At 67.8% G+C, this 109,552-nt stretch carries 113 protein-coding genes, 2 pseudogenes and 1 riboswitch (1 of these 116 cut by a window edge); of the genes and pseudogenes, 60 read left to right on the top strand and 55 right to left on the bottom strand.

The features are described 5' to 3' along the window. On the bottom strand, nucleotides 1-1,191 hold the 5' portion of the coding sequence (locus FVF75_RS14630) for a sensor histidine kinase (RefSeq protein ID WP_148379371.1). It extends 429 nt beyond the left edge of the window; the window shows 1,191 of its 1,620 coding nt (coding positions 1-1,191); its start codon is at nucleotides 1,189-1,191; its stop codon lies beyond the left edge, outside the window. Nucleotides 1,192-1,305: 114 nt separating this feature from the next. Further along, nucleotides 1,306-2,007, bottom strand: coding sequence for a response regulator transcription factor (locus FVF75_RS14625; RefSeq protein WP_148379320.1), 702 nt, complete (start codon nucleotides 2,005-2,007; stop codon nucleotides 1,306-1,308). A gap of 353 nt (nucleotides 2,008-2,360) precedes the next feature. Here FVF75_RS14625 and FVF75_RS14620 point away from each other — a divergent pair, with 353 nt between their 5' ends. Then, entirely contained in the window at nucleotides 2,361-3,959 is a 1,599-nt protein-coding gene (locus FVF75_RS14620) for a phosphoenolpyruvate carboxykinase (RefSeq protein ID WP_148379318.1), read from the top strand. A gap of 52 nt (nucleotides 3,960-4,011) precedes the next feature. Here the strand turns inward: FVF75_RS14620 and FVF75_RS14615 are convergent, their stop codons facing one another. After that, nucleotides 4,012-4,782, bottom strand: a complete 771-nt coding sequence (locus FVF75_RS14615; RefSeq protein ID WP_148379316.1) for a sulfite exporter TauE/SafE family protein — start codon at nucleotides 4,780-4,782, stop codon at nucleotides 4,012-4,014. A 167-nt stretch (nucleotides 4,783-4,949) separates the two neighbouring features. On the opposite strand from FVF75_RS14615, the gene FVF75_RS14610 reads away from it, so the two are divergent. Together FVF75_RS14610 and FVF75_RS14605 are read left to right on the top strand one after the other, a co-directional pair. Beyond that, nucleotides 4,950-6,623: an acyl-CoA dehydrogenase family protein gene (locus FVF75_RS14610; protein WP_148379315.1), complete on the top strand. Its 1,674-nt coding sequence runs from the start codon at nucleotides 4,950-4,952 to the stop codon at nucleotides 6,621-6,623. Between the two features lie 79 nt (nucleotides 6,624-6,702). Next, entirely contained in the window at nucleotides 6,703-7,254 is a 552-nt protein-coding gene (locus FVF75_RS14605; protein WP_148379313.1) for a TetR/AcrR family transcriptional regulator, read from the top strand. On the opposite strand, the gene recO is transcribed toward FVF75_RS14605, so the two are convergent. After that, nucleotides 7,242-7,967, bottom strand: coding sequence for a DNA repair protein RecO (gene recO, locus FVF75_RS14600; protein WP_148379311.1), 726 nt, complete (start codon nucleotides 7,965-7,967; stop codon nucleotides 7,242-7,244). The two genes, FVF75_RS14605 and recO, sit on opposite strands and share 13 nt — an antisense overlap. A gap of 74 nt (nucleotides 7,968-8,041) precedes the next feature. On the opposite strand from recO, the gene FVF75_RS14595 reads away from it, so the two are divergent. Next, the gene (locus FVF75_RS14595; RefSeq protein WP_246138101.1) at nucleotides 8,042-8,647 is read left to right on the top strand and encodes a Pr6Pr family membrane protein; all 606 of its coding nucleotides are present in this window, start codon (nucleotides 8,042-8,044) and stop codon (nucleotides 8,645-8,647) included. On the opposite strand, the gene FVF75_RS14590 is transcribed toward FVF75_RS14595, so the two are convergent. From FVF75_RS14590 to lepB, 5 genes are read right to left on the bottom strand one after another with little or no spacing between them, the layout of a single operon-like run. After that, the gene (locus FVF75_RS14590) at nucleotides 8,634-8,969 is read right to left on the bottom strand and encodes a DUF1491 family protein (RefSeq protein ID WP_148379309.1); all 336 of its coding nucleotides are present in this window, start codon (nucleotides 8,967-8,969) and stop codon (nucleotides 8,634-8,636) included. The genes FVF75_RS14595 and FVF75_RS14590 overlap by 14 nt on opposite strands. Next, entirely contained in the window at nucleotides 8,969-9,874 is a 906-nt protein-coding gene (era, locus tag FVF75_RS14585; RefSeq protein WP_148379307.1) for a GTPase Era, read from the bottom strand. The genes FVF75_RS14590 and era overlap by 1 nt, the downstream gene beginning before the upstream one ends. Continuing rightward, on the bottom strand, nucleotides 9,871-10,779 hold the full coding sequence (locus FVF75_RS14580; RefSeq protein WP_148379306.1) for a DMT family transporter: 909 nt from the start codon (nucleotides 10,777-10,779) through the stop codon (nucleotides 9,871-9,873). The genes era and FVF75_RS14580 overlap by 4 nt, the downstream gene beginning before the upstream one ends. Beyond that, nucleotides 10,779-11,459: a ribonuclease III gene (rnc, locus tag FVF75_RS14575; protein ID WP_148379304.1), complete on the bottom strand. Its 681-nt coding sequence runs from the start codon at nucleotides 11,457-11,459 to the stop codon at nucleotides 10,779-10,781. The genes FVF75_RS14580 and rnc overlap by 1 nt, the downstream gene beginning before the upstream one ends. Continuing rightward, on the bottom strand, nucleotides 11,456-12,232 hold the full coding sequence (gene lepB / locus FVF75_RS14570) for a signal peptidase I (protein WP_148379302.1): 777 nt from the start codon (nucleotides 12,230-12,232) through the stop codon (nucleotides 11,456-11,458). The genes rnc and lepB overlap by 4 nt, the downstream gene beginning before the upstream one ends. 171 nt (nucleotides 12,233-12,403) lie before the next feature. Here lepB and rpoZ point away from each other — a divergent pair, with 171 nt between their 5' ends. From rpoZ to FVF75_RS14535, 7 genes are read left to right on the top strand one after another with little or no spacing between them, the layout of a single operon-like run. Continuing rightward, entirely contained in the window at nucleotides 12,404-12,760 is a 357-nt protein-coding gene (rpoZ, locus tag FVF75_RS14565) for a DNA-directed RNA polymerase subunit omega (RefSeq protein WP_148379300.1), read from the top strand. A gap of 37 nt (nucleotides 12,761-12,797) precedes the next feature. Further along, nucleotides 12,798-14,912 (top strand): RelA/SpoT family protein, encoded by a 2,115-nt coding sequence (locus FVF75_RS14560; RefSeq protein WP_148379366.1) that lies wholly within the window; start codon nucleotides 12,798-12,800, stop codon nucleotides 14,910-14,912. Between the two features lie 31 nt (nucleotides 14,913-14,943). Continuing rightward, nucleotides 14,944-15,591 (top strand): DUF2062 domain-containing protein, encoded by a 648-nt coding sequence (locus FVF75_RS14555; RefSeq protein ID WP_148379298.1) that lies wholly within the window; start codon nucleotides 14,944-14,946, stop codon nucleotides 15,589-15,591. A 31-nt stretch (nucleotides 15,592-15,622) separates the two neighbouring features. Further along, nucleotides 15,623-16,372: a pyridoxine 5'-phosphate synthase gene (locus tag FVF75_RS14550; RefSeq protein WP_148379297.1), complete on the top strand. Its 750-nt coding sequence runs from the start codon at nucleotides 15,623-15,625 to the stop codon at nucleotides 16,370-16,372. Beyond that, the gene (locus FVF75_RS14545) at nucleotides 16,369-16,809 is read left to right on the top strand and encodes a hypothetical protein (protein ID WP_148379295.1); all 441 of its coding nucleotides are present in this window, start codon (nucleotides 16,369-16,371) and stop codon (nucleotides 16,807-16,809) included. The genes FVF75_RS14550 and FVF75_RS14545 overlap by 4 nt, the downstream gene beginning before the upstream one ends. After that, entirely contained in the window at nucleotides 16,806-17,222 is a 417-nt protein-coding gene (acpS, locus tag FVF75_RS14540) for a holo-ACP synthase (RefSeq protein ID WP_148379293.1), read from the top strand. The genes FVF75_RS14545 and acpS overlap by 4 nt, the downstream gene beginning before the upstream one ends. Next, nucleotides 17,219-18,859 (top strand): thiamine pyrophosphate-binding protein, encoded by a 1,641-nt coding sequence (locus FVF75_RS14535; protein WP_148379290.1) that lies wholly within the window; start codon nucleotides 17,219-17,221, stop codon nucleotides 18,857-18,859. Before acpS ends, FVF75_RS14535 begins: the two co-directional genes overlap by 4 nt. 83 nt (nucleotides 18,860-18,942) lie before the next feature. On the opposite strand, the gene cobO is transcribed toward FVF75_RS14535, so the two are convergent. Both cobO and FVF75_RS14525 read right to left on the bottom strand, forming a co-directional pair. Beyond that, a complete protein-coding gene (gene cobO / locus FVF75_RS14530; protein WP_148379289.1) occupies nucleotides 18,943-19,551 on the bottom strand; it encodes a cob(I)yrinic acid a,c-diamide adenosyltransferase in 609 nt (202 codons plus the stop codon). A gap of 99 nt (nucleotides 19,552-19,650) precedes the next feature. Continuing rightward, nucleotides 19,651-20,859, bottom strand: a complete 1,209-nt coding sequence (locus FVF75_RS14525) for a TsoY family (seleno)protein (protein ID WP_148379287.1) — start codon at nucleotides 20,857-20,859, stop codon at nucleotides 19,651-19,653. Between the two features lie 128 nt (nucleotides 20,860-20,987). On the opposite strand from FVF75_RS14525, the gene FVF75_RS14520 reads away from it, so the two are divergent. Next, a complete protein-coding gene (locus tag FVF75_RS14520) occupies nucleotides 20,988-21,290 on the top strand; it encodes a hypothetical protein (RefSeq protein WP_222861232.1) in 303 nt (100 codons plus the stop codon). Here FVF75_RS14520 and FVF75_RS14515 read toward each other — a convergent pair. From FVF75_RS14515 to FVF75_RS14500, 4 genes are all read right to left on the bottom strand, one after another. After that, nucleotides 21,265-21,969 carry a hypothetical protein gene (locus FVF75_RS14515; protein WP_148379283.1) on the bottom strand — a complete coding sequence of 235 codons (705 nt, stop codon included), beginning with the start codon at nucleotides 21,967-21,969 and terminating at the stop codon, nucleotides 21,265-21,267. The genes FVF75_RS14520 and FVF75_RS14515 overlap by 26 nt on opposite strands. A 59-nt stretch (nucleotides 21,970-22,028) precedes the next feature. Next, entirely contained in the window at nucleotides 22,029-25,715 is a 3,687-nt protein-coding gene (gene cobN, locus FVF75_RS14510) for a cobaltochelatase subunit CobN (RefSeq protein WP_148379280.1), read from the bottom strand. Between the two features lie 85 nt (nucleotides 25,716-25,800). Beyond that, on the bottom strand, nucleotides 25,801-26,862 hold the full coding sequence (gene cobW, locus FVF75_RS14505; RefSeq protein ID WP_148379277.1) for a cobalamin biosynthesis protein CobW: 1,062 nt from the start codon (nucleotides 26,860-26,862) through the stop codon (nucleotides 25,801-25,803). A 79-nt stretch (nucleotides 26,863-26,941) separates the two neighbouring features. Then, nucleotides 26,942-27,607 (bottom strand): energy-coupling factor ABC transporter permease, encoded by a 666-nt coding sequence (locus FVF75_RS14500; protein ID WP_148379275.1) that lies wholly within the window; start codon nucleotides 27,605-27,607, stop codon nucleotides 26,942-26,944. A gap of 32 nt (nucleotides 27,608-27,639) precedes the next feature. Continuing rightward, nucleotides 27,640-27,869, bottom strand: a riboswitch (cobalamin riboswitch). A gap of 202 nt (nucleotides 27,870-28,071) precedes the next feature. Here FVF75_RS14500 and smc point away from each other — a divergent pair. Both smc and FVF75_RS14490 read left to right on the top strand, forming a co-directional pair. Next, the gene (gene smc, locus FVF75_RS14495) at nucleotides 28,072-31,527 is read left to right on the top strand and encodes a chromosome segregation protein SMC (RefSeq protein WP_148379364.1); all 3,456 of its coding nucleotides are present in this window, start codon (nucleotides 28,072-28,074) and stop codon (nucleotides 31,525-31,527) included. A 68-nt stretch (nucleotides 31,528-31,595) separates the two neighbouring features. Next, the gene (locus FVF75_RS14490) at nucleotides 31,596-32,069 is read left to right on the top strand and encodes a YbjN domain-containing protein (protein ID WP_148379274.1); all 474 of its coding nucleotides are present in this window, start codon (nucleotides 31,596-31,598) and stop codon (nucleotides 32,067-32,069) included. Here FVF75_RS14490 and FVF75_RS14485 read toward each other — a convergent pair whose 3' ends face one another. The 5 genes from FVF75_RS14485 to FVF75_RS14465 all read right to left on the bottom strand — a co-directional run bounded on the left by FVF75_RS14485 (nucleotide 32,070) and on the right by FVF75_RS14465 (nucleotide 36,773). Continuing rightward, nucleotides 32,070-32,912 (bottom strand): hypothetical protein, encoded by an 843-nt coding sequence (locus FVF75_RS14485; protein ID WP_148379272.1) that lies wholly within the window; start codon nucleotides 32,910-32,912, stop codon nucleotides 32,070-32,072. It abuts the gene before it with no gap. Between the two features lie 330 nt (nucleotides 32,913-33,242). After that, nucleotides 33,243-34,454 carry a lytic murein transglycosylase gene (locus tag FVF75_RS14480; protein WP_148379270.1) on the bottom strand — a complete coding sequence of 404 codons (1,212 nt, stop codon included), beginning with the start codon at nucleotides 34,452-34,454 and terminating at the stop codon, nucleotides 33,243-33,245. Between the two features lie 47 nt (nucleotides 34,455-34,501). Beyond that, on the bottom strand, nucleotides 34,502-35,410 hold the full coding sequence (gene cbiB / locus FVF75_RS14475) for an adenosylcobinamide-phosphate synthase CbiB (protein WP_148379268.1): 909 nt from the start codon (nucleotides 35,408-35,410) through the stop codon (nucleotides 34,502-34,504). Continuing rightward, nucleotides 35,407-36,387 (bottom strand): threonine-phosphate decarboxylase CobD, encoded by a 981-nt coding sequence (gene cobD, locus FVF75_RS14470; RefSeq protein ID WP_246138100.1) that lies wholly within the window; start codon nucleotides 36,385-36,387, stop codon nucleotides 35,407-35,409. The genes cbiB and cobD overlap by 4 nt, the downstream gene beginning before the upstream one ends. Then, complete coding sequence (locus FVF75_RS14465) at nucleotides 36,384-36,773, bottom strand: DUF1636 family protein (RefSeq protein WP_166128263.1); 390 nt, start codon at nucleotides 36,771-36,773, stop codon at nucleotides 36,384-36,386. Before FVF75_RS14465 ends, cobD begins: the two co-directional genes overlap by 4 nt. A gap of 165 nt (nucleotides 36,774-36,938) precedes the next feature. Here FVF75_RS14465 and FVF75_RS14460 point away from each other — a divergent pair, with 165 nt between their 5' ends. From FVF75_RS14460 to FVF75_RS14445, 4 genes are all read left to right on the top strand, one after another. Further along, the gene (locus FVF75_RS14460; RefSeq protein ID WP_148379266.1) at nucleotides 36,939-37,313 is read left to right on the top strand and encodes a response regulator; all 375 of its coding nucleotides are present in this window, start codon (nucleotides 36,939-36,941) and stop codon (nucleotides 37,311-37,313) included. 41 nt (nucleotides 37,314-37,354) lie between these two features. Further along, a complete protein-coding gene (locus tag FVF75_RS14455) occupies nucleotides 37,355-37,993 on the top strand; it encodes an HAD family hydrolase (protein ID WP_148379264.1) in 639 nt (212 codons plus the stop codon). Beyond that, complete coding sequence (locus FVF75_RS14450; RefSeq protein WP_148379262.1) at nucleotides 37,990-38,907, top strand: ornithine cyclodeaminase family protein; 918 nt, start codon at nucleotides 37,990-37,992, stop codon at nucleotides 38,905-38,907. The genes FVF75_RS14455 and FVF75_RS14450 overlap by 4 nt, the downstream gene beginning before the upstream one ends. A 75-nt stretch (nucleotides 38,908-38,982) precedes the next feature. Further along, complete coding sequence (locus tag FVF75_RS14445) at nucleotides 38,983-39,915, top strand: alpha/beta fold hydrolase (RefSeq protein WP_148379259.1); 933 nt, start codon at nucleotides 38,983-38,985, stop codon at nucleotides 39,913-39,915. A 28-nt stretch (nucleotides 39,916-39,943) separates the two neighbouring features. On the opposite strand, the gene fmt is transcribed toward FVF75_RS14445, so the two are convergent. The 4 genes from fmt to def (FVF75_RS14425) are packed head-to-tail and all read right to left on the bottom strand — an operon-like array spanning nucleotide 39,944 to nucleotide 42,349. After that, nucleotides 39,944-40,843 carry a methionyl-tRNA formyltransferase gene (fmt, locus tag FVF75_RS14440; protein WP_148379257.1) on the bottom strand — a complete coding sequence of 300 codons (900 nt, stop codon included), beginning with the start codon at nucleotides 40,841-40,843 and terminating at the stop codon, nucleotides 39,944-39,946. Further along, the gene (gene def, locus FVF75_RS14435) at nucleotides 40,840-41,337 is read right to left on the bottom strand and encodes a peptide deformylase (RefSeq protein WP_148379255.1); all 498 of its coding nucleotides are present in this window, start codon (nucleotides 41,335-41,337) and stop codon (nucleotides 40,840-40,842) included. The genes fmt and def (FVF75_RS14435) overlap by 4 nt, the downstream gene beginning before the upstream one ends. Next, nucleotides 41,334-41,828: a peptide deformylase gene (def, locus tag FVF75_RS14430; RefSeq protein WP_148379253.1), complete on the bottom strand. Its 495-nt coding sequence runs from the start codon at nucleotides 41,826-41,828 to the stop codon at nucleotides 41,334-41,336. The genes def (FVF75_RS14435) and def (FVF75_RS14430) overlap by 4 nt, the downstream gene beginning before the upstream one ends. Beyond that, entirely contained in the window at nucleotides 41,828-42,349 is a 522-nt protein-coding gene (def, locus tag FVF75_RS14425; RefSeq protein WP_148379251.1) for a peptide deformylase, read from the bottom strand. Before def (FVF75_RS14425) ends, def (FVF75_RS14430) begins: the two co-directional genes overlap by 1 nt. Before the next feature lie 112 nt (nucleotides 42,350-42,461). Between def (FVF75_RS14425) and FVF75_RS14420 the strand changes: the two genes are divergently transcribed. Continuing rightward, nucleotides 42,462-43,631, top strand: a complete 1,170-nt coding sequence (locus FVF75_RS14420) for a MalY/PatB family protein (protein ID WP_148379249.1) — start codon at nucleotides 42,462-42,464, stop codon at nucleotides 43,629-43,631. Beyond that, complete coding sequence (locus FVF75_RS14415; protein WP_148379247.1) at nucleotides 43,628-44,173, top strand: L,D-transpeptidase family protein; 546 nt, start codon at nucleotides 43,628-43,630, stop codon at nucleotides 44,171-44,173. Before FVF75_RS14420 ends, FVF75_RS14415 begins: the two co-directional genes overlap by 4 nt. 2 nt (nucleotides 44,174-44,175) lie before the next feature. On the opposite strand, the gene folK is transcribed toward FVF75_RS14415, so the two are convergent. Beyond that, nucleotides 44,176-44,766: a 2-amino-4-hydroxy-6-hydroxymethyldihydropteridine diphosphokinase gene (gene folK / locus FVF75_RS14410; protein ID WP_148379245.1), complete on the bottom strand. Its 591-nt coding sequence runs from the start codon at nucleotides 44,764-44,766 to the stop codon at nucleotides 44,176-44,178. Nucleotides 44,767-44,878: 112 nt separating this feature from the next. Between folK and FVF75_RS14405 the strand changes: the two genes are divergently transcribed. Together FVF75_RS14405 and FVF75_RS14400 are read left to right on the top strand one after the other, a co-directional pair. Then, on the top strand, nucleotides 44,879-45,454 hold the full coding sequence (locus tag FVF75_RS14405) for a LabA-like NYN domain-containing protein (protein WP_148379243.1): 576 nt from the start codon (nucleotides 44,879-44,881) through the stop codon (nucleotides 45,452-45,454). A gap of 51 nt (nucleotides 45,455-45,505) precedes the next feature. Beyond that, nucleotides 45,506-47,068 (top strand): phospholipase D family protein, encoded by a 1,563-nt coding sequence (locus tag FVF75_RS14400; protein WP_148379241.1) that lies wholly within the window; start codon nucleotides 45,506-45,508, stop codon nucleotides 47,066-47,068. Between the two features lie 3 nt (nucleotides 47,069-47,071). Here the strand turns inward: FVF75_RS14400 and FVF75_RS14395 are convergent, their stop codons facing one another. Beyond that, a complete protein-coding gene (locus FVF75_RS14395) occupies nucleotides 47,072-47,467 on the bottom strand; it encodes a cupin domain-containing protein (RefSeq protein WP_148379239.1) in 396 nt (131 codons plus the stop codon). A 435-nt stretch (nucleotides 47,468-47,902) separates the two neighbouring features. On the opposite strand from FVF75_RS14395, the gene ispH reads away from it, so the two are divergent. From ispH to rnhA, 4 genes are read left to right on the top strand one after another with little or no spacing between them, the layout of a single operon-like run. Next, nucleotides 47,903-48,853, top strand: coding sequence for a 4-hydroxy-3-methylbut-2-enyl diphosphate reductase (gene ispH / locus FVF75_RS14390; protein WP_148379237.1), 951 nt, complete (start codon nucleotides 47,903-47,905; stop codon nucleotides 48,851-48,853). Beyond that, nucleotides 48,850-48,978, top strand: coding sequence for a hypothetical protein (locus FVF75_RS17885; protein ID WP_281289627.1), 129 nt, complete (start codon nucleotides 48,850-48,852; stop codon nucleotides 48,976-48,978). Before ispH ends, FVF75_RS17885 begins: the two co-directional genes overlap by 4 nt. After that, nucleotides 48,975-49,562, top strand: a complete 588-nt coding sequence (locus FVF75_RS14385; protein ID WP_148379235.1) for a class I SAM-dependent DNA methyltransferase — start codon at nucleotides 48,975-48,977, stop codon at nucleotides 49,560-49,562. Before FVF75_RS17885 ends, FVF75_RS14385 begins: the two co-directional genes overlap by 4 nt. Then, nucleotides 49,555-50,016, top strand: a complete 462-nt coding sequence (gene rnhA, locus FVF75_RS14380) for a ribonuclease HI (RefSeq protein WP_148379233.1) — start codon at nucleotides 49,555-49,557, stop codon at nucleotides 50,014-50,016. Before FVF75_RS14385 ends, rnhA begins: the two co-directional genes overlap by 8 nt. Here rnhA and FVF75_RS14375 read toward each other — a convergent pair. Together FVF75_RS14375 and FVF75_RS14370 are read right to left on the bottom strand one after the other, a co-directional pair. Continuing rightward, entirely contained in the window at nucleotides 50,009-50,242 is a 234-nt protein-coding gene (locus tag FVF75_RS14375) for a GlsB/YeaQ/YmgE family stress response membrane protein (protein ID WP_148379231.1), read from the bottom strand. The two genes, rnhA and FVF75_RS14375, sit on opposite strands and share 8 nt — an antisense overlap. Nucleotides 50,243-50,283: 41 nt before the next feature. After that, nucleotides 50,284-51,258: a glutathione S-transferase family protein gene (locus FVF75_RS14370; RefSeq protein WP_148379229.1), complete on the bottom strand. Its 975-nt coding sequence runs from the start codon at nucleotides 51,256-51,258 to the stop codon at nucleotides 50,284-50,286. Between the two features lie 287 nt (nucleotides 51,259-51,545). Between FVF75_RS14370 and FVF75_RS14365 the strand changes: the two genes are divergently transcribed. From FVF75_RS14365 to FVF75_RS14330, 8 genes are all read left to right on the top strand, one after another. Next, on the top strand, nucleotides 51,546-51,767 hold the full coding sequence (locus FVF75_RS14365; RefSeq protein WP_148379227.1) for a DUF6732 family protein: 222 nt from the start codon (nucleotides 51,546-51,548) through the stop codon (nucleotides 51,765-51,767). A 1-nt stretch (nucleotide 51,768) separates the two neighbouring features. Continuing rightward, nucleotides 51,769-52,977: a sirohydrochlorin chelatase gene (locus tag FVF75_RS14360; protein WP_148379225.1), complete on the top strand. Its 1,209-nt coding sequence runs from the start codon at nucleotides 51,769-51,771 to the stop codon at nucleotides 52,975-52,977. Further along, nucleotides 52,974-53,627: a precorrin-8X methylmutase gene (locus tag FVF75_RS14355; RefSeq protein ID WP_148379223.1), complete on the top strand. Its 654-nt coding sequence runs from the start codon at nucleotides 52,974-52,976 to the stop codon at nucleotides 53,625-53,627. The genes FVF75_RS14360 and FVF75_RS14355 overlap by 4 nt, the downstream gene beginning before the upstream one ends. Next, the gene (gene cbiE, locus FVF75_RS14350) at nucleotides 53,624-54,823 is read left to right on the top strand and encodes a precorrin-6y C5,15-methyltransferase (decarboxylating) subunit CbiE (protein WP_148379221.1); all 1,200 of its coding nucleotides are present in this window, start codon (nucleotides 53,624-53,626) and stop codon (nucleotides 54,821-54,823) included. Before FVF75_RS14355 ends, cbiE begins: the two co-directional genes overlap by 4 nt. Continuing rightward, nucleotides 54,820-55,521 carry a precorrin-2 C(20)-methyltransferase gene (gene cobI / locus FVF75_RS14345; RefSeq protein WP_148379358.1) on the top strand — a complete coding sequence of 234 codons (702 nt, stop codon included), beginning with the start codon at nucleotides 54,820-54,822 and terminating at the stop codon, nucleotides 55,519-55,521. Before cbiE ends, cobI begins: the two co-directional genes overlap by 4 nt. Continuing rightward, the gene (gene cobJ, locus FVF75_RS14340; protein WP_148379219.1) at nucleotides 55,512-57,332 is read left to right on the top strand and encodes a precorrin-3B C(17)-methyltransferase; all 1,821 of its coding nucleotides are present in this window, start codon (nucleotides 55,512-55,514) and stop codon (nucleotides 57,330-57,332) included. The genes cobI and cobJ overlap by 10 nt, the downstream gene beginning before the upstream one ends. Then, entirely contained in the window at nucleotides 57,329-58,120 is a 792-nt protein-coding gene (gene cobM / locus FVF75_RS14335; protein WP_148379217.1) for a precorrin-4 C(11)-methyltransferase, read from the top strand. Before cobJ ends, cobM begins: the two co-directional genes overlap by 4 nt. Before the next feature lie 82 nt (nucleotides 58,121-58,202). Continuing rightward, the gene (locus tag FVF75_RS14330; protein WP_148379215.1) at nucleotides 58,203-58,550 is read left to right on the top strand and encodes a hypothetical protein; all 348 of its coding nucleotides are present in this window, start codon (nucleotides 58,203-58,205) and stop codon (nucleotides 58,548-58,550) included. Nucleotides 58,551-58,573: 23 nt separating this feature from the next. Here the strand turns inward: FVF75_RS14330 and FVF75_RS14325 are convergent, their stop codons facing one another. Both FVF75_RS14325 and pyk read right to left on the bottom strand, forming a co-directional pair. Next, nucleotides 58,574-58,798 carry a hypothetical protein gene (locus tag FVF75_RS14325; RefSeq protein ID WP_148379213.1) on the bottom strand — a complete coding sequence of 75 codons (225 nt, stop codon included), beginning with the start codon at nucleotides 58,796-58,798 and terminating at the stop codon, nucleotides 58,574-58,576. A gap of 43 nt (nucleotides 58,799-58,841) precedes the next feature. Beyond that, a complete protein-coding gene (pyk, locus tag FVF75_RS14320) occupies nucleotides 58,842-60,290 on the bottom strand; it encodes a pyruvate kinase (RefSeq protein WP_148379211.1) in 1,449 nt (482 codons plus the stop codon). 167 nt (nucleotides 60,291-60,457) lie between these two features. Between pyk and FVF75_RS14315 the strand changes: the two genes are divergently transcribed. Both FVF75_RS14315 and FVF75_RS14310 read left to right on the top strand, forming a co-directional pair. Then, complete coding sequence (locus tag FVF75_RS14315) at nucleotides 60,458-61,198, top strand: N-formylglutamate amidohydrolase (protein WP_148379209.1); 741 nt, start codon at nucleotides 60,458-60,460, stop codon at nucleotides 61,196-61,198. 255 nt (nucleotides 61,199-61,453) lie between these two features. After that, nucleotides 61,454-61,771, top strand: a complete 318-nt coding sequence (locus FVF75_RS14310) for a DUF1244 domain-containing protein (RefSeq protein ID WP_148379207.1) — start codon at nucleotides 61,454-61,456, stop codon at nucleotides 61,769-61,771. Nucleotides 61,772-61,859: 88 nt separating this feature from the next. Here the strand turns inward: FVF75_RS14310 and FVF75_RS14305 are convergent, their stop codons facing one another. Continuing rightward, nucleotides 61,860-62,723, bottom strand: a complete 864-nt coding sequence (locus FVF75_RS14305) for a D-amino-acid transaminase (protein WP_148379205.1) — start codon at nucleotides 62,721-62,723, stop codon at nucleotides 61,860-61,862. A gap of 92 nt (nucleotides 62,724-62,815) precedes the next feature. Here FVF75_RS14305 and FVF75_RS14300 point away from each other — a divergent pair, with 92 nt between their 5' ends. Further along, on the top strand, nucleotides 62,816-63,265 hold the full coding sequence (locus FVF75_RS14300) for a DMT family transporter (protein WP_166128333.1): 450 nt from the start codon (nucleotides 62,816-62,818) through the stop codon (nucleotides 63,263-63,265). Here FVF75_RS14300 and dgcA read toward each other — a convergent pair. Next, the gene (dgcA, locus tag FVF75_RS14295; protein WP_148379203.1) at nucleotides 63,262-64,227 is read right to left on the bottom strand and encodes an N-acetyl-D-Glu racemase DgcA; all 966 of its coding nucleotides are present in this window, start codon (nucleotides 64,225-64,227) and stop codon (nucleotides 63,262-63,264) included. The two genes, FVF75_RS14300 and dgcA, sit on opposite strands and share 4 nt — an antisense overlap. A 64-nt stretch (nucleotides 64,228-64,291) precedes the next feature. Further along, nucleotides 64,292-65,293, bottom strand: coding sequence for an N-acetyltransferase DgcN (gene dgcN / locus FVF75_RS14290; protein WP_148379201.1), 1,002 nt, complete (start codon nucleotides 65,291-65,293; stop codon nucleotides 64,292-64,294). Between the two features lie 275 nt (nucleotides 65,294-65,568). On the opposite strand from dgcN, the gene FVF75_RS14285 reads away from it, so the two are divergent. The 4 genes from FVF75_RS14285 (at nucleotide 65,569) to FVF75_RS14270 (ending at nucleotide 69,041) form a co-directional block, all read left to right on the top strand. After that, on the top strand, nucleotides 65,569-66,528 hold the full coding sequence (locus FVF75_RS14285) for an L-malyl-CoA/beta-methylmalyl-CoA lyase (RefSeq protein ID WP_148379199.1): 960 nt from the start codon (nucleotides 65,569-65,571) through the stop codon (nucleotides 66,526-66,528). A 69-nt stretch (nucleotides 66,529-66,597) separates the two neighbouring features. Continuing rightward, a complete protein-coding gene (locus FVF75_RS14280) occupies nucleotides 66,598-67,626 on the top strand; it encodes a trans-3-hydroxy-L-proline dehydratase (protein WP_148379197.1) in 1,029 nt (342 codons plus the stop codon). A 158-nt stretch (nucleotides 67,627-67,784) separates the two neighbouring features. Further along, nucleotides 67,785-68,747 (top strand): acetyl-CoA carboxylase carboxyltransferase subunit alpha, encoded by a 963-nt coding sequence (locus FVF75_RS14275; protein ID WP_148379195.1) that lies wholly within the window; start codon nucleotides 67,785-67,787, stop codon nucleotides 68,745-68,747. Continuing rightward, nucleotides 68,748-69,041, top strand: coding sequence for a hypothetical protein (locus FVF75_RS14270; RefSeq protein WP_148379193.1), 294 nt, complete (start codon nucleotides 68,748-68,750; stop codon nucleotides 69,039-69,041). A 108-nt stretch (nucleotides 69,042-69,149) separates the two neighbouring features. On the opposite strand, the gene FVF75_RS14265 is transcribed toward FVF75_RS14270, so the two are convergent. The 3 genes from FVF75_RS14265 to FVF75_RS14255 are packed head-to-tail and all read right to left on the bottom strand — an operon-like array spanning nucleotide 69,150 to nucleotide 71,463. Further along, on the bottom strand, nucleotides 69,150-69,893 hold the full coding sequence (locus FVF75_RS14265; protein WP_148379191.1) for a lysophospholipid acyltransferase family protein: 744 nt from the start codon (nucleotides 69,891-69,893) through the stop codon (nucleotides 69,150-69,152). After that, entirely contained in the window at nucleotides 69,893-70,795 is a 903-nt protein-coding gene (locus FVF75_RS14260) for a cell division protein FtsX (protein WP_148379189.1), read from the bottom strand. Before FVF75_RS14260 ends, FVF75_RS14265 begins: the two co-directional genes overlap by 1 nt. Continuing rightward, on the bottom strand, nucleotides 70,792-71,463 hold the full coding sequence (locus FVF75_RS14255) for a cell division ATP-binding protein FtsE (protein WP_148379187.1): 672 nt from the start codon (nucleotides 71,461-71,463) through the stop codon (nucleotides 70,792-70,794). Before FVF75_RS14255 ends, FVF75_RS14260 begins: the two co-directional genes overlap by 4 nt. Before the next feature lie 191 nt (nucleotides 71,464-71,654). Between FVF75_RS14255 and FVF75_RS14250 the strand changes: the two genes are divergently transcribed. Next, nucleotides 71,655-72,629, top strand: a complete 975-nt coding sequence (locus tag FVF75_RS14250; protein ID WP_148379185.1) for a zinc-ribbon domain-containing protein — start codon at nucleotides 71,655-71,657, stop codon at nucleotides 72,627-72,629. 52 nt (nucleotides 72,630-72,681) lie between these two features. Here the strand turns inward: FVF75_RS14250 and FVF75_RS14245 are convergent, their stop codons facing one another. The 5 genes from FVF75_RS14245 to argH all read right to left on the bottom strand — a co-directional run bounded on the left by FVF75_RS14245 (nucleotide 72,682) and on the right by argH (nucleotide 79,364). Further along, nucleotides 72,682-75,207 (bottom strand): TIGR02302 family protein, encoded by a 2,526-nt coding sequence (locus tag FVF75_RS14245; protein WP_148379183.1) that lies wholly within the window; start codon nucleotides 75,205-75,207, stop codon nucleotides 72,682-72,684. 32 nt (nucleotides 75,208-75,239) lie between these two features. Then, nucleotides 75,240-76,505 carry a diaminopimelate decarboxylase gene (gene lysA, locus FVF75_RS14240; protein ID WP_148379181.1) on the bottom strand — a complete coding sequence of 422 codons (1,266 nt, stop codon included), beginning with the start codon at nucleotides 76,503-76,505 and terminating at the stop codon, nucleotides 75,240-75,242. 441 nt (nucleotides 76,506-76,946) lie between these two features. Next, nucleotides 76,947-77,435, bottom strand: coding sequence for a hypothetical protein (locus FVF75_RS14235; RefSeq protein ID WP_148379179.1), 489 nt, complete (start codon nucleotides 77,433-77,435; stop codon nucleotides 76,947-76,949). Nucleotides 77,436-77,649: 214 nt separating this feature from the next. Then, entirely contained in the window at nucleotides 77,650-77,967 is a 318-nt protein-coding gene (locus FVF75_RS14230) for a DUF2834 domain-containing protein (protein WP_148379176.1), read from the bottom strand. Continuing rightward, nucleotides 77,967-79,364 (bottom strand): argininosuccinate lyase, encoded by a 1,398-nt coding sequence (argH, locus tag FVF75_RS14225; RefSeq protein ID WP_148379174.1) that lies wholly within the window; start codon nucleotides 79,362-79,364, stop codon nucleotides 77,967-77,969. Before argH ends, FVF75_RS14230 begins: the two co-directional genes overlap by 1 nt. Nucleotides 79,365-79,390: 26 nt before the next feature. Here argH and FVF75_RS14220 point away from each other — a divergent pair, with 26 nt between their 5' ends. After that, nucleotides 79,391-79,942 carry a TlpA family protein disulfide reductase gene (locus tag FVF75_RS14220; protein WP_148379172.1) on the top strand — a complete coding sequence of 184 codons (552 nt, stop codon included), beginning with the start codon at nucleotides 79,391-79,393 and terminating at the stop codon, nucleotides 79,940-79,942. Here the strand turns inward: FVF75_RS14220 and FVF75_RS14215 are convergent, their stop codons facing one another. After that, entirely contained in the window at nucleotides 79,943-80,497 is a 555-nt protein-coding gene (locus FVF75_RS14215) for a DNA-3-methyladenine glycosylase I (protein WP_148379170.1), read from the bottom strand. It lies immediately after the preceding gene. 108 nt (nucleotides 80,498-80,605) lie between these two features. On the opposite strand from FVF75_RS14215, the gene FVF75_RS14210 reads away from it, so the two are divergent. From FVF75_RS14210 to yddG, 4 genes are all read left to right on the top strand, one after another. Further along, entirely contained in the window at nucleotides 80,606-81,445 is an 840-nt protein-coding gene (locus FVF75_RS14210; RefSeq protein WP_148379168.1) for an EAL domain-containing protein, read from the top strand. 141 nt (nucleotides 81,446-81,586) lie between these two features. Then, entirely contained in the window at nucleotides 81,587-82,762 is a 1,176-nt protein-coding gene (locus tag FVF75_RS14205) for an acetyl-CoA C-acetyltransferase (RefSeq protein ID WP_148379166.1), read from the top strand. A gap of 142 nt (nucleotides 82,763-82,904) precedes the next feature. After that, nucleotides 82,905-83,627 (top strand): acetoacetyl-CoA reductase, encoded by a 723-nt coding sequence (gene phbB / locus FVF75_RS14200; RefSeq protein WP_148379164.1) that lies wholly within the window; start codon nucleotides 82,905-82,907, stop codon nucleotides 83,625-83,627. A 61-nt stretch (nucleotides 83,628-83,688) separates the two neighbouring features. Next, nucleotides 83,689-84,564: an aromatic amino acid exporter YddG gene (yddG, locus tag FVF75_RS14195; RefSeq protein WP_148379162.1), complete on the top strand. Its 876-nt coding sequence runs from the start codon at nucleotides 83,689-83,691 to the stop codon at nucleotides 84,562-84,564. 9 nt (nucleotides 84,565-84,573) lie between these two features. Here yddG and FVF75_RS14190 read toward each other — a convergent pair whose 3' ends face one another. From FVF75_RS14190 to FVF75_RS14180, 3 genes are all read right to left on the bottom strand, one after another. Then, nucleotides 84,574-84,741 carry a YdcH family protein gene (locus tag FVF75_RS14190; RefSeq protein WP_148379159.1) on the bottom strand — a complete coding sequence of 56 codons (168 nt, stop codon included), beginning with the start codon at nucleotides 84,739-84,741 and terminating at the stop codon, nucleotides 84,574-84,576. 146 nt (nucleotides 84,742-84,887) lie between these two features. Next, on the bottom strand, nucleotides 84,888-85,643 hold the full coding sequence (locus tag FVF75_RS14185; protein WP_148379157.1) for a tRNA1(Val) (adenine(37)-N6)-methyltransferase: 756 nt from the start codon (nucleotides 85,641-85,643) through the stop codon (nucleotides 84,888-84,890). 1 nt (nucleotide 85,644) lies between these two features. Then, nucleotides 85,645-85,863, bottom strand: coding sequence for a putative signal transducing protein (locus tag FVF75_RS14180; protein ID WP_148379155.1), 219 nt, complete (start codon nucleotides 85,861-85,863; stop codon nucleotides 85,645-85,647). A 75-nt stretch (nucleotides 85,864-85,938) separates the two neighbouring features. Here FVF75_RS14180 and FVF75_RS14175 point away from each other — a divergent pair, with 75 nt between their 5' ends. Further along, complete coding sequence (locus FVF75_RS14175) at nucleotides 85,939-86,940, top strand: polyprenyl synthetase family protein (protein ID WP_246138099.1); 1,002 nt, start codon at nucleotides 85,939-85,941, stop codon at nucleotides 86,938-86,940. Here FVF75_RS14175 and FVF75_RS14170 read toward each other — a convergent pair. The 4 genes from FVF75_RS14170 to FVF75_RS14155 all read right to left on the bottom strand — a co-directional run bounded on the left by FVF75_RS14170 (nucleotide 86,937) and on the right by FVF75_RS14155 (nucleotide 92,282). After that, nucleotides 86,937-87,761 (bottom strand): 4-(cytidine 5'-diphospho)-2-C-methyl-D-erythritol kinase, encoded by an 825-nt coding sequence (locus FVF75_RS14170; protein ID WP_148379154.1) that lies wholly within the window; start codon nucleotides 87,759-87,761, stop codon nucleotides 86,937-86,939. The genes FVF75_RS14175 and FVF75_RS14170 overlap by 4 nt on opposite strands. Next, on the bottom strand, nucleotides 87,761-89,437 hold the full coding sequence (locus FVF75_RS14165; RefSeq protein WP_246138098.1) for a tetratricopeptide repeat protein: 1,677 nt from the start codon (nucleotides 89,435-89,437) through the stop codon (nucleotides 87,761-87,763). The genes FVF75_RS14170 and FVF75_RS14165 overlap by 1 nt, the downstream gene beginning before the upstream one ends. A gap of 125 nt (nucleotides 89,438-89,562) precedes the next feature. Then, a complete protein-coding gene (locus FVF75_RS14160) occupies nucleotides 89,563-91,215 on the bottom strand; it encodes an electron transfer flavoprotein-ubiquinone oxidoreductase (protein WP_148379152.1) in 1,653 nt (550 codons plus the stop codon). An 83-nt stretch (nucleotides 91,216-91,298) separates the two neighbouring features. Beyond that, nucleotides 91,299-92,282, bottom strand: coding sequence for a phosphatase PAP2 family protein (locus FVF75_RS14155; protein WP_148379150.1), 984 nt, complete (start codon nucleotides 92,280-92,282; stop codon nucleotides 91,299-91,301). A gap of 138 nt (nucleotides 92,283-92,420) precedes the next feature. Between FVF75_RS14155 and greA the strand changes: the two genes are divergently transcribed. Together greA and FVF75_RS14145 are read left to right on the top strand one after the other, a co-directional pair. After that, the gene (gene greA / locus FVF75_RS14150; protein ID WP_148379148.1) at nucleotides 92,421-92,891 is read left to right on the top strand and encodes a transcription elongation factor GreA; all 471 of its coding nucleotides are present in this window, start codon (nucleotides 92,421-92,423) and stop codon (nucleotides 92,889-92,891) included. A 23-nt stretch (nucleotides 92,892-92,914) separates the two neighbouring features. Beyond that, the gene (locus FVF75_RS14145) at nucleotides 92,915-93,943 is read left to right on the top strand and encodes a hypothetical protein (protein WP_148379145.1); all 1,029 of its coding nucleotides are present in this window, start codon (nucleotides 92,915-92,917) and stop codon (nucleotides 93,941-93,943) included. Here FVF75_RS14145 and FVF75_RS14140 read toward each other — a convergent pair. From FVF75_RS14140 to FVF75_RS14120, 6 genes and pseudogenes are all read right to left on the bottom strand, one after another. Continuing rightward, the gene (locus FVF75_RS14140) at nucleotides 93,940-95,133 is read right to left on the bottom strand and encodes a molybdopterin-binding protein (protein ID WP_246138103.1); all 1,194 of its coding nucleotides are present in this window, start codon (nucleotides 95,131-95,133) and stop codon (nucleotides 93,940-93,942) included. The genes FVF75_RS14145 and FVF75_RS14140 overlap by 4 nt on opposite strands. A gap of 72 nt (nucleotides 95,134-95,205) precedes the next feature. Further along, nucleotides 95,206-95,796 (bottom strand): annotated as a pseudogene (gene mobA / locus FVF75_RS17795) (molybdenum cofactor guanylyltransferase MobA); the annotation flags it as partial. 106 nt (nucleotides 95,797-95,902) lie between these two features. After that, a complete protein-coding gene (locus FVF75_RS14135) occupies nucleotides 95,903-96,496 on the bottom strand; it encodes a hypothetical protein (RefSeq protein WP_148379141.1) in 594 nt (197 codons plus the stop codon). 51 nt (nucleotides 96,497-96,547) lie between these two features. Next, nucleotides 96,548-96,682: an aa3-type cytochrome c oxidase subunit IV gene (locus FVF75_RS14130; protein ID WP_148379139.1), complete on the bottom strand. Its 135-nt coding sequence runs from the start codon at nucleotides 96,680-96,682 to the stop codon at nucleotides 96,548-96,550. Nucleotides 96,683-96,811: 129 nt separating this feature from the next. Next, complete coding sequence (locus FVF75_RS14125) at nucleotides 96,812-97,849, bottom strand: MBL fold metallo-hydrolase (RefSeq protein ID WP_148379137.1); 1,038 nt, start codon at nucleotides 97,847-97,849, stop codon at nucleotides 96,812-96,814. Further along, nucleotides 97,846-99,561, bottom strand: a complete 1,716-nt coding sequence (locus tag FVF75_RS14120; RefSeq protein ID WP_148379134.1) for an acyl-CoA dehydrogenase — start codon at nucleotides 99,559-99,561, stop codon at nucleotides 97,846-97,848. The genes FVF75_RS14125 and FVF75_RS14120 overlap by 4 nt, the downstream gene beginning before the upstream one ends. Before the next feature lie 105 nt (nucleotides 99,562-99,666). Between FVF75_RS14120 and FVF75_RS14115 the strand changes: the two genes are divergently transcribed. The 10 genes and pseudogenes from FVF75_RS14115 to FVF75_RS17790 all read left to right on the top strand — a co-directional run. Then, a complete protein-coding gene (locus FVF75_RS14115; RefSeq protein ID WP_148379131.1) occupies nucleotides 99,667-100,635 on the top strand; it encodes an L-threonylcarbamoyladenylate synthase in 969 nt (322 codons plus the stop codon). 81 nt (nucleotides 100,636-100,716) lie between these two features. After that, entirely contained in the window at nucleotides 100,717-101,604 is an 888-nt protein-coding gene (locus FVF75_RS14110; protein ID WP_148379128.1) for a LysR family transcriptional regulator, read from the top strand. Nucleotides 101,605-101,688: 84 nt separating this feature from the next. Next, entirely contained in the window at nucleotides 101,689-102,165 is a 477-nt protein-coding gene (locus FVF75_RS14105) for a formate dehydrogenase subunit gamma (RefSeq protein WP_148379125.1), read from the top strand. Next, on the top strand, nucleotides 102,162-103,676 hold the full coding sequence (locus FVF75_RS14100) for a formate dehydrogenase beta subunit (RefSeq protein ID WP_148379123.1): 1,515 nt from the start codon (nucleotides 102,162-102,164) through the stop codon (nucleotides 103,674-103,676). Before FVF75_RS14105 ends, FVF75_RS14100 begins: the two co-directional genes overlap by 4 nt. Next, the gene (locus tag FVF75_RS14095) at nucleotides 103,673-104,611 is read left to right on the top strand and encodes a GIY-YIG nuclease family protein (RefSeq protein ID WP_148379120.1); all 939 of its coding nucleotides are present in this window, start codon (nucleotides 103,673-103,675) and stop codon (nucleotides 104,609-104,611) included. Before FVF75_RS14100 ends, FVF75_RS14095 begins: the two co-directional genes overlap by 4 nt. A 151-nt stretch (nucleotides 104,612-104,762) precedes the next feature. Next, complete coding sequence (gene fdhF, locus FVF75_RS14090) at nucleotides 104,763-107,642, top strand: formate dehydrogenase subunit alpha (protein WP_148379117.1); 2,880 nt, start codon at nucleotides 104,763-104,765, stop codon at nucleotides 107,640-107,642. Between the two features lie 2 nt (nucleotides 107,643-107,644). Continuing rightward, entirely contained in the window at nucleotides 107,645-108,460 is an 816-nt protein-coding gene (gene fdhD, locus FVF75_RS14085; RefSeq protein WP_148379115.1) for a formate dehydrogenase accessory sulfurtransferase FdhD, read from the top strand. Continuing rightward, nucleotides 108,450-108,683 carry a formate dehydrogenase subunit delta gene (locus tag FVF75_RS14080; RefSeq protein ID WP_148379113.1) on the top strand — a complete coding sequence of 78 codons (234 nt, stop codon included), beginning with the start codon at nucleotides 108,450-108,452 and terminating at the stop codon, nucleotides 108,681-108,683. The genes fdhD and FVF75_RS14080 overlap by 11 nt, the downstream gene beginning before the upstream one ends. Nucleotides 108,684-108,713: 30 nt before the next feature. Further along, complete coding sequence (locus FVF75_RS14075; protein WP_148379111.1) at nucleotides 108,714-109,163, top strand: hypothetical protein; 450 nt, start codon at nucleotides 108,714-108,716, stop codon at nucleotides 109,161-109,163. Between the two features lie 71 nt (nucleotides 109,164-109,234). After that, nucleotides 109,235-109,552, top strand: a pseudogene (locus FVF75_RS17790) (IS5 family transposase); the annotation flags it as partial.

Here is a 109,552-nt window from a genome sequence, read left to right as displayed (position 1 = left end):
CAGGTATTCGGTCAGGTTGCGCAGCATGTGCAGCAGATCGAAGGTCTCTTCCTCTTCCTTAACCAGTTCGCTGTCGAGCCGCGAGGCGTTGGAAATGTCGCTGACCAGCCGGTCGAGGCGGCGCACGTCGTGGTCGATCACGTCGAGCAGCTTGTCGCGGTGTTCGTCCTTTTTCGCCACCCGCAGCGTGCCGATCGCCGAGCGCAGCGAGGCCAGCGGATTCTTGATCTCATGCGCCACGTCGGCGGCGAATTGTTCGTTGGCGTCGATCCGGTCATAGAGCGCCGCGACCATGCCGCGCAGCGCCTTCGACAGGCGCCCGATCTCGTCCGGTCGCGCCGACAGGTCGGGGATGCGCACCCGGCCCGGATTGACCTTGCGCGCATTCTTGTCGCGGCCCAGTTCGGCGGCGGCGGCGAGGTCGGACAGCGGGTTGGCGATGGTCGAGGCCAGGACCAGGCTCAGCCCGATCGACACCAGGATGGCGATCACGAACATTTGCAGGATCTGTTCACGCTCGCCGCGCACCAGCGCGTCGAGCTGGTCGCCCGCCGAGGTCAGCGCGATGGCCCCCACGACAATACCGTTAACCATGATCGGCGTGGTGACGACATAGGCGCCTTCGCTGTCCGCCCCGCCGGTGGCGGCGATCCGCGTGCGCCCGGCCAGCGCGTCGGCCAGGATCACGCGCGCCTGCGCCTCGGTGTCGAGGCTGGCCGGATCGGTGCCGGGCGATGACGCGATGGTGCCGGCAACCGCATCCCATGCCTTGGACAGGAGGTCGGTGATGATGGTCGATTGCCGATCCGGGTCAAGGCCGATGACCCCGGGGCCGGTATCGCGCACCGCCGCCTCGCTCGTGCCCAGCAGCCCGCCGTCCGGCCCGAACACCAGGATGTCGCCGCCGTCATGCACCCGGACCTGGCCCAGCACCTGCCCCGCCAGTTCCGGTGTCAGCATCGGCGCTGCGCCGGGCGCGGCCTGGCGCACCTCGAACACTTCCGCCACCAGTTCGGCGGACATCACCAGGGCGCGTTCACGCTGCAGCAGCAGGCTGTCGCGGAACGGGTTGAGATAGAGCACCCCCCCGACCAGCACCAGCAGGCCGAGCAAGTTGAAGATGATGATCTTGCGCGCCAGCGGCGAGCGGTTGATGGCGATGATGCCGCGTCGCTTGCGGCGGTCGCGCATCTCGACATCGACCGTGGCCTGGGGGGACACCCAGTCCTCGCCCAGAACCACCTCGGCATTGCCGCCTGTCGATTTCGTATCGCGCACCAAATCACCCTCGCCAGAGCGGCTGCGTCATTCTTCGTTGTAGCGATAACCGATGCCGTAAAGGGTCTCGATCGCGGAGAACTCGTCATCCACCATCCGCATCTTCTTGCGCAGCCGCTTGATGTGGCTGTCGATCGTGCGGTCGTCGACATAGACCTGATCGTCATAGGCCACGTCCATCAGCTGATCGCGGCTTTTCACGAAACCGGGGCGTTGCGCCAGCGCCTGAAGCAGCAGGAACTCGGTCACGGTCAGTGACACGTCCTTGCCCTTCCAGGTGACGGAATGGCGCAGCGGGTCCATCGACAGGCCGCCGCGCACCATCACCTTGGTTTCCTCGCTGTCGGCGACCGTGATCCCCTCGATCGCGTCCTGGCGGCGCAGAAGCGCGCGGATGCGTTCGACCAGAAGCCGCTGGCTGAACGGTTTCTTGACGTAGTCGTCGGCCCCCATCCGAAGCCCCAGAACCTCGTCGATCTCGTCATCCTTCGAGGTCAGGAAGATCACCGGCATGTTGGTTTTCTGGCGCACCCGCTGCAGCAGGTCCATCCCGTCCATCCGCGGCATCTTGATGTCGAACACCGCCATGTCCGGCAGGCGTTTGTTGAAGGCGTCCAGCGCCGATTGTCCGTCGTTGTAGGTTTCAACCTCGAAGCCTTCGGCCTCGAGAGTCATCGAAACCGACGTCAGGATGTTCCTGTCGTCGTCGACCAATGCAATCCTCGACATGTGAGGTATCCTCGTGCTGCTCGTTTTCTTTTCTCTTTTCAGGCCATTGAATCCGTTTTGCGGATCAGAATCAACAATTCAATGCGAATCGCCTCCGCCAGTGAGTCCAATAAGCACCACTAATGGCGAAAAAATGGCTAACATAGCGAACAAGGCACGAAATATGGTTGCGCAAACAGCCTTCTGGTAACGCTAACTGTTGCAGATCGCCCTATCCCGCCCTGAAAACCGCATGTTATAGCCAGCCATGTGGCACCTGCGGCATCGCCGCCGCTGCGTCGCGCGAGTCGAAGACGGCGCGGCTGGGACATATCGGAAACGGCCGGCGAGGTGCCGGCAACAGGAGTATGGGCATGACCACAGGACGGGTTAATCCGGCGCACCGCTTGGAAAACCAGGGCATAACGGGGCTCGGCAACGTCTATTACAACCTGATCGAGCCGGGGCTGGTCGAGGCCTCGCTGCAGCGTGGCGAGGGGCATCTGGGCCTGGGTGGCACGCTTCTGGTCGAGACCGGCAAGCACACCGGCCGTTCGCCCAAGGACAAGTTCGTGGTCCGAACACCCGAAGTCGAAAACACGATCTGGTGGGAAAACAACCCGCCGATGGAGCCGGCCGCCTTCGACCGGCTTCACGCCGACATGCTGGAGCACATGAAGGGCGGCGACTATTTCGTGCAGGATCTCTATGGCGGCGCCGACCCGGCACACCGGCTGGATGTTCGGATCGTGACCGAACTGGCTTGGCATGCCCTCTTCGTGCGCCACCTGCTGCGCCGGCCCTCGCGCGATGAGCTGGACGGCTTTCTGCCGGAGTTCACCATCGTCAACTGCCCGACCTTCAAGGCCGACCCCAAGCGGCACGGCTGCCGGTCGGACACGGTGATCGCGCTCAACTTCGAGAAAAAGCTGATCCTGATCGGCGGCTCGGAATATGCCGGCGAGAACAAGAAGTCGGTGTTCACGCTTCTGAACTACCTGTTGCCGGAAAAGGGCATCATGCCGATGCACTGCTCGGCCAACCACGCGCCGGGCAACCCGGTCGACACCGCCATCTTCTTCGGGCTGTCGGGCACCGGCAAGACCACCCTGTCCGCCGACCCCGATCGCGTGCTGATCGGTGATGACGAGCATGGCTGGTCGGACCGCGGCACCTTCAACTTCGAAGGAGGCTGTTATGCCAAGACCATCCACCTGTCGGAAGAGGCCGAGCCGGAAATCTACGCCACCACCCGCAAATTCTCGACGGTGATCGAGAACATGGTGTGGGACCCGGACACCATGGAGCTGGATTTCGACGACGACAGCCTGACCGCCAACATGCGCGCGGCCTATCCGCTCGATTATATCTCGAACGCCTCCAAGACGGCGCTGGGCGGGCATCCGAAGAACATCATCATGCTGACCTGCGACGCCTTCGGGGTGCTGCCGCCGATCGCGCGGCTGACCCCGGCGCAGGCGATGTATCACTTCCTGTCGGGCTTCACCTCCAAGGTCGCCGGCACCGAGCGGGGCGTGACCGAGCCGGAGCCGACCTTCTCGACCTGTTTCGGCGCCCCCTTCATGCCGCGTCGGCCCGAGGAATACGGCAAGCTGCTTCAGGACAAGATCGCCAAGCACGGCGCGACCTGCTGGCTGGTCAACACCGGCTGGACCGGCGGCGCTTACGGCGTGGGCGAGCGGATGCCGATCAAGGCCACCCGCGCGCTGCTGACCGCCGCGCTCGACGGGTCGCTGTCGGACACCGAGTTCCGCAAGGACGCCAACTTCGGCTTCGACGTTCCCAGACATGTGCCGGACGTGCCCGAAGTGCTGCTCGACCCGCGCCGCACCTGGGACGATCATGCCGCCTATGACGCGCAGGCCGCCAAGCTGGTCAAGATGTTCGCCGAGAACTTCGCGCAGTACGAGGCGCATATCGACGACGACGTGCGCGCCGTCGCGATCGGCTGATCGACCCGGATCTGACGATACGCCCCGGCCCGGTGCCGGGGCGTTTTGCGTCTCAGAGCATCAGCCCGCGCCGCACCAGGTTCAGGCCCGCGAACAGCAGGACCACCAGCATGGCCCGGCGGAAGGTGCTTTGCGGCATCCGGTCATGCACCCGAAGCCCCAGCGCCATCCCGGCCAGCGCCGGCACCAATGCAGCCGCAGAAAGCGGGATCGTCGCGGCGTTCAGCACCCCCGACTGCAGATGCGCCGCCAGCAGCGCCACCGCGCCGATGCCGTAGATCACCCCCTGCGCGCGCATCGCCTCAGACTTCTCGGCGCCGATGGCGGTCAGGTAGAGCACCGTCGGCGGCCCCCAGCTTCCCGACATGCCCCCGATGAACCCGGCGAAACCGCCGATCAGCAATTCGTCGCGGGTCCGGGTTCCGGGCCGCAGGTTCAGGGTCCAGCGGCTGAGTTGCAGGATCGCGAACAGCACCATCGGCACGCCGACCAGGACCAGCAGAACCGACTCCGGTATGATCGCGACAAGTTGCGCCGAGGACACCAGAAAAGCCACCATTATCAACAGGAACAGCCAGTATCGCCGCACCACGACCAGGGCCGCGCCCAGGCCCTGCCGGAAGGCCTGAAAGACGTTCGTGACCACGGTCGGCAAGATCAGGATCGCCAGCGCGGTCTCGGCCGGCAGGAACGACCCCAGCCCCGACAGCACGATCATCGGAAAGGCGAACCCGACTGCGCCTTTCACGAATCCGGCGAACAGGGTAATCCCCACGGCGGTGACGATCAGCCACAGCGGCATCCCGGCTAAAATCGCGTCCATCAATCCCGGCCCTTCAAATACTCGCCCGTATCTAGCGGGATTTCACCGGCGATGCACCCGGTTTCGATTCGTTACTTTCGTGCGAAACAGCACCATTCCACGAATTATTATTGCGCTGCACCTGCAAAATCCCTATCACTCTCGGGAACCGCTGCAAGGGGACCAGGATGCCAAGGGACAATGCCATGACCACGCCCGTTCTCGACGATTTGCTCAGCCTGACCAAAGCCGCGATCCCCGCGGTCGAGGCGCTGCTGGCAACGGCCACGGATCGTCTGCGCGAGGCGGTCACCGAGGGCAGCAAGGTCTCGCCCGACCTGACCGAACAGCACCAGGCCGCGGCCCATGCGCTGGCCTGGCTTGCCACCTATACCGAGGCGCTGCGCCAGATGCAGACCTGGGCCACGCGGCTGGACGCGGCGGGCGGGTTCGGCGAGATCGAGGCGCTTCTCCACCAGATCGCATTCGGCGAATACCTCGCCCAGATCGCCGGCGGCATCCCGATGAGCCAGGGCGAGATTGCCCGGCCGCAGGACATGTTCCTGACCCAGGGCGACCAGCGCGCGATGATGTCCGACGCGGTGATGACCCTGACCCAAAACGGCAACAGCCCCGCCGCCCGCGCCCGGCTGGTCACGCTGATGCAGGACAACGCCGGCCACGCCACCTTCGGCGCCACCGGGCTGGACGACGAACTTGAGATGATCCGCGACCAGTTCCGCCGCTATGCCGATGAAAAGGTCGTGCCCCATGCCCATGACTGGCACCTGAAGGACGAGTTGATCCCGATGGAGATCCTCGAAGACCTGTCGGAAATGGGCGTGTTCGGGCTGACCATTCCCGAGGACTTCGGCGGGCTGGGCCTGTCGAAAGCCTCGATGGTGGTGGTGTCGGAGGAGTTGTCGCGCGGCTATATCGGCGTCGGCTCGCTTGGCACCCGCTCGGAAATTGCCGCTGAACTGATCCTTTCGGGCGGCACCGACGAACAGAAACAGGCGTGGCTGCCCCGCATCGCCTCGGGCGAGGTTCTGCCCACGGCGGTGTTCACCGAACCCAACACCGGCTCTGACCTCGGCAGCCTGCGCACGCGCGCGGCCAAGGTTGGCGACGCCTACGAGATCACCGGCAACAAGACCTGGATCACCCACGCCGCCCGCGCCAACGTGATGACGCTGATGGCGCGAACCGACCCCGAGACCGACAATTACCGGGGCCTGTCGATGTTCCTGGCCGAAAAGCAGCCGGGCACCGAGGGCGATCCGTTCCCCACCCCCGGCATGACCGGCGGCGAGATCGAGGTGCTGGGCTATCGCGGCATGAAGGAATACGAACTTGGCTTCGACGGCTTCAAGGTGCCGGCCGGGAACCTCCTGGGCGGCGTCGAGGGTCAGGGCTTCAAGCAGCTCATGCAGACCTTCGAGAGCGCCCGCATCCAGACCGCCGCCCGCGCCATCGGCGTGGCGCAATCGGCGCTCGAGGTCGGGATGCAATACGCGCTTGACCGCAAGCAGTTCGGCAAGCCCCTGATCGCTTTCCCCCGCGTCGCCGACAAGCTGGCGATGATGGCGGTCGAGATCATGGTGGCGCGGCAGTTGACCTATTTCGCGGCCTGGGAAAAGGACCACGACCGGCGCTGCGATCTCGAGGCCGGGATGGCCAAGCTGATCGGGGCCCGCGTCGCCTGGGCGGCGGCGGACAACGCGCTGCAGATCCACGGCGGCAACGGATTCGCGCTGGAATACCAGATCAGCCGCATCCTGTGCGACGCGCGCATTCTCAACATCTTCGAGGGCGCCGCCGAGATCCAGGCCACCGTGATCGCCCGCCGCCTTCTGGGCTGAAGGCCGCGCCGGCGGTTTTCTTTGCACTTGCAGCATTTCCCTGATAGGGTGCGCGCCGCGACCCTATTGGAGGCGCATCATGCCCGAAAAATCCACCCGCCTTGGCCCGGACGACTGGTTCAACACCGGCTTTGCGGCCCTCAGCGCACAAGGCCCCGAAGCCTTGAAGGCCGAGCCTCTGGCTCGCAGCATCGGTGCGACCAAGGGTAGTTTCTATTGGCATTTCAAGGATGTGCCCGAATTCAAGCGGCGCATGGCCGCACGCTGGGAGGCGCGGGCCCTGTCCGCGTTGGCCGACGCGGCCGAGCAGGGCGGCACGCCCACGCAAAGGCTCTATCGGCTGGGCGAGGTGATTGCCGAGGCGACCGGCCCGGGCAGCGAGGAAGCCGCGATGCGGGCCTGGGCGCAGGGCGACGATGCTGCACGCGCAGCAATCGCCGAGGTCGACCGGATGCGGCTGGCCTATCTGACTGCCGTGCTTAGCCAGATCGGGCTGTCCAACCCGGAGTTCGCCCGCATCGTCTATGGTGCGGAGCTTGGCCTGGGGATGCTCGGCGGCACCGACTCCAAGGCGGCGCGCGAAAGCGTCTCGACCCTGATCGCGGCGCTGGTGGCGCTTCAGGACGCCTGACGCGCCAGCCGATCGACCAGCCGCGCCCGCGCCTCGGGCAGGGGTTTGTTGCCCAGCGAATGCGCCAACCCGTGCATCAGGAAATGGCCGGTGGTCGCCAACCCCTCGACGACGCCCGCCGACCCGCCCGTGACCACGCCCAGCAGCTCCGGCGGCAGCGGCAACAGCCGGTCGGCCCATTCCCCCGCCCCACCAGCACTGACCGCGCGCCCCGACCGGGGCGAGACAAAGGCCAGGTCATCCGCCGCCCCTGTCACCGCGCAGGCGCTCAGGTCCAGACCGAAGCCCAGTTCCTCGAGCAGCGCCAGTTCCCATTGCAGGTAGGCGATGGGCCAGGTCTCGGACTGGCCAAGCAGGTCGAACATCGCCACGCTCTGGGCATAGAGGCGCGGGTGCGCCTCGCGCTCGGGCAACGAAAAGGACAACAGCGCCGTCATCGCATTCAGCCCGGCCAGCGCCAGCCGGTCCGACATCACCCCCGCGCGGCTTTTCACCGGCTCGACCGTGAAGGCGCCCAGATGATCCTCCAGCCGCGCCCGCCAACTCAGGTCAAGCTGCGCGCCCGGTTGCAGGATCGGCGCGATCTTGCGCGACACGCCACCGCGCACCACCCCGGCATGACGCCCGTGATTCTCGGTAAACACCTCGATGATCGCCGAGGTCTCGCCATGCTTGCGCACGGACAGCAATGTGCCTTGGTCGCGCCAGTCCATGCCCCGCATCATTCACGGCCCGGGGCGCGGCGCAAGTGCTTGCGCGCGCCGCGCTTTGGCGCAAATCTGGCGCCATGACGCTGAGCCCTGCCGCCCGCCTGACCGCCGCTTTTCTGGCAACCGTCGCTGTCGTCGCGATCGCGGTGCAGTCCACCGTGATCCCCGACGGCCCCGACACTGTCGCGGGCACGATCTGGGTCATGGCAGGCTATTTCACCATCCTGACCAACACGATGGTCGCGGTCAGCACCGGGGTGATTGCCGCCCGGGGGCGGGCCTTGTCAGCCGGTTGGCTGGGCGGGCTGACACTGTGGATCGGGATCGTGGGCGTGATCTATCACACCATGCTGTCGGATCTGTGGAACCCGCAGGGGCTGGCATGGTGGGCCGATCAGGGTGTGCACAGCGCCGTGCCGGTCCTGACCTTCGCGTGGTGGGCAGGTTTCGCGCCCAAGGCCGGGCTGGGCCTGCGCCATGCCGCGCTGTGGCTGGCCTGGCCCCTGATCTACCTCGCTTATGCACTGGTCCGGGCCGGGTTCACCGGCGCCTATCCCTATCCGTTCATCGACCTCAACGTGCTGAGCCTGGGTGACTTCGCGGCAAACGTCGCGGGCCTGTCGCTGGGGATTTTCCTGGGAGGAACGGCGCTGGTCGGGCTGGCGCGGCTTATCCGTCGCTGAGACCGGGCTGATCCAGCAGGTGCCGCCCGCGCGCATCCTCGACCTCGATCACCCACAGGTCGGGATCAAAGCCGCGCTGGCGCGATATCGCCGCGTCCACCTCGGCCTCGGCCCCCTCGGCCAGAACGTCCCAGACCCGCGCGCCGGTCTCCATGTCGAACCGGCGCTGAAACGCCTGCGCCTGCCCGTCGAGGGTGGCCAGCTTGACCAGAACCGCCCCGGCGGTGTCGTCGCCGCGCGCGACCACGTAGACCGGGATGCCCTCGGCCTGGAGCCGCGCGAGATAGGCGCCGACCCAGATGCCGGTCGCCAGTCGTGCCATCAATTTCCGTCCTTGAAATCAAGCCCAATTTCCGAATAACGCTCTCTTTCCTCCAGCCAGTTCGGGCGCACCTTGACCTGCAGGAACAGGTGCACCTTTCGGCCCAGAAACTCCTCGAGCTCGGCCCGGGCCGCCTGGCTGACCGCCTTGACGGTCTCGCCCTTCTTGCCCAGCACGATGCCCTTGTGGCCGTCGCGCATGACATAGATCACCTGGTCGATGCGGGCGCTGCCGTCCTTGCGCTCTTCCCAGTTCTCGGTCTCGACCGTCAACTGGTAGGGCAATTCCTGGTGCAGCCGCAGCGTCAGCTTTTCGCGCGTCATCTCGGCGGCGATCATGCGCAGCGGAAGATCCGCGATCTGGTCTTCGGGGTAGAGCCACGGCCCCTCCGGCATCCGCTCGGCCAGCCATTTGCGCAGATCGTCGACGCCGTAGCCCTTCTCGGCGGAGATCATGAAGGTCTCGGCAAAGGGGAAAAGGTCGTTCATCTCCCGGGTCAGCGCCAGCAGGGTCTCGGACTTGACCCGGTCGATCTTGTTGATCGCCAGCGCCACGGTGCGGCCCGTGCCGATCTCGTCCAGCCGTTCGAGGATGCGCTTCACCCCTTCGGTCACGCCGCGATGCGCCTCGATCAGCAACACCACCACATCGGCATCCGCCGCACCCCCCCAGGCCGCCGCCACCATCGCCCGGTCCAGCCGGCGCTTTGGCTTGAACAAGCCCGGCGTGTCGACAAAGACGATCTGGGCCTCGCCCTCGATCGCCACGCCGCGAATGCGGGCGCGGGTGGTCTGCACCTTGTGGGTGACAATCGACACCTTGGCCCCGACCATGCGGTTGGTCAGGGTCGACTTGCCCGCGTTGGGCTCGCCGATCAGGGCGACAAATCCGGCGCGTGTGGTCACGATCTGCTTGGTCCTTTCATCGCGGGCCGTGCGGCCCCGGTCTTTCCTTGTCGCCCGGTCCTGACGAGTATGTAAACCCCGCTCGCCACGATCAGCGCGGCCCCGGCCAGGGTCAGCGCGTCTGGGCGCTCTGCGAACACCACATAAGCGATGACAAGCGCCAGCAGAAGCCGCGTGTATCGAAACGGCGCCACCACCGACACTTCACCGCTGCGCATCGCGATGGTCAGCGAGTTGTAGGCGGCCACTCCGAACAGCGCGGCCCCGACCACCGCCGCCCAGGCGCGCGGCGCAGCCAGCCCGCGCCATTCCTGGTCGAATGCGCTCAGGACCAGCCCGGCGGCGACCACCACCATGAAGCCCAGCGTCCCCAGTTGCCGGCCCGAGACCGACGGCGGGCTGGCCCGGGTGGCAAGGTCGCGCCCGGCAAAACCCAGCATCCCGAGAACCGCGAAGATCACCGTCGGTTCGAACGCGGCGGGCGACGGGCGCAGGATCATCAGAACCCCGACGAACCCCACCACCGAGGCGCTCCAGCGCCGCACGCCGACCTTCTCGCCGAACAATGCCGCCGCCCCCATCGTCACCACCAGCGGCGTGGCCTGCAGGATAGCGGAGGTCGTGGCCAGCGGCACGAAGGCCAGGCTGAGCGCATAGAAATGCCGCCCCGACAGCTCCATCGCCGAGCGCAGGACAAGGCCGCGCGACAGGAAGGCGGGGTGAAACACCGGCTCGTTCGCGTGCCGCGACAGGCCCGCGGCGATCAACGTGCCGAAAACCCCGAAACCCATCAGCGCCAAGCCTTTGGGCAGGTCCTCGATCGCCAGCTTGAAGAACATATCCTCGACCGCAAAGGCGCTCATGGCCAGAACCATGTAGAGGCTGCCGCGCAGGTTGCCCGACATCAGCCGTCCAGCCGATCGAGCAATTCCCTGGCTGCTGCCTGCTCTGCGCCGCGTTTCGAGTTTGCGCTTGCCGAGGCACGCTCGCCGTTGCTCAGCCGCGCCTCGATGGTGAAGGTGGGGGCATGGTCCGGCCCGTCGCGCGCCGTCTCGACATAGTCGGGCGGTGCCAGCCCCCGCGCCTGGGCCCATTCCTGCAGGCTGGTCTTGGCGTCGCGGGCGTCGGCCTCGACCGTCTCGACCCGTGCGCCCCAGAGCCTGAGCACCATGTCGCGCGCCGCGCCGAAGCCGCCGTCGAGATAGACCGCCGCGATCACCGCCTCCATCGCATCGCCCAGCAGCGCCTGCTTGCGCCGCCCGCCCGACATCATCTCGGAGCGGCCCAGTTTCAGCACCTCGCCCAGATCGACCTCGCGCGCGACCTCGGCGCAGGTTTCCTTGCGCACCAGCGCGTTGAAACGCGGCGCAAGCTGGCCTTCGCTGGCGCTTTTGTCATGGGCCAGCAGCGCCTCGGCCATGACCAGCCCCAGCACCCGGTCGCCGAGAAACTCGAGCCGTTGGTTGTCGGGCCTTGTGTCCGAGGAAAACGAGCCGTGCGTGAGCGCGCGGATCAACAGTTCGGGCCGCTTGAAATCATGCCCGATCCGGGCCGCGAAGGCCTGAAGCTCTCGCGACAGTTTCATTCGACCTTGTGGAAGAACCGGTCGCCGCGCCAGGTCCAGAAATAGACCAGCCGTTTGCCGGCAGAGGAAAACATCACCCGGTCGACCCGGCCCAGCAGGAACTCCTCGGGCACCATGCCGACGCCGCCGGCGCGCTGGCTGACCCGGCTATCGGTCGAGTTGTCGCGGTTGTCGCCCATGAAGAAGTAGTTGCCTTCCGGCACGGTGAACACGTTGGTGTTGTCCAGCGGCTGGTTGTAGACGTTGAGGATGCTGTGCTCCAGCCCGCCCGGCAGGGTCTCGATCAGCCGTTCCTTGATGCAGTCGCCGCCCTGCCCCACCGGCCGGTTGGCGCACAAGGGCGTGGTGCCGAAGCTGCCCTGACGCTCGAAGGTCTCGATGAACTGGCCGGCCGGTTCCTGCGGCATCGCCTCGTCGTTGATGTAGAGCACGCCGTCCTTCATCTGGATGCGGTCGCCCGGCAGACCGATCAGGCGCTTGACGTAGTCGGTCGCCAGCGTCGGGTGGCGGAAGACCACGATATCGCCGCGCTCGGGCTCCGAGCCGAGGATGCGCCCCGGGAACGGGCAGGCCGAGAACGGGCAGGAATGGCGCGAATAGCCATAGGCCATCTTGTTGACGAAGACGAAATCTCCGATCAGCAACGTGTCCTTCATCGAGCCGGTCGGAATCCAGAACGGCTGGAAAAACAGGGTGCGGAAGATGCCGGCGATGATCAGAGCCCAGAAGATCGTCTTGATGGTTTCGAGGATACCCTCTTTCTTCTCGGCCATGTTGTCTCCGCCTCGGCTGTTGGTGTCCCGCGATATGAGCCGCGCCAGAGGCCGAGTCAACCCGGGCACTCCCGCGCGCGCGCCGCGATGCGGCAAATCCACTTGCCATTCTGCCGGTTTGTCCCTAGATAGGCCGCTCACACCCGCCCGAAGCTTGGATTGGAGTCCCCTATGGCCCGCGTGACGGTTGAAGATTGCGTTGACAAGGTTCCGAACCGGTTCGAACTGGTGATGCTTGCCGCCCACCGGGCGCGCGAGATCGCGGCCGGCTCGCCGGTCACGGTCGATCGCGACAACGACAAGAACCCGGTCGTGGCGCTGCGCGAGATTGCGGACGAGACCCAGACCGCCGACGAGCTGCGCGAGCGGATGATCGAGTCGCACCAGACCCAGATCGAGGTCGACACCCCCGAGGAAGACCAGATGGCGCTGCTCATGGGCGCCGAGGCCAGCGACAAGCCGGCCGAGGACGACATGGACGAAGACAACCTGCTGCGCGCCCTGATGGAAGCCCAGGGCCAGGGCTGAGGACGGGACGAGCTTGCCCGGCGAGGCCGCGACCAAACTGCTCGACCCCGAAGAGCTCGTCTCGAAGGTCCGCGCCTACAACCCGCGATCCAATGCCGACCTGATCCGGCGCGCCTTTGCCTATGGCGAAGACAGGCACAACGGCCAGTATCGCCATTCCGGCGAGCCCTATTTCACGCATCCGGTGGCGGTGGCGCATATCCTGGCCGAACAGCGGCTGGATGACGCCACCATCGTCACCGCCCTGCTGCACGACACCATCGAGGACACCAAGTCCACCTTCACCGAGATCGAAGAGACCTTCGGGCGCGGCGTGGCCGAACTGGTCGATGGCGTCACCAAGCTGACCAACCTGCAACTCTCGTCGTCCGAGACCAAGCAGGCCGAGAACTTCCGCAAGCTTTTCGTCGCCATGTCGAAAGACCTGCGGGTGATTCTCGTCAAGCTGGCCGACCGGCTGCACAACATGCGCACGATCCGCGCCATGCGCCCGGACAAGCAGGTGCAGAAATCGCGCGAGACCATGGACATCTATGCGCCGCTGGCCGGACGGATGGGCATGCAGTGGATGCGCGAGGAACTGGAAGACCTTGCCTTCCAGGTCCTGAACCCCGAGGCGCGCAGCTCGATCATCCGCCGCTTCATCCGGCTGCAACGCGAATCGGGCGATGTGATCAACAAGATCACCACCGACATCCGCATCGAGCTTGACCGCGCCGGGATCGAGGCCGAGGCTTTCGGCCGCGCCAAGAAGCCCTATTCGATCTGGCGCAAGATGCAGCAGAAGGAACTGACCTTCTCGCGCCTGTCCGACACCTACGGCTTTCGCATCATCACCACCAGCGAGATGGACTGCTACCGCGTTCTCGGCGTCATCCACCAGCGCTGGCGCGCGGTGCCGGGGCGGTTCAAGGACTACATCAGCCAGCCGAAATCGAACGGCTACCGCTCGATCCACACCACCGTGTCCGGCCGTGACGGCAAGCGCGTCGAGGTCCAGATCCGCACCCGCCAGATGCACGAGGTGGCCGAGGCCGGCGTTGCCGCGCACTGGTCCTATCGCGACGGGGTCAGGGCGGAAAACCCCTTCGCGGTCGACCCGGCGAAGTGGCTGGCCACACTGACCGAACGCTTCGAGAATGCCGACGGCGACGACGACTTCCTCGAGCATGTGAAGCTCGAGATGTATTCCGACCAGGTGTTCTGCTTCACCCCCAAGGGCGAGGTGGTAAAACTGCCGCGCGGCGCGACACCCTTGGATTTCGCCTATGCGATCCACACGCGCATCGGCGATTCCTGCGTCGGGGCCAAGGTCGACGGCATCCGGGTGCCGCTCTGGACCCGGATCAAGAACGGCCAGTCCGTCGACATCATCACCGCCGAGGGGCAATCGCCCCAGGCCACGTGGCTCGACATCGTGGTGACCGGCCGGGCCAAATCCGCCATCCGCCGCCGCCTGCGCGAGGAAGACCGCGAGCGGTTCATCAAGCTGGGCCGCGAACTGGCGCGGGTGGCGTTCGAGCATGTCGGGCGAAAGGCCACCGACAAGGCGCTCAGAACGGCAGCGAAACAGATGGGCGTGGGCGATGCCGACGAGCTTCTGGCGCGTCTTGGGTCTGCCGAGATGGCGGCGCGCGACGTGGTCGCGGTGCTCTACCCCGAGGCGGTCGAAAGCGGCGAGATCGAAGCCGCCAGCGCCGTTGTGGGCCTGGGCGATCACCAGAGCTTTCAGCGTGCCGACTGCTGCCAGCCGGTGCCGGGCGAGCGCATCGTGGGCATCTCCTATCGCGGGCGCGGCGTGGTGGTGCACTCGATCGACTGCCACGCGCTCGAGGAACTGTCCGATCAATCGAACCGCTGGGTCGATGTGCATTGGCATTCCGGCAAGCACGCGGCGGTGCATACCGTCAGCTTCGAGTTGACCATCGCCAACGATGCCGGCGTGCTGGGCCGGATTTGCTCATTGATCGGCGAGCAGAAGGCCAATATCTCCGATCTGAGGTTCGTCGACCGGAAACCGGACTATTATCGCCTTATTGTCGACGTCGAACTGCGCGATATCGAACACCTGCACGCGGTCATGCTGGTGCTCGAGGCCGACAGCGATGTCGCCGAGGTCAAACGGCACCGGAACCTCACCCGCAAACCCTGACCCACGCGCTGCGCAGGAGGCTCGCGACACGGTGTTCAAGAGAAACCCGCGCTCTTATGCCAAGATCGTTGCCGAGTTCTTCTATCCGCGCGGTGGCTGGTATCGCGCGGCCCGCTACGTGATCCACCGGGTGCGCCGCCTGCCCGACCCGGCGCACCGCATCTCGCGCGGCATCGCGGCGGGGGTCTTCGTCTGCTTCACGCCCTTCCTCGGCCTGCATTTCGCCTCCGCCGCCCTGCTCGCCTGGCTGATCCGGGGCAATATCATCGCGGCCCTTCTGGCCACCTTCTTCGGCAATCCCCTGACCTTCCCGATCATCATCGAACTCAGCCTGACGCTGGGGTCATGGATGCTGGGCCTGCCGGCCGATGTGCACCTGCCGCAGGTGATCGAGGCAATGGCGACCGCCTTCGCCGACCTGATGCGCAACCTGTTGTCGATCTTCACCGGGGCCGATGCCGACTGGCACAGGCTTGGCACGTTCTATCACCGCGTCTTCCTGCCCTACCTGATCGGCGGCCTGCCGCTGGGCATCCTGTCGGCGGCGATCGCCTATGCCCTGTCGCGCCCGGTCATCACGGCCTATCAGAAAAGCCGCATCAAACGCTTGAAAAAGCGCTACGAAAAACGCATGGCTGACCGGGCCGCCAAGGCTGACGCGGGCAACAGACCGCGCTAGTCTCGGCCCGGTGCGAAACAGGAGGGCCGACATGCAGCCTTTGGGAAAACTCAGACTGGGCGTGAACATCGACCACGTCGCCACCGTGCGCAACGCCCGCGGCTCGGCCTATCCCGACCCGGTGCGCGCCGCCAAACTGGCCGAGAGCGCCGGTGCAGACGGCATCACCGCGCATCTGCGCGAGGATCGGCGGCATATATCCGACGACGACATCGACCGGCTGATGGCGGCGCTGACGGTGCCGCTCAACTTCGAGATGGCGGCGACCGACGAGATGCAGGCCATCGCGCTGCGTCACAAGCCGCACGCGGTCTGCATCGTGCCCGAAAAGCGCCAGGAACTGACCACCGAGGGCGGGCTTGACGTGGCCCGGCAGGAAAACCGGCTGGCGCATTTCATCGCGCCGCTGCGCGATGCCGGCTGCCGGGTGTCGATCTTCATCGCCGCCGACCGTGCCCAGATCGAGGCCGCCGCCCGGATCGGCGCGGCGGTGGTCGAACTGCACACCGGTGCCTATTGCGACTTCCACGCCGAGGGCGCGACCGACCAGCGCGACGCCGAACTTGAGCGGCTGCGCGAAATGGCCAGTTTCGCCAACTCCCTGGGGCTCGAGGTGCACGCGGGCCACGGGCTGACCTACGACACGGTCGGCCCCGTCGCGGCGTTTCCCGAGGTCATGGAGCTCAACATCGGGCATTTCCTGATCGGTGAATCGATCTTTCGCGGGCTCGAGGCGGCGATCGTCGAAATGCGCCGCCTGATGGACGAGGCGCGGACATGAAGGCACTTGCATTTCTCCTGGCATTCGCCGCCGCAACCCCCGCAACCGCGCAACAGGTCATGGATTGCGACTGGCGCGCCCGCGCCGACGCACTGGCCGAACCGTGGGATGTCAACAGCCGCACCTTCTCCAACGGCGTCGTGCGGCTTGCGCTGATCGACACCATCGAACCGGCGGCGGTGCCGTTTCACCTGCTCATCCTGTCGCCCCCCTACGACGAGGTCGGCGGGCGACAGTGCGTGATGGTGTCCCACGAAAGCGGACTGGGCTTTTACGAGATCGACTTCGCGGCACTCGAGGCCGCCTATGACCCATCGGTCGGCCTGATCTTCGACCTGCCGGTGCAGATCTGGATCTCGGACGGCAACATCCTCGTGCGACGGCTGCATGTCACGCTCAACCAGGCCACCGGCGAGGTCGTGGCGAGCTTGCCATGATCCTCGGCATCGGCACCGATCTTGCGAATATCGACCGCATCGCCGGGGTGCTGGAACGCCACGGCGACCGCTTTCGCAACCGCGTCTTCACCGAGATCGAACAGGCCAAGGCCGAACGCCGCGCCGACACCGCCGGCACCTATGCCAAGCGCTGGGCCGCGAAAGAGGCCTGCTCCAAGGCGCTGGGCACGGGCCTGCGCATGGGTATCGCGTGGAAGGACATGGCGGTTTTCAACATCCGCTCCGGCCAGCCGCAGATGACCCTGACCGGCTGGGCCGCCGAACGCCTGGCCACGATGACCCCCGAAGGGCACGAAGCCGTGGTGCATGTCACCCTGACCGACGACCACCCCTGGGCGCAGGCCTTCGTGGTGATCGAGGCCCGTCCGATCGAAACGGAGAACAACCCATGAGACACGGTGGCCAGATCCTCGCCGACCAGTTGAAGATCCAGGGCGTGCGGCGCGTTTTCTCGGTGCCCGGCGAGAGTTTCCTTGCTGCACTCGACGGGCTTTACGCCTCCGGCATCGACAACATCGTCTGCCGCCACGAAGGCGGTGCGGCGATGATGGCCGAGGCCCACGGCAAGCTGACGAACCACCCCGGCGTCTTGTTCGTGACCCGCGGGCCGGGGGCGACGAACGCCTCCTCCGGCATCCATGTCGCGATGCACGATTCCACCCCGATGGTGGTTTTCGTCGGCCAGATCGCCCGTGGCCACCGCGACCGCTCGGCCTTTCAGGAGGTCGATTACAAGGCGCTTTTCGGCGGTCTGGCAAAATGGGTGGCCGAGGTCGACGACACCGCCCGCCTGCCCGAATACATCTCGCGCGCCTTCCACGTCGCGATGTCGGGCCGCCCCGGCCCGGTGGTTCTGGCCCTGCCCGAGGATATCCTGTCGGCCAGCGCCGACACCCCCGACCTGCCCGCCGTCGCGCCCGCCGTGGCATCGGTCGCCGACGAGGCCGGCAGCGCGATCATGGCGCGACTGTCCACCGCGAAAAAGCCGCTCATCGTGGCGGGCGGCCCGCTCTGGACCGCCGAGGCCAGCCGCGACCTGACCCGCTTTGCCGAGGCCCACGATCTGCCCGTCGCGGTCAGTTTCCGCCGGCAGGACTACCTCGACAACCGCCACACCAACTATGTCGGCGACCTGTCGGTCGGGATGCGGCCGGGGCTGGCGGCGGCATTGGCCGAAGCCGATTGCCTCCTGATCCTCGGCTCGCGCTTTGGCGACATCGCCTCGGGCGGCTACGCCATCGACCCCGCCGCCCCAGGCAAGACCATCCTGCACGTCCACCCCGACCCCGACGAGCTTGGCCGGGTGTTCCGCCCCGATCTGGCGATCCCGGCCAGTGCGCCGGCGATGCTCGCCGCGCTTGCGCGGCTCAACGGGCCGGGGCAGACGGACTGGGCGGGCTGGCGCGACGGGCTGCGCGCCGATTATGAGGGCTGGCTCGCCCCGGTCGAGACGCCGGGCGCGGTCAAGCTGGAAAACGTCGTGAAAACAATGGGGCAGATGCTGCCGGACGAGGCCATCATCGCCAATGGTGCGGGCAACTACAACATGTGGCTGCACCGCTACCACCAGTTCACCCGCCCGAAATCCTACCTCGGCGCGACCTCTGGCAGCATGGGCTACGGCTTTCCCGCCGCCATCGCCGCCAGCCTGGAAACCGGCAAGCTGGCCGTGGCCTGGGAGGGCGACGGCTGTTTCCAGATGACCCTGAACGAAATGTCCACAGCCGTGCAACACGGCGCGCAGGTGGTGGTGATCGTCGCCAACAACGGCCGCTACGGCACCATCCGGATGCACCAGGAACGCAGCTATCCGGGCCGGGTCTCCGGCACCGATCTGGCCAACCCCGACTTCGCGGCCCTCGCCCGCGCCTATGGCGGTCACGGCGAGACGGTGACGCAAGACGCCGATTTCGCGCCCGCCTTTGCCCGCGCGATCGCGTCAGGGGGCCTCGCCGTGATCGAGCTCGAACTCGACCCCGAGGCGCTGACCACGACCCGCACCCTCAGTGAGGTCCGCGCCGGAACCTGACCCCTTCATCTTGGTCAAAACACTCCGGGGGTCCGGGGTGGAACCCCCGGCTGATCGGCCCGCACCCCGCGCAGCCTGTCCGCCTAGAACTCCACGCCCATCTGCGCCTTGATGCCCGCGCGGAACGGATGCTTGACCAGCTCCATCTCGGTCACCAGGTCGGCGATCTCGATCAACTCGTCCTTGGCATTGCGCCCGGTCAGGATCACATGCGTCATCTCGGGCTTTTGGTCCTTCAGGAACGCCACCACATCCGCCACATCGATATAATCGTAGCGCAACGCGATGTTGATCTCGTCCAGCAGCACCATCCTGTTGGCCGGATTGCGGATCAACTCCTTGGATTTCTCCCAGGCCGCCTGCGCCATCTCGATGTCGCGGCTCTTGTCCTGGGTCTCCCAGGTAAAGCCCTCGCCCATCGTGTGAAACTGGCAGATGTCGGAGAACCGGCTCTCGATCAGGTCGCGCTCGCCGGTCTTCATGCCGCCCTTGATGAACTGCACCACGGCGCATTGCATCCCGTGGGCGATGGCGCGGAAGATCATCCCGAACCCGGCCGAGCTCTTGCCCTTGCCCTTGCCGGTATGGACGATGATCAGCCCCTTCTCGCCGGTCTTGGTGGCCATGATCTTGTCGCGCGCGGCCTTCTTCTTGGCCATCTTCTGGTTGTGTCTTTCGGTGTCGTCGCTCATCCGGGCCTCCTGTTTCGCAATCCGCAGAGTGCGGCGCGCCGGGGCCAAAGGCAAGGGGCGGACCCAAGGCCCGCCCCCGCATTTCGTGAGTGATCCCGCTTATTCCGCCGCCACCGCCGCGGGCGCCGCAGCACGCGAGAAGTGCTGCCGGTTCAGGCGCAGGACCAGCCAGATCATCGCCACCTGGAACATCACCGCCACCGCCGATTCGATCCAGTAGATCGCGCCGAACTTGGGGATGATATTCGCGTCGACCAGCCCCTTGTTGATGAAGAAATGGATCATCACCGACAGCGCGACACCCGGGCAAATCAGCGCGTAGGAGCCGGGCGAGGTCTTGTCCCCGAACACGAAGGTCTTGAAATATCCCTGGCGCAGCAGCACGACCAGTCCGAGGAACAGGAACATGAACTGAACCGACAGCAGGCGCGACAGGAACACCATGGTTTCGCCGGCGCTCGAATGCACCGCGAAATGGCTGTGCAACCCGTGGTTCTGGCGCAGGAACATGATGCCCAACGTGGTCAGGACGGGGATCACGATCATCAGCGTGGGCGCCGATTCCTTCGCGGTGCCGTAATGCAGCATCGAGTTGAAGGCGGTGATCAGCGCGACGACGCCATAGACGATCGAGGTGGTGCCGAAAAAGGTCGAGGTCATGACCGAGGCCGAGACAACGAAGCCGTTGCCCGACATCGCCGCCGGTGCCGACAGCCCGACCGCCACCATCGCCAGCGCGAAGGTCGGCAAGAGCTGCGCGAAGGAGTTGTTGGCGGACATGTCGAACACGCCGCCCCTGGTCAGCACCCGGCCCAGGAAATCGCCGATCGTCGACAGCGCGAACAGCCCGATGGCCAGGAAGGCTGCCATTGCGAAGGGGAACAGGTATTCCACGACGGTCCACAGCCCCGGCACGAACACCAGCCCGACGATGAACAGCGCGTTGACCGACATCGCCAGCGCCAGCGGATAGGCCAGAAGCGTGGTCTCGGCATTGGAGGACCGCACCTTCTGGTAGGCGTCGGTCCGCTTCCAGGCGTTGAAGGCCGAGATGTTCCAGACCAGCTTTTGCAGGTTCATGTAGGCGAAGAAGGCGATGCCGACCATCGCCACGGCGATGGTGGCTTTCATGTCCATGCCGCCGGCGGCCCAGGCCGCGGCGATGTCCTCGAAGATCGGCACCGGACGGCCCGGATGCGGCACCCAGAACATCAGGTACATGAAAAAGGTGACGGTCAGCCCCCCGGCCCCGACCGAGGCCAGGAAGTAGAGGGGCGAATAGGTGTCCGCGGCGCGGCTGGTTTGCATGGGTCAGCTCCAATTCATATTCAGATTTCGGAATGTATCTAGCGAAACCACCCCCGCTTGTGTCGATGGCAAGTTGCCGCAGGGCCGGATTAACCGTTTGTTAACCACGACCGGGCAGACTCGGACCCATGCAAAAGATTGTTTTCATGGCGATTCTCGCCTTCCTCCCCCTCTCCGGCTGCGACAGCCCCAGCCTCGGCATGTCGGGCGCGGCCCAGCGCGACGTGACGGTGGGCGCACACAGCTATTCGGTCCATTGGAAAGACGAACGGGTCGAGGTCTACCGCACCTCGATGGCCTTCATGCCGCGCCTGTCCGAAGTGCTGACCGGGGCCGAGGCGGCGATTGTAGAGGCCACCGGCTGCCCCGTGCGCCCCGGCTCGCTGGTCGGCGACCCGGCGCTGATCAAGGCCGAGATCGACTGCGGCTGAGGCCCCACGCCAACGCGCCCCCGACCACCACCAGCGCCAGCCAGTCGGTCACGATGCTGACCACCTCGAAACGGTAACTGCGGGCGACACCCATCGTCACGGTGATGAAGACGAAACTTCCCAGCACCGCCGCCAGGTTGATCCACCCCGCCCAGCGCGCCAGCGCCGCCGCGCGCCCAATTGGCGCGGGCGCCATGGCGATCCCGGCAATCGCGGGCGCCAGCATGAGATAACCGAATTCCTCCAGCGCGATGAACAGCCCGTGGTCGTTGTATTGCGTGAGCAGCGCGATGCCGTCGGTCTCGCCCGCCAGGAGGCTGGGCTGCACCACCTCGATCTGGCTGAGATAGGCGATCCCCAGCGTCGCCGCCGCCGCTGTGGCAAAACCAAACCCTGCGATGGCAAAGACCCGCCGCCCCGGCCCGGCCAACTCGATCATCGCCGCCCCCAGCACCATCAGCGCCAGGGGCGCAATCGCGGCGGGCCACATCCACAGGTAATCGCCCGGCCAGAACCGCGCGATGTCGGCGTAGGGATAGCTCACGCAGTCCTCAAGGCAGAACGGCCCTGACCGTGCCGGCACCAGAAGCGGGATCGCCGCCACCACCGACAGCGCCGTGACCAGCGCCGCCGCCACGCCAACCCGGCGTGCCGCCCGGGAAACCTCGCCTGCCGCCATGTGCCCCTCCGTTGCGCGCGCAGTCTATCCGCCCGGCCCGTCGCCGCCCTTGACCTGCGTCAAGCGCCTCTCAACCGCTCGATCAGCGCCCGCGCCGAGTTCGACCGCGGCATCCACAACCCCCGCTCGATCGCTTCGGCCAGCCGCTCGGCAATTTCGCGCAAGGCCGGCGAGTTCACCTCTGCGATGAAATCCCGCGTCGCCTCGTCCTCGAGGAAGGCGGCGTGGACCATGTCGAAATGGTGATCGCGCACCGCCCCGGTGGTGGCGGCGAAGGCGAACAGGTAATCCACCGTCGCCGCGATCTCGAAGGCGCCCTTGTAGCCGTGGCGCTTGACCCCTTCGATCCACTTCGGATTGACCACGCGCGAGCGCACCACGCGCGCGATCTCGTCGTCCAGCGTGCGGATCACCGGGCGTTCGGGGCGTGAGTGGTCGTTGTGATAGATCGGCCGGTCGCGCCCCTGAAGCGCGGCCACCGCCGCCGCGGCCCCGCCCTCGAACTGATAATAATCGTCCGAATCCAGCACATCGTGTTCGCGGTTGTCCTGGTTCTGCACGATGGCCTCGGTCTGGCCCAGCCGCTCCTCGAACCCGACCCGGTCGCGCCGCCCCTCGCCCCCCGCGCCGTAGGCATAGCCGCCCCAGTCGAGATAGGCCTCGCCCAGATCGTCGCGTGTCTTCCACAACCGCTCGTCGATCAACGCCTGAAGCCCGGCGCCATAGGCCCCCGGTTTCGAGCCATAGACCCGCGCTGTCCCCTCGCCCGCCCGCGCCCGCGCCGCTGCCGGGTTGTCCTCGTCGGGCTCCTCCAGCGCCATCACCGCGCGCGCCGCCGAATCGACCAGCGCGATCAGGCCGGGAAAGGCATCGCGGAAAAACCCCGAGACGCGCAGCGTGACATCGACGCGCGGCCGGCCCAGCGCCGTCGCCGGGATGATCTCGAAGCCGGTGACGCGCCGGTTGGCGGCGTCCCATTTCGGCTTCACCCCCATCAACGCCAGCGCCTGCGCGATGTCGTCGCCGCCGGTGCGCATGTTGGCGGTGCCCCAGGCGGTGACCAGCATGGCGCGCGGCCAGTCCCCTTCGGTCTGGAGGTATTTGTCGATCAGCAGCGAGGCCGATTTCCAGCCCAGCGCCCAGGCGGTCGGGGTCGGCACCGCGCGGCTGTCGACGGAATAGAAGTTGCGCCCGGTGGGCAGCGTATCGAGCCGCCCGCGCGTCGGCGCACCGGACGGGCCGGGGGCCACGAACCGCCCGTCCAGCGCGGTCAGAAGCCCGGCCATTTCCGCCGGGCCACAGGCGCGCACGTTGGGGCGGACGGTCTCGGTGATCGCACCCAGAACCGCGGCGCTCATCGGTCCCGGCGCCACCGCCTCGCCGTCGATCAACCGCGACGACAGCCCCTCCAGCCGCTCGACCGTGTCGCCGTTCGACCGCCACCGGCCCTCGCCGGTCAGCACATCCGGTCTCGGCCCGTCCCACGCCGCCGCCATTTCGCAATCGAGCGGATCGAACTCCAGCCCCAGGTCGTCCGCCAGCGCCCGCATCAGCGAGGCATTGGCCCCCTTGCCATCCCCGCGCGGCACCCGCACCAGCGCCTGCACCAGGTCACGCTCCAGCCGCCCCTCGGGCGAGACCCCGAAAACATGCAGCCCGTCCCGGATCTGCGCCTCTTTCAACTCGCACAGATAGGCGTCGAGCTTGGCCAGGTCGCCATCCTCGTCCGCCCCTGTCATGCCCACATCGACCGCCAGCCCGGTGGTCGAGGACAGGCTGAGGATCTCGCGCCTCAGATGCGCGATGCGGCGCGGATCGACCCCGGCGGCCTCGTAATACTCATCCACCAGCGCCTCGAGGTCACGCAGCGGCCCATAGGTCTCGGCCCGCGTCAGCGGCGGCGTCAGGTGGTCGATGATCACCGCCTGCACCCGGCGCTTGGCCTGCGTGCCTTCGCCGGGATCGTTCACGATGAACGGATAGACATGCGGCACCGGGCCGAGCACCGCCTCGGGCAGGCAGGTCTCAGACAGCGCCAGCGCCTTGCCGGGCAGCCATTCGAGGTTGCCGTGCTTGCCCATATGCACGATGGCCCCCGCCCCGAATGCGTGCCGCAGCCAGACATAGAAGGCGATGTAGTTGTGCGGCGGCACCAGGTCCGGCGAATGATAGGTCTCGGTCGGGTCGATGTTGTAGCCGCGCGCCGGTTGCAGCCCCACCACCACGTTGCCGAAGCACAGCACCGACAGCTTGAAGCCCGCATCTGGGTCAAAAAACGGGTCGGCCTCGGGCGCGCCCCAACGCTCCTCGATCCGGGTGCGCAGCTCATGGGGGAACCGCTCCCAGGCGCTCCGATACTCGTCAAGCGACAGCGCGACGCCGCCCGCCCGGCTGGCGCGGTCGGTCAGCCAGTTGGTCGGCCCGGCCATCATCGCCTGCATCAGCGCATCTGGGGTCGCGGGCGCATTCGCCACGGCATAGCCCGCGCGCCCCAGCGCCCCCAGCGCCTCGACCGTGGCGGCGGGCGTATCCAGCCCCACGCCATTGGCCAGCCGCCCGTCCTTGTTGGGATAATTCGCCAGCACCAGCGCCACCTTGCGTTCGGGCGCGGGCGCCCGACGCAGCCGCGCCCAGTTCGCGGCAAGGTCGGCCACGAACACCACCCGGTCGGCGCGGGCGCGGTAGGTGGCGATCGGGCACTGGGTGGCCTCGTCGAAAAACGCCTCGCCCTTGAAGCTGATCGCGCGGGTCAGCACCCGGCCATCGACCTCGGGCAGGGCCACGTTCATCGCGATATCGCGGGCGGACAGGCCGGTCAGCCCCTCGTCCCACCCGGCCTCGCTTCCTCCCGACAGAACCACCTGAAACACCGGGGCGGATTTCGCCTCGGCCATGGTCAGCGGGTTCTCGGGGCTGTCGTCGCCGTCATGCGGCGAGCCGACCGCGAAGGAGGTGCAGTTCAGGATCACGTCCGGCGCGGCCTCGGCAAACAGCGCCTGCAGCGTCGCGGTCGACACCGGGTCTTTCAGCGAGGCGACGAACACCGGCAGCGGGTTCAGCCCGCGTTTCACCAGCGCCTTGGTCAGCCGCGTGATCGGGTCGAGCCCCGCCCCCTGCACCAGCGCGCGGTAGAACACGATGGGCACCACCGGCGCCCCGTCGCGCCACGCCTCGCGCGCGGTGGCAAGGTCGGACACCCCGGCCCCCGGCCAGAACACCCCGGCGCGCAGCAGCGGACGGGCAGGCTCCGGCTTGTCGCCGCCCTCCAGCATGGCGCGGGCGTAGGCGAGGAAATTGACCGCGTTCTCCGGCCCGCCCTCGACCAGGTAGGCCCAGAGTGCGGCGTAGTCGTCGCCCGCCACGGTGGACAGTGCCTGCAACTCGGGGTCGGGCTTGTCGTCGCCCGGCAACAGCACCAGCGGCACGCCGGCCTCGAACATATGCGCCGCGTATTGCTCGACCCCGTAGCGCCAGTAGCCCTGCCCGCCCAGCACCCGCGCGATCACCAGCCGGGAGTGGCGTGCGCAGGCGTCGATATGCAGATCGACCGACATCGGATGCGCCAGGTGTGTCAGGTTGGCCAGCCGCAGCCCCGGCGGATCGGCCATGTCCGAACGCGCCAGCGACAGCGCCGCCAACTCGGTATCGGCGGCCGAGATGAACACCACGTCGGCGGGGGTCTGGCCCAGATCGACCGGCTCCTTGCCATCGTCGATCTGGCCGGGGGTGGCGGCGAGCAGGTGCATCAGATCGGGCCGCGTTGCCCGTGGCGAGGCCGCGTTCGAGTATTTGGACCAAGATGAAGACGCAGGGCGCCCCTGCCCGCCGGCCTCATGCGCTCAGCGCCGCGGCGATGGCCGCGTGGTCCAGCCCCGCCTGCCCGATCACCACCAGCCGCGTGGCGCGCGGCGCGGTGCCGAACGGCTGGTCGTAATAGGTGTCGACGCGCGGGCCGACCGCCTGCAGCGTCAGGCGCATCGGCTTGCCCGCGACAGCGGCGAAACCCTTGAGCCGCAGGATATCGTGCTGGCGGATCACGCCCGCGACCTGCTCGGCGAAGGTTGCGGGATCGGCGATCTCGCCGCGCTCGACCACGAAGGTCTCGAAGTCGTCGTGGTCATGGTCGTGGTGGTGATCGTGATCGTCGTCGTGGTCATCGTCGTCGTGGTGGTGATGGTGCAGCTCGTCGCGGCCATCCATGTTGGCCTCGGCCGCCGCGCCCTGGCCCAGCATCACCTCGATCGGCAGCACCCCCATCGCGGTGCGCACGACCTGAACGCCGGCGCGGGCCTCGCCCGACAGCCGGGCGACCAGCGCGTCGGCTTCGCCCTCGTCCAGGAGGTCGGTCTTGTTCACCACGATCATGTCGGCGGCGTTGACCTGGTCGGCGAACAGTTCCGACAGCGGGGTTTCGTGGTCGAGGTTGTCGTCGGCCCGGCGCTGGGCATCGACCGCAGCGAGGTTGGCGGCAAAGCGCCCCTCGGACACCGCCTTGCCGTCGACCACGGTAACGACGCCGTCCACGGTCACGCGGGTGGCGATCTGCGGCCACTGAAAGGCACGCACCAGCGGTTGCGGCAGCGCCAGCCCCGAGGTCTCGATCACGATATGGTCGGGCGCGTCGGGGCGGGCGAGCAGCGCCTCCATCGTCGGGATGAAATCCTCGGCCACGGTGCAGCAGATGCAGCCGTTGGACAGTTCGAAGATGTCGTCCTCCGAACAGGTCTCGTCGCCGCAGCCCTTGAGGATGTCGCCGTCGACGCCAAGGTCGCCGAACTCGTTGATGATAAGCGCGATCCGCCTGCCGTTCGCATTGTCGAGCATGTGGCGGATCAAGGTGGTCTTGCCGGCGCCGAGAAAGCCGGTGACGACGGTGGCGGGGATTTTCTGCATGTCTGAAAGGCTCCGGGGAATACGGGAAAGCACCGGAGCCATCCGGCCCCGGTGCGATTGTTGCCGATGTCGGTCGGGATCAGCCGTAAAGGCGCGGCGTGACGAGGCCGGTCTTTTCCAGCCCGCTGAGCGATTTCGCCGCTGCCAGCACGGCAAGGTCGACCAGCGGTTCGATCAGCACCACCAGCATGTAGGCCGCGCCGAAGGTGGCGACCGATTCCCACGCCGCGAAGCCCTGGCCGTAGAAGGCCCAGAACGCCACCCAGGCGACGATCCCGCCCTGGTAGGTGGCCGACAGCCGCGCGACCTGGCCATAGCTCAGATCGACATAGGCGGTTCCCGGCGCGATGATCCGACGGGACAGCGCCACCATCGCGAACAGCGGCACCAGGAGCGTCGTCAGGTTGGCACCGTATTGCGGCAGGTCGAACGGGGCGAAGAACAGCCCCTGCAGCAGAAGCCCGAGCGTCAGGCCGATGGCGGCCGGTGCAGCCCCCAGCATAAGAAACAGCGTCGAGCCGAGGATCAGGTGCACCTCGGACACGCCCACCGGCGGGTGCGGCAGAAGCTGGAAGAACGACAGGACCGCGCCGGTGGCGATCACGCTGCGGGCCGCAAGCGAAGCGGCGCCCGAGGTTTTCAGCGTCTCCCAGGCAAGGCGGGCGCCATAGAGGGCTGCGGTTGCGCCGGTGCCATAGGCCAGAATCATCTTGGCGCCGTCAATGAGGCCGGGATTGATATGCATGTTCAGTCTCCTTTGCCCGTCTCCCCGACGGGTGGGTTGATGTCGGCATGGCAGGTCTCCTGGCTTCGCGGGTCAAAACGTGGCGCCGCCTTCCCGGGGTTCGCCCGAAGGCTGTCCCCAGTGGCATCCGGCGCACGCTCGCCGCGTACAGTCGCGGGGGCGGCTGCGGCTGAGGGCCCCGGCTTGGGTCACCCTTTCCGCATTCCCTATTCTCCCTGGGCGCTTTGCGCTCTGAGCGGGAACCATGCCCCTTCGTTGTGGCGCGGCGCGGGGGCGGGCGTCAAGCGCGATTGCGCCGGGTGGCGGGCCGAAAGCGACCGGGCGCGCGACGCAATCGCCGTTGAGCCGACAATATATTGTGGACAACCCGCTGCACCGGCCCAGATCGTGGGGCGGACGCGTTGACTCGGGGCGGCGGCACCGGGACAATGCCGGTTCAGAGGAATCACACCGAGGGTGGCCGTTTGCGGTTCGCGCGTCTCAGACTCAATGGCTTCAAGAGCTTCGTCGACCCCACCGATCTGGTGATCTCGGACGGGCTGACCGGCGTTGTCGGGCCCAACGGCTGCGGCAAGTCGAACCTTTTGGAGGCGCTGCGCTGGGTGATGGGCGAGAACCGCGCCTCGGCGATGCGCGGCGGCGGCATGGAGGACGTGATCTTCGCCGGGGCCGCCACCCGTCCGGCGCGAAACTTTGCCGAAGTCGCGCTGACGCTGGACAATTCCGAACGCCTGGCCCCCTCGGGTTTCAACGACTCCGATATCCTGGACGTGGTGCGCCGGATCACCCGCGATGCGGGCTCGGCCTACAAGGTCAACGGCAAGGACGTGCGCGCGCGCGACGTGCAGATGCTGTTCGCGGATGCCTCGACCGGGGCGCATTCGCCGGCGCTGGTTCGGCAGGGGCAGATCGCCGAGTTGATCAACGCCAAGCCGAAATCGCGCCGCCGCATCCTCGAGGAAGCCGCCGGCATCTCGGGCCTGTATCAGCGTCGGCACGAGGCCGAGTTGAAGCTCAAGGGCACCGAAACCAACCTGACCCGCGTCGATGACGTGATCGAGGGGCTGGCGACGCAACTGGCGCAACTGGCACGCCAGGCCCGCCAGGCGGCGCGTTACCGCGAAATCTCGGCGCAACTGCGCAAGTCCGAAGGGCTGCTTTTGTATCGCCGCTGGAAAGAGGCCGACGAGGCCCGCGCCAGGGCCGAGGCCGATCTGTCGGAAAAGGTCCGCGCTGCCGGGCAGGCCGAGGTCGCCGCGCGCAACGCCGCCAAGGCCCGCGCCGCCGCCGAGGACAAGCTGCCGCCGCTGCGCGAGGAAGAGGCGATCGCCGCGGCGGTTCTGCAACGGCTTCAGGTCGGGCGCGACCAGTTGGCCGACCAGGAGGCGCAGGCCAAGGGCCGCATCGAAACGCTGGTCGCGCGTATCGAACAGCTTGGCCGCGACATGGACCGCGAGGAGGCCCTGAACCGCGACGCCGGCGAGACCATCGAGGGGCTGGAGTGGGAACGCCAGGAGCTTGCCAAGGCCAGCGTCGGCCATGATGAGCGCCTGTCGGACGCCGCCGAGGCGGCGCGCCAGGCGGGCCGGGTGCTGGGCGAGCGCGAAGAGGCGCTGACCCAGTTGACCGAGGACGTGGCCCGCCTTGCCGCCCGCCACCAGTCGGCCCAGCGCCTGATCGACGACAACCGAAAGACGCTGGAGAAATCCGAGGCCGAGGCCAGCCGCGCCCGCGCCGCGATGGCCGAGGCCCAGGGCGCGCTCGACACCGCCCGCGCGGCGCTGGCCGAGGCCGAGGTGGCGCAATCCGGGGCCGCCGCCCGCGCCGAGGCCGCCGAGGCCGACCTGATCGCCGCCGACGAGGCCCGCGCCGAGGCCCAGACCCGCGAGGCCGAGGCGCGCGGCGAACGCAGCGAGGCCGAGGGCGAGGTGAACGCGCTGCGCGCCGAGGTGATGGCGCTGGCCCGGCTTCTGGAGCGCGACACCCAGGAGGGCGGGCAGGTGCTCGACCTCGTGCGCGTCGCACCGGGGTTTGAAAAGGCGCTGGGGGCGGCGCTGGCCGACGATCTGCGCGCGCCCGCCATCGAAGACGACGCGCCCTCCGGCTGGGTCGCGCTGCCCGGCTACCCCGATCCGCAGCTTCTGCCCGAGGGCGTGGTGGCGCTGTCCAACCATGTCACCGTGCCCGAGGTTCTGGCCCGGCGCATCGCGCAGGTCGGGCTGGTCGACCCCGACGACGGCGCGCGTCTGCAACCCAGGCTCCGGCCCGGTCAGCGGCTGGTCTCGACCGAGGGCGACTTGTGGCGCTGGGACGGCTTTCGCGCCGGGGCCGAGGATGCGCCCTCGACCGCCGCCCTGCGGTTGGAGCAACTCAACCGGCTCGAGGAACTCAAGCAGGAACTGGAACGCGCCTCGGCCCGTGCCGATGGCGCGATGCACGCCCACGAGACCCTGCGCAAGGCCCTGGCGCAGGCGACCGAGGCCGACCGCGCCGCCCGCGATGCCCGCCGGGACGCCGACCGCGCCGTGACCGAGGCCAACCGCGCGCAATCGCGCGCCGAGGCCGACCGCAACATCGCCGAGGGCAAGCTTGAAAGCCTCGGCCTTGCCGTCGCGCGCCACGACGAAGAGGCGATGGGCGCGCGCCAACGCCTGACCGAAGCCGAGGCCGCCGCCGCCGACCTGGGCGATCTCGACACCGCCCGCGCCGAGGTCGAGGACGTGAAAACAACCGTCGAAGCGGCCCGGATGACGATGATGACCCGCCGCGCCGCCCATGACGAGGTGAAGCGCGAGGGCGAGGCCCGGACCCGCCGCGCGCAGGAGGTGACCAAGGAAATCTCCGGCTGGCGTCACCGGCTCGAGACCGCAGGCAAGCGCATCGCGGAACTGGGCGAGCGCAAAGAGACCTCCGAGGCCGAGTTGAAGGAGGCCACCGCCGCCCCCGCCGAACTGGCCGCCAAGCGCGAGGAGTTGTCCCGCGCCATATCCGACGCCGAGGCCCGCCGCGCCCGCGCCGCCGATGCCCTCAGCACGGCAGAAACCGCGCTGCGCGCCGCGACGAACGACGAGCGCGACGCCGAGCGCCACGCCGGCGAGGCCCGCGAGACCCGCGCCCGCACCGAGGCCCGCGCCGAGGCCGCCCGCGAAACCGTCGCCTACGCCGCCGAGCGCATCGCCGAAGACCAGGAAACCACGCCCGCCGGGCTGCTGGAGGAACTTGGCGACGACCCCGACACCATGCCCACCTCCGAGCATATCGAACACGACGTGAACCGCCTGAAACGTCAGCGCGATGCCCTGGGCGCGGTCAACCTGCGCGCCGAGGAGGACGCCCGCGAGGTGCAGGTGGAACATGACACCCTGGTCAGCGAGAAATCCGACCTCGAGGAAGCCATCCGCAAACTGCGCGCCGGCATCGCCAGCCTGAACCGCGAGGGGCGCGAGCGCCTTCTGACCGCGTTCGAGCAGGTCAATTCCAACTTCGCCTTGCTGTTCTCGCACCTCTTTGGCGGCGGCGAGGCCAACCTGGTGCTGGTCGAAAGCGACGATCCGCTCGAGGCCGGGCTTGAGATCATGTGCCAGCCGCCGGGCAAGAAGCTGTCGACGCTCAGCCTGTTGTCGGGCGGCGAACAGACCCTCACGGCGCTGGCCCTGATCTTCGCCGTGTTCCTCGCCAACCCGGCCCCGATCTGCGTGCTCGACGAGGTCGACGCGCCGCTCGACGACGCCAACGTCACCCGCTTCTGCGATCTCCTGGACGAGATGTGCCGCCGCACCGATACCCGGTTCCTGATCATCACCCACCACGCCGTGACCATGAGCCGGATGGACCGGCTGTTCGGCGTGACGATGGGCGAACAGGGGGTCAGCCAACTGGTCAGCGTCGACCTGAAAAAGGCCGAAGCGCTGGTGGCTTGAGCCAGATCAGTTGATTGCCGCCGGGTTCGGGCTAAGGTCTTGGCAATATTTTTTTTGGAGGGAACAGGATGCGATTTACAACAACACTGGCCGGGGCCGCTCTGGCGACGACACTGGGCGGCGCGGCGATGGCCGAGAACGTGCTGGCCTCGGACCCGCAGACCTTCGTGAACTTCTTCTTCGAGGAAGGTATCCCGGCGCAACTGACCGCCGACGCGGTTGGCGATCCGCTGATCGAGTTCCGCGACGGCGACGAGACCCGCGCGCTGTTCTTCTACGACTGCACCGACAACACCGACTGCCTGTCGGTGCAGTTCTACGTCGGCTACAAGATCGACGGTTCGGTCTCGCTCGAGCAACTGAACGAATGGAACAGCGGCGAACGCCGGTTCACCCGCGCCTATGCCGCCGACGATGGCGCGCTGCGGATGGAGATGGATGTCGCCACCAGCCTCGACGGCATCAGCTTTCGCGATTTCAGCGATCTGATGAGCCTCTGGCTCGATCGGATCGACGAATTCGAAGAGTTCATCGGCTGGTGATCACGCCGGCCCCGACGGCGGCACCGAGGCGTTGACCGCGGCCACGATGGCGGCGGTCACCGCGTCGTAAAGCGCCTCGGCGCGGCGGGCGTGATCGCGCCAGGTCTTCTGGTCGAACTCGGTCGTCGCCCAAAGCTCCATGTCGTCGAAGATCCAGCCCCGCTGCGCGGCAAACAGCAACCGCCGCGCGTCGTCGGGCAGGGTGTCGGCGGGGCTGCGCGGCCGCGACAGGGCCATTGGGTCTTTCGCGCCGTCCAGCAGCGCCAGCGCCGATGTGACCATCACGTTGGCCTGTTTCACGTCATGCGACCAGGCGAACTCGCTCATCTCGGCCAGCGCGTGTTTCAATTCGGTCGCGGCGGCCTCGACGCTGCGGCCCAGCGGCTGCGGCTCGGCGGCGATGGCGGTATAGGTCACCGCCCAATGCCGCCCGTCGCGCGCCTCGGGAAACGCCGCCCGCCAGGCCGCGCGCCATCCCAGCGCGTTGCCGTCGCCGGTTTCGGTTGTCATCGTCCACAGGCTGCCGCCGCCCGCGAAACCCGCCGCGATCCGGTCGGGGATGGTCTCGCCGACCACGATTTCCTCATCCTGCCGCTCGAACCCCAGCACCACCCGCGCCGTACCGGAGCGCGCGAGCTGGTCCAGCCAGGCCGGCGGGGTCTCGGCCACCGGCACCAGCACCGGCTTGCCCACCCGCCGCTTGGTCGCCGCCTCGAAGCTGATCGAGCCACAGCGCGCAAAGGCCCGCTGCGAGGCGAACCAGCGCATCGGGTCGCCCGGATGGGCCAGCCGGTGATTGGCCGAGATCACCAGGGCCGCAAGCTGTGCAACTTCGCCGTCCACCTTGTCCTCGCGCGTCGGATCTGCCCCTTGGTATCAGGCCTTAACCCGGCATTCATCAAGTTTGAGTCAAATTGCCCCGCCGCGACACTTCGCGGCTAAAGGAGGTGAGAACTCTTAAAGAGGATCACTTTCGCAAATGGATGGTGACAATCGCCGCGGCAACGCTCGTGGCAACAATCATCCGGCTCTGGAAAGGCTGGTAATCCGGCCCTGAAAGAGAAGCCCCGCGGAGCTACCACTCCGCGGGGCACTTGGTTTCAGTGAGAACTCTGAGACCACTTTCGATGGCCACACTATACCATGCGGCTTTCGATTCGGTAAACCCGACGTTCAAAGACGGTTAAGAAGCTCCAACGTCGGCCAGCTGTCCGCGATCAGGCCCAGACGCATCTGTTCCTTCTGCACCGCCAGCCGCGTGCCCGCCCCGAGAATGCCGTCGATCGCCCCGACATCGTGCCCGCGCGCCTGAAGCTTCTGCTGCAACGCCCGCATCTGCGATCCCGACAGCGGCGGCGACGGGTTGCCCGCGTTGAACACCGGCGCGCCCTCCAGCCGCGTGGCGAAATAGGCGGCGGTCATCACGTAGGTAAAGCTCTGGTTCCACTCGAAATAAACGTCGAAATTCGGATAGGCGATGAAGGCCGGGCCGCCATGGCCCTGCGGCACCAGCACCGAGGCCGACATCCCCGACGCGGCCAATTGCCCGTCGCGCGCCTGCACCCCCATCGCGGCCCAGTCGCCGACCCGCATCTTCTGGTGCGTCCCGGTCTTGGAGTAGTCGAACCCCTGCGGCAGGATCACCTCCTCGATCCACGGCTCGCCCGCGCGCCAGCCCAGCTTGCGCAGCATGTTCGCCCCCGACAACAGCGCATCCGCCGCCGAGCTTTTCAGCCGCACATGCCCGTCGCCATCGCCATCGACACCACTGTCGAGGATGTCGCCCGGCAGCATCTGCACCATCCCGATCTCGCCCGCCCAGGCGCCGGTGGTGGTGGCGGGGTCGAAATCGCCCTTCTCGTAAAGCCGCAGCGCCGCGAACACCTGCGGCTGGAACAGCCCCGGCCTGCGGCAATCGAACCCCAGCGTCATCAGCGAATTCAGCGTGTTGAAATCGCCCTGAAACGCGCCGTAATCGGTCTCGAACGCCCAGAACGCGACCAGGACGCCCCGGCTGACGCCATAGCGGCTTTCGACCGCGTCGAACACCGCCCGGTATTTCTGCAGGTTCGAGCGCCCGGCGTCGATCCGGTATTGCGAGATCAGGCTGCGCGAGAAATCGACGAAGCCCTTGTTGAAGATGCCCTGCGCCCGGTCGGCGTTGATCGTGGCCTGGTCAAAGCGCACCGAGGCAAAGAACGCGTCGACCGTCGCGGGGGCATGGCCGCGCCGCAGCGCCTCCTGCTTCATGCGCCCGACGTAGCTGGCGAAATCGCCGCCACATTGCACGATCGGCGGCGGGATCGCGGTCGCGGTCCGGGCCTGGGCCACGGAGGCCACGCTGGCGAGCATGGCGAAAATGAGTGCGGAAAACAACGTGCGCATGAAACCCTCTTACACTGTCCAGCACTCACCCTAGCAGGGCTGGCGCATCAGACAACAGCGATCACGAGGATCAGCCCCGCGATCCCTGCCCAGACCCGCCACAGAACCGACACCGCCGCGTCGATCTCGGCCGGGCCGATCCGGCGCGCTCCGTCCGGGTTGACGAAGGGATAATCGCGCTGCGCGCCGTCATAGCTGCGCGGCCCCGACAGCGCCACGCCCAGCACCACCGCCATCGCCGCCTCGGGCCAGCCGGCGTTGGGCGAGCGGTGCAGGGGTGCGTCGCGCCGGATCACCTGCCAGCCGCCGCGCCGCGGGCGCACCAGGTGGATGATCAGCGCGGTCAGCCGCGCCGGCACCCAGTTCAGCACATCGTCCAGCCGGGCGGCGGCCTTGCCGAAGGCTTCATGCTCGGGCGTGCGATAGCCGATCATGCTGTCGGCGGTGTTCACCATCTTGTAGGCCATCAGCCCCGGCAACCCGAGCAACAGAAACCAGAACGCCGGCGCGACGACGCCATCCGACAGGTTCTCGGCAGCGCTCTCGATCGCCGCGCGGGCGACATCCTCGCGCCCCATCCCGGCGGTATCGCGCCCCACGATCCGGCCCACCGCCGCCTGCCCATCCGCAAGCGACAGGTGCAGCGCGTCGGCCACCCCGTCGACATGCTCGACCAGCGAGCGTTGCGCCAGCAGGATCGCGGCCACCACGACCTCGACCACCCAGCCGAACCAGCCCAGCACCATGCCCAAGCCCCAGGCCAGCGCCACCAGCCCGGCCAGCGCCACCGCGCCCGTCACCACCCGGCCCGCGCCGTGATTCATCTGCCGGTCCGCCCAGCCCACCGCGCGGCCCATCAGGACCGCCGGATGCGGCAGCCTTGACCACAGCGCCTCCGGCTCGCCCATCGCCGCGTCGAGCAACAGCGCGGCCAGCAGGATCAGCGGCTGGCTCATCGCCCGAGCGCCGCCTCGAGCTGGTCCCAGCGATCTTCCGGCGGCAGGCCCAGCCGCAGCCAGGTCGCATCATAGGGAAACACCCGCGACCACACCCGGCCTTTCGCCAGACGCGCCTGCCAGCGCGCCGCGTCATCGACGCGGTAGAGCCGAAACAGCGCCGTGCCACCCACCAATTCGCCGCCCCGCGCCTCGACCAGCGCATCCAGCCGCGCCACGTCCACATGCATCCGCTGGCGGGTGCGGTTGGCCCAGCCCATGTCCTCCAGCGCCGCGCGCCCGACCGCCAGCGCCGGGCCCGACACCGGCCACGGCCCCAGCATCTCGCGCAGCCGCGCGATGAGGCGCGGGTCGCCAATGGCAAATCCCAGCCGCAGCCCCGCCAGCCCCCAGAACTTGCCCAGCGATTTCAGGATCACCACACCGGGCCGTTCGGCCATGTCGCGCACGCGGGTGTTGCCCAGCACCACCTCGCAAAAGCTCTCGTCGATCACCACCAGCCCGCGCCCCGGCGCCTCGTCCTCACCCGACCACATCATCCCGGTGGGGTTGTTGGGATGCACCACCACCCGCGCCTCGGCCCGCGCGTCCCCGGGCTCGCTGTGCAGCACCTCCCAGCCCGCCGCGCGAAACGCCGCCGCGTGCTCGTTATAGCTGCGCTCGACGATCCGAACCCGGCCCGGCGTGGCCAGCCTCGGAATGCCCGCGATCAAAACCGACGCCCCGGGCGACGCCAGCACCGCCGCCCCCTCGGGCACCATCCAGAAATCACGCGCCGCACGCTCCAGCGCCCGCACCGCGCCCGTGTCCGGCAGCGCCGTCCAGACCGACCCGGGCAGATCGGGCAGCGGATAGGGGCGCGGGTTGATGCCGGTCGACAGGTCGATCCAGTCCGCCCGCGTCCCGCCATAAAGCGCCACCGCCGCATCCAGCCCGCCGCCGTGATCGCGCTCGTCGAAGGTCATCGGCAGGCTCATCCGTCCTTCTCCGGCAAGGGCGGGTGGCGGGTGACGAAATGCCCCTTCACCGCCGCGGGCCAGTCGCGATACGGCACCTGCCCAGTGACGCTGGCGGCATGGCCCATCGCCCAGGCGACGACGCCCTCGGCGGCCTCCGCGCTCGGCTCGAAGCGGCCCAGCGTGTAGGCCAGCTTGCCCGCCGCCTGCACCGCGATGTTGCAGGAATGATCGCACCCCATCAGGCAGGCGGTGCGCCGCGTGCGCAGCCCGGTGCCCGCCGCCGCCGCCTCGATCATCGCGGCAAAGACCTCGCCGTCGGTGGCCATCGCGCCACGCTCGGCCCAGTCGTCGCGTTTACAGGTATCGCAGATGGTGATCCAGGTGGTCGGCATGTCTGTCTGCATGGGGCTCTCCGGCGGTTTTGCCGTTTGAACAGGATTTCCCCGCCAACCGCAACTCGGCTGGAAGCCGCCGCTTGTGTGTCGCAACTCACGAAAACGTTAAACCTTTAGCAAGGCCGGGCTAGGTTTCCGTCAGCGCCTGTGCAACATCGCGGTCAGGAGTCGCGGATGAAGGTCTTGATCGTCGAGGATAACGCCGACCTTGGGCAGCTTTGGCTGAGCCATCTGGTGCGCCTTGGCCATGACGTGAAGCTGGTCGACTGCGCCGATGATGCGATCAGGATACTGGGCGACACGGGCGCCGACGTGATCGTCGCCGACCTCGACCTGCCCCATGCCACCGCCTCCTCGGTCGCGGATTACGCCGCCTACCGCCTGCCCGAGGCGCGGGTGGTGTTCGTTACCGCCTCGACCTTCTTCTCCGACGGCTCCGCCTTTGCCATCGCCGCCAACGCCTGCGCCTGCCTGCCGACGCGCACCGCGCCCGAAGACATCGCTGCGGTGGTCGAGCATCATGGCCCGCGCGCCGCCAAGGGCATCTGAAAGGCGTTTCCATCGTCGTTGCGGGGCGTTACGCTCACCCGATGGACGCTGCACACACCCCCCGCCCCGAGGCCGTTCTGTTCGATATCGGCAACGTGCTGATCGAATGGCAACCCGAAGCGCGCTATGACGAAATGATCGGCCGCGCCCGGCGCGAGGCGATGTTTGCCGCGGTCGACCTGCACGGCATGAACGAACGTCTCGACCGGGGCGAGGATTTTCGCGCCGTGATCCACGAGACCGCAGACCGCTATCCCGACTTTCGCGACGAGATCCTGATGTGGCACGCGCGTTGGAGCGATCTGGCGCGCCCGCCCATCGACCATTCCGTGCGCCTGCTGCGCGCGCTGCGCAGGGCCGGCGTGCCGGTGTTTGCGCTGTCCAATTTCGGCATCGGCAGTTTCGCGGTGTCCGAATCGGACCACCCGTTCCTGGCCGAGTTCGACCGGCGCTATATCTCCGGGCACATGGGCGTGACCAAGCCCGCCCAGCGCATCTATGAAATGGTGGAAACCGATTGCGCTGTCGCGCCGGGCAGGCTTTTGTTCACCGATGACCGGCCCGACAACATCGCCGCCGCCGCCGCGCGCGGCTGGCAGGTGCACCTGTTCGAGGGGCCGCAGGGCTGGGCCGACCGGCTGGTCGCCGCCGGCCTTCTGACAATGGACGAGGCCGCATGAATATCGAATTCATTCCGTTCGAGGCGGGCGATCTGCTGGACTGGACCGCGCTGACCGATGCCTTCATCGAAGGCCACACCCGTCCGCGCGCCGAGATCGGCGATACCTTCCTCTACCGTGGCCACGACACCCTGCTGTCGCGGTCCGCCTGGATCGACGGCATGGGCATCGCGGTGAAATCCGCCACCATCTTCCCGGGCAACCCGGCCCGCGGCACGCCGATGATCAACGGCGCGGTCAACCTTTATGCCGATGTCGAGGGCACGCTGGATGCGGTGGTCGATTTCCACCTGGTGACCAAGTGGAAAACGGCGGGCGATTCGCTTCTGGGCGCGCGGCTTCTGGCCCGGCCCGACAGCGAATGCATCCTGATCGTCGGGGCGGGCACCGTCGCCCGCTCGCTGCGCGAGGCCTACGGCGCGCTGTTTCCCAAGGCCCGCTTCATGGTCTGGAACCGCACCCCCGCCGGGGCCGAGAAGATGGCCACCACCTATCCCGACACCATCGTCGCGACCGACCTGGAAACCGCCGTGCGCTCGGCCGATATCGTCACCTCGGCCACCATGTCACGCGAACCGATCATCCGCGGCGACTGGCTGCAACCGGGCCAGCACATCGACCTGATCGGCGCCTTCCGTTCCGACATGCGCGAGGCCGACGACACCGCGCTGAAACGCGCCCGCCTGTTCATGGACAGCCGCGACACCGTGCTGGAGCATATCGGCGAGTTCAAGACACCCCTGGCCGAGGGCGTGATCACCCCCGACGATGTCGTGGGCGATTTCTACGACATTGCCGCCGGAGCCTTCCGCCGCGACCCCGGCGACATCACCCTGTTCAAGAACGGCGGCGGCGCGCATCTCGACCTGATGACCAGCCGCTATATCCTCGATGCCTGGCGCGGCCGGGGCTGACGCGGCGCGCCGCGGCGGTTGCACCGCGCCGCGACAACCGGCACACTCGCGCCAGGCTCAAACGGCGCGGGTGACATGATCTGGATCGCGATCCTTGCGGTGCTGCTGCTGTTCGTGGCCGCGCCCTTCGTATTCGAGGCGCTCCGGCGCCCGATGAACGACGCCGCGCGCGGCGGTGCTCCCGGCCAGTTCGCCGAGCTGAGCCGGGGCCTGACCCATTACCAGTGGCACGGCCCCAAATCCGACCGCATCCTGGTCATGGTGCATGGGCTGACCACACCTTCCTGGGTGTTCTCGGGGCTGATCCGGGGCCTTCTGATGATGCGCTACCGGGTTCTGACCTACGACCTTTACGGGCGCGGCTATTCCGACCGGCCCGACGATCACCAGACCCTCGGGTTTCACGCCGACCAGCTGTCCGAGGTGATCGAGGCCGCCGGCATCCGCGTGCCGGTCACGCTCTTGGGCTATTCCATGGGCGGGGCCATCGCCACGCTGTTCACCGCCGAAGAGCCCGACCGCGTCGAGCGCCTGATCCTGCTGGCCCCCGCCGGCATCCGCTACACCCCGTCGCGGCTGCTCACGACGGCGCGGATCTGGGGCAAGGCGGGCGACTGGCTCTGGGGTCTTTTGGGCGGGGTGGCCCTGCGCCGAACCGCCGCCGCCGAGGCGCGCGCGCCCACCGTCATACCCGACCTCGCCGACCGCATGGCGCGCGAGATCGACACCAAGGGTTATCTGCGCGCGGTCCTGTCCTCGGAACGCTTCGCCCTGACCGAGACGCTGGAACGCGAACACCGCGAGATCGCGGCGATGTATGTCCCGACCCTGGCGATCTGGGCCGAGAACGACAGCGTCATCCCGACCTCCGCGGTCGGAGAGCTTGCCCGCTGGAACCGGCAGGCCCGGCAAGAGGTGATCCCCGGCGCGGCCCATTCGCTGGCCTATACCGCCCCCAAGGAAGTGCTGTCCGCGATCCGCGATTTCCTGCGCGAAGTGCCGGAATAGCGCCGCGCCGGACCAGGCCGGAATTTCGCTACCCCAGCCGCTCCGGCATCTCGACCCCGCGCAGGAACTCGCCGGCGTCCATCGCCCGCTTGCCCGGCCTCTGCGCCCGGGTGATCGCCACCGCGCCGGTGCCGCAAGCCACCGTCAGCGGCCCGATCATCGTGCCGGGCGCACCTTCGCCCGCCACCACCTTCGATCCGAGCAGCTTGACCCGCTCGCCCGCCATCTCGCACCAGGCGCCGGGAAAGGGCGACAGCCCCCGGATCAGCCGGTCGACCTCTTGCGCCGGGCGGCTCCAGTCGATGCGCGCCTCGGCCTTGTCGATCTTGGCGGCATAGGTCACGCCCGCCTCCGGCTGCGGCTCCGGCGTCAATTCCCCAAGCCGTTCCAGCGCCTCGACAATGGCCTCGGCCCCCATCAGCGACAGCCGGTCATGCAGCGCGCCGGTGGTCTCTTCGGCCCCGATCGGCGTGCTCCGGCACATCAGCACCGGCCCGGTATCCAGCCCCGCCTCCATCTGCATGATGCAGACGCCGGTTTCATCATCCCCCGCCATCACCGCCCGGTGGATAGGTGCCGCCCCCCGCCAGCGCGGCAACAGCGAGGCGTGGATGTTCAGACAGCCATGTTCCGGCGCATCCAGCACCGCCTGCGGCAGGATCAGCCCATAGGCCACCACCACCCCGACATCCGCCCCAAGTGCTGCGAACTCGGCCTGTGCCTCGGGCGATTTCAGCGATGCCGGGTGGCGCACCGGCAGCCCCAGCGCCTCGGCCCGGGCCTGCACCGGCGTCGGGCGGTCCTTCTTGCCCCGTCCCGCCGGGCGCGGCGGCTGGCAATAGACGCAGGCGATCTCATGCCCGGCCTCCACCAGCGCCTCCAGCACCGGCACCGAGAAGTCCGGCGTGCCCATGAACACGATCCTCATCGTCCCAGCTTTCTTGCCCGCGCCAGCAGCCGGTCGCGTTTCAGTTTCGACAGCCGGTCGAAGTACATCCGCCCGTTCAGGTGGTCGATCTGGTGCTGCACGCTGGTCGCCCACAGACCGACGAAATCGCGCTCCCGCCACTCGCCCGCCTCGTCCAGATAGCGCACCGTCACCGCGCGGGGCCGCGAGATCGTGGCGGCAACGCCGGGCAGGTTCGGGCTGGCCTCGTCATGTTCGCGCATCTGCACGCTGGCATGCAGCACCTCGGGGTTGGCCATGCGCACCGCCTGCCCCCGCGCCTCGGAGGCATCGACCACCGCCAGCCGCTGCATGATGCCAAGCTGCACGGCGGCCAGCCCGACCCCGGGCATCGCCTCCATCGCGGCGATCATCTCGTCCCAGATCGCCCGGGTCTCGTCGCCGATTTCCTCGACCGGAGCCGCCGGGGTGCGAAGCCGCTTGTCGGGCCACATCACGAAGGGGCGATGGCTCATCCCGCATACTCCACCAGGGCCCGCGCGCGCGCCGGCGCGTCGAGCCGGTCCAGCGTCACCAGCCCGTCGAGATGGTCGTATTCATGCAGCACCACCCGCGCCTCGACGCCCTCAAGGTCGGCACCCTGACGCGCACCCTCCAGATCGGTCCAGCGCACCTGAACGCCCGCAGCCCGCTCCACCCGCGTGGTGATGCCGGGGATCGACAAACAGCCCTCGTCCATCGTCACGACCTCGTCCGAGACCGCCACGATCTCGGGGTCGATCATCACCACCGGCGTGCGCGCGCCCTCTTTCCAGTGCGCATCCATCACGAACAAGCGTTGAAGCCGCCCCACCTGCGGCGCGGCCAGCCCGCGCCCGGGGGCGGCATACATCGTCACCAGCATGTCGGCGGCCAGCGCGCGAATGTCATCCGTCACCGGGCCGACCGGATCACAGACCACCGCAAGGCGCGGGTCGGGCCAGCGCAGGATCGGCAGGACCGGCATCAGGCCCGCAGCCGCTCGCGCTTGAGCTTTTGCGACTTGCGGGTGAACATCTGGCGCTTCATCGGGCTGAGGTAGTCGATGAACAGCTTGCCGTTCAGATGGTCGATCTCGTGTTGCAGCACGGTCGCGGTGAAGCCGGCGAAATCGGCCTCGTGCTCGTTGCCGTCCCGGTCGATCCAGCGCACCCGCACCTCGGCGGGCCGGGTCACCTCGGCGAATTGCTCGGGGATCGACAGGCAGCCTTCCTCGTAGACCGACGTATCGTCCGACGACAGCAGCACCTCGGGGTTGAACATAACCAGCGGCCTGGGTGTCTCGTTCGGGTCCTTGGCCGGGTCGGCCACGATCAGCCGTTGCAGCACGCCCACCTGCGGCGCGGCCAGCCCGACGCCGGGGGCGTCATACATGGTTTCCAGCATGTCGTCGGCCAGCACGCGCAGTTCGTCGGACAGGTCCGGCACGGCGTCGGCCACCTTTTTCAGGCGCGGGTCGGGGTGTATCAGGATCGGGCGCAGGCTCATGGCGGTCATTTAGGCGATGCCCGCGCGTGCCGCAATGGCCTTGAAGCGCACCGTTTTCGCCCTTGCACCCGGCCCCGTCACGGCTACCCTCGCCCGAAACTCAGGAGGCATCATGGATTTCGACCGGATCATCGACCGCAGGGGCACCCATTCGGTGAAATGGGACGTGATGGAACAGGCCTATGGCGTGTCGCCCGAGGATGGCCTTCCGATGTGGGTGGCCGACATGGATTTCCGCGCCGCCGACCCGATCCAGGCGGCGCTTGCCGCGATGCTCGATCACGGCATCTACGGCTATTACGGCGACGACACCGGCTACCGCGCCGCGATCTGCTGGTGGATGGCCGAACGCCACGGCTGGACCGTCGATCCGGGCGCGATCTTCACCACCCACGGGCTGGTGAACGGCACCGCGATGTGCGTCGACACCTTCACCGCGCCGGGCGACGGGGTGGTGCTGTTCACCCCGGTCTATCACGCCTTCGCCAAGGTCATCCGCGCTGCGGGCCGCGAGGTGGTGGAATGCGAGATGGTGAACGACGCCGGGCGCTACCGCCTCGATTTCGACGCCTGGGACGCGCAGATGACCGGGCGCGAAACCATGCTGGTGTTCTGCTCGCCCCACAACCCCGGCGGCCGGGTTTGGTCGCGCAATGAGCTTGCGGGCGTCGCCGCCTTCGCCAAACGGCACGACCTGATCCTTGTGTCCGACGAGATCCACCACGACCTCGTGTTCCCCGGCAGCACCCACATCCCGATGGCGCTGATCGAGGGTATCGAGGACCGGCTGGTGATGATGACCGCCACCACCAAGACCTTCAACATCGCCGGCAGCCATACCGGCAACGTGATCATCCATGATGCCGCCCTGCGCGCCCGTTTCGCGGATCGGATGGCGGCGCTGGGCATGTCGGCCAACAGCTTCGGGCTGGTCATGGCCGAAGCCGCCTACAGCCCGGCGGGCGCGGCCTGGGTGGATGGCCTCATCGACTATCTCGACGGCAACCGGCGCCTGTTCGACCAGGGCATCGACGCGATCCCGGGGCTGCATTCGATGCCGCTCGAATCCACCTATCTCGCCTGGGTCGACTTCACCGGCACCGGCATGCCGCGCGAAGACTTCACCGCGCGGGTCGAGACCCAGGCCCGCATCGCCGCCAACCACGGCCCGACCTTCGGCAAGGGTGGCGAGAGCTTTCTGCGCTTCAACCTCGCCACCCCCCGCGCCCGCGTCGTAGAGGCGGTCGAGCGGTTGCAGGCGGCGTTTTCCGACCTGCAATGAGGCGCGCGGTCCGGCGCATCGCGGCGCTGGTGTTCTTCGCGGCCATCGGGCTGGCGGGCTTCATCGCCTATGAGCGTTACTTCGCACCGCCCGTCACGCCGCCGCCGCTGGCCCCGCTGACCGGCCAGATCGACCGCATCCTGATCGAGAAATCCGCCCGCCGCCTGACCGTCTACCGCGAGGGCGAGGCGCTCAGAACCTACCGCGTCGCGCTGGGCTTTGCCCCCCAGGGCGACAAGGACCGCGTGGGCGACGGCAAGACCCCCGAAGGCACCTTCCGCATCGACCGGCGCAATCCGGCCAGCGCCTTTCACCTGTCGCTTGGGCTGGATTACCCGCACCCCGACGACCGCGCCCGCGCCGCCGCAGCCGGCTATTCCCCCGGCGGCGACATCTTCATCCACGGTCAGCCCAACGGCTTCGGCGCGGTGGCGACCCTGCGCTATGACTGGACCGAGGGCTGCATCGCGGTGTCCGATACCGAGATCGAGGAGCTTTGGCGCATCACCCCGATCGGCACCGAGGTCGAGATCCGGCCCTGACGCTAATCCAGCGCCACGATCTCCGCCCGCTCCGCCACCGGCAGCGCGTCGCGCATCTCGGCCAGCGTCTGCCCGGTCAAGGGATGCCGCCAGCCCGGCGCGACCTCGGCGGCGGGCACCAGCACGAAGGCGCGATCCTGGATGCGCGGATGCGGCAGCACCAGCACCTCCGGCGCTTCCTCGCGCTGACGTTCCGGGGCCAGTTCGACCCAGTGGCGCAGCGTTTCCATGTCCGGCAGCACCCGCTCGCCCATCGTCAATAGGTCCAGATCGAGCGTCCGGCTGGCCCAGCGTTCCTTGCGCACCCGGTCGAACGCGCGCTCGATCCGGTGCAGCCGCTCCAGCACCTCGCCCGGCGACAGCGCCGTGTCGCACAGAACCGCCGCGTTGACATAGTCCGCGCCCGCCCCCGCCGGAAAGCACGGCGTGCGGTAAAGCCGGCTGCGCGCCAGCACCCGGATCGGCCCGGTATCGATGGCGTCCATCGCCCGCGCGACGATCTCAGGCGGCGGGCCGTGACGCGACGTTGCGTTGCTGCCCAGCGCGATCAGCATCATTTCGCCCGCTTCAAGCGGCCGCTCAACTTGCGGCATGACAACAAATCCCTATCTTCGGATCATCTTCGCCGAAACGCGACCACCCGGACCACTCACGGCTCATATCACTCACGGGGAGGACGGCGAAAGACATTCGAAAGGACAGATTATGTTTTATCGGGACGAACGGCTTGCGCTGTTCATTGACGGATCGAATCTTTATGCCGCCGCCAAGGCGCTGGGGTTCGACATCGACTACAAGCTGCTTCGGCAGGAGTTCATGCGCCGGGGCAAGCTGCTTCGGGCATATTACTACACCGCCTTGCTTGAAAACGACGAGTATTCGCCGATCCGCCCGCTGGTGGACTGGCTGCAATACAATGGCTTCACCATGGTGACCAAACCGGCCAAGGAGTTCACCGACTCGATGGGCCGGCGCAAGGTCAAGGGCAACATGGATATCGAACTGGCGGTCGACGCGATGGAGGTCGCGGACCGTGTCGATCATATCGTGCTGTTCTCGGGCGACGGCGATTTCCGCCCGCTGGTCGAGGGGTTGCAGCGCCGGGGCGTGCGGGTGTCGGTGGTCTCGACCATCCGCAGCCAGCCGCCGATGATCGCGGACGAGCTGCGCCGCCAGGCCGACAACTTCATCGAGCTCGAAGAGCTGCGCGACGTGATCGGCCGCCCGCCGCGCGAACCGCGCCATGAGGGTCAGGACGAGGAACAAGACGTCGACGCCTGAACCCGTTAAGCTGACGCGAACAGCCCGCGTCCGCGCCACCTCGGAGGCCCGATGATTGTCAGCATTCTGAAGCTTCTCGGCGCGGTCACGGTTGCCGCCACGGTCCTGATCGTGGCGGCCCGCTTTTTCTTCCCCCTGCCCTCGCTGGCGGACCGCACCGTGTCACGCGCGCTGCCGCCGTCGCAGGATACCACCCTGGGCCGGGCGCTTCTGGAACGCATGGAGGCGCATCCCGGGCTGTCCGGCGTGATGCCGCTGAAATCCGGCCTCGACGCCTTCGCCTCGCGCTACCTGCTGGCCGACAGGGCCGAAGAGAGCATAGATGCGCGCTATTACATCTGGCAGAACGACGCCTCGGGCATCCTGCTGCTGGACGCGCTGCGCCGGGCCGCCGAGCGTGGCGTGCGGGTGCGGCTGTTGCTCGATGACAACGGCATCGCCGGGCTCGACCCGCTGCTGGCCGCGTTCGACGCGCTCGACAACGCCGAGGTTCGGCTGTTCAACCCGTTCACCTTCCGGCACCCGAAATTCGCCTCGTATCTATTCGATTTCCCCCGCCTGAACCGGCGGATGCACAACAAGTCCTTCTCCGTCGACGGTGCCGTTACCATCGTCGGCGGCCGCAACATCGGCGACATCTATTTCGAGCGCGGCAACGAGGCGCATTATTTCGACCTCGACGTGCTGGCCGTGGGCAAGGCCGCCCATGAGGTCGCCGACGATTTCGACGCCTACTGGGCCAGCGCCTCGTCCTATCCCATCGCGCTGTTCGTGCCGCCGCCCGAGGATGGCCTCGCCCTGCTCGACCGCGCGTTGGAGCGCGCCCTGGCCCAGCCCGACGCCCCCGCCTACCGCGACGCCATCGCCACGTCGAGATTCGTGCGCGCGCTGACCGACCGGACGCTGGAGCCGGAATGGGTCGAGGCCGTGCTGGTCAGCGACGATCCGGCAAAGGGGTTGGGACGGCTCAAGAACCGCAACGGGCTGATGATCAACCAGCTTGCCGGCATCCTCGACACCGCCGAGCGCAGCATCGACCTGATCTCGGCCTATTTCGTGCCCGGCGACCGGCTGATCGGCTATCTGACCGAGGCCGCCGGTAATGGCGTCAGGGTCCGCGCCATGACCAACTCGATGGAGGCGACCGACGTGATGCTGGTGCACGCGGGCTATGCCGGCACGCGCGCGCCGCTCTTGTCGGCGGGGATTGAACTGTTCGAACTGAAATCGGGCGGCGAAGAGCGGACCCGGCTTGACGATTTCGGCATTCTCGGCTCATCGACCACCAGCCTGCACGCCAAGACGCTGATCGTCGACCGCGAACGGATCTTCATCGGCTCGTTCAACTTCGACCCGCGTTCGGCCTTTCTGAACTGCGAAATGGGCTTTCTGATCGAAAGCCCCGCCCTTTCAGAACTGATGTCCGGCCAGATCGACAGCAACGCCGGTGTCGGCGCCTACGCGGTCGAACTGGACGCGCAAGACCGGCTGCAATGGATCGAGACCGACCCCGACGGCACCCGGACCCGCCACACGACCGAGCCGCGCACGACGGCGCCGGCCCGGTTTCTGGTGCGTGTGGTCGGCTGGCTGCCGATCAAGTGGATGCTCTGACGCCTATTCGGTGGTGGTCCCGTCGAAATGCTCGTCATCGGCCTCGGCTTCGGCCTTGGTCTTGTGCACCACACCGTCACGATGCTCCGGCGGCCCGTAGATCGTGTAGAGCGTCAGCACCTCGTCGCCGGTATTGGTCACGTTGTGACGCGCGCCCGCCGGCACGATGATGCCGTCGTCGCCCTTGATCGGGCGGGTTGTGTCGTCGATCAGAACCTCGCCGGTGCCGGTCTCGATGCGGAAGAACTGGTCGTGGTCGTCATGCACTTCCTCACCGATATCCTCGCCCGGTTGCAGCGCCATCAGAACCAGTTGCAGGTTCTTGCCGGTATAGAGCACGCGCCGAAAATCGCGGTTCTCCTCGGTCCGGTCCTCGATATTGTCGAGATAGCCTTTCATGGCAAAGCCTCCTTTCAAATCACCTCTGCGCCCGCCGGGGCGGGAACGCCTTTCTTTACAGATGTGCAACCCGAGCCGCGGGTTCAACGCGGTGCGGCGTCGTGCCCCGCCTCATGGAGCCTGTTCTGCCCACACGTGGAAACCAAACGTCTGCCAAGATCCCAAAGGGTAGCGCCGGCCCGCGGGGTGGCGTGAAGCGCCGCCCCGTCGCGCTGCAAGCGCGCCTCCGACACGACGGGCGGGTCGGCGCTGCCCGGCGTGCCGCCGGGCGGGGCAACTGGCGGTCTTTCAGGGCAGCTTCTGAATGAACGAACCAGGGACCGGCGCGAATCCCGTGCCCCGCCTCACGCCGCCGTGACGGTCGGGACCGGGCCAAACCACTGGACCCTCGCGGCCCGAGGTCTTAGGTCTCGACCAAAGCCGCCGGAGTGATCCATGCCCAAACCGCCCCTCACCCTCTACCTCGCCGCCCCACGCGGGTTCTGCGCCGGGGTCGACCGCGCCATCCGCATCGTCGAGATGGCGATCGAGAAATGGGGCGCGCCGATCTATGTCCGCCACGAGATCGTGCACAACAAATACGTGGTCGACGGGCTGCGGGCCAAGGGTGCTGTGTTCGTCGAGGAACTGGACGAAGTGCCCGACGACCGGCCGGTGATCTTCTCGGCGCATGGCGTGGCCAAGTCCGTGCCCGAGGCCGCCGACCGGCGCAACATGGTCTATGTCGATGCCACCTGTCCCTTGGTGTCCAAAGTCCATATCGAGGCCGAGCGCCACCATGAGAACGGCCTGCAGATGGTGATGATCGGCCATGCCGGCCACCCCGAGACCATCGGCACGATGGGCCAACTGCCCGAGGGCGAGGTCCTGCTGGTCGAAACCGCCGAGGATGTCGCCACCCTCGCCCCGCGTGACCCCGAGCGGCTGGCCTATATCACCCAGACCACCCTTTCCGTGGACGACACCGCCGGGATCGTGGCCGCCCTCGTCGCGCGGTTTCCCGGCATCACCGGGCCGCACAAGGAAGACATCTGCTATGCCACCACCAACCGGCAGGCGGCGGTCAAGGCGATTGCCCCCAAGGTCGAGGCGCTGTTGGTCATCGGTGCGCCCAACTCGTCCAACTCCCGCCGCCTGGTCGAGGTCGCGCGCAGCGCCGGGTGCCGCTATGCCCAGCTTGTCGGACGCGCCGCCGAGATCGACTGGCGCGCGCTTGAGGGCGTGAAGGCCATCGGCCTGACGGCGGGCGCATCGGCCCCCGAAGTGCTGGTCGACGAGGTCGTCGCCGCCTTTCACGAGCGGTTCGCGGTCACCGTCGAAACCGTCGAGACCACCCGCGAGAACGTCGAATTCAAGGTGCCGCGCGTGCTCAGGCAGCCTGCATGAGCGGCGCGGGCACGATCCGGTTCCACGATCCGGCGGCGAAATACTTCGACACGGTAATGTCCGATGACCCGCCCCAACCGGCGCTTGCCGAACACACCGCCCTCTTGTCGAGCAAACAGACATGACCGCCGACCACGAAACCCTGCTGGTCTATGAGACCCGCGCGCATGACTATGCCGAACTGGTCGGCCGCGCCGCCGCGCCGGGGTTTGCCGATTTCGTCGCGGCCCTGCCCCAGGGCGGCCATGTTCTCGACCTCGGCTGCGGGCCGGGCGACAGCGCGCGGCGGTTTCTCGATGCGGGCTTTTCAGTCGATGCGGTCGATGCGGTGCCCGCGATGGTCAGCCGGGCGCGTGAACTTGGCGTCCCGGCCCGACAGGCGACGTTCGACCAGATCGACACCCTCGACACCTACGACGGCATCTGGGCCAACTTCTCGCTGCTCCACGCCCCACGCGCCACGTTTCCCGGCCATCTTGCCCGCCTGCACCGCGCCCTCAAACCCGGCGGGCGCTTGCATATCGGCATGAAACTCGGCACAGGCGAGGCCCGCGACCGGCTGGGGCGGTTCTACACCTATTATTCCGAGGACGAGTTGATGCGCCACCTGACCAAGGCCGGTTTCACCCCCACCACGACACATCACGGCGCGGGCACCGGCCTTGACGGCACCCGGTCGCCCTGGATCTGGGTGCAGGCCAATGGTTGATCTCGTCGCCCATACCGACGGCGCCTGCTCCGGCAACCCCGGCCCCGGCGGCTGGGGCGTGCTTTTGGAGGCCCGAAACGGCGGCAAGGTGATCAAGACCCGCGAGCTTTCGGGCGGCGAGGCCGACACCACCAACAACCGCATGGAACTCATGGCCGCGATCATGGCGCTGGAAACGCTCGAACGCCCGGCGTCCATCACCATCGTCACCGATTCGGCCTATGTGAAGAACGGCGTGACCGCCTGGATTCACGGCTGGAAAAGGAACGGCTGGAAGACCGCGTCGAAAAAGCCCGTGAAGAACGTCGAGCTTTGGCAGCGCCTGGACGAGGCGCAGGCCCGTCACGATGTCACCTGGAAATGGATCAAGGGCCACGCCGGTCACGCCGAGAACGAACGCGCCGACGAACTCGCCCGCGCGGGCATGGCGCCTTACAAGGTCAAGGCTAGCTGACGTAGCGCTGCCAGATCCAGATCAGCAGAAGCGCCCCGAGGATCGCGCCGACGATCCCGGCCGCAACCCCGGTCAGCAGAAGCAGGAACCGCAGCACCAGCCCCCCGATCAGCGCGCCCAGCACGCCGATCAGGATGGTGGTCGGCACGCCGACGCGGAAATCCATCAGCCGTGTGGCGATGAATCCGGCGGCGGCACCAATGATGATCAGCATCAGGATCGGCATGATCTCAATATGGGGCCGCGCCCGCCGCTTGGGAAGGGCATTCAGCCCCGCCCGTGCGGTTCCTCCCAGTCGAGCACCGGCCCGATCGGGATGATGCGGAACGGGTTAACCGTGTCGTGGCTGTAGTGGTAATGGCGGATATAGTGATCCGCCCGCACCGTCGCCGCCACGCCCGGCCACTGGTAAAGCTCGCGCGCATAGGCCCAGAGGTTGGGATAGTCGATCAGCCTCCGGCGGTTGCACTTGAAATGCCCGTGATAGACCTCGTCGAACCGCGCCAGCGTCACGAACAGCCGCCAGTCGGCTTCCGTCAGCGTCTCGCCCATCAGGTAGCGTTGCCGCGACAACCGCTCCTCGACCCAGTCGAGCGTATCGAACAGCGCATGGACCGCCTCGTCATAGGCCGCCTGCGCGCCGGCAAAGCCCGCCTTGTAAACACCGTTGTTGACGGTGTGATAAATCCGCTCGTTCACCGCCTCGATCTCGCCACGCATCGCCTCGGGCCAGAAATCCTGGCCGTCGCCGGTGATCCCGTCGAAGGCCGAGTTGAACATGCGGATGATCTCGGAGGACTCGTTGGACACGATTGTGTCGCGTTTCTTGTCCCACAGGACCGGCACCGTCACCCGCCCTGATATCCCGGGGTCGGCACGCAGGTAGACATCGCGCAAGAACTCAGCACCGTGCAGCCCGTCGCCGGTCGCGCCGGGGAAATCGGTGGCGAAGGTCCAGCCGTCGTCCAGCATGTCGGGATGCACCACCGATACGCTGATATAATCCTCCAGCCCCTTCAGCGCCCGAAAGATCAGCGTGCGATGCGCCCAGGGACAGGCATAGGACACATAGAGGTGATAGCGCCCGCTCTCGGCGGCAAAGCCGCCTTCGCCCGAAGGCCCGGGCGATCCATCCGGTGTGATCCAGTTGCGAAACGCGGTGGTGGCGCGCACGAACTTGCCGCCGGTCGCGGTGGTGTCGAAATTGTCGGTCTTCCAGTGACCGTTGACGAGTTGGCCCATGATCAGTCTCCTTTGATCCTTACCTAGGCCGATCCCCCAACACACGAAACCCCGCCTTGCGCGCAAGTTCTGTGCGGGTGCGCACAACACCGGCGTCGCGCTTCGGCGCGGTTTCGTCGTTTCGGTCATTGAGCCTCGCGGCCCCCCGGCCTATACCACCCCCGACGATGCCCCGAGGGGCCGGAGAGGTGTGCCGCGCGGCGATCGACCCAGACCGGGGATCAAGGTGCGGCATCGTCGATATGCACAGCCTCTTTGGCCGTTTCGGCCCGTGAAAAGGATGTGCCATGAAACCGCTTGCAACCCTTCCCCTGATCCTGGCCCCCGCCGCCGCCGGGGCCCACCCCGGCCACCTGGCGGATGTCGCGGGCCACGACCACATCGCCGCGGGCGTCGCCATCGGGCTGGCCATCGGCGTCGCGATCTGGGGCGCGCTCAAGGGCCGCCCCAAGGACGAGGCCGAAGACCGCGACGAGGCCACCCCCGAAGACGAACTTCAGGACGCCTGACATGGAAAAAATCGGTGTGATGATCTGCGGCCACGGCTCGCGCAGCCAGGCGGCGGTGGACGAATTCAAGGTGCTGGCCGAGAAACTGCCTGCCTTCCTGCCCGACCACTGGCTGACCGACTACGGCTATCTCGAGTTCGCCAACCCGGTGATCCGCGCAGGCCTCGACAACCTGCGCACTTCGGGCGTCGACAGGATCGTGGCGGTGCCGGGCATGCTGTTTGCCGCGATGCACACCAAGAACGACATTCCCACCGTGCTGAACGCCTATAGCGCCGAGCACGGCATCGAGGTCAGCTATGGCCGTGAGCTTGGGCTGGACCCCAAGATGATCGCCGCCGCCGGCGACCGGGTGCGCGAAGCCGTGGCGCGGGCCGATGCCGCCCACGGCCCGGTCCCGCTGGAGGAAACCTGCCTTGTCGTGATCGGGCGCGGTGCATCGGACCCCGACGCCAACGGCAACGTCGCCAAGGTCGCGCGCCTGTTGCAGGAGGGCATGGGCTTCGGCTGGCTCGAGGTCGGCTATTCCGGCGTCACCTTCCCGCTGGTCGAACCCTGCCTGACCCACGCCGCGCGCCTTGGCTACAAGCGCATCGTGGTGTTCCCCTATTTCCTGTTCACCGGCATCCTGATCGACCGCATCTATGGCTTCACCGACAAGGTCGCCGCCGCCCACCCCGAGATTCAGTTCATCAAGGCGGGCTATCTCAACGATCATCCCAAGGTGCTGGAAACCTTCGCCGAGCGCGTCACCGAACAGCTTGGCGCGGTCCCGCCGCCGAACTGCGGCACCTGCGCCTATCGTGAGCAGATCCTGTCGCTGAACGGCGGCGAGCATCGCCACATCAGCGCCGCCGAGCGCGCCCGCCACCCGGCCTTTGCCGAGGTGCCGCCGCCGACCTGCGTGATGTGCAAATACCGCACCGAGGTGCTGGGCTTCGAGGCCGAGGTCGGCGCGGTGCAGGAAAGCCACCACCACCACGTCGAAGGCCAGGGCGCCAGCGCCCCCGGCTCCAACGTGGCCGATTGCGCGCTGTGCGACACCTTCTGCACCGGCGAATGCAGGCTCGAAATGGCGCATCACCACCACCATCACCACGGTCACGACCACGACCACGACCACGGCGACGGCCATCACCACCATCACCACCACGCCGAATACCCTCACGCCAGCCACCCGCATGGCCCGGAATCGGCGCGCCGCAGATGACGGGCCGCCCGCCTCTGCACTACGAGCGCGACCCGCGCGCGATCTATGCCGCCAGTTTCGCCACCGTCGCGCGCGAGGCCCGGCTTGACCGTTTCCCCGACGGGATGCGCGCGCTGGCCACCCGCCTGATCCACGCCTGCGGCATGGTCGAGGTGGCCGACCGGCTGGCGTTCTCGCCCGGAGCCTATGAGGCCGGGCAAGCGGCGCTGGCCCGGGGCGCGCCCATCCTCTGCGATTGCGAAATGGTCGCCGCCGGGATCATCCGCCGCCACCTTCCCGCAGAAAACGACGTGATCGTCACCCTGAACCACCCCACCGTGCCGGACCGTGCCCGCGCCATCGGCAACACCCGCTCCGCCGCCGCGGTCGAGCTTTGGGCCGACCACCTGGACGGCGCCGCGGTCGCCATCGGCAATGCCCCCACCGCCCTGTTTCACCTCCTCGAACTGATCGACGCGGGCGGACCGAGGCCCGCCGTCATCCTCGGCTTCCCGGTCGGCTTCGTGGGGGCGGCCGAATCCAAGGCCGAGCTTGCAAACAACCCGCGCGGCTGCGATTTCGTTGCCCTGCGCGGGCGGCGCGGCGGCTCGGCGATGGCCTCGGCGGCGGTCAACGCGCTGGCCGCAGGACTTGTGGAGATTGCCCCATGACCCCCTGGCTGCACATCGTCGGCATCGGCGAAGACGGTCTCGACGGCCTCACCCCCGCAGCGCGCGCGGTGGTGGAAGCCGCCGAGGTGATCCTCGGCGGCGAGCGTCACCATACGCTGACGGATGGGCTTGAGGCCCGCCGCATCGCCTGGCCCTCGCCGTTCGATGCCCTGCTCGACACGCTGACCGGCCTGCGCGGTCAGCGGGTGGTGGTGCTGGCCACCGGCGATCCGCTCTGGTTCTCGGTCGGCGCGCGCATCGGGCGCGCCATTCCGGCGGGCAAGATCACCTATCACCCGCAACTCTCCGCCTTCCAGCTTGCCGCCGCGCGCATGGGCTGGTCGATGGCGGATCTCGAAACCCTGACCGTGCATGGCCGCCCGGTCGAGCAGATGATCGCCTTCATCCAGCCCGACGCGCGCCTCCTGATCCTGACCACCGGGGCCGAAACCCCGGCTCAGATCGCGCGGTTCCTGACCGACCGCGGCTTTGGCGACAGCCGGATGACCGTCATGGCCAACATGGGCGGCACCGACGAGGCCCGGTTCGACGCCACCGCGCGGAACTGGCACCACGAGGTGCCGCCCTTCAACACCCTCGCCGTCGAATGCATCGCAGCCCCGGACGCGGCCCTTCTGCCGCGCGTGCCGGGGCTGGCGGACGAGCTGTTCCAGCACGATGGCACCATGACCAAGCGCGAGGTCCGCGCGCTGACTGTGGCCAAGCTGATGCCGATGCGTGGAGCACTTCTGTGGGACATCGGCACCGGCTGCGGCTCGGTCGCCGTCGAGTGGATGCGCGCCGCGCGCTACACCCGCGCGATCGGCATCGAACCGCGCGCCGACCGCCGCGCCATGGCCGCCGAAAACGCGCTGGCGCTGGGCGTGCCGCGGCTTGAGCTGATCGACGGCAAGGTGCCCGAGGCGCTCGACGGGCTGGACGCCCCCGACGCCGTGTTCATCGGCGGCGGGCTGTCCGAGGCAACATACGAAGCCGCATGGTCCGCCCTGAAACCGCTCGGACGACTGGTCGCCAACGCCGTCACCCTCGACAGCGAGGCCCTGCTGATCGACCTGCACAACCGCCACGGCGGCGAGCTGACCAAGATCGCCGTGTCCCGCGCAGCACCACTCGGCCCGCATAGCGGCTGGCGCCCGATGATGCCGGTGACCCAGTGGAGCATGGTGAAGCGATGACCGGCACGCTCTACGGCGTCGGTCTCGGCCCCGGCGACCCCGACCTGATCACGCTGAAGGCCGCCCGCCTGATCGCAGCGGCCAAGGTCGTTGCCTACCCAGCACTTCCCGGAACCGACAGCCTGGCCCGCGCCATCGCCGCCGGGCTGATCCCCGAAGGCGTGGCCGAACTGGTCATCGAAGTGCCCATGACCCAGGCCCGCGCCCCCGCGCAGGCCGCCTATGACACCGGCGCCGCCCGCATTGCCGAGGCGCTGGACGCGGGCCACGACGTGGTGATGCTCTGCGAGGGTGACCCGCTGTTCTACGGCTCGTTCATGTATATCCACGCCCGCCTGTCGCCCCGCTACGATGTCGAAGTCATCCCCGGTGTCACCTCCATCTCCGCCGCCTCCGCCCGCGCCGGCCTGCCGCTGGCCGCCCGCAACGAGGTCACGGCGGTGATCCCGGCGCCCCTTGACGATGCCACCCTACGCAAGCGTATGGAAGCCGCCGACAGCTTTACGATCCTGAAACTCGGCCGCCACATCGGGCGGGTGCGCGCGCTTCTGGACGATCTCGGCCTTGCCGACCGCGCCCGCTATGTCGAGCGTGCCACGCTTGCCGCCGAACGCATCCTGCCGCTGGCCGAGGCCCCCGACCCCGCCCCCTATTTCTCGCTCATCCTCGTCACCAAAGGAGCCGACCCGTGGCTGTAACCCCTGTCGTGCTCTGCCTCAACCGCGCGGGCGCGCCGGTGGCGCAGCGCGTCGCCGCCCACCTCGGCGCGCCCCTGCACGGGCGCGAAGGCCGGGTTGACCGCGCCGACGCCTTCTTTCCCGATGCCCTTGCCCACACCCGCGACCTCTTCGCCGCCGGTATCCCGGTGATCGGGATCTGCGCCGCCGGAATCCTGATCCGCGCCGTCGCGCCGCTCCTGTCCGACAAGACCACCGAGCCGCCGGTGGTCGCGGTCTCCGATGACGGCAGCGTCGTGGTGCCGCTTCTCGGCGGTCATCACGGCGCCAACCGGCTGGCCGCCGACATCGCCCAGGCGCTCGGGGCCACCGCCGCCGTGACCACGGCGGGCGACGTGGCGCTGGGCGTGGCGCTCGATGAGCCGCCCGCAGGCTGGGTGCTGGCCAACCCCGGCGCGGCCAAATCCGCGATGGCGGCGCTGCTCTCCGGCGCCGGTGCGCGCGTGACCGGCGACGAGGCCGACCGGGCCACATGGCTCATGGACCTGCCCGAAGCCAGCGCCGATCCCGTCGAGATCATCTGCACCACCGCCCCCGCCGCACCCACCGGCACCACCCTTGTCTTTCACCCGAAACGCGCGGTTCTCGGCGTCGGCTGCGCACGCAACTGCCCGCCGGATGAACTGATCGGGCTGGCCGACGACCTGCTTTCGCAAGCCAACCTCGCCCCCGGCGCGCTGGCTGCCATCGCCACGCTCGACCTCAAGGCGGATGAACCCGCGATGCACGCGCTCGCCCGCCATCTGGGCGTGCCGCTGCGCCTCTTTACCGCCGCCGAGCTCGAGGCCGAGACGCCGCGCGCCACCACCGCCTCCGAGGTGGTGTTTGCCGAGGTCGGAACCCACGGCGTGGCCGAGAACGCGGCCCTTGCCGCTGCAGGACCGGACTCCACCGTATGGATTCCCAAGATCAAGACCGCCATGGCCACCGCCGCATTGGCAAAAGCCCCCGGCCCGATCACCGAGGCACGGGGCCGCTCGCGCGGGCGGCTTTCGATCGTCGGCATCGGCCCCGGCCAATCCGCCTGGCGCACGCCGGAGGCCAGCCGGATGATTGCCGAGGCCGATGAACTGGTGGGCTACGGCCTCTACATCGACCTGCTTGGCCCCCTCGCCGCGGGCAAGACCCGCACCGATTTCCCGCTGGGCGGCGAGGAAGATCGCTGCCGCTACGCCCTTGAACAGGCTGGCAAGGGCATCCGGGTCGCGCTGATTTCGTCAGGCGACGCAGGCATTTACGCGATGGGTGCGCTGGTCTACGAACTGCTCGACCGCGCGCCTGATGCGCATGGTGTGTCAGATGCCGCGCGCCGGGTCGAGGTGGTCTCGGCCCCCGGCGTCTCGGCCCTGCAAGCCGCCGCCGCCCGCGCCGGTGCGCCGCTGGGGCACGACTTCTGCGCCATCTCGCTGTCCGACCTTCTGACCCCGCGCGACGATATCATCCGCCGCCTGCACGCCGCCGCCGAGGGGGATTTCGTGATCGCCTTCTACAACCCCGTGTCGCGTCGCCGCCGCACCCTGCTGGCCGAGGCGCGCGACATCCTTCTGGCCCATCGCCCGCCGGGAACCCCGGTGTTGCTGGCCTCAAGCCTCGGTCGCCCCGAGGAAACCCTACGCTACCGTATGCTGTCGGAGCTTGAGGTGGACGAGGTCGACATGCTCACGGTCGTTCTGGTCGGCTCGTCCAATTCGCGGCTGGCCCAGCTTGGCGACGGGCCGCGCTTCTACACCCCGCGCGGCTATGCCCGCAAGATCGACGGAGACCTCGCATGACCGTCCATTTCATCGGCGCCGGCCCCGGCGACCCCGAGCTTCTGACCCTGAAGGCGCAGCGCCTCATCAGCGACTGCCCGGTCTGCCTTTATGCCGGTTCGCTGGTCCCGCCCGAGGTCGTCGCCTGCGCCCCCGAAGGCGCCAGGGTGATGGACACCGCCGCGATGACGCTTGAGCAGACCCATGCCGAGATCAGGGCCGCGCACGCCCGCGGCGAGGACGTGGCTCGCGTGCATTCCGGCGACCCCAGCCTTTACGGCGCCATCGCCGAGCAGATCCGCCGCCTCAAGGCCGACGGCATCCCCTACGACATCGTCCCCGGCGTGCCCGCCTATGCCGCCGCCGCCGCCGCGCTGGGGCAGGAATTGACCATCCCCGAGATCGCGCAATCGGTGGTGCTGACGCGCATGTCGATGCAGTCGACCGCGATGCCGCCGGGCGAGACGCTGGAAAACTTCGGGCGCACCGGTGCGACGCTGGCCATTCACCTCGCCGTGCGCAACCTGCGCGAGATCGAGCGGCAACTGACCCCGCATTACGGCGCCGACTGCCCGGTGGTGGTCGCCTACCGCGTCGGCTGGCCCGATCAACTGCTGATCCGGGGCACGCTCGCTGACATCCGCGCCAAGGTGCGGGCCGAGAAAATCACCCGCACCGCGCTGATTCTCGTCGGCCCGGCACTGGGCGAGGCGCGCGATTTTCGCGACTCGGCGCTCTATGACCCGATGAAGCCGCATGTGCTGCGCCCCGTGGCTGGTGTCGACCTGGTGGAAGACCACAACATCTGAGCCTGGGCACCCCGGTCTCGAAGCCTTGACTTGACGTAAACCCAATCCGTGGCATGGTTTATCCCAAGGGGGAGGGTGGCACATGGATTTCCTGCCGAAAGAGGTGCGCGAGGGGCTGGAACTGGCCCGCAAGCGCGACCGCCGCAAAAAGGCGAGGCTCCGGGTGACGGTGGGCGACGTGTCGTTTCCGGTGCTCGATTACCGCGAGGGCGGCTTTTCCCTCGATCTCGAGAACGCGCCCCGGCTGCGCGGGCTGGTCGACATCTTCGACGGCGCGCGCCACCTGTCGCAATGCCTGATCGTCGCGTCCGAGGAAGATGGCGACCTGATGCGCTACGAATTCAAACGCGCCACCGCCGCCACCGACCGCCCGCCGCTCGATTTCGCCGTGGACGAGCGTGCGCCGATCGCGCTGTTGCCGCGCGGCTGACGCACTTCAGGTCAGGTTCGGCCTCAGTTCAGGTAATGCCCCACCACCCGCACGAAGGCGCGCGGGATGTCGTCCAGCGTATAGCCCCCGCCCTTCTGCGTCAGCGCATAGACCACCATGCCGCCGCCGACCAGCAGCAAGAGCGCCGCGATGCGGGGCGCGCGGCCCTCGGAATAGGACGAGACGATGGACGGGATCGAAAAGACCAGGATGACCAGCCCGATGACCAGGTAAAGGTCGAATTGCATGCATGCCCCCGCTGCCGCGCCCGCGAGGCGCGGGCATGTCAGACTATTCGGGGTCGGTGGCGAAAATCAACCGTTCCGCACAGGGGGCGACCCGAAGGATGTTGGTCGTGCCCGGCACGTTGAAGGGCACGCCCGCGGTGACCACGATCTGATCGTTCTCGGTGCCGATACCGGAATCGCGCGCCGCCCGCGCCGCGTTGACCACCGCATCCTTGAAGCGGTCGACATGGCCCTCGGGCATGAAACAGGTGATCCCCCAGGTCAGGCACAGGCGCCGCGCCGTGCCTTCGAGCTGGGTCAGCGCCAGGATCGGCACGCGCGGGCGTTCGCGCGCGGTCAGGGCGGCGGTGGTGCCCGACTGGGTGAAGCAGCAGATCGCCTTGATGTCGGTCGCCTCGGCGATCTCGCGCGCCGCCGAGACGATGCCGTCGGCCACCGTGCGCCGCTCGATCACCCGGCTGTTTTCGATGATCTGGCGATACATCGGGTCATGCTCGACCTCGATCGCGACCGCGTCCATCGTCGCCACCGCTTCCAGCGGATAGCTTCCGGCCGCGCTTTCCGCCGACAGCATGATCGCATCCGCCCCCTCGTAGATCGCGTTGGCCACGTCCGAGACCTCGGCCCGGGTCGGCACCGGGCTGTCGATCATGCTTTCCATCATCTGCGTCGCCACGATCACCGGCTTGGCGGCGGTGCGGCAGGCCTGGATCAGGCGTTTCTGGATCGGCGGCACGTTCTGCACCGGCAGTTCCACCCCCAGATCGCCGCGCGCCACCATGATCCCGTCCGACACCGCCAGGATGTCGTCGAAACAGCGCACCGCGGTCGGTTTCTCGATCTTGGCCAGCACCGCGGCGCGGCCATTGGCCAGCCGGCGGGCCTCGTCCACGTCCTCGGGCCGCTGCACGAAACTCAGCGCCAGCCAGTCGATCCCCAACTCGCAGGCAAATTCCAGGTCGTCACGGTCCTTGTCCGACAGCGCCGCCAGCGGCAGCACCACGTCGGGCACGTTGACCCCCTTGCGGTCCGAGATCGTGCCGCCCACCATGACCTCGCAATTGGCGAAATCGGCGCCGCAGTCCAGCACCGTGAGGCGGATCTTGCCGTCATTGACCAGAAGCGACGCGCCCGGCTCCAACGCGGCGAAGATCTCGGGGTGCGGAAGCTGCACCCGGTCGCCGGTGCCCGGTTCCGGGTCGAGGTCGAGCCGGAAATGGTCGCCCTCCTCGATCTCGACCGCGCCCGAGGCGAAGGTGCCCAGCCGCAGCTTGGGCCCCTGCAAATCGGCCAGGATGGCGATCGGGCGGCCGCGTTCGCGCTCGACCCGGCGGATCGCCTCGTGGCGGGCGCGGTGTTCGGCGTGGGTGCCGTGCGACATGTTGATGCGAAACACGTCCGCGCCGGTGTCGAACAGGTCGCGGATCATCTCGTAGCTATCCGAAGCCGGTCCGAGCGTGGCGACGATCTTGACGTTACGATGGCGATGCATCCGGGGCATGTCCTTTGCCGGGCGATTTGGGTCGCGCTTGGGTTTGCGCCTGCTTGTGTTTGCGATAACGGCGGTCCCCGCTCTATGCCGCAATTCCCCGCCGCTCGCAACTGGCGCTTTGCCGCCGGCAGGTCTAGAACCGGCCCAAGCAGCAACGCAAGACGGCCATGACATACCACCCTTTCCACATCATCGGCGTAGCCCGCCGGTCGCGCTGGCTGATCACCGCGGACCATGCCACCAACACCGTTCCGCCCGATGTGAACGGCGGCGACCTCGGCCTGCCGCCCGAGGACATGGACCGCCACATCGCCTGGGATCCCGGCGCGGCCGGCATCGCCATCGGCCTGGGCGAGTTGCTCGACGCGCCGGTGGTGATGTCGAACTTCTCGCGCCTGGTGATCGACCCCAACCGCGGCGAGGATGATCCGACGCTGGTGATGAAGCTCTATGACGGCACCATCGTGCCCGCGAACCGCCACGTCGACGCCGCCGAGACCGCGCGCCGGCTCAATGCCTACTACCGCCCCTACCACGACGCGGTGGCGCGGCTCGCCGCCCGGCAGGACGATACCGTCTATGTCGCGGTGCACACCTTCACCCGGCAGTTGCGCGGCCGCGACCCCCGGCCCTGGCATATCGGCGTGCTCTACGGGCGCGACACCCGTTTCGCGCTGCCGCTGATCCGGCGCCTGCGCGACGAGCCCGACCTCTGCGTCGGCGAGAACGAGCCCTACGGCGGCCATCTGGAGGGCGATTCGGTCGACCGCCACGCGATCAAGCCGGGCCGGGTGAACGTGCTGATCGAGGTGCGAAACGACCTGATCCGCACCGACCGGCAGCAACGCGACTGGGCCGAACGCCTGGCCCCGATCCTTGAAGAGGTGCTTGTTTCAACCGCCCTTTGAGCGCGCGGATTGCTGTGGCGAATCGGCGTTTCGTGCTATTCTGATCTCCTTCGCACTTGGAGTTTTTTGCGATGGACAAGAAGCCGAACCCTGCCAAGGGTGCCGCGAAGCCGGGCGCCAAGCCCGCGCCGACGGGCAAGGCCGCCGCCCCGAAGGGCGCCGGGCCCAAGAAGAAGTGACGCCAACCGCCCCGGACGGTTGACCTCGCCGCCCGGGGCACCTCCAATGCGCGAACCCCGTGACAGGAGACGCGCCATGGACGACCAGACCCGCATTGAGATCGAAGCCGCCGCCTTCCGCCGGTTGCGCCAGCACCTGATGGACGACCGCCCGGACGTGCAGAACATCGACCTGATGAACCTGGCCGGCTTCTGCCGCAACTGCCTCAGCCGCTGGTATCAGGAGGCAGCGAACGAACGCGGCATCGAAATGACCAAGGCGGAAGGCCGCGAAGCCTTCTACGGCATGCCCTACGACACCTGGCGCGCCGAGAACCAGACCGAGGCCAGCCCCGAGAAACAGGCGGCCTTCGAGGTCGCGTTCAAGGAAAACGTGGGCAAGGACAAGGGCTAGGTGCGACTGCGCCGCCCCCGGGCCGGGAGCGAGGGGCCAGCCCCTCGCGCTCCCCGGAGTATTTTTCCAAGATGAAGGTGCAGGCGCCTCAGATCGCCGCCTTGCGGCTTTCCTCGAGATAGATCTCGCGCAGCCGCGTCGCCACCTGGCCGGGCTTGCCATCGCCCACCGCCGCCCCGTCGACCTCGACCACTGGTGTCACGAAGGCGCTGGCCGAGGTGATGAACGCCTCGTCCGCACCCTTCGCCTCGTCGATGGTAAAGCTGCGTTCCTCGACCTCCATCTGCGCCTCGGCGGCAAAGCGCAGCACCGCCGCGCGGGTGATGCCGTGCAGGATGTCGGACGACAACTCGCGGGTGATGATCTTGCGGTTCTTCACGATATAGGCGTTGTTCGACGTGCCCTCGGTGACCTTGCCGTCCTCGACGAACCAGGCATCGTCCACCCCCGCCGCCAGCGCCGCCATCTTGCCCATCGACGGATACAAAAGTTGCACCGTCTTGATGTCGCGCCGGCCCCAGCGCTGATCGGGGATCGAGATCACCCTGATGCCCGCCTTCGCCGCCGGATCGTCGGCAAGGCCGGGCTTGGACTGGGTGAACATGACCACCGTGCACGGCGTCGTCTCGGGGTCGGGAAAGGTGAAGCTGCGGTCGCCGGGGTTGCCGCGGGTGATCTGGAGATAGATCATCCCGTCGGTGATGGCGTTGCGCGCCACCAGTTCGCGGTGCACCGCCAGCAGCTCGTCACGCGCCATCGGCGGGGTCATGTCCAGCTCCGCCAGCGAGCGCGTCAGCCGTGCGGCGTGGCCGTCGAAGTCGATCAGCTTGCCATCCAGAACCGAGGTCACCTCGTAGACCCCGTCGGCCATCAGAAAGCCCCGGTCGAACACCGACACCGTCGCCTCGGCTTCCGGCAGGTAGGTTCCGTTGACATAGACGATGCGGCTCATGCGGATCTCCTCGGGCTGGATGCGACGCCCATGGCGCGGGCGCACGAAATCGGTAGTGTTCGGGTAGCGTGAAATTCGGGAAAGGGAAACCCATGACCACAGCGATGCAATCGGCCCTGATCATGACGGCGGCGGGGGTGGGCATCCCGCTTCTGGCGGCGCTGAACGCGGCGCTTGGCCGCCACCTGGGTTCGCCCGCCGCCGCCGGGGTGATCCTGTTCGTGGTGGCGCTGATCGCCGCGCTGGCGGTGTTCACCCTGACCGGCAGCAGCTTTCGCGGCGCGGCCTCGGCGCCGCGGCACCTGTTCATCGCCGGGCTGTTCGTGGCCTTCTACGTGCTGTCGGTGACCTGGATCGCACCCAGTTTCGGCGTCGGCAACGCGATCTTCTTCGTGCTGCTGGGCCAGCTTCTGTCGGCTGCGGTGATCGACCATTTCGGCCTGTTCGGCGCGCTGCCCAGCCCGCTGACCCCGACCCGCACGCTTGGCATCGCTGTGATGGGCGCGGGGGTGTTCCTGACCCAGATCGCGGGCCGCGCCTAACCCCACAGCCCCGGCTCCGGCGGATGCACCCCGGCCTCGTCATAGGTCAGCGGCACATCGCGGTCGCGCGCCAGCAAAAGCGGCCCGTCGAGGTCCGTCACCAGCGCCCCCTGCGCCACCAGCACGGCGGGCGCCATCGCCAGTGACGAGCCGACCATGCAGCCGACCATCACCCCGAACCCCGCCGCGCGCGCCGCGTCACGAAGCGCCAGGGCCTCGGTCAGCCCGCCGGTCTTGTCGAGCTTGATGTTCACCACGTCATACTTGCCCCGAAGCCCCGGCAGGCTGGCGCGGTCATGGCAGCTTTCGTCGGCACAGACCGGCACCGGGCGCGCCATCCCGGCCAGCGCCTCATCATCCCCCGCCGGCAGCGGCTGTTCCACCAGGTCGACCCCCAACCGCACCAGGTGCGGGGCCAGATCGGCATAGACCGCCGCCGACCAGCCTTCGTTGGCATCGACGATGATCCGCGCCCTGGGCGCGCCCGCCCGCACCGCCTCGAGCCGCGCCATGTCGTCCGGCGTGCCCAGCTTGATCTTCAGCAAAGGCCGGTGCGCGTGACGCGCCGCCGCTTGGCGCATGTCGTCGGGCGTGCCCAGGCTCAGCGTATAGGCGGTGATCTCGGGCCCCGGTGCACCCAGCCCGGCCAGTTCCCACACCCGCTTGCCCGCCTGCTTCGCCTCGAGATCCCACAGCGCGCAGTCGACCGCGTTTCGCGCCGCGCCCGCCGGCAACAGCCCCTGCAACGCCGCCCGGTCCAGCCCGTCCGGCAGCCCCTCGATATGGGCCACCACGCTCTCCAGCGTTTCGCCATAGCGCGCATAGGGCACGCATTCGCCGCGCCCCACATGCCCGCCCGCCCGGGCCTCGACCGTCACCACGGCGGCCTCGGTCTTGGACCCGCGCGAGATGGTGAACACCTCGGCCAGCGGGAAACGCTCGACGGTTGCAGCCAGCTTCATCGCACCCTCTTCATCTTGGCAAAAAAATACTCAAATCCGGCCCCGCCACCGGCGCAGCGCCAGCCTATATGGCCGCCAGCGCATCCACCAGCTTGCCCGCGCCGAAGCGGAACGGGTCGGTCACCGGCAGGCCCATCCGCGCCTCGGTCTCGGCGATATAGGCGATGGCCTCGTCCTCGCTCATCGCCTTGGTGTTGACCGATACCGCAACCACCTGGCAGTCCGGGTTCGCCACCCGCGCCAGCGCCAGCGACATGTCGCGCAAGTCCTCCAGCGACGGCAGCGCATAGCCCGGCAGCCCGCGCATATGGGTGCGCGTCGGCTCGTGGCTCAGGATCAGCGCGTCCGGCTGGCCGCCGTGGATCAAGGCCAGCGTCACCCCGGAATAGGACACGTGAAACAGGCTGCCCTGCCCTTCGATCAGATCCCAGTGGTCGGGGTCGTTGTCGGGCGTCAGCCACTCGATCGACCCGGCCATGAAATCGGCCACCACCGCGTCCAGCGGCACGCCGTCGCCGGTGATCAGAATCCCGGTCTGCCCGGTCGGGCGAAAGCTGGCCTTCATGCCGCGCGCCTGCATCTCGCGACCGATCGCCAGCGCGGTATACATCTTGCCGACCGAGCAATCGGTGCCCACCGCAAGGCATCGCTTGCCGCGCCGCTTGCGACCATCCGCGATCGGATATTTCACTTCCGGCACCCGCACGTCATGCAGGCTTTGCCCGGTCGCGGCGGCCACCGCCACCAGGTCGGGTTCGTCGCGCAGCAGCGAATGCAGGCCCGAGGCGAGGTCGAATCCCTCTTCCAGCGCCGCCACCAGCACCTTTTTCCAGGCCTGGCTGATCACGCCGCCACGGTTGGCCACCCCGATCACCAGCGTGCGCGCGCCCGCCGCCTTGGCTTCGGCAAGGGTCATGTCGGTCAGGCCCAGGTCGGCCTTGCAGCCGTCCATGCGGAACTGGCCGACCGCGTTGTCGGGGCGCCAGTCGCAAATGCCCTGCGCCACCTTGGCGGCAAGCTGGTCGGGCGCGTCGCCCAGGAACAACAGATACGGGGTCTCGATCATCAAAGGTCTCCTTGGTTCGCGCCAATATGTCGCTGTCGCCCCGCAATGCGGTCGCAAGTCCCGGCAGGATTCGGGGAAAAACACCAAGTTTCTTGCGTCATTTCAAGATTGTTAGAATATTCTCCCCCGTTTCCCGATCATTTTCGCCGTTCCGGGCCGCGACGCCGCGCTGCAGCGCCACGATTCTGCGCGCGCAAATCGGCGGTTGTGGTCAGTGGCGCAATAATCTACCTCTCAGGCCAGATCCGACGACACATCATTACCCGGAGGTTCCGATGTCATTCCGCATTCAGCCCGCCGCCCCGGCCCGCCCCAACCGTTGCCAGTTGTTCGGCCCCGGCTCGAACCCCAAGCTGTTCGCCAAGATGGCGGCCTCCGAGGCGGACGTGATCAACCTCGACCTTGAGGATTCGGTCGCGCCCGACGACAAGGACACCGCCCGCGCCAACGTGATCGAGGCGATCAACACCATCGACTGGGGCCGCAAATACCTGAGCGTGCGCATCAACGGGTTGGATACGCCCTATTGGTATCGCGACGTGGTCGACCTTCTGGAGCAGGCGGGCGAGCGGCTGGATCAGATCATGATCCCCAAGGTGGGCTGCGCCGAGGATGTCTATGCGGTCGACGCGCTGGTCACCGCCATCGAGCGCGCCAAGGGGCGGACCAAGCCGATCAGCTTCGAGGTGATCATCGAAAGCGCCGCCGGCATCGCCCATGTCGAGGCCATCGCGGCCTCGTCGCCCCGGCTTCAGGCCATGAGCCTGGGCGCCGCCGATTTCGCCGCCTCGATGGGAATGCAGACCACCGGCATCGGTGGAACACAGGAAAACTATTACATGCTGCACCAGGGCGACAAGCACTGGTCCGACCCCTGGCACTGGGCGCAGACCGCCATCGTCGCGGCCTGCCGCACGCACGGCGTGCTGCCGGTCGACGGGCCGTTCGGAGACTTTTCCGACGACGACGGCTTCATCGCGCAGGCGCGGCGCTCGGCGACGCTGGGCATGGTCGGAAAATGGGCGATCCACCCGCGCCAGATCGCGCTGGCCAACCAGGTCTTTACCCCGTCCGAAGGCGCCGTAGCCGAGGCGCGCGAGATCCTCGCCGCGATGGAAGAGGCCAAGGCATCCGGCGCGGGCGCGACCGTCTACAAGGGCCGCCTGGTCGACATCGCCTCGATCAAGCAGGCCGAGGTGATCGTGCGCCAGGCCGAGATGATCGCCGCCGGCTGACCGCGCCGGGACGTTGACCTTGCGTCCTTGCCGGGCCAGAACCGGGCGGCAAAAGGCGAGGACATTCCCATGCGCACGACCAAGACGATCCACGTGATTTCCGCCCACGCAGAGGGCGAGGTCGGCGACGTGATCGTCGGCGGCGTGACCCCGCCCCCCGGCGCGACCCTGTGGGAGCAAAGCCGCTGGATCGCCCGCGACGGCACCCTGCGCGACTTCGTGCTTAACGAGCCGCGCGGCGGCGTGTTTCGCCACGTCAACCTGCTGGTGCCGCCGAAAGATCCCACCGCCGACGCCGCCTTCATCATCATGGAGCCGGAGGACACCCCGCCGATGTCCGGCTCGAACTCGATCTGCGTCGCCACCGTGCTGCTCGACGCCGGGATCATCCCGATGACCGAGCCGGAAACCACCCTGACGCTGGAGGCCCCCGGCGGGCTGGTCAAGGTCCGCGCCACCTGCAAGGGCGGCAAGGCCGAGCGCATCTTTGTCGAGAACCTGCCCAGCTTCGCCACCCGCCTCGACACGCCGCTGGAGGTCGAGGGGCTGGGCACGCTGACCGTCGACACCGCCTATGGCGGCGACAGTTTCGTGATCGTCGACGCCCCCGCGCTGGGGCTGGCGATGACGGCGGACGAGGCGCATGACATGGCCCGGATGGGCATGCGGATCACCGACGCGGCCAATGCGGCGCTGGGATTCGAGCACCCCGAGAACCCCGACTGGCGGCACATCTCGTTTTGCCTGTTCGCGGGTGCGCTGGAAGGTGAGGGCGTGACCCTGTCCACCCGCGCGGCGGTGGCGATCCGGCCCGGCAAGATCGACCGCTCGCCAACTGGCACCGCCCTGTCGGCGCGCATGGCGGTGCTGCACGCGCGCGGCCTGATGGGCGTGGGCGACCGGCTGGCGGCCACCTCACTGATCGGCTCGCGCTTTGACGGGCGCATCCTTGGCACCACGAAGGTCGGCGACACCCCGGCCATCCGTCCCGAAATATCGGGGCGCGGCTGGATCACCGGCATGCACCAGCACATGCTCGACCCCGACGACCCCTGGCCCGGCGGCTACCGCCTGTCCGACACCTGGGGCGCGCGCTAGGCGTCGGTGCGTTTGTCCGGCGACAGATCCGGCGTGGGTGCGGTCCGGCGGGCGAACTTGCCCCGCCCTGATGCCACAAACGGCCTTTGCAGGTCTTGCCGAGTTGCATTTGCCGCCCCTGCCCCCTTATATCGGCGGGGACCAACAAGGGCGCTGCGATGACCAATTATCTCGAGTTCGAAAAGCCGCTGGCGGAAATCGAAGGCAAGGCCGAAGAGCTGCGCGCGATGGCACGGGCCAACAAGGAAATGGACATCGAGAAAGAGGCCGCCGCCCTTGACCGCAAGGCCGAGACGATGCTGCGCGACCTTTACGCCGACCTGTCGGCCTGGCGCAAATGCCAGGTCGCGCGCCATCCCGACCGGCCGCATTGCGAGGATTACATCAAGGCGCTGTTCACCGAATACACGCCGCTGGCGGGCGACCGGAACTTTGCCGACGACCACGCGGTGATCGGCGGGTTGGCGCGTCTGGGCGACGTGCCGGTGATGGTGTTCGGTCAGGAAAAGGGCAACGACACGAAAAGCCGGATCGACCGCAACTTCGGCATGGCCCGGCCCGAGGGCTATCGCAAGGCGGTCAGGCTGATGGACATCGCCGACCGCTTCGGGCTGCCGGTGATCACGCTGGTCGACACCACCGGCGCCTATCCCGGCAAGGGCGCCGAGGAGCGCGGGCAGGCCGAGGCCATCGCGCGCTCGACCGAGAAATGCCTGGCGCTGCGCGTGCCGCTGATCTCGGTGATCATCGGCGAGGGCGGATCGGGCGGTGCTGTGGCCTTTGCCACCGGCAACACGGTGATGATGCTGGAACACTCGGTCTATTCGGTGATCAGCCCCGAGGGCTGCGCCTCGATCCTGTGGAAGGATGCCGACAAGATGCGCGAAGCCGCCGAGGCGATGCGGCTGACGGCGCAGGACCTCAAGGCGCTGGGCGTGATCGACCGCATCATCGCCGAGCCGGTCGGCGGCGCCCACCGCGCCCGCGCCGAGACCATCGCCGCCGTCGGCAAGGCGCTGGAGGTCGAACTTGCCGCGCTGGCCAAGAAGAAGCCCGAAACGCTGCGCGACGAGCGGCGCAAGAAATTCCTCGGGATGGGGGCGAAGGGGCTGGCGGCCTAGATGTCACCGCTATTGACAGGTCTGATCGCGGGCCTGGCCTTCGGGCTGGTTTCGGTGGTGACGATGTTGCCAATGACCTTCGAAGACAGGCCGCGCGCGCTGGCGGCGAGCTTCGCCAGCCGGTTTGCCATCGGTTTTCTGATCCCCAACCTGTCGCTTGGCGGCCCGGACTGGCTGGTTGGAGCGGCAGTCGGTCTGATGATCAGCGCCTCGGACGCCATCGTAACCCGCGCCTATGCGCCGATCCTTGGGATGGGCGCTCTCGGCGGCGCGTTGATAGGCTGGCTGGCCTGATCGCTGCCACATCGACTTGTTTGCCCGCTCCGCAGTTCTGGGCAAAGTCGTGGCGTGACACTGCGCAGCGAATTGTCGCTTGGCACGCCATACGGCGCGTCGAGGCTGTCAATCGTCCGCATCGCCCACCTCGAACCCCGCCTCGGCCATCAGCCGGTCTGATTCCCGCTCCACCACCTCTTCCAGCTCGCGCATGAACGTGTTGACCTTCATTCCCGGCGCGATTTCGGGCAGGAACTCGACCACCGCGAGGCCCGGCCAGCGCATGATGCCGTGGCGTTTCCAGAACACGCCCACGTTGGTCGCCGCCGGCACCACCGCCTGCCCGGTCTGGTCGTAAAGCACCCCGGTCCCGACCTTGTAGGGCCGCCTGGCCCCCGCCGCGACCCGGGTGCCCTGCGGAAAGATGATCAACTGCCCGGGCCTGGCGCGGCCCGCCTTCACATCCGCCACCATCTGCTTGATTGCCGTGCCGCGCTTGCCGCGATCCACCGGGATGCAGCCGATCGCCTTGGCGAAATAGCCGACGATCGGGGTGCGCAGGATCTGTTTCTTCATGATGAACTTGGGGCGCGGCACCGCGTTGACGATCAGGATGATGTCGAAAAAGCTCTGGTGTTTCGAGGCGATGATCACCTCGCCTTCGGGCACCGGCCCGCGAATTTCCGAGCGCAGCCCGACCAGCACCCGCGCCGCCCAGCGCACGAAGCCGGTATAGGTGTGCACCGCGACGAAGGCACGTTCGCGCCGGATCAGCGTCTGCGGGAAATACCACACGGCCAGCACCGCCATGCCCAGATACATCACCACGATGAAGATCAGCGAGCGGACCCATTGCACGGCGTATTTCATCACCTGCGCTCCTTCAACGTGGCAAAGGCGGCCCGGCGGGTGGCCATGAACGCGACCAGGGCGGCCAGCGGCGGGATGGTGAACGGCCACAACCATTCGACACCGCGAAAGCCCAGCCCGGTCAGGAAGTTGCCGGTCGCCTCGGCCTCGGGCATCAGCCAGATCGCCAGCGCGCCGAACAGCGTGCCGACCAGCGCGCCCGCCAGCGCGCGCAGGGTATAGCGGCGCACGAAGGCGCGCGCGATATAGGCGTCGCGCGCGCCCACCAGCCGCAGCACCCGGATCACCTGTTCGTTGGCGGCAAGGGCGGCATTGGCGGCCAGGGTGATCATCGCGCCGGTGGTCGCGGCGATCAGCAGGATCGACACCAGCCCCAGCGTGCGCAGCCGGTCGGCGGCGCGCACCAAGGGTTCGCGCCAGCGGGTGTGATCGTCCAGCACCGCGCCCGGCGCCTCGCCCGCCAGCCGCGCGCGCAGACCGGCGGCGTCGAAGCCCTCGGGTGTCTCGATCACCTCGATCAGTCGCGGCACCGGCAATGTGTCGAGCGGCAGGTCGGGGCCGAACCACGGCTCCAGCAGGGCGCGCTGTTCGTCGTCGGTCAGCGCGCGGGCATCGGCCACGCCCGGCGTGGTCGCCAGCACGTCCATCACCGCGATCACCTGGTCCTCGACCTGCCCGTCGGGGGCAGAGACGCGGATCGTCGCGCTCTGGGCCAGGGCATCGCTCCAGTTCTCGGCCAGCCGCCCGGTGGCCAGCGACAGGGCCAGCGCGAACACCGTGAGAAACGCCATCGTGGCCGAGACGAACACCGTGAGGCGCGCGGTGAAGCCGGTCGGCGGCACCACCCGGTCGGCCTGCGCGTCGCCCGCGAGGAACTGAAGGATCGCCAGCGCCCGGCTCACAGGTCGGCCCCGGCAAGCTGCACCCGGTGCGAGGCGATCCTGAGCACCCGCGCCTGCACCTGCTGTTTCGCGGTGCGGATCAGGTTGAGGTCATGGGTGGCGATCATCACGGTCTTGCCCATGCGGTTGAGTTCGACCAGCAGTTTCAGCAGCCGCAGCGACATGTCCCAGTCGACATTGCCGGTCGGCTCGTCGGCCAGGATCACGTCGGGCGACATCACCACGGCGCGGGCCAGCGCGGCGCGCTGACGCTCACCGCCCGACAGTTCCGGCGGGCGCGACTGGCGTTGACCGTCCAGCCCGACCCAGTGGATCAACTCGCCCAGGTCCTCCTCGGTCGCGGTCCGCCCCGACACCGTCAGCGGCAACCCGATGTTCTCGGCAACGGTCAGGTGGTCGAGGAACTGGCAATCCTGGTGCACCACGCCGATGCGCCGGCGCACCATGGCGATATCGTCGCGGCCAAGGCTGCGCGCATCCTCTCCGAACAGCCCGACGCGGCCCTGGCTGGCGATCAGTTCGCCATAGCAGAGCTTGAGCAACGTGGTTTTCCCGGCCCCCGAAGGCCCGGTCAGAAAGTGAAACGACCCCGCCGCGAGGCGCAACGACACATCGGCCAGAAGCGGCCCGCCGCCATAGCCGTAAGACACTTCGTCGAACTCGATCACGCCTGAACCCCGCTGCCCCCGGCGTTGCGGGTGGCTGTCATCTCGGCGACAGTTTTGCCCCAGCCGCAGTTTTGTTTCAATCTCGGGATTGCAAAGGTTTGATTTTCCGTCTTTCCCTGCACATACTGCCCTCGTTCTGGGGGCGTGGACAGACAAGCAGCGCCGATGAGGCGCGAGGGAGCGTGGGCGACATGCGATTGGTATGCCCGAATTGTGGCGCGCAATACGAGATCGACGACAAGGTCATTCCCGACAGCGGGCGCGATGTGCAGTGCTCGGGCTGCGGTCATGCCTGGTATCAACTGCCCGCCGGCCACCCCGGCGAGGCCGACACCGCCTCCGAGGCGCCGACCGAAGACCGCATAGCCCCAGACGAGCCCGAGGATGACGCCGCCGAGCCCGAGGACGCGGAGGCCGATGTCGCCGCCGCCGAAGACGATGCGCCGGAGCCGGACCGCGACGACGATACCGCGGGCGGGGACACGGCGGACGAGGATGCGGCGGACGAGGATGCGGCGGGCGAGGGCGACGAGGAACCCGGCCCGCAGCCTGCCGCCGTGCAACGCCCGCTGGTCGACGACGAGGTGCGCGACATCCTCAAGGCCGAGGCCGCGCGCGAGATGGCCGAACGTGCGCGTGAAGGTCAGCACGAGCCCGAACAGGTCGAAACCCAGCCCGATCTGGGCATCGACCGGGGCAGCGACCCCGACGAGGAACGCCGCCGGCTGGCGCGCGAACGCATGGCCCGGATGCGTGGCATCGACCTTGACGACGAGCCCGACGACTACCCCGACACGGACGACAACGACGCGGCCGGAACCGCCACCGCGCGGCGCGACCTGTTTCCCGACATCGAGGAAATCAACTCGACGCTCGACAGCCGCGAAACCCCGCCGGAGCGGGGCGAGCCGGCCCCCGACACGGCGCGGCGCGGCGGCTTCGGGCGCGGTTTCCTGCTGGTGATCCTGCTGACCCTGATCGCGGTGGCGATCTATGTCTTCACGCCCCAGATCACCGCCCGCCTGCCAGCCGCCGAACCCGCGCTGACCGCCTATGCCGAAACGGTGGACAAGGGCCGGCTCTGGCTCGAAGACAACGTCCAGGCGCTGATCGGCAAGCTCGAGGAAATGGCCGCACCGGACGGTGACGGGGGCGGCACGGAGTAGACGGGATCGAAGCGGATGGGATTGAGTATGCCCGCCGCGCAGCCCGCCCCGATCAGAACAGGTCCAACAGCCGCTTGAGATACTCGCGTTCAAGCTCTGGCCGGTCGGTTTCGCCGGAGCGGCGGCGGAGTTCTTCCATCAGGTCCTGGGCGCGGCGGTAGACGTCTTCGGTGTCTTCCAGCGGGCTGTCGGTGGCGGCCGATCCGGCACCGCCCGGCGCGCGGCCAAGGGGGTCGGCGCGGCGGGTGTCGCCGGGGTCGCCGGGCAGTTGGCCCTGCCGCCCGGGCTGGTTCTGGGCCTCGCGGCGCATCGCCTCATCCAGATTGCGCATCCCCTCGCGCATCGCCTCCATCGCCTCGGCCTGACGGTCGAGCGCGCCCGAGGTGTTGCCGCCTTCCAGCGCATCCGCAGCCTCGTCCATCGCGCGCCCGGCGCGGTCCAGCGCCTCGCGCGCCGCGTCGCCCTCGGGCGTGCCGGCGCCGGGCAGGTCGCGGCGCTGGTTGTCCAGCCGGTCCTCCAGCGCGCGCTGCTGGTCGGCCAGGCTCTGCCCGCCTTCACCGCCCTCGCCCGGCTCATCGCCGGTGCCGTCATGGCTTTCGCCCTGGCCCTGGCCGCCGTCGCGCCCGACGTTCTCGCCCGATTCGCCCGCGCCGCCGGTGGGATTGCCCTGCTCCTGCAAGTCGCGGAAGGCCCGGTCGGACAGGCCCTGCTGGTCGCGCAGGGTCTGTTGCAGATCCTGCATCGCCTGCTCGCCGGGGTTCTCGCCGCCCGCGCCCTGCTGGCCCTCGGCCATCTCCATGTTTTCCATCATCTGCTGGAGCATATCGAGCAACTGCTGCGCCTCGGCGGTGCGGCCCTGGCGCATCAGATCCTCGATCTCGTCCATCATCGCCTGCAGATCCTGCATCGACAGTTCCATGCGCTCGCCGTCCTCGCCGCCGCTGTCGGGCTGGTCCTCGGACGGGCCCTGCTCGGCAAGCTGGCGCATGTAGTCGCGCATCGCGTCGCGCAATTCCTGCATCAGTTCGGACAACTCGTCGGGGCTGGCGCCCTGGCGCATCGCCTCCGACAGCCGGTCCTGGGCGCGGCGCAGACGTTCCAGCGCGTCCGACAGGCTGCCATCCTCGATCTCGGTCGCCAGATCCCAGAGCGCGCGGGCCACCTCGTCGCGCCCCTCGGGCGTCAGCGCGGGGTCTTCGAGCGTAGCCGCGGCGGTGCGCAGCTTGAGGTATTGCACCTCCTTGGGAAACAGCCCCTCGGGCCGGTTGGAGATCGCCCGCAGGATGCGCGCGGCGCGCGGGGCGTTGTCCATCGTCCACAGGACATCGCGGCGCATCTCGACGATGGCGCGGGCCAGCGGGTTGAGGAACCGTCGCCCCGGCAGCACCACCTCGACCGGGGCGCTGTCGCCCGACTGCCCGGCGGCGTCGTTGGCGGTGAACACCACGCGCACCGGAAGCTCGGCCCAGGGATGTTCGGCCAGGTTCTCGACCAGCACCTCGGCAATCTCGGCACGGTCGCCGCGAAACGGCATCGGCAGGTCGACCACCACGGGGTCGCGCGGCTCGGGTTCCGCCGCAAGGCCGAAGCGCCGCTCGACCCGGGGCAGGTCGAGGCTGATCCGGGCCTGCCCGGCGGAAATGCCGTAGTCGTCCACCGCCCGGAACGGCAGGCGCATCTCACCGGCGATGGTGCGGGTCAACTCGCCATCCGGCGCGATCCGGGGGGCACGGTCGGGGATGGCAGTGATTTCCCACCGCTCCGGCCCGATCCGAATGCTGCCGTCGCGGTCGATCTTGAACAGGCGCGTCGGCACCGGCTCGGTCGGCGGCTGGTCGGAAAAACTCTCGTCCACCTCGATGGCGCCCAGCTTGCCGTAAAGCCGCAGGGTCACGCGGCTGCCGACCGGCACCGACAGCGCGCCCGGCGGCTGGTCGCCGAGATAGAGCGTGGGCTTGCCGGTATAGGACGGCGGCTCGATCCAGCCCTCCCAGCTTGCCTCGGCCATCGCGGCGGATGCCGGGGCGCCGGGGATCAGGGCGGCAAGATCGCCGGGCTGGGTGCGGATGCCGAAAAACCCCGCCGAGACCAGGGCAATCAGCGCGATCAGGCGCAGGCCATAGGGGTCGCGGCGCGGCAGGTCCGGGTCGGGGCGCGGGGCGCGCAGGCCCGACAGCCGCGCCAGCATCCGGTCCTGATGCACAGCCCAGACGGCGCGCGAGGCGGCATCGCCCGCGCCGATGGCCTGAACATCGCCAAGCGTGGCAATCGGCTGGCCGGGAAGCGTGGCATCGAGGCGGGCGCGCGCCTCGGCGGCGCTGGGGTGACGGTAGCGGCGAAGCCCCGCCACCAGCGTCATGATCGCGTCCAGCACCAGCACGCCGGCCAGCACCTGCCCGGCCCGGTCCGGCATCAGCGCCAGCACCCCCGACAACACGAACGCAATCCCCAGCATCAGCACCGTGGCCAGCGGCCAGAAGGCGCGCGCGCCGCGTTCCGCCACCATCCCGGCCCGGGTCAGGGCAAGGGGGCGTTTCAACCGCCGGGCGGCCGCCTCGGGTATGTGGGTCGTGTCCATCCGGGCCTTTCGCTACGGCCCCGACACGGGGGTCAGAGCCACGAAGGGATAGTATCGCGCGCCAGCATCTCTTCATAGGTGGGGCGCGCGCGAATGACCGCGAATTGATCGTCCTTGACCAGAACCTCGGTGATCAGCGGGCGGGAATTGTATTCCGAGGCCATCACCGCGCCGTAGGCTCCGGCCGAGCGGAAGGCGACCAGGTCACCCGCGGCCAGCACCGGCAGGCTGCGCCCGCGCGCGAAGGTGTCGCCGGTCTCGCAGACCGGGCCGACGATGTCATAGGGTTCCTGCTCGGCGCCCGGCGCAGGCTCGATGACCGGCACGATATCGTGGTGCGCCTCGTACATCGAGGGGCGGACAAGATCGTTCATCGCACTGTCGACAATAAGGAATTTCCGCTCGCCCCCCTGTTTCACGTAAATCACCTGCGACACCATGATACCAGCGTTGCCGGCGATCAGCCGCCCCGGCTCGATCTCGATCTCGCAGCCCAGGTCGCCCACCGTCTCGCGGATCACCTGGCCGTATTCGATCGGCAGGGGCGGCGCGGTGTTCGAGCGCTCATAGGGAATGCCCAGCCCGCCGCCGAGGTCGAGGCGGCGGATGGTGTGGCCATCGGCGCGAAGTTGCCGGGTCAGATCGGCCAGCTTGGAATAGGCCTGCCGAAACGGGTCGAGGTCGGTCAGTTGCGAGCCGATATGCACGTCGATGCCGACGATCTCCAGCCCCGGCCGGGCCGCGGTCTCGGCATAGGCCATGCGGGCGCGCGAGATCGGGATGCCGAACTTGTTGTCCGACTTGCCGGTGGCGATCTTGGCGTGGGTCCGGGCGTCGACATCGGGGTTGACGCGCAGCGTGACCGGCGCGGTGACGCCCATCGCGGTGGCAACCTCCGACAGCGCCAGCATCTCGGGTTCGGACTCGAGGTTGAACTGCCGGATGCCGCCTTCCAGCGCCATGCGCATCTCGGCGCGGGTCTTGCCGACGCCGGAAAACACGATTCGGTCGCCCGGCACCCCGGCGGCGCGGGCGCGGGCATACTCGCCGCCCGACACCACGTCCATCCCGGCGCCGAGATCGCCCAGGTGCTTGAGCACAGCAAGGTTGGAGTTGGCCTTGACCGCGTAACAGATCAGGTGATCCATGCCCGCCAGCGCCTCGGTGAACAGCCCGAAATGGCGGGTGAGCGTGGCGGTGGAATAGGCATAGAAGGGCGTGCCGACCGAGGCCGCGATCTCGGGGACGGGAACATCCTCGGCATGCAGGATACCGCCCTTGTAGTTGAAATGATCCATCACGCGCCTCGCAGATTGCCGGACCGGGTCATAGCACAGCTTTTGCCAAGGGCAACGCCGAACGCCCCGCGCGGGAATTTCCCGGCAGGGTGTCTGTGTCTCGGTCGCTCACATACTCACAAGAGGGTAAAGTGGCGGGCCCGCCTAGGGGCAAGTGTTCCTTCGCCGGGCGCAGAGCCTCGCCTGCACCTTCATCAGGTGGTCTTAGGTGTCCCGGCTGTCCCTTCCCCGGTTTGCTAAGCCAGGGTCGAGGCACGGATACCACTTTCGTGCACGGGAGAGGTTATCGCAGGAATGGGTTAACGGGCGCGAAACCATGCGTGCGTTGCGTCATCCTGGCATCAATCCTCCGTCGGTCTGGGGGCAGCGCCCCCAGCCCGAACCCCGGGTGCCCTGTCGGATCGGCGCTCGTGCATTTACGCCCCGACACGAGCGGACGAGTCAGACCCCGAGGCGGTCCGCCTCTTCCGGTTCCTGCTTTCGCAGGAGGTCGAAGAACGCGTATTGCGTCAGGATGTTCAGGGATTTGATCTTGTTGAAGAACTCCTGGTCGCCCCCGACATAGGCCCCCCAGACCGCTTGATACCCGGCATAGACATCCTTGGTTTCAGGCTTGGTGTGGATCGACGAAACCGAACTGCTGACAACGCCTTCGACGGTTTTCCGGTCCGCGTCGCTCATCGCGGCGATCTCGTGGCCCAGGGCGACCAGTTTGGTCACCGAGTCTTCCTTGATCGCGTCGACGGTCTCGGCAATCTCGGGCGTCGGCTCCGGAAAACCTTCAAGCGCGGCGTTGGTTCGGGTCATTGCTTCGACGTAGGCCTGATAGACCTGATTCGCGATCTCTTTCGGATCGGCGGCCAGGGCGCCGGTGGCACCGACTAGCACCGTGGTTGCGACGATGGACGACAGCATTCCCCGTCTGGACATCATGAATTGCATTGGTCTTACCCTTTCGATGATTACGACACTGCGCCGCCCCGTCAGAATGGCGGCACCCAAAAGGCCGGAGGCGAGGACCGCGTGGCAGATGGCGTGGCGCACCTCTCCGAAATGACCTTTCGATCAACCACGGTAGCATCGCGGCACATGCGGGGCTTGGACAACACGCGCTGCCGGATTGGACGCATCAGGACGACAGCGTTCAGGTGACGGGCCGCGAGCGCAGGAACAGGTAGAGCGGCAGGCCGAAGGACACGCCGACAAAAAACGTGGCGGGGATGGCGATGAGCGCGATCCAGTTGCGGCGCACCAGCGTTTCGGCAAGCACCCAGACGATCAGCGCGACAGCGGCGATCATCAGGTCGAGCGCGAGGCCGGTGACGGCGGGGTTGGCCGTCCAGAGCGCGACCAGGCCGGGGAGCGAGCCGCCCTCGCCCGTGAGGTAGGTCACGAAATGCCACATCGGCCAGACCGCGCCGAGGATGGCGAGGGCGAGGTAGATGAGGCGCAGGGGCGACATCAGCCCAGCCGCCCGCGCCAGCGCGAGATCTGGTCGCGCACGTTGGCCGGCGCGGTGCCACCGTAGGAGGTGCGCGAGGCGACCGAGGCGTCGACGGTCAGCACGTCGAACACCCCTTGGGTGATCGCCGGGTTGACCGACTGCATGTCGGCAAGGCTGAGGTCAGGCAGGTCGCAGCCCTTGCTCTCGGCCATGGCGACCAGCGCGCCGGTGGCGTGGTGGGCGTCACGAAACGGCAATCCCGCTTCACGCACCAGCCAGTCGGCGAGGTCGGTGGCGGTCGAGAAGCCCGAGGATGCGGCGGCGGCCAGCGCGCCCTTGTTGGCAGTCATGTCGGCGACCATGCCGGTCATCGCGGCCAGCGCCAGCATCAGGTGATCGGCGGCGTCGAACACCTGTTCCTTGTCTTCCTGCATGTCCTTGGAATAGGCCAAGGGCAGCCCCTTCATCACCGTGAACAGCGCCACCATCGCGCCCATGATCCGGCCGATCTTGGCGCGGATCAACTCGGCGGCGTCGGGGTTCTTTTTCTGCGGCATGATCGACGAGCCGGTCGAGAAGCGGTCCGACAGGGTGACGAAGCGAAACTGCGCCGAGGACCAGATCACCAGCTCTTCGGCGAGGCGCGACAGATGCACCGCGCAGATCGAGGCCGCGGCGAGAAACTCCAGCGCGAAGTCGCGGTCGGACACGGCATCCAGAGAGTTGGCCATTGGCCGGTCGAACCCCAGCGCCTGCGCCGTCGCGTCACGGTCGATGGCAAAGCCGGTGCCAGCCAGTGCCGCCGCGCCCAAGGGGCATTCGTTCATCCGCACGCGGGCATCGGCAAAGCGCGAACGGTCGCGGGCGAACATCTCGACATAGGCCAGCATGTGGTGGCCCCAGGTCACCGGCTGCGCGGTTTGCAGGTGGGTAAATCCTGGCATCACCCAATCGGCCCCGGCCTCGGCCTGGCCCAACAGCGCCACGATCAGCGCGTCGAGCCCGGTGATCGCCGCGTCGGCCTGATCGCGCACCCAGAGGCGGAAGTCGGTTGCCACCTGGTCGTTGCGCGAGCGTGCGGTGTGCAGCCGTCCCGCGGGTTCGCCGATCAGCTCTTTCAGCCGCGCCTCGACGTTCATGTGGATGTCCTCGAGCGCGGTCGAGAACTGAAACCTTCCGGTCTCGATCTCTGACAGCACCGTGAGCAGGCCTTCCCTTATCGCGCCCGCATCCTTATCAGAGATGATACCCGTGGCCGCCAGCATCGCGGCATGGGCGCGCGAGCCCTCGATGTCCTGCCGGGCGAGGCGCTGGTCGAACCCGATCGAGGCGTTGATCGCCTCCATGATCGCATCGGGCCCATCGGCGAAGCGTCCGCCCCACATGGCATTGGCGGCTTTCGTGGTATCTGTCATGGCGTCCGGCCCCCGAGGAGAAGTCAATGTCCCGTCTTTCCGCCCTGCTATACGCGGCCCTCCTTGTCTGTGCAAACACCGCCAGCGCCGATACCGCGGCGTTGGAAGCCTTGCGCGATGGCGACATGAAAAAGCTGATGTTCCACAGCGCGCCCGAGGCCGCCGGGACAGCCGTGTTCACCGACCCCGAGGGGGGCGAGCACAGCCTGGCCGACTACCGGGGCCGGATCGTGGTGCTGAACTTCTGGGCGACATGGTGCAATCCCTGCCGGGTCGAGATGCCGACGCTCGCAGCGCTCGAGACCGCGCTGGGGGGCGAGGATTTCGCCGTGGTGCCGGTGGCGACGGGGCGCAACAAGGTGGCCGCGATCCGGCGGTTTTTCGACGAGATCGAGGTCGACAACCTGCCGATCCTGCTGGACCCGAAAAAGAAACTCTCCAGCGAAATGGGCGTGATGGGCCTGCCGGTGACGGTGATCCTCGACCGTGAGGGGCGCGAACTGGCGCGGCTGATGGGCGATGCCGACTGGAACTCGGAAAGCGCGGTGGCGATCCTGACCGCGCTGATCGACGAGTGATCAGACCCGCCGCGCCGGGCAGCCGACCAGGTGGTCGTTGACCAGCCCGCAAGCCTGCATCCAGGCATAGGTGATGGTCGGCCCGCAGAACCGGAACCCGGCCTGCTTGAGGTCTTTCGACACCCGTTCGGACAGCGGCGTCGAGGCCGGCACCTCGTCCAGCGTAGCAAAGTGGTTGACCAGCGGCGCGCCCCCGACATGGCTCCAGATGCGGTCCGCAAAGGCCTCGGCCCCGCCCATTGCCAGGTAGGCGCGGGCGTTGCCGATGGTGGCCTCAATCTTGCCGCGGTGGCGGATGATGCCGGGATCGGTCAGCAGGCGGGCGACCTCGGGTTCGCCCCAGGTGGCAATCGCCCCGGGGTGGAAGCCTTGGAAGGCCGCGCGGAAATTGTCGCGCTTGCGCAGGATGGTGATCCAGCTCAGCCCGGCCTGAAAGCCGTCGAGGATAAGCTTTTCCCACAGCGCGCGCCCGTCATGTTCCGGCACGCCCCATTCGGTGTCGTGATAGGTCACATAAAGCGGATCGTCGCCACACCAGCCGCATCTTTCGCCCATGCTCGCCTCCGTCTTTCGCCGGATAATGCGCAAAATTTGGCGCAAATCCAATGTTTAACCCGGTTTTAGCAGGTAGGGCCTAAAAGAGGCGGGACGTGTGAGGTGCCCATGACCGAATCTGCCCTGCCCGAATTCGACGACCCCGCGCTGGACCCGTCCAGCCCGCTGTCCGTCGCCATTGAACAGCGCGACCGCGACACCATCGCCATGGTGCGCGACGCGGTCGATACCGGGCGGATAACGCTGGCCTACCAGCCGATCATGCGCGCCACCGACACCGACGCGCCGGCCTTTTACGAAGGATTGATCCGGGTGCTCGACCCGACCGGGCGGGTGATTCCGGCGGCGGATTTCTTCGGCACGGTCGAAAACCAGGAACTTGGGCGGCGGCTGGACACCATCGCGCTGGAAACCGGGCTGAAGGCGCTGGCACGGGTGCCGTCGCTCCGGCTGGCGATCAACATGTCGGCGCGCTCGATCGGTTATCCGCGCTGGATCGCCACGCTGCGCGCCGGGCTGGACAGCGACCCGACCATCGGCGAACGCCTGATCCTCGAAATCACCGAGCGCACCGCCATCGTGATGCCCGACCTCGTGCAAGTCTTCATGGCCGAGATGCAACGCCACGGCGTCGCCTTCGCGCTGGACAATTTCGGTGCTGGCTACACCGCCTTTCGCTATCTCAAGGAGTTCTATTTCGACATCCTCAAGATCGACGGCCAGTTCATCCAGGGCATCGCCACCAATCCCGACAACCAGGTGATCACCGCCGCGATGCTGTCGCTGGCCCGGCATTTCGACATGCTCGCGGTCGCCGAGGCGGTCGAATCGGCGGCGGATGCGGAATACCTGATCGAGTTGGGATGCGATCTGTTGCAGGGCTATTGCTTTGCCGCGCCGACGACACGCCCGTGGTGGCATGAGACGGCGCAGAACCGCAGCGCGTGACCGGGTCGGGCCGCGGTTTCCGGCGCCATGACGGGTTGATTTTTTCTGCATTGCAGCATAATGGTGCACATCATGTCGCACGGGAAGCCGCCTGCGGCGCACCCGACCGGCCCGCGCCGGATTGACCACGAGAGGAAACCCATGACCAATGTCGTAATCGTCTCTGCCGCGCGCACCGCTGTCGGCAGCTTCAACGGCGCCTTCGCCGGCACCCCGGCGCATGACCTGGGCAAGACCGTGCTGGAAGCGCTGGTCGAACGCGCCGGGATCGAGAAATCCGAGGTGAGCGAGACCATCCTGGGCCAGGTGCTGACCGGCGGCCAGGGTCAGAACCCGGCCCGCCAGGCGCATGTCAACGCCGGCCTGCCGATCGAAAGCTCGGCCTGGGGCATCAACCAGGTCTGCGGCTCGGGCCTGCGCGCCGTGGCGCTGGGCGCCCAGCACATCCAGCTGGGCGACGCCGACGTGGTTGCCGCCGGCGGCCAGGAGAACATGTCGCTGTCGCCGCACGTCGCGCACCTGCGCGCCGGTCACAAGATGGGCGACGTGAAATACATCGACTCGATGATCCGCGACGGTCTGTGGGATGCCTTCAACGGCTATCACATGGGCCAGACCGCCGAGAACGTCGCCGAGAAATGGCAGATCACCCGCGAGATGCAGGATGAATTCGCCGTCGCCTCGCAGAACAAGGCCGAGGCCGCGCAGAAGGCCGGCAAGTTCGCCGACGAGATCGTGCCGTTCACCATCTCGACCCGCAAGGGCGACATCGTGGTCGACCAGGACGAATACATCCGCCACGGCGCCACCATCGAGGCGATGCAAAAGCTGCGCCCGGCCTTCGCCAAGGACGGCAGCGTCACCGCCGCCAACGCCAGCGGCATCAACGACGGCGCCGCCGGTGTTCTGCTGATGTCGGCCGAAGCCGCCGAGAAACGCGGGCTGGAGCCGCTGGCGCGCATCGTCTCCTACGCAACCGTTGGGCTCGACCCGTCGATCATGGGCGTCGGCCCGATCTATGCCTCGCGCAAGGCGCTGGAAAAGGCGGGCTGGAAGGCCTCGGACCTCGACCTGATCGAGGCCAACGAAGCCTTCGCCGCGCAGGCGCTGGCGGTCAACAAGGACATGGAGTGGGACCCGGCGAAGGTGAACGTCAACGGCGGCGCCATCGCCATCGGCCACCCGATCGGCGCCTCGGGCGCCCGCATCCTCAACACGCTGCTGTTCGAGATGAAGCGCCGCGACGCCAAGAAGGGCCTTGCCACGCTCTGCATCGGCGGCGGCATGGGTGTGGCCATGTGCCTCGAACGTCCGTAAGCGGCCGGATCGCGAAAACGAGGGGCGCTCCGGCGCCCCTTTTTGTTTGCGGGGCAGGGTTTTTTGCGCAACTTTATTGCGCATCTTCCGCCAAGCACGTAACAGAGTTACTGAGATCAGATTCGCCAGACTGGAGGAAACCATGGCAAGAGTTGCACTCGTCACCGGAGGCACGCGCGGCATCGGGGAAGCGATTTCGAAAGCGTTGAAAGAGGCGGGCTATACCGTTGCCGCGAATTACGCGGGCAACGACGAGGCCGCCGGCAAGTTCACCGATGAGACCGGCATCCCGACCTACAAGTGGAACGTCGCCGACTACGAGGCCAGCGCCGCCGGCATCGCCAAGGTCGAGGCCGACCTCGGCCCGATCGAGGTGGTCGTCGCCAACGCCGGCATCACCCGCGACGCGCCGTTCCACAAGATGACGCCCGAGCAATGGCACCAGGTCGTCGACACCAACCTGACCGGCGTGTTCAACACCGTGCACCCGATCTGGCCGGGGATGCGCGAACGCAAGTTCGGGCGCGTCGTGGTGATTTCCTCGATCAACGGCCAGAAGGGCCAGTTCGCGCAGGTCAACTATGCCGCCACCAAGGCGGGCGACCTGGGCATCGTGAAATCGCTGGCGCAGGAAGGCGCGCGCGCCGGCATCACCGCCAACGCGATCTGCCCCGGCTACATCGCGACCGAGATGGTCATGGCGGTGCCGGAAAAGGTGCGCGATGCGATCATCGCTCAGATCCCGACCGGCCGCCTGGGCGAGCCCGAGGAGATCGCGCGCTGCGTGGTGTTCCTGGCCTCCGACGACGCGGCGTTCCTGAACGGCTCGACGATCACCGCGAACGGCGGGCAATTCTTCGTCTGAGCCGCGATACTGACGGGTGGACCGGCCTTTCGGGGCCGGTCTTTTCATGTCAAACCGGCGCATGACCCCGCGAACCGCCACCGCCATAGGCTTTTCCGCCGTCCTGCTCTGGTCGCTGCTGGCGCTGTTCACCGTGGCGACCGACCCGGTGCCGCCGTTCCAGTTGAACGCGATCTGCTTTGCCATCGGCGGGGTCGCGGGGCTGATCTGGGTGGCGAACTCCGGCAACCTCGGCCAGCTTCGCCGGGTGTCGTGGCGGGTCTATGCCTTCGGCACGCTCGGCCTGTTCGGCTATCACGCCTTCTATTTCTCGGCCCTGCGCCTTGCCCCGCCCGCCGAGGCCGGGTTGATTGCCTATCTCTGGCCGCTGCTGATCGTGCTGTTTTCCGGGCTTCTGCCGGGCGAGCGGCTGCGCGCGGGCCATGTTGCGGGCGCGCTGGCGGGGTTTGCGGGCGCCGCGCTGATCGTCGCGGCGGGTCTGACCCGGGTCAGCGCGGGGGCGCTGCCGGGCTATGGCCTGGCGCTGCTCTGCGCGCTCACATGGTCGGGCTATTCGGTGCTGTCGCGCCGCCTGGGCGCAACGCCCACCGCCGCCGTCGCGGTGTTCTGCCTGGCGACCTCGGCGCTGTCCTTGGCGGCGCACCTGGCGTTCGAGACGACCGCATGGCCGCAAGGCCTGCAAGGCTGGGCGGCGCTGATCGGCCTTGGCCTTGGCCCGGTGGGGCTGGCGTTCTATGCTTGGGACGTGGGGGTGAAGCGCGGTGACATCCAGCTTCTTGGCACCGCGTCCTACGCCGCGCCGCTGCTGTCGACACTGTTGCTGATTCTGGCCGGCATGGCCGAACCGCGGCGCGAGATACTCGTCGCCGCGGTGTTGATTACCGCGGGCGCGGTGCTGGCGGCCCGGTCCGGGCGGACGCGGCGCCGCCGATCCTGATGGCCGGGTCTAGCCGTGCTTGAGCCGCTCGATTTCCTCTTTCAGGCGCAGTTTTTCTTTTTTGAGCGCCACGATTTCAAGGTCGTCGGTCGAGAGGCTTTGTTGCGCCCGTTCGACCCGCTCGGACAGAGCTTCGTGCTTTTTCTGAAGTTCGCTCAGGTGGGCGTCCAGAGTCATGGCATTCTCCTGTTTCAAGTCCTCGCAAGACCAGTGCAGCACACAACGCGATGCTTGTCACGGACTCCTTGCCCCCTCTCGGGGAACGGATGGTCGCAGTGCCGAAACCGGCGGCGTGCGGTGGCAAGATGTTGCCGGATGCCGGCCTAGCCGAGGTCGAGCGCGGCGGCTTCGCGCAGGATCGCGCGCACTTCGGGGCGGTAGTGGTCGCGGTCGCCGGGATGATCGGCGCCCTTGTGCAGCACCAGTGGCGCGGCAAGGCGTGCGGGCGCGCGTCCACCCTTGCGCGCCTGCACGATCACCAGCGTCGCGTCGCGCCCGTCGCGGGGGGAAATCGGCCGGATCACGACGCTGCCCAGCCTGTCGTCGAGCGCGGCCATGAGGTCGGGCAGGCGTGCGGCGTTCTGGATCGCGCTGAGGTGGCCGCCGGGGCGCAGGCGGCGGGTGGCCACGTCGATCCAGGTGGCCAGCGGCGTGTCCTCGAAAAGCGCGGCACCGCGCCCGGGGTCGTCGGAGCGGGTGGCGCGCGACGGCAGGTAGTAGGGCGGGTTCATGATGACGTGATCGAAGGCCCGGGCGCGCAGATCGGCGGGCAGCGCGGCAAGGTCGGCCTCGTGCACGAAAAACGCCTGCCCGTTGGCCAAGGCGTTAGCACGGGCAAGTGCGGCGTAGTCCGCCTGCCGCTCAACCCCGGTGAGCGACAGCCCGGCAACCCGCGCGCCCAGACACAGCGCCGCCGCGCCCACGCCGCAGCCGAGATCGAGCACCGATTGCCCGGCCACCGCCGGAACCGAGGCCGCCAGCAACACCGGGTCGATCCCGGCGCGGTAGCCCTGCCGGGGCTGGCGCAGGACCAGGCGGCCGCCGAGAAAGCGGTCCTCGGTCACGGCCTCGTCGCCCATGTCAGCCGTCCCCGGTGTCGATGTCGTTGTCGGCCAGAACGCGCCGCGCGCGGGCGTGATCGTCGTCGCGCACCAGCAGACGGCGCGGCAAAGCGCCGATCGAGCCCTCCAGCGTGCTCATATGGACGTCGGTGGCAAAGGTGGTTATACCTTCGCCGTCCAGAAGCGCCGTGGCAAAGGCGATGACGGTCGGGTCGTTGGTGCGTAGAAGCTCTTTCATACTCAGAGACTTAGCTGTTTTCCGACAGGAGAGTCGAGATGAGCTTGGCACGGATGGAGACGGAAAGACAGCTACGTGACGAAACATGACGCCACAGTGCACAAGCCGCATGAGAGGCTGGCGGCCTATCTGGCCGACGATCTGGACGCGGTCAGCGCGCTGATCCGCGAGCGCATGGCGTCCGAACACGCGCCGCGCATCCCCGAGGTGACCGCGCATCTGATCGAGGCCGGCGGCAAACGCCTGCGCCCGATGCTGACCTTGGCGGCGGCGCGGCTGATGGGCTACGACGGGCCGCATCACGTGCACCTGGCCGCGACGGTCGAATTCATCCACACCGCGACGCTGCTGCATGACGACGTGGTGGACGAAAGCGCCAAGCGGCGCGGGCGGCCCACGGCCAACCTCTTGTGGGACAACAAGTCTTCGGTGCTGGTGGGCGATTACCTGTTCGCGCGCTCGTTCCAGTTGATGACCGAGGCGGATTCGATGCCGATCATGCGCATCCTGTCCAACGCCGCGGCCACGATTGCCGAGGGCGAGGTGCTGCAACTGACCGCGGCGCAGAACCTTGCGACCGGCGAGGATGTCTATCTGCAGGTGGTGCGCGGCAAGACCGCGGCGCTGTTTGCCGCCGCGACCGAGGTCGGCGGGGTGCTGGCAGGGGCAGATGACGATGCGGTCGCGGCGCTTCATGCCTATGGCGACGCGATGGGAATCGCGTTCCAGATCGCCGACGACCTGCTGGATTTCTGGGGCGGCGATGGCATCGGCAAGGACAAGGGCGACGATTTCCGCGACCGCAAGCTGACCCTGCCGCTGATCAAGGCGATCGCGCTGGCCGATGACGAGGAACGCGCCTTCTGGCAGCGCACCATCGAGGCCGGGCGGCAGGAGGCGGGCGACCTGGAGCGCGCCATCGACCTGATGACCCGCCACGGCGCGCTGGAGGCGACACGCGCGGATGCCTTCGCCTGGGTCGACACGTCGAAGACCGCGCTGGAGGGGCTGCCGGAGCATCCGATCCGCGACATGCTGTCGGACATTTCGGATTACGTGGTGGCGCGGCTGAACTAGCGCAGGGTCGCGGCGCTGATCCACCAGTCGGGTCGCGCCTCGGACAGGTCCATCGCCGCCGTCTCGGCCTCGTCCCGGGTTTCAAACAGCGCAAAGCAGGTGCCGCCGGACCCGGTCATCCGCGCCAGCCGCGCCTCGGGCAAGGCGCCCAGCGCGGCCAGCACCTCGGCGATCACCGGCGCGACCGCGATGGCGGGGGCCTCGAGGTCGTTGCGCTGCGCCGCCAGCCAGTCGATCAGCGTCCAGCCCGCACGCCAGCGCGGCAGGCGTTTGGGCATCGGCGCGTTGTCCTTGTCGGTGAGCGCCGCAAAGACCTCGGCGGTCGGCACCTCGACCCCGGGGTTGGCCAGCACCGCGAACAGCTCCGGCATCCCCTCGACCGGCGTCACATCCTCACCGATGCCACGCATCCGGGCGGCCTGCCGCATCAGGCAGACGCGCACATCGGCGCCCAGGTCGGTGGCGCCCTCGGGCAGCACGTTCTGCCCGGTCAGATCGGCCATCGCCAGAAGCGTGGCGGCCGCGTCGGACGAGCCGCCGCCCAGCCCGGCGGCGCTGGGCAGCGTCTTGGTCAGGACCGCCTTGACCGGCAGGTCGTAAAGCGCGGCGGCCTGCATGACGAGGTTTCGCGCATCCGTGGGCACGCCCCCGGCCATTGGGCCGGTCACCTCGAGGGTGCGGCTCTCGGCGGGGCTGACCGACACCCGGTCGCCCACATCGGCAAAGGCCACGAGGCTGTCGAGCAGGTGGTAGCCGTCGCCGCGCTCGCCGGTCACGTGCAGGGTCAGGTTGATCTTGGCGGGGGCAAAGCTCTGCGACATCATCGGCGGATCGGCGTGCCGCCCTCTTCTTCCAGCACCACGTCCAGCCCGACCTCGAGCTTGCGCCGCACCCGGTCGGGCTTCAACTCGTCCGGGTCGGTCTCGTCGGTGATGAACGACAGCGCGCGGCTCCACTGGAAGCGGGCCTCGCGCTTGCGGTCGACCGCCCAGTAGACATCGCCCAGGTGGTCGTTCAGGACCGGGTCGGTCGGCATCAGTTCGACCGCGCGCTCCATCTCCTCGACCGCCTCGTCATAGCGGCCAAGGCGGTAGAACACCCAGCCCAGCGAATCGCGGATATAGCCGTCAAAGGGCCGCGCGGCGACGGCGCGTTCGATCATGTCCAGCGCCTCGTCGAGGTTCTTTTTCTGCTCGACGAAGGAATAGCCCAGGTAATTCAACACGCTCGGCTGATCCGGCGACAGTTCCAGCGCCTTGCGGAAATCGGCCTCGGCGCGGTCCCATTCGCTCTGACGTTCGAGGGTGATGCCCCGGGCGAAATAGACCGCCCATTGCCCCGCGCTGTCACCGGGAAACAGCGCGATGGCGGCATCGTAATGCGGCGTCGCCTCGGCATAGCGTTGCTGAAAACGCAGCGCGTCGCCCAGCGAGACATGCACGGCGGCGATGTCGGGGTGGGTTTCGGCCAGAGCTTCGAGCACGGCGATGCCGCCGGCCGTGTCACCGATCCGCCGCAACGCCGTGGCCTTGCCCAGTTGCGCCTGCGGATAGGCGCGGCTGTCGGGCGCGATCCGGTCGTAAGTCTGCGCCGCAAGCTCGAAACGCTCCATCTTTTCCAGCACTTCGGCCGACAGCAGGATCGCGCCGGTGTTGTCGGGCTTCAGGTGTTCGGCCATCCGGGCGTAGATCAGCACAAGCGCCGGGTCGGTGTCGCCCATCAGCGAATCGCCAACCTCGTAGAACAGTTGCGACAGTCCTTCGCGGGCGGAGCCGACGGCGGTGAAGGCAATCGGCTTGCCGGCGGCCAGTTCGGCGCGCAGCGCGGTCAGTTCCGGGTCGGTTGTGTTGGCGAACACCTGATCGAGCATCTCGACGGCGTCGGGATTGCGCTCCAGCTGGCTGAGAACCTGGGCATAGGCGATGATGCCGTTGCGGTTGAGGCGCAGCGTCATCTCGCCGCCGCCGAGGATGTCGGCCGCACCCTCGTAATCGCCCACCAGCGCCAGCGCCATCGCCTTCTGGAACAGCGCCGCCTCGGCACTGCCTTCGGCGGCGGCCAATGCGTCGAACAACTCGATCGCGCGGCTCATCCGCCCCTGCCCGATCGCTGACCAGGCCTGGATCATGTCGTTCATCAGGCCGCCAAGATTGAGCCCGCCCGCGAACAGCTTGTCGGCTGCATCCCAGTCCTCGCTGGCCAGCGCGTCGGCCAGAAGGACCATTCCGGCGATCTGGTTGTCGGGCGCCACCGACACCAGCCGCCGCGCCACCGGAACCGCGTCGTCAAGCTGGCCAAGGCCGACCTGCGCGATGATCAGCCCCTCCATCAATCCGCGGTTTTCCGGGTCGCGGGCCAGGGCGCGGGTGCCGAATTCGACCACCGCCGCATAGTCGCCGGACATGTTCGCATGCCGGGCCGCCAGGTAGGCGCCGGCGAATTCCTCGGCGGCCCGGGCGGGCAGCGAGGACAGGACGAGAAGTGCAGCTAAGCCCAAAGGGCGGAGGGTGCGGGGAAAAGGCAAATGGGCCTCCGTCAGGACTGGTTCGCCCCGAACCTAATGGCCACGGCGGGCGGGCGCAATGCGCGCCGCCCGCTGCCGCGCCGCAGATGACGGGCGCGTTACATGTTGGGGTAGTTCGGCCCGTCGCCGCCCTGCGGCACCGTCCAGGTGATGTTCTGGGCCGGGTCCTTGATATCGCAGGTCTTGCAGTGGACGCAGTTCTGAAAGTTGATCTGGAAACGCGGGCCATTGTCGCCCTCGACCACCTCGTAGACCCCCGCCGGGCAATAGCGCTGCGCCGGTTCGTCGTATTTCGGCAGGTTCAGCGAAATCGGGATGTCCGGGTCTTTCAGGTGCAGGTGGCAGGGCTGGTTTTCCTCGTGGTTCGTGGCCGAGAAGCTCACGTTGGTCAGCCGGTCGAAGGACAGCACGCCGTCGGGCTTGGGATAGTCGATCTTGGGGTATTTCGCCGCCTCGCCGGTCGCCGCCGCGTCGGACTTGCCGTGTTTGAGCGTGCCGAACAGCGAGGCACCGCCGGTCAGCGTCTGCACCCACATGTCGAACCCGCCCAGCGCCAGCCCGCCCGTGAGGCCGAGTTTCGACCACAAGGGCTTGACGTTGCGCACCTTTTTCAGGTCTTTCGCCACCGGGCCGGAGCGCAGTTCGGCCTCGTAGGCGTCAAGCTCATCGCCCGACCGCCCCGCCTTGATCGCTGCCGCCGCCGCATCCGCCGCCGCGATGCCCGAGAGCATGGCGTTGTGGTTGCCCTTGATGCGCGGCACGTTCACGAGCCCGACACTGTCGCCCAAGAGCGCGCCGCCGGGGAACACCGCCTTGGGCATCGACTGATAGCCGCCCTCGGCGATCGCCCGCGCGCCGTAGGCCAAGCGCTTGCCGCCCTGCAGCAGTTCGGCGACCATCGGGTGATGCTTGAGCCGCTGGAACTCCATGTAGGGGTAGAGATGCGGGTTGGCGTAGTTCAGGTGGACCACGAAACCCACGTAAACCTGGTTGTTCTCGGCGTGATAGATGAAACCGCCGCCGCCCGCGTTCTTGCCCAGAGGCCAGCCCATCGTGTGCGTCACCGTGCCTTCACGGTGCTTGTCCGGGTCGACCTCCCAGATCTCCTTCATCCCGAGGCCGTACTTCGGAAAATCGCGGCCCTCGCACAGCTTGAAATGGCTCATAAGCTGCTTGGCGAGCGAGCCGCGCACGCCTTCGGCGATCAGCACGTATTTGCCGTTCAGCTCCATCCCCGGCTCATAACCCTCGCCGGGGGTGCCGTCAGGGTTCTTGCCGAACTCGCCCGCCACCACGCCGCGCACCGCGCCGTTGTCGTCGAACAGCACTTCCGAGCACGACATGCCGGGATAGACCTCGACCCCGAGCGCCTCGGCCTGTTCGGCCATCCAGCGGGTGACGTTGCCCATCGACACGATGTATTTGCCGTGGTTCGACATCAGCGGCGGCATCGGCCAGTTCGGCACGCGGATGCCCCCGCCCTCGCCCAGCAGGTAGAAGTTGTCTTTCTTGACCGGCACGTTGATCGGCGCGCCTTTGTCCTTCCAGTCGGGGATCAGAGCGTCGATGCCGGTGGTGTCCAGCACCGCGCCCGAGAGGATGTGCGCGCCGACCTCGGAGCCTTTCTCCAGCACGACCACGTTGAGGTCTGCGTCGATCTGCTTCAATCGGATCGCCGCCGACAGCCCCGCCGGCCCCGCGCCCACGATCACAACGTCGACATCCATCGCTTCGCGTTCAATCTCGGCCATCTTGCCCTCCGATCTGGTTGCCCTGTCGATACCGGCAGGGCGGGAGGGGGTCAATTGCGACGAGGCGTCATAGGGTCCGGCGGTTACTCGGCGGGGACCGCGATGGGCATGGTTTCACGGGGCCGTGCCGCGTCGCGGCGTTTGAGCCAGGCCCAGGCGCCGAGCATCAGGAGGATCGAGGCATAGCCGTCGATGGCGTAGTGCCAGCCGAGATAGACCGACAGGAACAGGTAGACCGCGACCAGCCCGACACTGAAGGGCACGAGGAACCGCGAGCGTTCGGCGAGATACAGCGCCATCACCGTGATCATGGCAATGTGCACCGAGGGAAAGGCCGAGATGCCGGAGCCCGCTTGTTGCGCGCCGGATACATAGGCGTCCCAGAGACGGACCTGGATATTGCCGGTCGCGCTGGAGGCAATTCCGGATTGCTCAAGCGCGACCGCGAGCCCTGCAAACTCCTGACCGCCGAGCAAGCGATCATAATAGACCGGCCCGACCGACAGCAAGGACAGCGCGATGGCATTGCCCAGCACCAGCCAGGCCACGGCATAGAGCCGGATGAACCGGCTGGAACGAACCTCGTCGCCGTCGAACAGGAACAGCAGGACAGGCAGGAACATGGCCGGAGCGACCCACCAGTTCATGTAGATCGTGTTGGCCCAGTCCGGGTCGATCCATGCGGAAAACCTATGGGTCAGTTCCCAGGGGTCATGACCGAAATGCAGGGCGCGGTCGATCCTTCCCAGGATCGGGTCGGCCCAGAACGACTGCACATAGGGCAAAGTCGCCTTGACCATCGTGAAGGTCAGGAACAGCGCCACGCAGGCGAACACCGCGACGGCGGCACGGGTCAGGCGCTCCAGCATCTCGCGGCGGGGCACGAACAGCACCATCGAGGCCGACACCGGCACCACCCACCAGGCGATTTCGAGAAACAGGTTCATCGACGCCGGCAGCTTCCTGACCAGTTCGGCCAAAAGCACAACGGGGCTGTCGCGGAACACGGTAACCACCAGGGCACCGACCAGAAAATAGCCCAGCGTGATGCGGATCAACAAACGCATTGCAAACCACCCGGTTTTGTTCTTCTCTCGTGGGGAACGCGGCGCCCCTAGGCTGCTATGTCTGAAGAATGTGACGATTTGTTGGCTGCAAGGGGGAATCCCGACAGCGGCCCCGCAAACTACAGGTGAAGACCTTTCATGGAAAAGATCCTTCTGACCCGCACCGGTCACACGGTGCTGAACGACGAATTGAAGCAACTCAAGTCGGTCGAGCGTCCGGCGGTGATCAAGGCCATCGCCGAGGCGCGCGAGCATGGCGATCTGTCGGAGAACGCCGAATACCACGCCGCCCGCGAAAAACAGAGCTTCATCGAGGGCCGGGTGAAGGAGCTTGAGGGCATCATCGGCCTGGCCGAGGTGATCGACCCGGCCAAGCTGTCCGGCCCGATCAAGTTCGGCGCCACCGTCAGGCTGGTCGACGAGGACAGCGACGAGGAAAAGACCTACCAGATCGTCGGTGAACCCGAGGCCGATCTGGAAAAGGGCAAGCTCAATATCAAGTCGCCGCTGGCCCGCGCCCTGATCGGCAAGGAAAAAGGCGACAGCGTCGAGGTGCGCACGCCCGGCGGAGAAAAGAGCTACGAGATCCTCGAAATCGACTATATCTAGGACCGGAAGCCAGGGAAAAGCACATGGCGGACGGGAAAAGGAACGGCGCGATGGACCTCGGGGTCTATGGGCGCAATCGTGGCCGCGGGCTGAGCCTGGCGGACATGGTGGCGATCGCGTTGTCGGTGATCTGGCTGGTCGGTTGCGCGGTGTTCTTCGTGGTGCTGGGCGGCACCGGCCCCGACGCGGGCCAGGCGCTGCGCTTCGTCCTGGTGCTTGTGGCGGTGGTGCTGCCGGTGGCGGTGATCTGGCTGGCGGCGTCGGCGGCGCGCTCGGTCCGGGTGATGCGCGACGAAAGCGCGCGGCTGCGCACCACGCTGGAGGCGATGCGCCAGACCCATTTGCAGGCCCAGAAAACCCAGGCGCTGGCCGCCAAGTCGATCGACTTTTCCCGCAAGCTCGAAGAAATCGCCCAGGCCCAGCGCCACACCGAACAGACCATCGCCACCTTCGCCTCATCCCGCCCGGACGGCATCCGCAAGCTGTCGCCGCCGGAACGGCCCAGCCCGTTTCCCACCGGCGCGGAGGACGACGACCAGGCGTCGCTGCCGCTCGACACGCCCGAGGGGGCGGTGGCCTCGCCGATCGCCATCGACGACCTGATCCGGGCGGTGAACTTTCCCGAAAGCGCCGAGGATGTCGAAGGCTTCGCCGCGCTGCGCCGGGCGCTGTCGGACCGCAAGGTGGCCAGCCTGATCCAGGCGGCGCAGGACGTGCTGACGCTGCTCAGCCAGGACAGTGTCTATATGGACGACCTGCGCCCCGACCGCGCCCGTCCCGAGGTCTGGCGCCGCTTTGCCCAGGGCGAACGCGGCCGCGCGGTGGCGGCATTGGGCGGCGTGCGCGACCGCTCGTCGCTGGCGCTGACGGCGGCGCGGATGAAACAGGACACGATCTTTCGCGACGCGGTGCACCATTTCCTGCGCCGCTTCGACGAGGTGATCTCGGAGTTCGAACCGCGCGCCGACGACAGCGAGATGTCACGCCTCGGCGACACCCGCACGGCGCGGGCCTTCATGCTTCTGGGGCGCGTGACGGGGACGTTTGATTAGGCGCTCAGCCCGAACTCCGTGAACGGCAGATAGCGCACCGGGTCGCCCGGGGCGATCTCGCAGGCCGCTTCGGGCAGCTCGACAAAGCCATCGGCCCAGGCCAGCCCCGAGATCATGCCGGAGCTGTCAGAACGGAAGGTTTCGACCGTGCCATCGGCGCGCATCCGCGCCCTGAGAAACGCCCGCCGCCCGGCGCGTTTTGACAGGGTGAAACCGGCCGGCAGGGTCAGGCCGCGCGGCTCGGACCACGCGCCCCCTGCCATCAGCGACAGTGCCGGATGGACGAACAGGCAGGCGGTGGTGAAGGCCGAAACCGAGTTGCCCGGCAGCCCGAACACCGGCACCCGCCGCCACTGGCTCAGCAAAAGCGGCTTGCCCGGCTTGAGCGCCACGCGCCATTGCGCCACCTGCCCCGCCTCGCGCAAGAGCGCCGAGACGTGATCCTCGTCGCCCACCGAGGCGCCGCCGGAGGTCAGGATCGCGTCCAGCCCTGCGCTGGCCTCGTCCAGCCGCGCCCTGAGCGCCGCACGGTCGTCCGGCACGTGGCCAAGGTCGGTGACCGCGTGCCCCCAGCCGGCGGCCATGCCGATCAGCATCGGGCGGTTGGCGTCGAAGGTCTGGCCGGGGGTGGCGTCGGTGTCAGGGGCGACGAGTTCATCGCCGGTCGACAGCACGCCGACGCGCAGGCGCTGGCGCACCGCGACCTTGGCGACCCCGACCGCGGCGAGCAGCCCGACTTCGCGCGGGCCAAGGCGGCGGGTGGCGGCCAGCACCGACGCGCCTTCGGCAACATCCTCGCCGGTGGGGCGTGTGTTGGCGCGCGGCGCGGGGGCGGCGGTGAGGGTCAGGTGCCCGCCCTCGGCGGTGGTGTTTTCCTGCATCACCACCGTATCGGTGCCCACAGGCAACAGCGCGCCGGTGAAGATGCGCAGGGCATGGCCCGGCGGGACCGTGCCGGCGAAGGGCGCCCCGGCAGCGGAGCGGCCTTCGGTCAACTTCAGGGGCGCGCCCGACAGGCTGGCATGGGCGAAGGCATAGCCGTCCATCGCCGAATTTGTGGCGGGCGGATTGGCGCGGCGTGCGGTCACGTCGCGGGCGAGGATGCGGCCCGCCGCCTCGGCCAGCCCCACCGTCTCGATCCCGGTGACCGGGTGCAGCGAGGCGCGCAGACGCGCCTGCGCCTCGGCCACGCTGGCCAACCCCTGCGCCTCGGGCTCGGCGAAACAGTCGGCGGCAAGCGGTGTCGCGGCGTCGGCGGGGGCGAGATGCGCGCGCGCGGCGGCGAGGTCGTCGGGGGTGTTGATGTTGAAAAAAGCATCCGGCGTCTGGGCCGGGAAATCCGCGAATGCCGCGCCTTGCTCGGCGGCCCAGGCGCGCAGCTTGCGGGTGCCGTCCGCCAGCGCCTGGCGCAACGCCTCGCGCAACGCGACGGGCCAGAGGCCGAAGGTCGGATGAATGCCCTCGGGGCTGCGGGCCAGCGCGATCGGCTGCCCCTCCGTCTCGGCGGCAAGCACCAGGCGCGGCACCAGATCGCAGGGGAAGAACGGCGTGTCGGCGGCCACGGTCACCACATGATCGGCCCCCAGCGCCGCCGCCCAGTCCAGCCCCGCCAGCACGCCGGCCAGCGGCCCGGACTGGCCGGCCACCGAGTCGGGAACGATGTCGAAATCCAGCGGACCGAAGCGCGCCGGGTCGCCATTGGCGTTCAGTGCCAGGCGCGCGACCTGCGGTTCCAGCCGTTCGGCCACATGGGCAAGCAGGGTCTGGCCGCCAAGCTGCAACAGCGCCTTGTCGCCGCCGCCCATGCGCCGCGCCTGCCCGCCGGCGAGGATCACGCCGAAAGGCTGTTTCATCGCGCCACCCGGTAGCGCCCTGCCAGGGTCGGTTCGGTCTGCATGGGTCATGAATGCGCCGAAGCGCGGCAAAGCTCAAGTCCGGGGCGCGCGGGGCTCCGGCGCCTCAGATGCCGCGCGCCAGGAGGTAGCCGTTATTGTCGGGGTCGTTGTCGTGATATTCGCTGGTCACGACGCCGGGCAGCTTGGCAAAGGCCTCTTGCGCGGCGGTCGGGAACATCGTGACATGGATCGATTCGAACCCGGGCAGATCCTTGAGGATCGTGGTGATCGCGTTGGTGCAGAACGCCTTGGGCACCGCGCCATACTCCTTGATCGCCGCAAGCGCCATTTCGGCGACCTCGGGGCTGACCACCAGATCCTGCTTTATCACGCGCCAGGTCTCGCGCGAGTGGTAGTCGATGTAGAAATCGACCGCCGCGTCGGTCATGCCATAGACCACGTCATTGCGCTCGGGCAGGCGCGGATGCTTGAACGATCCGGCCGGGTCGAACAGCAGACGCTCGGACCCGCTGACCAGAAGCGCGGCATGGCCGCCGTTGCCGGAGCGGGTGTTGATCATGGTCATCAGCGTGATCATCGGCGGGCCGCCGGTGGAATAATGCGCGCGCGCCACCTCTTCGTCCGGGGCCCAGACCGGCTCGGCCGCACAGGCGGCGAGGCCGATCAGAAGAAACAGAGACAGGAAAATGCGTCGCATACGAAACCCACCGATAAAATCTTGTCGCGGCCGGAAACCGGCCGCCGGCAATCACGCCCCGAAAATTGCGAGCAGAATGACCACGATGATGGTCGCGATCGCCGAGCGCACGAGGAACTTGATGAAGCCCTCGAATGTCTTTTCCTGTTCGCGGGTGTCCATTGTCCCGTGCTTGTAGTCCGCCATTCTTCGTCCTCGCCCTTGGCCGTCAGTGTCCGGTTGGCTTAGACGATTTGTCGCGGGCTGTCACGGCCCGGTTGCGGGCCTCACGTGAATTTTGACCGGCCCGTTGCGCCCGTGCACGCCTCGCGCCGCTCAGCCCTTGCGCTGCCACAGCCAGGCGTCGTCGCTGGCGCGGCGCCGCCGGGTGATCTTGCCGGTGCGGTAGAGGTGGTTGAGGTGCCCGATGGCCTCGTTCAGCGCCAGCGAGTATTCGCCCTCGCCGATCTTGCGCTTGAACAGCGGCTTGAAGCACTCGGCGGCGGTGCGCGGCTGGTCGAGGAACTCCATCAGCCGGTCGAGCGCGAAATGGTGGTTGTCGATCAACTGCCGCATCCGGGTCGGAAGCCCCATGAAGCACAGCTTGTGGCCGGGCAGGACCAATTGATGATCGTCGGCGAACTGGCTGAGGTATTCGCAGCTTTCCAGCCAGTCACCGACCGGGTCGGCATCGGGTTCGGTGGCGTGAACGCCGAGGTTCGGGCTGATCGTGGCCAGAAGCTGGTCGCCGCCGATCACCAGTTCGTCGTCGCGCGACCAGAAAGTCGCGTGCTCGGGCGCGTGGCCGTTGCCGATATGCACGTCCCAGGTGCGCCCGCCAAAGCGCAGCGTGCTGCCCTCCTTGACCCGGCGATAGCCCAGCGGCAGGTCGGCCACGAGGTCGGCGAAATTGAACGGCCGCTCGGTGCGGCGTTTTTCATAGAGTTCCGGGTCCATGCCGCCGGCACGCCAATAGGCGAGGGTTTCGTCCACCGGCTTGAGTTGACGGTCGAGTTGCAGCATCCGGGCATAGAGCCAGGCGGTCTGGGTGGTGATCAGCTCGACCCCGAACTCGGTCTGGAACCAGCCCGCCAGCCCGATGTGGTCGGGGTGGGGATGGGTCACGATCAGCCGCGCCACCGGCTTGCCGCCGAGCGGGCCGCGCATCAGGTCGCGCCACAGTGCGCGGGTGTCTTCGCTGTCGATGCCGGTGTCCACGATGGTCCAGCCGTCGTTGTCCCACAGGGCATAGGAATTGACGTGATCCAGCCGGAACGGCATCGGGATGCGCAACCACAGAAGGTTCTCGGCCAGTTCGATGGCCTCGCCGGGGGGCGGCGGTGTCTCCCACGGAAAGGTCAGGGGCGCGTTCATCCGGCCAGATCCTCGACCGACAGCGCATAAAGCCCCGCCGCCCCGGCGCGGGCCTGGTCGAGAAGCGCGCGGTATTCCGGCAAGAGCCGGGTGACGTGAAAGGTCGCCAGCGCGGTGCGCGGCCCCTCGCCCCCCTCGGCCAGCGCGGCCTTGAGCAGGTAGTGCGCGCCCAGCACGCGGGCGAAGGCCGACTGGAACGGCACCGCGCCCGCGAACCTGTCCTGCATGTCCTGTCCGACCAGCCATTCCACCGTCTCGCGCAGGGTCTCGCTGGCGTCCCAGACCGCTTCGGCCAGCGTCGGCAGAGTGGCACGTGCGGCTTCGGCGTTGGCCTCGACCTCTTCCAGCAGGCGGCAGGCGGCGTCGCCCCCGTCCATCATCTTGCGCCCGACAAGGTCCATCGCCTGGATGCCGTTGGTGCCCTCGTAGATCGAGGTGACGCGCACGTCGCGGTAAAACTGCGCCGCCCCGGTTTCCTCGACATAGCCCATGCCGCCGTGCACCTGCACGCCAAGCTGGGCGACGAGGATGCCGGTATCGGTGCCATAGGACTTGGCGATCGGGGTCAGAAGCGCGGCGCGCGCCGCCCACTCGGCCTCGCCGGTCGCGCGCTCCATGTCGATCGCCACGGCACAGGCCAACGCGATGGCGCGCGCGGCGGTGATCTCGGCCTTCATCTGGACCAGCATCCGGCGCACGTCGGGGAAATCGACGATGGTGCCGGTGCCGCCCTCTATCGGGGTCTTGCCCTGCACCCGTTCACGCGCATGCGCCAGCGCGTGCTGATAGGCGCCCTCGGCCACGCCGATGCCCTGCACGCCGACCATCAGGCGGGCGTTGTTCATCATGGTGAACATCGCCTTCATGCCGGCATGCTCCGCGCCCACCAGCCAGCCGGTCGCACCCTCGAAGCTCATCACGCAGGTGGGGCTGGCGTGCAGGCCCATCTTGTGTTCGAGGCTGACCACGCGAAGGCTGTTGCGCTGGCCGGGGTTGCCGTCTTGGTCAGGAATGAACTTCGGCACCATGAACAGGCTGATCCCTCGCGTGCCCGGCGCCCCGTCAGGCAGCCGCGCCAGCACCAGGTGACAGACGTTTTCCGCCATGTCGTGATCACCCCAGGAGATGAAGATCTTCTGCCCGGTGATCGCGAATGTGCCGTCACCATTGGGCACCGCCTTGGTGGTCAGCGCACCGACATCCGAACCCGCCTGCGGCTCGGTCAGGTTCATCGTGCCGGTCCATTCCCCCGACATCAGTTTCGGCAGGTAGAGTGCCTTGAGCGCGTCCGAGGCGTGATGCTCCAGCGCGTCGATCTGGCCCTGGGTCAACAGCGGGTTGAGTTGCAGGGCAAGGCAGGCGCCCGACATCATGTCGTTGGCCGCCGCACTCAGGCTGATCGGCAGGCCCATGCCGCCATAGTCGGGATCGCCCGAAACCCCGACCCAGCCACCTTCTGCGATCTGGCGGTAGCCGTCACCGAAACCGGGGCTGGCGCGCACCACGCCGTTGTCGAGCGTTGCCCCCCTGGTGTCACCGACCCGTTGCAGCGGCGCCATCACGTCGTCGGTCAGCCTGGCCAGTTCGGTCAGGATCGCGCCGACGGTCTCGGGCGTCGCCTCGGCGTGCCGCGCGCTGGCCGCGACCTGGTCGAACCCGACCACGTGGTCGAGCAGAAAGCGGAGGTCATTGACGGGGGCGCGATACGGCATGGAGTTCCTTTCGTCCGGCTTGGCAATCAGGGGCGCGCCCGCTAGGCAGGCTTTGGGCGCAACCCTATCGCGCCGAAGGGCCGAAAAAAACGGAAACGCAACGTCATGGCGGGTGAAGGCACCGAAAGGACAGGCACGGCGCGGCTGAAGGCCGACGCGGCGGGGATCGCGCGGGCGGCGGCGCTGCTGCGCGCCGGTGAACTGGTCAGTTTCCCGACCGAGACCGTCTATGGCCTGGGCGCGGATGCGACCGATGACGTGGCGGTGGCGCGGATTTTCGAGGCCAAGGGGCGGCCCCGGTTCAACCCGCTGATCGTGCATCTGCCCGACGCGGCGCGGGTGCGTGACATTGCGATGCTGGAGGGCGACGCGGCACGGCTGGCCGAGGCATTCTGGCCCGGGCCGCTGACGCTGGTGCTGCCGATCCGGCCCGGCGCGCGCCTGTCGCCGCTGGTCTCGGCCGGGCTGCCCACGGTGGCGGTGCGGGTGCCGGACCAGCCCCTGGCGCGCGTGCTGCTGCAGGCGGCGGGCCGCCCCATCGCCGCCCCCTCGGCCAACCCCTCGGGCCGGATCAGCCCGACCGAGGCGGATCACGTGCTGGCCGGGCTGGACGGCAAGATCGCGGCGGTTCTGGACGGCGGCGCCTGCGCGGTCGGGGTGGAAAGCACCATCGTCGGCTTCGACCCCGCCGCGACGCTGTTGCGCCCCGGTGGCCTGCCCGCCGAGGCGGTCGAGGCCTGTCTCGGCGCGCCGCTGGCCCTGCCCGCGCCGGGCGATACGGTCAGCGCACCGGGCCAGCTGCAATCCCACTATGCCCCCCGCGCGGGGCTGCGCCTGGACGCCACCGACCTCTCCCCCGGCGAACGCCTGCTGGGCTTCGGCCCGGTCGAGGCGGACCTGAACCTGTCGCCCTCCGGCGACCTGGTCGAGGCGGCGGCGAACCTGTTTCACCATCTGCACCGGCTGGACGCCGACGGCGACGCGCCCATCGCGGTCTCGCCGATCCCCGAAACCGGGCTGGGCCGCGCCATCAACGACCGCCTGCGCCGCGCCGCGGCACCGCGCGACGGGTAGCATGCTGCCCTTGCACCCGTCCGCCGGAGGGTGATAGAAAATCCCTATCGGAAAACGAACAAGCGATGGGATGATCCGATTATGATTGGCAAGTTGGAAATGTTCATCGCGCTGGCGAACGAACAGCACTTCGGACGGGCCGCGCAGAGCCTTGGGTTGACGCAGCCGACGCTGTCGACCGGGATCAAGCAGCTCGAGGAACAGCTTGGGGTGCAGCTTGTGCGGCGCGGGTCGCGCTATGGCGGGTTGACGCCGGAGGGTCAGCGGGCGCTGGAATGGGCCCGCCAGATCGTCGGCGACGTGCGCCGGTTCCGCGACGAGATGCGCTATTCCCGCGAGGGGCTGAGCGGGCGCCTGCGGCTGGCGGTGATTCCCACCGCGCTGACCTGGGCATCGCGGCTGGTCGCGGGCTTTCAGCACCGCCACGAAAAGGTGCGCTTCACCATCCAGTCGCGCACCTCGATCGAGATCCTCGCGATGCTGGAAAACCTCGAGATCGACGCGGGCGTGTCCTACCTCGACAACGAACCGTTGGGCCGGGTCTCGACCGTGCCGCTATACCGCGAGAGCTACACGATGATCTGCGCGCAGGGTCACCGGCTGGCCAAGCGCGACAGCGTCGACTGGGCCGAGATCGGCGGCGAAAAGCTGTGCCTGCTGACGCCGGACATGCAGAACCGGCGCATCATCAACAAAGCGTTCATGGACTCGGGGCAGGCCCCGGTGGCAGAAATGGAGTCGAACTCGACGGTGGTGCTGGTTTCCTACGTCGAGCGCGGCGACTGGGTCACGATCCTGCCCGACGACCTGGCGCGCTTTCTGGCCGCCGGAAAGGGCCTGTCCATCGTCCCGATCCGCAGCCCGGGAGAGGCCCACAGTGTCGGATTGGTCGCGCCCTACCAGGAGCCGCACACGCCGGTCTTGCAGGCGCTCCTGGACGAGGCCGGGGCGCTGGCGAAAAGCGATTGAATTTCTCAATGGACCAACGGTTCTAGGATATTGATCGCCCCCGGCCAATCGGTGATCACCCCCGGGGATCAAACGAGGACACACATGGCTGATACCGCCCCTGAACCGAACGCCGAAACGCTGGCCGACCTGATCGAGGCGCAGCGTCACCTCGAAGGCCCGCTGTTGCCGATTCTGCACACGATTCACGAGGCTTACGGCCATATTCCGGACACCGCCCCGGCCCTGATCGCGGACAGGCTGAACATCGGCCGGGCCGAAGTGCACGGGGTGATCAGCTTCTACCACGATTTCCGCAGGCTTCCGGCCGGGCGGCACGTGGTGAAAATCTGCCGTTCGGAGGCCTGCCAGTCGGTCGGCGGCGCGGCCTTGAGCGAAGCGGTGCTGGCGAAGCTGGGCATCGGCTGGGGTGAGACCACCGCCAACGGCGCGGTGACGGTCGAGCCGGTCTATTGCCTCGGCCTCTGCGCCTCGGGTCCGGCGGCGATGGTCGACGGCAAGGTGATCGGGATGCTGGACACGGACCGGTTTGACCGGGTGCTGGCGGAGTTGGGCGCATGAAGGTCTTTCTGTCCATCGACGCCGCCGCAAAGGCGGTCGGGTCCGAAGACGTGGCCGAGGCGCTCACCGCCGAGGCGGCGCGCCGTGGCCTGGAGCTTGACCTGATCCGGGTCGGATCGCGCGGCATGGTCTGGCTGGAGCCACTGGCCGAGGTCGAGATCGACGGCGTGCGCCATGCCTTCGGGCCGGTGCGTGTGGAGGATGTGCCGGCGCTGCTGGACGGCACGCTGGCGGGCCACGGCCCGACCGAGGAGATCCCGTTTTTTGCCGGCCAGACACGCCTGACCTTTGCGCGCTGCGGCGTGATCGACCCGCTGGACCTGACTGCATTCGAGGCGCTGGGCGGGCTGACCGGGTTGCGCGCCGCCATCGCGGCACCTGGCGATGTGGTCGAGACCGTCAAGGCCTCGGGCCTGCGCGGGCGCGGCGGCGCGGGCTTTCCGACCGGCATCAAGTGGCAGACCGTGGCGGGTGCCAAGGCGGACCGCAAGTATATCGTCTGCAACGCCGACGAGGGCGACAGCGGCACCTTTGCCGACCGGATGATCATCGAGGGCGATCCGTTCAGCCTGATCGAGGGCATGGCGATCGCCGGGATCGGCGTGGGCGCGACCAAGGGCTATGTCTACATGCGCTCGGAATACCCCGACGCCACCGCGACGCTGGAACGCGCGGTCGCGATCGCGCGCGCGGCGGGGGTGCTGGGCGACGGCGTGCTGGGCTCCGGTCATGCCTTCGACATCGAGGTGCGCGTGGGCGCCGGGGCCTATGTCTGCGGCGAGGAAACCAGCCTGTTGAATTCGCTCGAAGGCAAGCGCGGCGAGGTCCGGCCCAAACCGCCGCTGCCCGCGCTGGAAGGGCTGTTCGGCAAGCCCACCGTGGTCAACAACGTGATCTCGCTGGCCACCGTGCCGGTGATTTTCGAGAAGGGCGCAGAGCACTACGCCGATTTCGGGCTGGGCCGGTCACGCGGGACGATCCCGCTGCAGATCGCCGGCAACGTGAAATACGGCGGGCTTTACGAGATCGCCTTCGGCCTGCCGTTGGGCGAGATCGTGAACGGCATCGGCGGCGGCACACGGTCGGGCAGGCCGGTCAAGGCGGTGCAGGTCGGCGGGCCGCTCGGGGCCTATTTCCCGGTGTCCGGGTTCGACACGCCGTTCGGATATGAAGAATTCGACGGCGCGGGCGGGCTGATCGGCCACGCCGGCCTGGTGGTGTTCGACGACAGCGCCGACATGCTGGAACTGGCCCGCTTTGCGATGGAATTCTGCGCGGTGGAAAGCTGCGGCAAGTGCACACCCTGCCGGATCGGCTCGGTGCGCGGGGTCGAGACGCTGGAGCGGATCGCGGCGGGCGACGCCGGGGCGACGGCGCTGTTGACGGACCTGTGCGAGACGATGGAGCTCGGCTCGCTCTGCGCGTTGGGCGGGTTCACGCCCTATCCGGTGATGTCCGCGATACGGCATTTCCCCGACGAGTTCACCGGGCAGCGGGAGGCGGCGGAATGAGCAACGACGGCGCCTTCGGTCGCACCATCCAGCTTTTCCTGGTGGACGGCAAACCGACCGGCCTTCGCAAAGCGACGATACATGGCTGGACCGGGTTACTGTTCGTCTCTGGCGCGTCGGCCTTCGGTGACCTGACCGCGCGGGAAGAGGTGGATCGAACCGGGGTTTACATCCTGTCTGGCCCTGACCCCGACAAGCCCGGCGGCACTCGCGCATACATCGGGTCGGGCAATTCCGTTGCTGAGAGGATCAAGCAAAGTGCGGTCAAACGCGACTTCTGGGAAACCGCGATTACGGTGACCACCAGCGATGACGACCTATCGAAGGGCCATGCTGAATTCCTCGAGGCGCGACTGATCGAGGTGGCGGCACAGGCAGGGCGCGTGACCCTCGACAACAGCACCCAGCCCGACACTAAAAGACGGCGCCTGCCTGAGGCTGACGTGGCCAACATGGAGCAGTTTCTCGCGAACCTGCGGATCATTTTGCCGGTGATCGGACTCGACATGCTCAAGCCCCAGCCGAAGGCGGTGACGCAGACGGCGCAATCGGTCGAGGCGCGCACAACTGGGGAGGTGCAGTTCGAGATCCGGCACAAGAGCGGCGTGCAGGCCACGGCCGTTGAGGAAGACGGGGAATTCGTCGTGCTGGAAGGGTCCGAGGCGCTGACGGGCACGGGCTATGTTCAGCAGAGCTATGGCGGATTGAAGGAGAAACTGATCACCGACGGTGTGCTAGTGACACAGGATATCCCGCCCGGCACGAACAAGCTGCGCTTCGCCCGACCCTGGTCCTTCACCAGCCCTTCGGCGGCGGCGGCGGTCGTGCTGGACCGTAACAGCAACGGGCGGCTGGAGTGGAAGGTGAAAGGCGCAAGCCAGACCTATCACGACTGGCAACAAGCTCAGGCGACGAAACAGGAGGCGGCCCAATGACGTTGCGGCGCAGAGCACGCGGTCGCGCGACCGCGTATCCCGGCGCCGCGCGGCGCCGGGTGGGGGCGCTGCCCCCACCGTTCGGTTTGCGGGGCAAACCGAACGTCCCCCGGAGTATTGGCGCCAAGATGAAGTGGCGGGAGGATTGGACATGAAGGATTTCATCATTCCCTGGGACGATACCGACTTCGGCACGCCCGCGAAGTCCGGCGCGCCGGTCAGCCTGATCGTCGACGGCATCGAGGTGACCGTGCCCGAGGGCACGTCGGTGATGCACGCCGCCGCCGAGGCGGGGATCCAGGTGCCCAAGCTCTGTGCGACGGATTCGCTCGAGGCGTTCGGGTCGTGCCGGCTCTGCGTGGTCGAGGTCGAGGGGCGGCGGGGCACGCCCGCCTCGTGCACCATGCCGGTGGCCGAGGGCATGGTGGTGCACACGCAAAGCGAGCGGGTGCGGCGCATCCGCAAGGGGGTGATGGAGCTTTACCTGTCCGATCACCCGTCAGACCCGGCAAGCTGCATCGCCGGGCGCGATTGCGAGTTGCATGACATGGCCGCCGTGGTCGGGCTGCGCGAGGTGCGCTATGGCCCCGGCGACAACCACTTCCAGCCGGAGCGCGACGGGCGCGACAATCCGCGCCATCTGCCCAGGGACGAGAGCAACCCCTATTTCACCTTCGATCCGGCCAAGTGCATCGTCTGTTCGCGCTGCGTGCGGGCCTGCGACGATATCCAGGGCACCTATGCGCTGACGATCGAGGGGCGCGGCTTTGACAGCGTGGTGTCGGCGGGCGCGGCGGGGGATGACTTCCTGACTTCGGACTGCGTGTCCTGCGGCGCCTGCGTGCAGGCCTGCCCGACCGATGCGCTGATCGAGAACCGCGTGATCGAACTGGGCGTGCCGGTGCGCGAGGTCATCACCACCTGCGCCTATTGCGGCGTGGGCTGTTCGTTCAAGGCCGAGCTGAATGGCGACCAGCTTGTCCGCATGGTGCCGCACAAGGGCGGCAAGGCCAACCGGGGGCATAGCTGCGTCAAGGGCCGCTTCGCCTGGGGCTATGCCAACCACCGCGAACGCATCCTCAACCCGATGATCCGCGACCGTGTCGATGAGCCGTGGCGCGAAGTGTCGTGGGACGAGGCGCTGGGCTTTGCCGCCGATCGGCTGGAGCGCATCCGCAAGGAGCACGGCAACAAGGCGCTGGGGGTCATCACCTCGAGCCGCTGCACCAACGAGGAAACCTACCTGGTGCAGAAACTGGCCCGCGCGGTGTTCGAGAACAACAACACCGACACCTGCGCGCGGGTGTGTCATTCGCCCACCGGATACGGGTTGGGGCAGACCTTCGGCACCTCGGCGGGCACCCAGGATTTCGACTCGGTCGAGCATAGCGACGTGATCATCGTGATGGGCGCGAACCCGACCGATGCGCACCCGGTCTTTGCCTCGCGGATGAAGAAACGGCTGCGCGAGGGCGCCAAGCTGATCGTGATCGACCCGCGCAGGATCGACCTGGTGAAATCGCCCAATGTGCGTGCCGAGCATCACCTGGCGCTGCGCCCGGGCACCAACGTGGCCGTGGTGACGGCACTGGCGCATGTGATCGTGACCGAGGGGCTGGCGGACGAGGATTTCATCCGCGAACGCTGCGACTGGGACGAATACCTGGCCTATGCCGAGTTCGTGCGCGATCCGCGTCACAGCCCGGAGGCCATCGAGGACCTGACCGGCGTTCCGGCGGCTGAACTGCGCGCCGCCGCACGCACCTTTGCCAAGGGCGGCAATGGCGCGATCTATTACGGGCTTGGCGTGACCGAGCACAGCCAGGGCTCGACCACCGTGATGGGCATCGCCAACCTGGCCATGCTGACCGGCAACATCGGGCGCGAGGGCGTGGGCGTGAACCCGCTGCGCGGCCAGAACAACGTGCAGGGCTCGTGCGACATGGGAAGCTTCCCGCATGAACTGCCCGGCTATCGCCATGTGAAGAACCCCGAGGTGCGTGGCATCTTCGAGCGGCTCTGGGGTGTCGAGATCGACCCGGAGCCGGGCCTGCGCATCAACAACATGCTGGATGCCGCCGTCGATGGCACCTTCAGGGGGCTTTACGTTCAGGGCGAGGACATCCTGCAATCCGACCCCGACACGCAGCACGTGGCCGCCGGGCTGGCGGCGATGGACTGCGTGATCGTGCATGACCTGTTCCTGAACGAGACCGCGAATTACGCGCATGTGTTCCTGCCCGGCTCGACCTTCCTGGAGAAGGACGGCACCTTCACCAATGCCGAGCGCCGGATCAACATGGTGCGCAAGGTGATGGCGCCGAGGAACGGCTATGCCGATTGGGAGGTCACGCAGCTTCTGGCCAATGCGCTGGGGGCGAACTGGACCTACACCCACCCGAGCGAGATCATGGACGAGGTCGCCGCGACCACGCCCAGCTTTGCGGGCGTCAGTTTCGACCTGATCGACCGGCTGGGGTCGGTGCAATGGCCCTGCAACGAGGAGCATCCCGAAGGCACGCCGACCATGCACGTCGATGGTTTCATGCGCGGCAAGGGGCGGTTCATGATCACCGAATACCTCGCCACCGATGAAAAGACCGGGCCGCGCTTCCCGCTGCTCCTGACCACCGGGCGCATTCTCAGCCAGTATAACGTCGGCGCCCAGACGCGGCGCACCGACAACATGGTCTGGCACGATCAGGACGTGCTGGAGATCCATCCGCATGACGCCGAGAACCGGGGCATCCGGCAGGGCGACCTGGTCAGGTTGGCCAGCCGCTCGGGCGAGACCACGCTGCGCGCCGAGATCACCGACCGGGTCAGCCCCGGCGTGGTCTATACCACTTTCCACCACCCCGACACGCAGGCCAACGTGGTGACCACGGACTTTTCCGATTGGGCCACCAACTGCCCGGAATACAAGGTCACGGCGGTGCAGGTGGCGCCGACGAACGGGCCGTCCGAGTGGCAGGAAGACTACTCGGCGCACGCGGCGCGGTCGCGCCGGATCGCGCCGGCGGCGGAATAGCGATGATACCGGTCCTCAGCCACCCTGGACTTGCCGTCGGGCGCGACGGGGCGCGGGCGGTGACGCGCAGCCTGCCCGAAGAGGTGCCGGTGGCGCTGTCGTTCGATGGCGAGACCCTGGCGGTGATGATGGCCAGCCCGGCGGACCTGACCGATTTCGCGCATGGCTTCGCGCTGAGCGAAGGGGTGATCGAAACGCTCGACCAGGTCGAGAGCTTCGAGGTCGTCACCCATCCCAACGGCATTGAGGCGCGGTTCACGCTGTCGGACGACCGCTCCGAGGCGCTGGCGGCACGGCGGCGGCGGATGACCGGGCCGGTGGGCTGCGGACTGTGCGGCATCGACAGCCTCGATCAGGCGGTGCGCGATCTGCCCTCGGTGGCGGACACGACGATGCGGATTGCCCGGGCCGAGATCGCCGCCGCGACCGATGCGCTGACCCATCACCAGCCGATCCACGACCAGACCCGCGCGGTTCATGCCGCGGGCTTTCTGCGCCCCGGCGAGGGGATCGTGATGGCGCGCGAGGACGTGGGGCGGCACAATGCGCTCGACAAGCTGATCGGCGCGCTGGCACAGGCGGGGATCGAGGCGGCCAGCGGCGCCATCGTGCTGACCTCGCGCATCTCGGTCGAGATGGTGCAGAAAGCCGCGATGGCCGGATGCCCGGTCCTGATCGCCGCCTCGGCGCCCACGGCGCATGCGCTGCGGCTGGCGGAGGGCGCGGGCATGACCGTCGCCGCCTTTGCCCGCGGCGGCCGCTTTGACCTGTATTCCCACCCCCAGAGAATCGAGACCGGAGCCAGCGATGTCGCCTGACAAGATGATCCACATGGCCAACCAGATCGCGGCCTTCTTCAACACCCAGCCGGGGGGTGACGGGGCCGAGAAGGTGGCCGCGCACCTGTCGGATTTCTGGGAAGAACGGATGCGCCGCCAGCTTTTCGCCCATGTCGATGCGGGCGGCGACAGGCTCGATCCGCTGGTGCTGGCGGCGGTGGCGCATCTGCGCCAGCCTGCCGGGCAGACCCCCGACGCTTGACGCCGGGCGCGGTTCGGGCATCCTTGGCGGATGATCCGCGATACCGATGCACCCTTTCCCGACACCGCCTTCTGGCGCGCCTATGGCGGGCGCTTCACGGGCCTGTTGTCATGGGACGATGCCGATCGGTTCTGGCCGGTGCTGGCAGCCGCACCCGAGGGCTGGTTCGTGTTCGACCCGTCCGGCGACGCCCCTGACCGGGTGGCAAGCCCCGAAGAGTTCGCCGCGGCGCTGGATGAGGCGCGGGCCTCGGTCGACCAGGTGCGCGACCGGTCCCATTGCGGGGCGGTGTTCACCGACGACCGCGACGCCCCCGGAATGGTCAAGGTGTTCGACCCCTACCGGATGGGCGGAGTCTGTGGCGGTTCGGGCGGACGCATTCTGCCGCGTTGGGTGTTCAGCCGCATCGCGCCCAACCCGCTGCCGATGCGCGCCGAGCCGGCGGCGCGCAAATCGTTCTTGTCGCGCCTGATCGGCTAGGTCTTGAACCCACAAAAGGAATTCCCTTTGGATCGTTGTCGTGATTCACTTTTTGGAAACCGGAGGTGAGCATGACGGGCAGGCATGATCTGAGCGATATGGCGTGGGCGGTGATCGCGCCGCTTCTCCCCAACAAGCCGCGCGGCGTGGCGCGTGTGGATGACCGGCGAGTGATCTCGGGCATCTTCTATATTCTGCGAACCGGCGCCCCCTGGCGCGACCTGCCGCAACGCTAAGGTCCCGGAACCACCGTCTACAACCGATACAACAGGTGGGCGAAGGCCGGGGTCTGGCTGCGCATTTTCGAGGCTTTGGCGGAGAAAATTCTCGCATTCCTTACACTTGATCGACAGTTCCATCGTGCGCGCCCACCAACACGCCGCCGGTTG

It is taken from the genome of Maritimibacter fusiformis, from assembly GCF_008086115.1.
GTDB lineage: Bacteria > Pseudomonadota > Alphaproteobacteria > Rhodobacterales > Rhodobacteraceae > Muriiphilus > Muriiphilus fusiformis.
This window is presented reverse-complemented; position numbering and strand designations above follow the sequence as displayed.

Excerpts from the sequence above, each read along its gene's own strand:
- FVF75_RS14315 (WP_148379209.1), top strand. The coding sequence starts at position 60,458 with ATGACATACCACCCTTTCCACATCATCGGCGTAGCCCGCCGGTCGCGC.
- FVF75_RS14220 (WP_148379172.1), top strand. The coding sequence starts at position 79,391 with ATGTCCCGTCTTTCCGCCCTGCTATACGCGGCCCTCCTTGTCTGTGCA.
- FVF75_RS14385 (WP_148379235.1), top strand. The coding sequence starts at position 48,975 with ATGACCGCCGACCACGAAACCCTGCTGGTCTATGAGACCCGCGCGCAT.
- cobM (WP_148379217.1), top strand. The coding sequence starts at position 57,329 with ATGACCGTCCATTTCATCGGCGCCGGCCCCGGCGACCCCGAGCTTCTG.
- FVF75_RS14460 (WP_148379266.1), top strand. The coding sequence starts at position 36,939 with ATGAAGGTCTTGATCGTCGAGGATAACGCCGACCTTGGGCAGCTTTGG.
- lepB (WP_148379302.1), bottom strand. The coding sequence starts at position 12,232 with ATGGCCGAGAAGAAAGAGGGTATCCTCGAAACCATCAAGACGATCTTC.
- FVF75_RS14210 (WP_148379168.1), top strand. The coding sequence starts at position 80,606 with ATGACCGAATCTGCCCTGCCCGAATTCGACGACCCCGCGCTGGACCCG.
- FVF75_RS14330 (WP_148379215.1), top strand. The coding sequence starts at position 58,203 with ATGGATTTCCTGCCGAAAGAGGTGCGCGAGGGGCTGGAACTGGCCCGC.
- FVF75_RS14100 (WP_148379123.1), top strand. The coding sequence starts at position 102,162 with ATGAAGGTCTTTCTGTCCATCGACGCCGCCGCAAAGGCGGTCGGGTCC.
- argH (WP_148379174.1), bottom strand. The coding sequence starts at position 79,364 with ATGACAGATACCACGAAAGCCGCCAATGCCATGTGGGGCGGACGCTTC.
- FVF75_RS14610 (WP_148379315.1), top strand. The coding sequence starts at position 4,950 with ATGCCAAGGGACAATGCCATGACCACGCCCGTTCTCGACGATTTGCTC.
- FVF75_RS14120 (WP_148379134.1), bottom strand. The coding sequence starts at position 99,561 with ATGCCGTATCGCGCCCCCGTCAATGACCTCCGCTTTCTGCTCGACCAC.
- FVF75_RS14515 (WP_148379283.1), bottom strand. The coding sequence starts at position 21,969 with ATGGCGGCAGGCGAGGTTTCCCGGGCGGCACGCCGGGTTGGCGTGGCG.
- FVF75_RS14490 (WP_148379274.1), top strand. The coding sequence starts at position 31,596 with ATGCGATTTACAACAACACTGGCCGGGGCCGCTCTGGCGACGACACTG.
- FVF75_RS14310 (WP_148379207.1), top strand. The coding sequence starts at position 61,454 with ATGGACGACCAGACCCGCATTGAGATCGAAGCCGCCGCCTTCCGCCGG.
- FVF75_RS14170 (WP_148379154.1), bottom strand. The coding sequence starts at position 87,761 with ATGTCGCAGAGCTTTGCCCCCGCCAAGATCAACCTGACCCTGCACGTG.
- FVF75_RS14355 (WP_148379223.1), top strand. The coding sequence starts at position 52,974 with ATGACGGGCCGCCCGCCTCTGCACTACGAGCGCGACCCGCGCGCGATC.
- FVF75_RS14280 (WP_148379197.1), top strand. The coding sequence starts at position 66,598 with ATGCGCACGACCAAGACGATCCACGTGATTTCCGCCCACGCAGAGGGC.
- FVF75_RS14420 (WP_148379249.1), top strand. The coding sequence starts at position 42,462 with ATGGATTTCGACCGGATCATCGACCGCAGGGGCACCCATTCGGTGAAA.
- FVF75_RS14125 (WP_148379137.1), bottom strand. The coding sequence starts at position 97,849 with ATGAACGCGCCCCTGACCTTTCCGTGGGAGACACCGCCGCCCCCCGGC.
- cobD (WP_246138100.1), bottom strand. The coding sequence starts at position 36,387 with ATGAGCCTGCCGATGACCTTCGACGAGCGCGATCACGGCGGCGGGCTG.
- rnc (WP_148379304.1), bottom strand. The coding sequence starts at position 11,459 with ATGAAACTGTCGCGAGAGCTTCAGGCCTTCGCGGCCCGGATCGGGCAT.
- FVF75_RS14625 (WP_148379320.1), bottom strand. The coding sequence starts at position 2,007 with ATGTCGAGGATTGCATTGGTCGACGACGACAGGAACATCCTGACGTCG.
- FVF75_RS14550 (WP_148379297.1), top strand. The coding sequence starts at position 15,623 with ATGCAGCCTTTGGGAAAACTCAGACTGGGCGTGAACATCGACCACGTC.
- FVF75_RS14325 (WP_148379213.1), bottom strand. The coding sequence starts at position 58,798 with ATGCAATTCGACCTTTACCTGGTCATCGGGCTGGTCATCCTGGTCTTT.
- FVF75_RS14365 (WP_148379227.1), top strand. The coding sequence starts at position 51,546 with ATGAAACCGCTTGCAACCCTTCCCCTGATCCTGGCCCCCGCCGCCGCC.
- FVF75_RS14205 (WP_148379166.1), top strand. The coding sequence starts at position 81,587 with ATGACCAATGTCGTAATCGTCTCTGCCGCGCGCACCGCTGTCGGCAGC.
- FVF75_RS14075 (WP_148379111.1), top strand. The coding sequence starts at position 108,714 with ATGATCCGCGATACCGATGCACCCTTTCCCGACACCGCCTTCTGGCGC.
- FVF75_RS14160 (WP_148379152.1), bottom strand. The coding sequence starts at position 91,215 with ATGGCCGAGATTGAACGCGAAGCGATGGATGTCGACGTTGTGATCGTG.
- cobO (WP_148379289.1), bottom strand. The coding sequence starts at position 19,551 with ATGAGCGACGACACCGAAAGACACAACCAGAAGATGGCCAAGAAGAAG.
- rpoZ (WP_148379300.1), top strand. The coding sequence starts at position 12,404 with ATGGCCCGCGTGACGGTTGAAGATTGCGTTGACAAGGTTCCGAACCGG.
- FVF75_RS14520 (WP_222861232.1), top strand. The coding sequence starts at position 20,988 with ATGCAAAAGATTGTTTTCATGGCGATTCTCGCCTTCCTCCCCCTCTCC.
- FVF75_RS14180 (WP_148379155.1), bottom strand. The coding sequence starts at position 85,863 with ATGAAAGAGCTTCTACGCACCAACGACCCGACCGTCATCGCCTTTGCC.
- FVF75_RS14445 (WP_148379259.1), top strand. The coding sequence starts at position 38,983 with ATGATCTGGATCGCGATCCTTGCGGTGCTGCTGCTGTTCGTGGCCGCG.
- cbiB (WP_148379268.1), bottom strand. The coding sequence starts at position 35,410 with ATGAGCCAGCCGCTGATCCTGCTGGCCGCGCTGTTGCTCGACGCGGCG.
- FVF75_RS14450 (WP_148379262.1), top strand. The coding sequence starts at position 37,990 with ATGAATATCGAATTCATTCCGTTCGAGGCGGGCGATCTGCTGGACTGG.
- cobW (WP_148379277.1), bottom strand. The coding sequence starts at position 26,862 with ATGCAGAAAATCCCCGCCACCGTCGTCACCGGCTTTCTCGGCGCCGGC.
- FVF75_RS14400 (WP_148379241.1), top strand. The coding sequence starts at position 45,506 with ATGATTGTCAGCATTCTGAAGCTTCTCGGCGCGGTCACGGTTGCCGCC.
- fdhF (WP_148379117.1), top strand. The coding sequence starts at position 104,763 with ATGAAGGATTTCATCATTCCCTGGGACGATACCGACTTCGGCACGCCC.
- FVF75_RS14545 (WP_148379295.1), top strand. The coding sequence starts at position 16,369 with ATGAAGGCACTTGCATTTCTCCTGGCATTCGCCGCCGCAACCCCCGCA.
- FVF75_RS14185 (WP_148379157.1), bottom strand. The coding sequence starts at position 85,643 with ATGGGCGACGAGGCCGTGACCGAGGACCGCTTTCTCGGCGGCCGCCTG.
- FVF75_RS14605 (WP_148379313.1), top strand. The coding sequence starts at position 6,703 with ATGCCCGAAAAATCCACCCGCCTTGGCCCGGACGACTGGTTCAACACC.
- def (WP_148379255.1), bottom strand. The coding sequence starts at position 41,337 with ATGAGCCATCGCCCCTTCGTGATGTGGCCCGACAAGCGGCTTCGCACC.
- FVF75_RS14500 (WP_148379275.1), bottom strand. The coding sequence starts at position 27,607 with ATGCATATCAATCCCGGCCTCATTGACGGCGCCAAGATGATTCTGGCC.
- FVF75_RS14095 (WP_148379120.1), top strand. The coding sequence starts at position 103,673 with ATGAGCAACGACGGCGCCTTCGGTCGCACCATCCAGCTTTTCCTGGTG.
- FVF75_RS14620 (WP_148379318.1), top strand. The coding sequence starts at position 2,361 with ATGACCACAGGACGGGTTAATCCGGCGCACCGCTTGGAAAACCAGGGC.
- FVF75_RS14375 (WP_148379231.1), bottom strand. The coding sequence starts at position 50,242 with ATGCCGATCCTGATGCTGATCATCATTGGTGCCGCCGCCGGATTCATC.
- pyk (WP_148379211.1), bottom strand. The coding sequence starts at position 60,290 with ATGCATCGCCATCGTAACGTCAAGATCGTCGCCACGCTCGGACCGGCT.
- FVF75_RS14285 (WP_148379199.1), top strand. The coding sequence starts at position 65,569 with ATGTCATTCCGCATTCAGCCCGCCGCCCCGGCCCGCCCCAACCGTTGC.
- FVF75_RS14080 (WP_148379113.1), top strand. The coding sequence starts at position 108,450 with ATGTCGCCTGACAAGATGATCCACATGGCCAACCAGATCGCGGCCTTC.
- yddG (WP_148379162.1), top strand. The coding sequence starts at position 83,689 with ATGACCCCGCGAACCGCCACCGCCATAGGCTTTTCCGCCGTCCTGCTC.
- folK (WP_148379245.1), bottom strand. The coding sequence starts at position 44,766 with ATGCCGCAAGTTGAGCGGCCGCTTGAAGCGGGCGAAATGATGCTGATC.
- FVF75_RS14215 (WP_148379170.1), bottom strand. The coding sequence starts at position 80,497 with ATGGGCGAAAGATGCGGCTGGTGTGGCGACGATCCGCTTTATGTGACC.
- rnhA (WP_148379233.1), top strand. The coding sequence starts at position 49,555 with ATGGTTGATCTCGTCGCCCATACCGACGGCGCCTGCTCCGGCAACCCC.
- dgcA (WP_148379203.1), bottom strand. The coding sequence starts at position 64,227 with ATGAAGCTGGCTGCAACCGTCGAGCGTTTCCCGCTGGCCGAGGTGTTC.
- lysA (WP_148379181.1), bottom strand. The coding sequence starts at position 76,505 with ATGGATCATTTCAACTACAAGGGCGGTATCCTGCATGCCGAGGATGTT.
- greA (WP_148379148.1), top strand. The coding sequence starts at position 92,421 with ATGGAAAAGATCCTTCTGACCCGCACCGGTCACACGGTGCTGAACGAC.
- cobI (WP_148379358.1), top strand. The coding sequence starts at position 54,820 with ATGACCGGCACGCTCTACGGCGTCGGTCTCGGCCCCGGCGACCCCGAC.
- FVF75_RS14480 (WP_148379270.1), bottom strand. The coding sequence starts at position 34,454 with ATGCGCACGTTGTTTTCCGCACTCATTTTCGCCATGCTCGCCAGCGTG.
- def (WP_148379253.1), bottom strand. The coding sequence starts at position 41,828 with ATGCCGGTCCTGCCGATCCTGCGCTGGCCCGACCCGCGCCTTGCGGTG.
- FVF75_RS14130 (WP_148379139.1), bottom strand. The coding sequence starts at position 96,682 with ATGGCGGACTACAAGCACGGGACAATGGACACCCGCGAACAGGAAAAG.
- FVF75_RS14360 (WP_148379225.1), top strand. The coding sequence starts at position 51,769 with ATGGAAAAAATCGGTGTGATGATCTGCGGCCACGGCTCGCGCAGCCAG.
- FVF75_RS14275 (WP_148379195.1), top strand. The coding sequence starts at position 67,785 with ATGACCAATTATCTCGAGTTCGAAAAGCCGCTGGCGGAAATCGAAGGC.
- FVF75_RS14465 (WP_166128263.1), bottom strand. The coding sequence starts at position 36,773 with ATGCAGACAGACATGCCGACCACCTGGATCACCATCTGCGATACCTGT.
- dgcN (WP_148379201.1), bottom strand. The coding sequence starts at position 65,293 with ATGATCGAGACCCCGTATCTGTTGTTCCTGGGCGACGCGCCCGACCAG.
- FVF75_RS14145 (WP_148379145.1), top strand. The coding sequence starts at position 92,915 with ATGGCGGACGGGAAAAGGAACGGCGCGATGGACCTCGGGGTCTATGGG.
- FVF75_RS14245 (WP_148379183.1), bottom strand. The coding sequence starts at position 75,207 with ATGGACACGACCCACATACCCGAGGCGGCCGCCCGGCGGTTGAAACGC.
- FVF75_RS14110 (WP_148379128.1), top strand. The coding sequence starts at position 100,717 with ATGATTGGCAAGTTGGAAATGTTCATCGCGCTGGCGAACGAACAGCAC.
- FVF75_RS14250 (WP_148379185.1), top strand. The coding sequence starts at position 71,655 with ATGCGATTGGTATGCCCGAATTGTGGCGCGCAATACGAGATCGACGAC.
- FVF75_RS14190 (WP_148379159.1), bottom strand. The coding sequence starts at position 84,741 with ATGACTCTGGACGCCCACCTGAGCGAACTTCAGAAAAAGCACGAAGCT.
- FVF75_RS14230 (WP_148379176.1), bottom strand. The coding sequence starts at position 77,967 with ATGTCGCCCCTGCGCCTCATCTACCTCGCCCTCGCCATCCTCGGCGCG.
- fmt (WP_148379257.1), bottom strand. The coding sequence starts at position 40,843 with ATGAGGATCGTGTTCATGGGCACGCCGGACTTCTCGGTGCCGGTGCTG.
- FVF75_RS14265 (WP_148379191.1), bottom strand. The coding sequence starts at position 69,893 with ATGAAATACGCCGTGCAATGGGTCCGCTCGCTGATCTTCATCGTGGTG.
- cobN (WP_148379280.1), bottom strand. The coding sequence starts at position 25,715 with ATGCACCTGCTCGCCGCCACCCCCGGCCAGATCGACGATGGCAAGGAG.
- FVF75_RS14405 (WP_148379243.1), top strand. The coding sequence starts at position 44,879 with ATGTTTTATCGGGACGAACGGCTTGCGCTGTTCATTGACGGATCGAAT.
- phbB (WP_148379164.1), top strand. The coding sequence starts at position 82,905 with ATGGCAAGAGTTGCACTCGTCACCGGAGGCACGCGCGGCATCGGGGAA.
- recO (WP_148379311.1), bottom strand. The coding sequence starts at position 7,967 with ATGGACTGGCGCGACCAAGGCACATTGCTGTCCGTGCGCAAGCATGGC.
- FVF75_RS14155 (WP_148379150.1), bottom strand. The coding sequence starts at position 92,282 with ATGCGTTTGTTGATCCGCATCACGCTGGGCTATTTTCTGGTCGGTGCC.
- FVF75_RS14615 (WP_148379316.1), bottom strand. The coding sequence starts at position 4,782 with ATGGACGCGATTTTAGCCGGGATGCCGCTGTGGCTGATCGTCACCGCC.
- FVF75_RS14525 (WP_148379287.1), bottom strand. The coding sequence starts at position 20,859 with ATGCAAACCAGCCGCGCCGCGGACACCTATTCGCCCCTCTACTTCCTG.
- FVF75_RS14115 (WP_148379131.1), top strand. The coding sequence starts at position 99,667 with ATGGCGGGTGAAGGCACCGAAAGGACAGGCACGGCGCGGCTGAAGGCC.
- FVF75_RS14370 (WP_148379229.1), bottom strand. The coding sequence starts at position 51,258 with ATGGGCCAACTCGTCAACGGTCACTGGAAGACCGACAATTTCGACACC.
- FVF75_RS14300 (WP_166128333.1), top strand. The coding sequence starts at position 62,816 with ATGACCACAGCGATGCAATCGGCCCTGATCATGACGGCGGCGGGGGTG.
- FVF75_RS14415 (WP_148379247.1), top strand. The coding sequence starts at position 43,628 with ATGAGGCGCGCGGTCCGGCGCATCGCGGCGCTGGTGTTCTTCGCGGCC.
- fdhD (WP_148379115.1), top strand. The coding sequence starts at position 107,645 with ATGATACCGGTCCTCAGCCACCCTGGACTTGCCGTCGGGCGCGACGGG.
- FVF75_RS14270 (WP_148379193.1), top strand. The coding sequence starts at position 68,748 with ATGTCACCGCTATTGACAGGTCTGATCGCGGGCCTGGCCTTCGGGCTG.
- ispH (WP_148379237.1), top strand. The coding sequence starts at position 47,903 with ATGCCCAAACCGCCCCTCACCCTCTACCTCGCCGCCCCACGCGGGTTC.
- FVF75_RS14235 (WP_148379179.1), bottom strand. The coding sequence starts at position 77,435 with ATGTCCAGACGGGGAATGCTGTCGTCCATCGTCGCAACCACGGTGCTA.
- FVF75_RS14580 (WP_148379306.1), bottom strand. The coding sequence starts at position 10,779 with ATGTCGGGCAACCTGCGCGGCAGCCTCTACATGGTTCTGGCCATGAGC.
- FVF75_RS14305 (WP_148379205.1), bottom strand. The coding sequence starts at position 62,723 with ATGAGCCGCATCGTCTATGTCAACGGAACCTACCTGCCGGAAGCCGAG.
- FVF75_RS14590 (WP_148379309.1), bottom strand. The coding sequence starts at position 8,969 with ATGGCACGACTGGCGACCGGCATCTGGGTCGGCGCCTATCTCGCGCGG.
- cbiE (WP_148379221.1), top strand. The coding sequence starts at position 53,624 with ATGACCCCCTGGCTGCACATCGTCGGCATCGGCGAAGACGGTCTCGAC.
- FVF75_RS14135 (WP_148379141.1), bottom strand. The coding sequence starts at position 96,496 with ATGCGACGCATTTTCCTGTCTCTGTTTCTTCTGATCGGCCTCGCCGCC.
- acpS (WP_148379293.1), top strand. The coding sequence starts at position 16,806 with ATGATCCTCGGCATCGGCACCGATCTTGCGAATATCGACCGCATCGCC.
- FVF75_RS14455 (WP_148379264.1), top strand. The coding sequence starts at position 37,355 with ATGGACGCTGCACACACCCCCCGCCCCGAGGCCGTTCTGTTCGATATC.
- FVF75_RS17885 (WP_281289627.1), top strand. The coding sequence starts at position 48,850 with ATGAGCGGCGCGGGCACGATCCGGTTCCACGATCCGGCGGCGAAATAC.
- FVF75_RS14395 (WP_148379239.1), bottom strand. The coding sequence starts at position 47,467 with ATGAAAGGCTATCTCGACAATATCGAGGACCGGACCGAGGAGAACCGC.
- FVF75_RS14595 (WP_246138101.1), top strand. The coding sequence starts at position 8,042 with ATGACGCTGAGCCCTGCCGCCCGCCTGACCGCCGCTTTTCTGGCAACC.
- def (WP_148379251.1), bottom strand. The coding sequence starts at position 42,349 with ATGAGCCTGCGCCCGATCCTGATACACCCCGACCCGCGCCTGAAAAAG.
- FVF75_RS14535 (WP_148379290.1), top strand. The coding sequence starts at position 17,219 with ATGAGACACGGTGGCCAGATCCTCGCCGACCAGTTGAAGATCCAGGGC.
- FVF75_RS14105 (WP_148379125.1), top strand. The coding sequence starts at position 101,689 with ATGGCTGATACCGCCCCTGAACCGAACGCCGAAACGCTGGCCGACCTG.